Source organism: Caballeronia sp. GAFFF2 (genome assembly GCF_023631485.1).
In the GTDB taxonomy this organism is placed as follows: Bacteria; Pseudomonadota; Gammaproteobacteria; order Burkholderiales; family Burkholderiaceae; genus Caballeronia.
This window is the reverse complement of record NZ_JALQDA010000021.1, coordinates 1-102,473: the sequence shown is the minus strand read 5'-3', so window position 1 is coordinate 102,473 and position 102,473 is coordinate 1. Positions and strand designations below refer to the sequence as shown.

Below are 102,473 nucleotides of genomic sequence, written 5' to 3'. Positions count from 1 at the left end.
AAAGGTAAATTCGAGCGGACCAAGCCGCACGTGAACGTGGGCACGATCGGTCACGTTGACCACGGCAAGACCACGCTGACGGCAGCGATCACGACGGTGCTGACCAAGAAGTTCGGCGGCGAAGCGAAGGCATACGACCAGATCGATGCAGCGCCGGAAGAAAAGGCACGTGGTATCACCATCAACACCGCGCACGTCGAGTACGAAACGGCTAACCGCCACTACGCACACGTCGATTGCCCGGGTCACGCTGACTATGTGAAGAACATGATCACGGGCGCAGCGCAGATGGACGGCGCAATCCTGGTGTGCTCGGCCGCTGACGGCCCGATGCCGCAAACGCGTGAGCACATCCTGTTGGCGCGTCAGGTCGGCGTGCCTTACATCATCGTGTTCCTGAACAAGTGCGACATGGTGGACGACGCCGAGCTGCTCGAACTCGTCGAAATGGAAGTGCGCGAGCTTCTGTCGAAGTACGACTTTCCGGGCGACGACACGCCGATCATCAAGGGCTCGGCCAAGCTGGCGCTGGAAGGCGACACGGGCGAGCTGGGCGAAGTGGCGATCATGAATCTGGCCGACGCGCTGGACACGTACATCCCGACGCCGGAGCGCGCAGTGGACGGCGCCTTCCTGATGCCGGTGGAAGATGTGTTCTCGATCTCGGGTCGCGGCACGGTGGTGACGGGTCGCGTGGAGCGCGGCGTGGTGAAGGTTGGCGAGGAAATCGAAATCGTCGGTATCAAGCCGACGGTGAAGACGACTTGCACGGGCGTGGAAATGTTCCGCAAGTTGCTGGACCAAGGTCAAGCGGGCGACAACGTCGGTATCCTGTTGCGCGGCACGAAGCGTGAAGACGTGGAGCGTGGCCAGGTTCTGGCCAAGCCGGGTTCGATCACGCCGCACACGCACTTCACGGCTGAAGTGTACGTGCTGAGCAAGGACGAAGGCGGCCGCCACACGCCGTTCTTCAACAACTACCGTCCGCAGTTCTACTTCCGTACGACGGACGTGACGGGCTCGATCGAGCTGCCGAAGGACAAGGAAATGGTGATGCCGGGCGACAACGTGTCGATCACGGTGAAGTTGATTGCACCGATCGCCATGGAAGAAGGTCTGCGCTTCGCTATCCGCGAAGGCGGCCGTACCGTCGGCGCAGGTGTGGTTGCCAAGATTATCGAGTAAGAGCCAGAAATCTCTCGGTAGTCTGTAGTTTTCGGGGTCGGCGAAACCGTCGACCCCAAATGGTTTAGGGGTATAGCTCAACTGGCAGAGCGTCGGTCTCCAAAACCGAAGGTTGGGGGTTCGATTCCCTCTGCCCCTGCCAAATTATTGCGCCAAGTGGCGCTGCTTAAGGTGTTATGGCGAATCCTTCCGTCGAAACTGTAAATACTTCCGGCGACAAGTTGATGTTGGTGGCGGGCGTATTGTTGGTCTTGGCCGGGTTCGTGGGTTTCTTCTGGCTGTCAGGCCAAGAGTGGTACGTCCGCGGCGCAGCGCTGGCTGTTGGTGTCATCGCGGGTGTCGCAGTCGGCCTCCTCTCGACGCCGGGCAAGGGCTTCATCGCCTTCGCGAAAGACTCCTATAAGGAAGTCCGCAAGGTTGTCTGGCCCACCCGCAAGGAAGCAACGCAAACGACCCTCGTGGTCTTCGCGTTTGTTTTAATCATGGCCATCTTCCTTTGGCTTAGCGATAAGTCGATCGAATGGGTGATTTTCTCGGCGATTCTGGGTTGGAAATGATATGAGCGATACTCCGGCATCCCCGAGCGGAAAACGTTGGTATGTGGTGCACGCCTACTCCGGAATGGAGAAGAGCGTGCAACGTGCGCTTCAGGAGCGTATCGACCGAGCAGGCATGCAAGATCAGTTCGGTCAAATTCTCGTCCCGACCGAAGAGGTGGTTGAGGTCAAGGGCGGTCACAAGTCGGTTACTGAGCGTCGTTTCTTCCCCGGCTACGTCCTGGTGGAAATGGAGATGACGGACGAAACTTGGCACCTGGTGAAGAACACTGCGAAGGTCACCGGCTTTGTTGGTGGAGCGCGCAATCGTCCGAGTCCCATCTCGCCGCGTGAAGTCGAAAAGATCATGTCGCAGATGCAGGAAGGCGTCGAAAAGCCTAGGCCCAAGACGTTGTTTGAAGTTGGCGAGATGGTTCGAGTGAAGGAAGGTCCTTTCACCGACTTCAACGGCAACGTCGAAGAAGTGAACTACGAAAAGTCCCGAGTCCGTGTGTCTGTCACGATTTTTGGGCGCTCGACGCCGGTCGAACTCGAGTTCGGTCAGGTCGAAAAGGTTTAAAAAGTTTCATCGCGTGAGGCCTTTGGGTTCTCGCGCGATTTTGCGCTTACAGCCCGCGTAATGGCTGTTGAGGAGCGTCAGTAGGCATCGTTGTTGAACGCGCGCTATCACTCATCGAACGTTTCGGCGTTCAGCAGAGGTTTTCAAAATGGCAAAGAAAATCATCGGCTTTATCAAACTGCAGATTCCTGCAGGTAAAGCCAACCCGTCGCCGCCGGTCGGTCCGGCACTGGGCCAGCGTGGCCTGAACATCATGGAGTTCTGCAAGGCGTTTAACGCGCAGACTCAGGGCATGGAGCCGGGTCTGCCGGTGCCGGTCGTGATTACGGCATTCGCGGACAAGAGCTTCACGTTCATCATGAAGACGCCGCCCGCTACCGTTCTGATCAAGAAGGCAGCCAAAGTCGATAAGGGTTCGGCAAAGCCGCACACCGATAAGGTTGGCAACATCACCCGCGCTCAAGCGGAAGAAATCGCGAAGACCAAGATGCCGGATCTTACGGCAGCTGATCTTGACGCCGCCGTGCGCACGATCGCCGGCAGCGCCCGTTCGATGGGCATCACTGTGGAGGGCGTGTAAATGGCTAAGCTTTCTAAGCGCCTTCAGGCATTCGCAAGCAAGGTTGATCGCCAGAAGCTGTACCCGATCGACGACGCATTGGCTCTCGTGAAGGAATGCGCAAGCGCCAAGTTCGACGAGTCGATCGACGTCGCAGTCCAACTCGGCATCGACGCGAAGAAGTCGGACCAAGTGGTTCGCGGTTCGGTCGTTCTGCCGGCAGGCACGGGCAAGTCGGTTCGTGTTGCTGTGTTCGCGCAAGGCGAAAAGGCCGAGCAAGCACGTGCAGCGGGCGCAGACATCGTGGGTATGGAAGACCTGGCCGAGCAAGTCAAGGCTGGTAACCTGAATTTCGACGTCGTGATCGCTTCGCCGGACACGATGCGCGTCGTCGGTACGTTGGGCCAGATCCTCGGCCCCCGCGGCCTGATGCCGAACCCGAAGGTCGGTACGGTCACGCCGGACGTCGCGCAAGCTGTGCGTAACGCGAAGGCTGGTCAAGTCCAGTTCCGCGTCGACAAGGCCGGTATCATTCATGGAACGATCGGTCGCGCATCGTTCGAACCTGCTTCGCTGCGTCAAAACCTGGCAGCACTGGTCGATGCGCTGCAAAAGGCGAAGCCGGCCACGAGCAAGGGCGTATACCTGCGCAAGATCGCTCTGTCGAGCACGATGGGTGTCGGCGTACGCGTGGATCAAGCCACGCTCGCGCAGCAGTAAAGAATTTGGGCGCGGTCTTGAGACCGCGCTGTAAAGGGCTTTGGGCGGTTGCGAGGTTGCAGTCTGAATCGAGCAACCGGTTGTCAAAGACCGTTGGTGGTGGCGTCGCGGTCGGGCACTGCCTTAATTCAAGCCAACGCAGATGGCGAACCCGAAACGGTTTTGCAGTGGTTGAAGTCGGTTGTCGTGCGCTGTGATGCGAACACCAATCGATCGAGATACTCCTAACAGTCGGACGCCGTTGTCGAACGTGGTGCATGAGGGTTGGTAACCCGAGTGCATCGAATCTGGAGGTTTAACCGTGCCACTGAACAAAGAAAGTAAGCAGGCAGTCGTCGCTGAAGTCGCCGCGCAAGTCGCGAAGGCTCAGACGATGGTGCTCGCTGAGTATCGTGGGATCACGGTTGGCGATCTGACCAAGCTGCGCGCGAAAGCGCGTGAGCAACAGGTGTATCTGCGCGTGTTGAAGAACACGTTGGCGCGTCGCGCCGTCGAAGGTACCCCGTTCGCTTCGCTGGCTGAGCAGATGACCGGTCCTCTGATCTACGGCATCTCGGAAGATGCCATTGCCGCTGCCAAGGTCGTCAATGACTTCGGCAAGAGCAATGACAAGTTGATCATCAAGGCTGGTTCCTACGAAGGCAAGGTGATGGACAAGGCAGGCGTGCAAGCGCTGGCCAACATCCCGAGCCGCGAAGAACTGCTCTCCAAGTTGTTGTTCGTCATGCAAGCACCTGTTTCCGGCTTTGCGCGCGCTTTGGCCGCGCTGGCAGAAAAGAAACAAGGCGAAGCTGCATAACGCACACGCTTGGGCGCCAGTCGCTCAGTTAGGTATTAGCTAGATCGCTAGCTCGATCCGAATTCAATCTAGGAGTATTTCAAATGGCAATCGCAAAAGAAGACATCCTCGAAGCCGTTGGCTCGATGTCGGTTCTCGAACTGAACGAGCTGGTCAAGGCGTTCGAAGAGAAGTTTGGCGTGTCGGCAGCTGCTGTTGCAGTCGCTGGCCCCGCAGGCGGCGGCGCTGCTGCTGCTGTTGAAGAGCAAACCGAGTTCACCGTAAACCTGCTCGAAGTTGGCGCGAACAAGGTTTCCGTGATTAAGGCCGTTCGTGAACTGACGGGTCTTGGCCTGAAGGAAGCGAAGGACCTGGTCGACGGTGCACCGAAGCCCATCAAGGAAGCGGTGCCGAAGGCTGCTGCTGACGAAGCAAAGAAGAAGTTGGAAGACGCAGGCGCGAAAGCTGAAATCAAGTAAGTTTCATTGCGCTGTGTTGAGGCTGGCGGTTTTCCACCGCCGGCCTTTTTGTGCTTTGTGAGGGCAGAGTTTTTATGCGTGTAATCAGGCATAAATGTCCTCGCAGAGGCCAAAGAGAACAGTCGGATCAGCATGAATTTCCGGCAGTTCTCTTTGTCTTCTGAAGCGACTGCAGAAGGCAAGTTTGGTCGGGTAGCGGGAAACACAGGCATCCGCTGCCGTCAGCCAGCGGTTGGTAGCGGCCAACCACCAAGCTTCTAGATTCGCGCGTCCTCCCCGGACATTCGCGCGAATCTCAGTCGGTGAACACCGGGCCGTGACGTCGAGGTATCCCGCCTCGCCAACGCCCGCCGTGATTCGGAGATCGTATGCAATATTCCTTCACCGAGAAGAAGCGTATTCGCAAGAGTTTCGCGAAACGCCCCATCGTTCACCAAGTTCCCTTTTTGCTGGCGACCCAGCTTGAATCATTCCAGACGTTTCTGCAAGCGGATACGTCCTCCACGCAGCGTAAGGCGGAAGGCCTGCAAGCTGCATTTACCTCTGTTTTTCCGATCGTTTCGCACAACGGGTTTGCGCGTCTCGAGTTCGTCAGCTACATGCTGTCGCCACCCGCGTTCAACATCAAGGAATGTCAGCAGCGCGGCCTGACGTACTGCTCCGCCTTGCGCGCGAAGGTGCGTCTGGTTTTGCTCGACAAGGAATCGCCGAGCAAGCCGGTGGTCAAGGAAGTGAAGGAACAGGAAGTGTACATGGGCGAAATTCCGCTCATGACGCCGACGGGTTCGTTCGTCATCAACGGTACCGAGCGCGTGATCGTGTCGCAGCTTCACCGTTCGCCTGGCGTGTTCTTCGAGCACGACAAGGGCAAGACGCATAGCTCCGGCAAGCTGTTGTTCTCGGCTCGTATCATCCCTTACCGCGGTTCGTGGCTCGACTTCGAGTTCGACCCGAAGGACGTGCTGTACTTCCGCGTCGACCGTCGCCGCAAGATGCCGGTCACGATTCTGCTCAAGGCTATCGGCATGACGCCGGAGCAAATCCTCGCGAACTTCTTCGTGTTCGACAACTTCGCGCTGATGGGCGAAGGCGCGCAAATGGAATTCGTGCCGGAGCGTCTGCGCGGTGAAGTCGCGCGCTTCGACATCCAGGACCGCGATGGCAATGTCATTGTCACGAAGGACAAGCGAATCAACGCGAAGCACATTCGCGACCTCGAAAACGCCAAGACGAAGTTCATCTCGGTGCCCGAGGACTATTTGCTCGGTCGCGTGCTGGCGAAGAACGTGATCGATCCGGAAACGGGCGAAGTGATCGCGAACGCCAACGAGGAAATCACGGAGACGGTGCTCGAAAAGCTGCGCGAGGCGAAGGTCAAGGAAATCCAGACGCTCTACACGAACGATCTGGACCAAGGCCCGTATATCTCGTCGACGCTGCGTATCGATGAAACCGCCGACAAGATGGCCGCGCGTATCGCGATCTACCGCATGATGCGTCCGGGCGAACCGCCGACCGAAGAAGCAGTCGAGGCGTTGTTCAACCGTCTGTTCTACAGCGAAGACGCGTATGACCTTTCGAAGGTCGGCCGCATGAAGTTCAATCGCCGCGTCGGCCGTGATGAAATCATCGGCCCGATGACGTTGCAAGACGACGACATCCTCGCGACCATCAAGATTCTCGTCGAGCTGCGTAACGGCAAGGGCGAAGTGGACGACATCGACCACTTGGGCAATCGTCGCGTGCGTTGCGTCGGCGAACTGGCGGAGAACCAGTTCCGCGCGGGTCTCGTGCGTGTCGAGCGCGCGGTGAAGGAGCGCCTCGGTCAAGCCGAAAGCGAAAACCTGATGCCGCACGACCTGATCAACTCGAAGCCGATTTCGTCGGCAATTCGCGAGTTCTTCGGTTCGTCGCAGTTGTCGCAGTTTATGGACCAGACCAACCCGCTGTCGGAAATCACTCACAAGCGCCGTGTTTCGGCACTTGGCCCGGGCGGTTTGACGCGTGAGCGCGCTGGCTTCGAAGTTCGCGACGTGCACCCGACCCACTATGGCCGCGTGTGCCCAATCGAAACGCCGGAAGGTCCGAACATCGGCCTGATCAACTCGCTGGCTCTTTACGCGCACCTGAACGAATACGGCTTCCTCGAAACGCCGTATCGCAAGGTCGTGGATAGCAAGGTGACGGATCAGATCGACTATCTGTCAGCGATCGAAGAAGGCCGTTACGTGATCGCGCAGGCGAATGCCGCCGTGGGCGAAGACGGCACGCTGACCGACGAACTGGTTTCGTCGCGTGAAGCAGGCGAAACGCTGATGGTCACGCCGGACCGCATCCAGTACATGGACGTGGCGCCGTCGCAGATCGTGTCGGTGGCGGCATCGCTGATTCCGTTCCTTGAGCACGATGACGCGAACCGCGCATTGATGGGTTCGAACATGCAGCGTCAGGCAGTGCCGTGTCTGCGTCCTGAAAAGGCCGTGGTCGGTACGGGTATCGAGCGCACGGTCGCGGTCGACTCGGGTACGACGGTGCAGGCATTCCGCGGCGGTGTCGTGGATTACGTCGATGCCGGCCGTATCGTGATTCGCGTGAACGACGATGAAGCCGTCGCCGGCGATGTCGGCGTGGACATCTACAACCTCATCAAGTACACGCGTTCGAACCAGAACACGAACATCAACCAGCGTCCGATCGTCAAGGTGGGCGACAAGGTTGCGCGCGGCGACGTGCTGGCCGACGGCGCATCCACGGATCTGGGTGAGCTCGCGCTCGGTCAGAACATGCTGGTCGCGTTTATGCCGTGGAACGGCTACAACTTCGAAGACTCGATCCTGATCTCGGAAAAAGTCGTGGCGGACGATCGGTATACGTCGATCCACATCGAAGAACTGAACGTCGTGGCTCGCGACACGAAGCTCGGACCGGAAGAAATCACGCGCGACATCTCAAACCTTGCGGAAGTGCAGCTTGGCCGTCTGGATGAGTCGGGCATCGTGTACATCGGCGCGGAAGTCGAAGCGGGCGACGTGCTGGTCGGCAAGGTCACGCCGAAGGGCGAAACCCAGCTGACGCCGGAAGAAAAGCTGCTGCGCGCGATCTTCGGTGAGAAGGCGTCGGACGTGAAGGACACGTCGCTGCGCGTGCCTTCGGGCATGAGCGGTACGGTGATCGACGTGCAAGTGTTCACGCGCGAAGGCATCACGCGTGACAAGCGCGCGCAACAGATCATCGACGACGAACTGAAGCGCTATCGCCTCGACTTGAACGACCAGTTGCGTATCGTGGAAGGCGACGCCTTCTCGCGTCTCGCACGTATGCTGAACGGCAAGGTCGCGAACGGCGGTCCGAAGAAGCTGGCGAAGGGCACGGCGATCGATCTTCCGTACCTCGAAGACCTCGATCACTACCACTGGTTCGATATCCGCCTCGCGGACGAAGAAGCAGCGGCGCAGCTCGAAGCCATCAAGGACTCGATCGAACAGAAGCGTCACCAGTTCGACCTCGCGTTCGAGGAAAAGCGCAAGAAGCTCACGCAGGGCGACGAATTGCCGCCGGGCGTGCTGAAGATGGTCAAGGTGTATCTCGCGGTCAAGCGTCGTCTGCAGCCTGGCGACAAGATGGCGGGTCGTCACGGTAACAAGGGTGTCGTGTCGAAGATCGTTCCGATCGAAGACATGCCGTACATGGCCGATGGCCGTCCGGCCGACGTCGTGCTGAATCCGCTCGGCGTGCCGTCGCGGATGAACGTGGGTCAGATTCTCGAAGTGCATCTGGGCTGGGCCGCGAAGGGTCTTGGCTGGCGTATCGGTGAAATGCTGCAGCGTCAGGCGAAGATCGAAGAACTGCGTCAGTTCCTGACCCAGATCTACAACGAGTCGGGCCGCAAGGAAGAGCTGGAAAGCTTCTCCGACGACGAAATCGTCGAACTGGCGAAGAACCTGCGCGAAGGTGTGCCGTTCGCAACGCCGGTGTTCGACGGCGCAACGGAAGACGAAATGTCGCGCGCGCTGAATCTGGCTTATCCGGATGACATCGCGAAGAACCTCGGCATGACGCCTTCGAAGAATCAGGTCACGCTGCACGACGGCCGAACGGGCGAACCGTTCGAGCGTACGGTCACGGTTGGCTACATGCACTACCTGAAACTGCATCACTTGGTCGACGACAAGATGCACGCGCGTTCGACCGGCCCGTACTCGCTCGTCACGCAGCAGCCGCTGGGTGGTAAGGCGCAGTTCGGTGGCCAGCGTTTCGGTGAAATGGAAGTGTGGGCGCTCGAAGCGTACGGCGCGTCGTACGTGCTGCAGGAAATGCTGACGGTCAAGTCGGACGACGTGACAGGCCGGACCAAGGTTTATGAGAACCTGGTCAAGGGCGATCACGTGATCGACGCCGGCATGCCGGAATCCTTCAACGTGTTGGTGAAGGAAATCCGCTCGCTCGGTATCGATATCGATCTCGACCGCAACTAATCGGACTACGGAGAGAAAGCAATGAAAGCTCTGCTCGATCTATTCAAGCAAGTCCAGCAAGAAGAAGTATTCGACGCGATCAAGATCGGTCTGGCTTCGCCCGACAAGATCCGTTCGTGGTCATTCGGCGAAGTGAAGAAGCCGGAGACCATCAACTACCGTACCTTCAAGCCGGAGCGGGACGGTCTGTTCTGCGCGAAGATTTTTGGTCCGATCAAGGACTACGAATGCCTTTGCGGCAAGTACAAACGTCTGAAGCACCGCGGCGTGATCTGCGAAAAGTGCGGCGTCGAAGTGACGCTCGCCAAGGTGCGTCGCGAGCGCATGGGCCATATCGAACTGGCCTCGCCGGTTGCGCACATCTGGTTCTTGAAGTCGCTGCCGTCGCGTCTGGGCATGGTGCTCGACATGACGCTGCGCGACATCGAACGCGTGCTGTACTTCGAGGCATACGTGGTGATCGATCCGGGCATGACGCCGCTGAAAGCGCGGCAGATCATGACCGAAGAGGATTACTACAACAAGGTCGAAGAGTACGGTGACGAATTCCGCGCCGAGATGGGCGCGGAAGGCGTGCGCGAACTGCTGCGTTCGATCAACATCGACGAACAGGTCGAGATGCTGCGCACCGAACTCAAGAACACGGGTTCGGAAGCGAAGATCAAGAAGTACGCAAAGCGCCTTAAAGTGCTCGAGGCTTTCCAGCGTTCGGGCATCAAGCCTGACTGGATGGTGCTCGAAGTGCTGCCGGTGCTGCCGCCGGAACTGCGTCCGCTCGTGCCGCTGGATGGCGGCCGTTTCGCGACGTCGGACCTGAACGACCTTTATCGCCGCGTGATCAACCGTAACAACCGGTTGAAGCGTCTGCTCGAACTGAAGGCGCCTGAAATCATCGTCCGCAACGAAAAGCGGATGCTGCAGGAAGCCGTCGATTCGCTGCTCGACAACGGTCGTCGCGGTAAGGCAATGACGGGTGCGAACAAGCGTCCGCTGAAGTCGCTCGCCGACATGATCAAGGGTAAAGGCGGTCGTTTCCGTCAGAACTTGCTCGGTAAGCGTGTCGACTATTCGGGCCGTTCGGTGATCGTGGTCGGCCCGACGTTGAAGCTGCATCAGTGCGGTCTGCCGAAGCTGATGGCGCTCGAACTGTTCAAGCCTTTCATCTTCAACAAGCTGGAAGTGATGGGCGTAGCTACGACCATCAAGGCCGCGAAGAAGGAAGTCGAGAACCAGACGCCCGTGGTGTGGGACATTCTCGAAGAAGTCATTCGCGAACATCCGGTCATGCTGAACCGCGCGCCTACGCTTCACCGACTCGGCATTCAGGCTTTCGAGCCGGTGCTGATCGAAGGTAAGGCAATTCAGCTGCACCCGCTCGTTTGCGCGGCGTTCAACGCCGACTTCGACGGTGACCAGATGGCCGTTCACGTGCCGCTGTCGCTGGAAGCGCAGATGGAAGCGCGTACGCTGATGCTCGCGTCGAACAACGTTCTGTTCCCGGCCAACGGCGACCCGTCGATCGTGCCGTCGCAGGATATCGTGCTGGGTCTTTACTATGCATCGCGTGAAGCGGTGAATGGCAAGGGCGAAGGCATGACGTTCACGGGCGTGTCGGAAGTGATTCGCGCGTACGAGAACAAGGAAGTCGAGCTGGCATCGCGCGTCAACGTGCGGATCACGGAAATGGTCCACAACGAAGACCAGAGCGAAGGCGCGCCGAAGTTCGTGCCGAAGATCTCGTTGTTCGCAACGACGGTCGGCCGCTCGATCCTGTCGGAAATTCTGCCGCCGGGGCTGCCCTTCACCGTGCTGAACAAGCCGTTGAAGAAGAAGGAAATTTCGCGTCTGATCAACACGGCGTTCCGCAAGTGCGGTCTGCGCGAAACGGTGATCTTCGCCGACCAGCTGATGCAAATGGGTTTCCGTCTTGCAACGCGCGCCGGCATCTCGATCTGCGTGGACGACATGCTCGTGCCGCCGCAGAAAGAGACGATCGTCGGTGACGCCGCGAAGAAGGTGAAGGAATACGACCGTCAGTACATGTCGGGTCTCGTCACCGCGCAAGAACGCTACAACAACGTGGTCGACATCTGGTCGGCAACGTCGGAAGCGGTCGGCAAGGCGATGATGGAACAGCTTGCAACAGAGCCGGTGACGGATCGTGACGGCAAGGAAACGCGTCAGGAATCGTTCAACTCGATCTACATGATGGCCGACTCGGGCGCGCGCGGTTCCGCGGTGCAGATTCGTCAGCTCGCCGGTATGCGCGGCCTGATGGCGAAGCCGGACGGCTCGATCATCGAGACGCCGATCACCGCGAACTTCCGCGAAGGCCTGAACGTGCTGCAGTACTTCATCTCGACGCACGGTGCACGTAAGGGTCTGGCGGATACGGCGTTGAAGACGGCGAACTCGGGTTACCTGACGCGCCGTCTCGTCGACGTGACGCAGGATCTGGTCGTCGTCGAAGAAGATTGCGGCACGTCGAACGGCGTGGCGATGAAGGCGTTGGTCGAAGGCGGTGAAGTCGTCGAAGCGCTGCGTGACCGTATTCTCGGTCGCGTCGCGGTGGCGGACGTCGTCAATCCGGAAACGCAAGAAACGCTGTACGCATCGGGCGATCTGCTCGATGAAGACGCGGTCGAGGAAATCGAACGCCTCGGTATCGACGAAGTGCGCGTGCGCACGCCGTTGACCTGCGAAACGCGTTATGGCCTGTGCGCTTCGTGCTATGGCCGCGACCTGGGTCGTGGTTCGCGCGTGAACGTCGGCGAAGCGGTTGGTGTGATCGCGGCGCAGTCGATCGGTGAACCGGGCACGCAGCTTACGATGCGTACGTTCCACATCGGTGGCGCGGCATCGCGTGCGGCGGTTGCTTCGACGGTCGAAGCGAAGTCGAACGGTACGGTGCGCTTCACGGCCACGATGCGTTACGTCACCAACGCGAAGGGCGAGCAAGTCGTCATCTCGCGTTCGGGCGAGGCGATCATCGCGGACGACCTCGGTCGCGAGCGTGAACGTCACAAGATCCCGTACGGCGCCACGTTGCTGCAACTCGACGGCGCGCAGATCAAGGCCGGTTCGCAACTGGCTCAATGGGATCCGCTGACGCGTCCGATCATCACCGAGTGGGGCGGTACGGTGAAGTTCGAAAACGTCGAGGAAGGCGTGACGGTCGCGAAGCAGATCGACGACGTCACGGGTCTTTCGACGCTCGTCGTAATCGACGTGAAGCGCCGTGGTTCGCAGGCTTCGAAGAGCGTGCGTCCGCAGGTGAAGCTGCTCGACGCGAACGGCGAGGAAGTGAAGATCCCGAACACCGAGCATTCGGTGCAGATCGGCTTCCAGGTCGGCGCACTGATCACCGTAAAGGATGGTCAGCAAGTGCAGGTTGGTGAAGTGCTGGCACGTATTCCGGTTGAAGCGCAGAAGACGCGTGACATTACCGGTGGTCTGCCGCGCGTGGCCGAACTGTTCGAAGCGCGCTCGCCGAAGGACGCTGGCATTCTGGCGGAAGTCACGGGCACGACGTCGTTCGGTAAGGACACGAAGGGCAAGCAGCGTCTCGTTATCACGGACCTCGAAGGCAATCAGCACGAGTTCCTGATCGCGAAGGAAAAGCAGGTGCTGGTGCACGATGGTCAGGTCGTCAACAAGGGCGAAATGATCGTCGACGGTCCTGCCGATCCGCACGATATCCTGCGTTTGCAGGGTATCGAGGCGCTGTCGCGTTACATCGTGGACGAAGTGCAGGACGTGTACCGTCTGCAAGGCGTGAAGATCAACGACAAGCACATTGAAGTTATCGTGCGTCAGATGCTGCGTCGGGTCCAGATCACGGACAACGGCGACACGCGCTTCATCCCGGGCGAACAAGTCGAGCGGTCGGACATGCTCGATGAGAACGACCGCATGACCGCGGACGACAAGCGTCCGGCCACGTACGAAAACGTGCTGCTCGGTATCACGAAGGCTTCTCTGTCGACCGATTCGTTCATCTCGGCGGCGTCGTTCCAGGAAACGACCCGCGTGCTGACCGAAGCGGCGATCATGGGCAAGCGTGATGATCTGCGTGGCCTGAAGGAAAACGTGATCGTCGGCCGTCTGATTCCGGCTGGTACGGGTCTCGCGTTCCACAAGGCGCGCAAGAGCAAGGAAATGTCGGATCGCGAACGCTTCGACCAGATCGCTGCTGAAGAGGCATTCGATTTCGGTACGCCGGAAACCCCGGCAACGGAGCAGGCGCCGCATACCAACGAGTAAGTTCTCTCGCTGGATTGTCGGTTGCAACATCGAACCGCTCGGCTTTTAGCCGGGCGGTTTTTTTTCGCCGGTTCGTTTTCGACGATTTCCACTCTGCCGATTGGCTAACGCTGCAACGAGCGCCTCGGCAGGCGAGCATGCGTTGTTAGAATTCGGTATCTCCATGTTGTAGTGAGCGTCTCCCGTCCATGTCCCGTCCGCTGCAGATCCTCAAGGAAGTTTTCGGCTATCCGGCTTTTCGCGGACAGCAGGCGGATATCGTCGAACACGTCGCCAACGGTGGCGACTCGCTCGTGCTCATGCCGACGGGCGGCGGCAAATCGCTTTGCTATCAAATTCCGTCGCTCGTGCGCAAGGAGGCGGGTTTCGGCGCGGGAATCGTCGTGTCGCCGTTGATTGCGTTGATGCAGGATCAGGTCGCGGCGCTCACCGAGCTTGGCGTGCGCGCGGCGTACTTGAACTCGACGCTCTCCGGCGCGGAGGCCGCCGCCACGGAGCGCGCGCTGCGCAACGGCACCATCGACCTTTTGTATGTGGCGCCCGAACGTCTCATGACGCCGCGCTTTCTAGAATTGCTCGAAAGCGCGCGCGTGGGTCTTTTTGCCATTGACGAAGCGCATTGCGTGTCGCAATGGGGACACGATTTTCGCCCGGAGTACATCCAGCTTTCCGTGCTGCACGAACGGTTCCCTTCGGTGCCGCGCATTGCGCTCACGGCGACCGCGGACGCGATCACGCGCGACGAGATCGTGCATCGGCTGGCGCTCGACGACGCGCGTATCTTCGTATCGAGTTTCGATCGGCCGAATATCCGTTACCGGATTGTCGAGAAGGACAACGCACGCTCGCAGTTACTCGATTTCATCCGCGCCGAGCATACGAATACGGACGGCACGACGGACGCAGGCGTCGTTTATTGTCTGTCGCGTCGCAAGGTGGAAGAGACCGCCGAGTGGCTGAAGGGGCAGGGCGTGCGCGCGCTGCCGTATCACGCGGGCATGGAATTCGAGACGCGGCAGAAGCATCAGGAGATGTTTCAGCGCGAGGAAGGCGTCGTGATGTGCGCGACGATTGCGTTCGGCATGGGTATCGATAAACCAGATGTGCGCTTCGTCGCGCATCTGGACTTGCCAAAGAGCGTCGAGGGCTACTATCAGGAAACCGGACGCGCGGGTCGTGACGGCATGCCGGCGAACGCGTGGATGGCTTACGGACTCGGCGATGTCGTGCAGCAGCGCAAGATGATCGACGAATCCGAAGCCGACGAAGCCCACAAACGCGTACAGACCGGCAAGCTCGATGCGCTTCTTGGCTTGTGCGAAACGGCTGCCTGCCGGCGGGTGCGGCTGCTGGCTTATTTCGGCGAGACGAGCCAACCGTGCGGCAACTGCGATACATGCCTGGAACCGCCCGCGTCGTTCGATGCCACGCGCGAAGCGCAAATGGCGCTGTCCTGCGTCTTCCGCGCGCGCAAAGCGAGCGGCTTCCATTTCGGCGCGGGACATCTGATCGACATTCTGCGCGGGTCGCGCAGCGAAAAGGTCCTACAGCGCGGACACGAGAATTTATCGACGTTCGGCGTCGGCGCCGCGCTTTCCGAGCCGGAGTGGCGCGCGGTGTTTCGGCAGCTCGTCGCTTTTGGCTATTTGGCGATCGACCACGACGGCTTCGGCGCGCTCGTTCTCACCGATGCGAGCAAGCCCGTGCTGAAAGGCGAGGAGCACGTCACGCTGCGCAAATACGTGAAGCCGGTGCGTAGCCGGCAATCGTCGGGACGCACGCGGGAACGCGCCGATCCGACCACGGGCATGTCGCAACGGCAGAAGTCTCGCTGGGAGCGTCTGCGCATTTGGCGCGCAGAAACCGCCAAGAGCGACGGCGTGCCGGCCTACGTCATTTTTCATGACGCCACGCTTGCCGAAATAGCTCGAAGCGATCCCGATACGGTGGATGATCTGCGTCATATCCCGGGCATCGGCGCGCGCAAGCTGGAGCGTTTCGGCGACGAGTTGCTGGATGTCGTGACGACTGAATAAGCCAACGCTTTGCGCGGTACTCCGAAATGCGCGCAACGTGTTGACCCAATTGGGATTTTCAGCATATCATGCTAGGTTCTCGTTCTTGGTCCGTTTTCGGAACCGGCTTAGCGCCGCGTACGACAAGGGATCGAGCTTCTTCGAGAACGTTAGACGCGCATTTTCCGACGCTTTGCCCGTCGAGAATCGCGCCGAATTTGATCATTTTCAGGAATAAACGATGCCAACCATCAATCAATTGGTTCGCAAAGGCCGCACGTCGGAAACGACGAAGAGCAAGTCGCCGGCCCTGCAGGACTGCCCCCAGCGTCGTGGCGTGTGCACTCGTGTGTACACCACGACGCCTAAGAAGCCGAACTCGGCACTTCGTAAGGTTGCGAAGGTTCGCCTGACGAACGGTTTCGAAGTTATTTCGTACATCGGTGGTGAAGGCCACAACCTGCAAGAACACTCGGTCGTGCTGATTCGCGGCGGTCGTGTCAAGGACTTGCCTGGCGTGCGTTACCACATGGTTCGCGGCTCGCTGGATACCCAGGGCGTCAAGGATCGTAAGCAAGCTCGTTCGAAGTACGGTGCGAAGCGCGCGAAGGCTGGCAAGTAAGTCGCCGGTCTGCAGTCATCTGCAAGTTGTTTGAGGTCGCCGTAAGGCGGTTTAGGCGGTGGTACTGGATGCCAGTGCTATCGAGTAAGTGGTCACCCGGCCAAGCTGGTTTTGTCGAAAAGATGGATCGGGTTTGTTGGTGGCCGCGGAGCTTAAAGACTCGTTCAGAGTCGGCTCCAACTGAAAAGGTAAAGGAAGAATCATGCCGCGTCGTCGCGAAGTCCCCAAGCGGGAAGTGTTGCCGGACCCGAAATTCGGCAACGTAGATGTAGCCAAGTTCATGAACGTGCTGATGCTCTCAGGCAAGAAGTCGGTTGCCGAGCGTATCGTGTACGGCGCTTTTGAACAGATCCAGACCAAGGGTGGCAAGGACCCGCTGGAAGTGTTCACGGTTGCGCTCAACAACGTGAAGCCGGTGGTCGAAGTGAAGAGCCGTCGCGTTGGTGGTGCCAACTACCAAGTTCCGGTCGAAGTGCGTCCCTCGCGTCGTATGGCATTGGCGATGCGTTGGTTGCGTGAAGCCGCGAAGAAGCGCAGCGAAAAGTCGATGGCCCTGCGTCTTGCAGGCGAACTCTCCGAAGCGGCAGAAGGCCGTGGCGGCGCGATGAAGAAGCGCGACGAAGTTCACCGCATGGCAGAGGCCAACAAGGCATTCTCGCATTTCCGTTTCTAAGCTCCCGCTCGTAGGGCAAACGGAAAAATAAGGGCGGGTGCGCTACTCCAGGCGCCTCGCCCGTTTGTGTTAGGACGCTGCCGGCTCGTTATAGATCGAGTCGGCGGGTCGACCAAAAAAGGATCCAAAGTGGCTCGCAAGACACCTATCGAGCGCTACCGCAACATCGGTATTAGCGCTCACATCGACGCCGGCAAAACGACGACGACCGAGCGCATCCTGTTTTACACGGGCGTGAACCACAAGATCGGCGAAGTTCACGACGGCGCTGCAACGATGGACTGGATGGAGCAGGAGCAGGAGCGCGGCATCACCATCACGTCGGCTGCTACCACGGCCTTCTGGAAGGGCATGGGCGGCAACTATCCCGAGCACCGCATCAACATCATCGATACCCCGGGGCACGTCGACTTCACGATCGAAGTGGAGCGCTCGATGCGCGTCCTCGACGGCGCGTGCATGGTCTACTGTGCAGTGGGCGGCGTGCAGCCGCAGTCGGAAACCGTGTGGCGTCAGGCTAACAAGTACAAGGTTCCGCGTCTCGCGTTCGTCAACAAGATGGACCGCACTGGCGCAAACTTCTTCAAGGTCTATGACCAGTTGAAGACGCGTCTGAAGGCGAACCCGGTTCCCGTCGTCGTGCCGATCGGCTCGGAAGAAAACTTCAAGGGCGTGGTCGACCTTCTCAAGATGAAGGCGATCATTTGGGACGAAGCGTCCCAGGGCACGAAGTTCGACTACGTCGACATCCCCGCTGAACTCGTCGACACGTGCAACGAGTGGCGCGAGAAGATGATCGAGTCGGCTGCCGAAGCCAGCGAAGAACTGATGGAAAAGTACCTCGGCGGCGAAGAGCTGACCGAAGCGGAAATCGTCAAGGCGATCCGCGACCGGACCATCGCGTGCGAAATTCAGCCGATGCTGTGCGGCACCGCGTTCAAGAACAAGGGCGTGCAGCGCATGCTAGACGCCGTGATCGACTTCCTGCCGTCGCCGGTCGACATTCCGCCGGTTACGGGTGAACTCGAAAACGGTGAGAAGGGCGAGCGCCGTGCTGCCGACGACGAAAAATTCTCGTCGCTGGCATTCAAGATCATGACCGACCCGTTCGTCGGTCAGCTGATCTTCTTCCGTGTGTATTCGGGTGTGGTCAATTCGGGTGACACCGTGCTGAACGCGACCAAGGACAAGAAGGAACGTCTGGGTCGTATTCTGCAGATGCACGCGAACCAGCGCGAAGAAATCAAGGAAGTGCGCGCAGGCGACATCGCGGCAGCCGTGGGCCTGAAGGAAGCGACCACGGGCGACACGCTGTGCGACCCGCAGAGCCCGATCGTGCTCGAACGCATGATTTTCCCGGAGCCGGTGATTTCGCAGGCAGTTGAGCCGAAGACGAAGCCCGACCAGGAAAAGATGGGTCTGGCGCTGAACCGTCTGGCTCAAGAAGATCCGTCGTTCCGCGTTCAAACGGACGAAGAGTCGGGCCAGACCATCATCTCGGGTATGGGCGAGCTCCACCTCGAAATTCTGGTCGACCGGATGAAGCGTGAATTCGGCGTTGAAGCAACCGTCGGCAAGCCGCAGGTTGCGTACCGCGAAACGATCCGCGCGACGGCTGCCGATGTCGACGGCAAGTTCGTCAAGCAGTCGGGTGGTCGCGGCCAGTATGGTCACGCGGTCATCACGCTCGAGCCGAACGAGCAGGGCAAGGGCTACGAGTTCCTGGACGAGATCAAGGGCGGTGTGATTCCGCGCGAATACATCCCGGCGGTGGACAAGGGTATCCAGGAAACGCTGAAGTCGGGCGTGCTCGCTGGCTTCCCGGTCGTCGACGTGAAGGTTCACCTGACGTTCGGTTCGTACCACGACGTCGACTCGAACGAAAACGCGTTCCGCATGGCCGGTTCGATGGCCTTCAAGGAAGCAATGCGCAAGGCAAGCCCGGTCATCCTCGAACCGATGATGGCCGTGGAAGTCGAAACGCCGGAAGATTACATGGGCAACGTGATGGGCGACTTGTCGGGCCGTCGCGGTATCGTCCAGGGCATGGAAGACATGATCGGCGGCGGCAAGATCGTTCGCGCCGAAGTACCGCTGTCGGAAATGTTCGGCTACTCGACCTCGCTGCGCTCGCTGTCGCAAGGCCGTGCTACGTACACGATGGAATTCAAGCACTATGCTGAAGCTCCGCGTAACGTTGCCGAAGCGATCATCAACGCCAAGGGCAAGTAAGCCCTGCAAGTCATTCGGCGAGCCATAAGCTTTAACCGATAAACAATCTCTGAAAGAAGGTAATCATGGCAAAAGGTAAATTCGAGCGGACCAAGCCGCACGTGAACGTGGGCACGATCGGTCACGTTGACCACGGCAAGACCACGCTGACGGCAGCGATCACGACGGTGCTGACCAAGAAGTTCGGCGGCGAAGCGAAAGCATACGACCAGATCGATGCAGCGCCGGAAGAAAAGGCACGTGGTATCACCATCAACACCGCGCACGTCGAGTACGAAACGGCTAACCGCCACTACGCACACGTCGATTGCCCGGGCCACGCTGACTATGTGAAGAACATGATCACGGGCGCAGCGCAGATGGACGGCGCAATCCTGGTGTGCTCGGCCGCTGACGGCCCGATGCCGCAAACGCGTGAGCACATCCTGTTGGCGCGTCAGGTCGGCGTGCCTTACATCATCGTGTTCCTGAACAAGTGCGACATGGTGGACGACGCCGAGCTGCTCGAACTCGTCGAAATGGAAGTGCGCGAGCTTCTGTCGAAGTACGACTTTCCGGGCGACGACACGCCGATCATCAAGGGCTCGGCCAAGCTGGCGCTGGAAGGCGACACGGGCGAGCTGGGCGAAGTGGCGATCATGAATCTGGCCGACGCGCTGGACACGTACATCCCGACGCCGGAGCGCGCAGTGGACGGCGCCTTCCTGATGCCGGTGGAAGATGTGTTCTCGATCTCGGGTCGCGGCACGGTGGTGACGGGTCGCGTGGAGCGCGGCGTGGTGAAGGTTGGCGAGGAAATCGAAATCGTCGGTATCAAGCCGACGGTGAAGACGACTTGCACGGGCGTGGAAATGTTCCGCAAGCTGCTGGACCAAGGTCAAGCGGGCGACAACGTCGGTATCCTGCTGCGCGGCACGAAGCGTGAAGACGTGGAGCGTGGCCAGGTTCTGGCCAAGCCGGGTTCGATCACGCCGCACACGCACTTCACGGCCGAAGTGTACGTGCTGAGCAAGGACGAAGGCGGCCGCCACACGCCGTTCTTCAACAACTACCGTCCGCAGTTCTACTTCCGTACGACGGACGTGACGGGCTCGATCGAGCTGCCGAAGGACAAGGAAATGGTGATGCCGGGCGACAACGTGTCGATCACGGTGAAGCTGATTGCACCGATCGCCATGGAAGAAGGTCTGCGCTTCGCTATCCGCGAAGGCGGCCGTACCGTCGGCGCAGGTGTGGTTGCCAAGATTATCGAGTAAAATCTCGGGCTCACCTGTCGTTGCAGTACTGAAGTAACGTGACCGAGGCCGGGTGTTCGCACCAAGCGAATGCCCGGTCTCTCGCTCTTTTGCCAAATCGGCGGTGCAACATCGCCTCGCTCTTTTAAGGAATCGTCATGCAGAACCAAAAAATCCGTATCCGTCTGAAAGCATTCGACTATCGCCTGATCGATCAATCGGCAGCCGAAATCGTCGATACGGCGAAACGGACTGGTGCAATCGTCCGTGGCCCGGTGCCGCTGCCGACGCGCATTCAGCGCTTTGACATTCTGCGTTCGCCGCACGTCAACAAGACGTCGCGCGATCAGCTCGAAATCCGTACGCATCAGCGCCTGATGGACATCGTCGATCCGACCGACAAGACGGTCGACGCGCTGATGAAGCTCGACCTGCCGGCTGGCGTCGACGTCGAAATCAAGCTGCAGTAAGCCTCTAGAGCTTCACCGGGTTTTCGGGTGAAGCTAAGTCTTTGATTGCTTGCAGAAAACGAAAAGCCTTGTTATACTCCAAGGCTTTTCGCGCACTTGCGCAAAAAAGTCCGCCCAGTTTCTCGTAACGAAGTGGACATTTTGTAATCAGCCCCGACCAATCGCAGTCGGGAATGGAGAAAACGATGAGCCTTGGACTCGTAGGTCGCAAGGTTGGCATGACCCGTATCTTCACGCCTGAAGGGGACTCGATTCCCGTCACCGTGCTGGACGTGTCGGACAACCGCGTGACGCAGATCAAGACCGTTGAAACGGATGGTTATACCGCCGTTCAGGTTGCATTCGGTGCTCGCCGCGCATCGCGCGTGACGAAGCCGCTGGCGGGTCACCTCGCCAAAGCCGGCGTTCAAGCTGGTGAAATCCTCAAAGAATTCCAGATCGAATCCGCGAAGGCCGCCGAATTGGCGAACGGCGCTGTGATCGGTACGGACATTTTCGAAGTTGGCCAGAAGGTCGACGTGCAAGGTACGTCGATTGGTAAGGGCTACGCCGGTACCATCAAGCGTTACAACTTCGCCTCAGGTCGTGCCTCGCACGGTAACTCGCGTTCGCACAACGTTCCGGGTTCGATCGGTATGGCGCAGGATCCGGGTCGTGTGTTCCCGGGTAAGCGCATGACGGGTCACCTCGGTGACGAAACCGTCACGGTTCAGAATCTCGAAATCGCTCGCATCGACGCCGACCGCAATCTGCTGCTGGTTCGCGGCGCGGTTCCGGGTGCGAAGGGCGGCAAGGTATTCGTGACGCCGGCCGTCAAGACGCGTGCTGTGAAAGGAGCGAAATAATGGAACTTAAGCTCCTGAATGCCAATGGTCAGGAAGCTGCTGGCGTGAACGCATCGGACGTCGTGTTCGGTCGCGATTACAACGAAGCCCTGATTCACCAGGTCGTCGTGGCTTATCAAGCCAATGCACGTAGCGGCAACCGCGCTCAGAAGGATCGTGAGCAGGTCAAGCACACCACCAAAAAGCCGTGGCGTCAAAAAGGTACGGGTCGCGCTCGTGCCGGTATGTCGTCGAGCCCGTTGTGGCGTGGCGGTGGTCGTATCTTCCCGAATTCGCCGGAAGAAAACTTCTCGCACAAGGTCAACAAGAAGATGCATCGCGCAGGTCTCTGCTCGATCTTCTCGCAATTGGCTCGCGAAGGCCGTATCTCGGTGGTCGAAGACCTCGCGCTTGAAGCGCCGAAGACCAAGCTGTTGGCCGATAAATTCAAGGCGATGGGTCTCGATTCCGTGTTGGTCATCACCGATACGGTCGACGAGAACCTGTACCTCGCGTCGCGCAATCTGGCCCACGTGGCCGTTGTCGAGCCGCGTTACGCCGACCCGCTCTCGCTGATCTACTTCAAGAAGATTCTGATCACGAAGGCTGCGGTCGCTCAGATCGAGGAGTTGCTGTCATGAGCGAGATTCGCAAAAACGATCATCGTTTGATGCAAGTTCTGCTCGCGCCGGTGATCTCCGAAAAGGCGACGCTGGTGGCCGACAAGAACGAACAAGTCGTGTTCGAAGTCGCCCCGGACGCCACGAAGCAGGAAGTAAAGGCTGCTGTCGAGCTGCTGTTCAAGGTCGAAGTCAATTCCGTCAACGTGCTCGTCACGAAGGGTAAAGCCAAGCGCTTTGGCCGCTTCAACGGCAAGCGCAAGGACGTGAAGAAGGCGTACGTCTGCTTGAAGCCCGGCCAGGAAATCAACTTTGAAGCGGAGGCCAAGTAATCATGGCAATCGTTAAAGTTAAGCCGACTTCGCCGGGTCGCCGCGCGATGGTCAAGGTGGTCAACAAGGATCTGCATAAGGGCAAGCCGTTTGCGGCGCTGCTCGATTCGCAGTCCGTGACCGCCGGCCGTAACAACAACGGCCGCATCACCACGCGTCATAAGGGCGGTGGTCATAAGCAGCACTACCGTATCGTCGACTTCCGTCGCAACAAGGACGGCATTCCGGCAAAGGTCGAGCGTCTCGAGTACGACCCGAACCGTAGCGCGAACATCGCGCTGGTTCTTTACGCAGACGGTGAGCGTCGCTACATCATCGCGCCGAAGGGCGTGGTCGTTGGTACGCAGCTCATGTCCGGTTCGGAAGCGCCGATCCGCGCAGGCAACACGCTGCCGATCCGCAACATTCCGGTCGGTACCACGATCCACTGCATCGAAATGCTGCCGGGCAAGGGTGCGCAAATCGCGCGTTCGGCTGGTACGTCCGCGATGCTGCTGGCGCGCGAAGGCGTCTACGCGCAGGTTCGTCTGCGTTCGGGCGAAATCCGCCGCGTGCACGTCGAGTGCCGCGCAACGATCGGTGAAGTGGGCAACGAAGAGCATAGCCTCCGTCAAATCGGTAAGGCTGGCGCGAACCGCTGGCGTGGTATCCGTCCGACGGTGCGCGGCGTTGCAATGAACCCGGTCGATCACCCGCACGGCGGTGGTGAAGGCAAGACGGCTGCAGGTCGCGATCCGGTGAGCCCGTGGGGCACGCCGACTAAGGGTTATCGCACCCGTAGCAACAAGCGCACGACGACGATGATCGTCCAGCGCCGTCACAAGCGTTAAGGAGTAGGCAATGACACGTTCTGCTAAAAAAGGTCCGTTCTGCGACGCTCATTTGCTGAAGAAAGTTGAGTCGGCTGCAGCTACGCGCGACAAGAAGCCGATCAAGACCTGGTCGCGTCGCTCGACGATTCTCCCGGACTTCATCGGTCTGACGATCGCTGTTCACAACGGCCGTCAGCACGTTCCGGTGTATGTCACGGAAAACATGGTCGGCCACAAGCTTGGCGAGTTCGCATTGACCCGTACGTTCAAGGGTCACGCGGCCGACAAGAAGGCCAAGAAATAAGGGGCTATCAAGATGGAAGTGAAAGCAATTCATCGCGGTGCCCGCATCTCGGCGCAGAAAACGCGCCTTGTGGCTGACCAGATTCGTGGTTTGCCGGTCGACAAGGCGCTGAACGTTCTGACGTTCTCGCCGAAGAAGGCGGCGGGTATCGTCAAGAAGGTCGTGCTGTCTGCGATCGCGAATGCGGAACACAACGAAGGCGCCGATATCGATGAGCTCAAGATCACGAGCATCTATATCGACAAGGCTGCTTCGTTGAAGCGTTTTACCGCACGCGCTAAGGGTCGTGGTAACCGCATCGAGAAGCAATCCTGTCACATCACTGTGACGGTCGGGAATTAAGGAGCCATACGATGGGACAAAAAATTCATCCGACTGGCTTCCGTTTGGCCGTCAGCCGCAACTGGGCTTCGCGCTGGTATGCGAACAACAGCAACTTCGCGGCGATGCTCCAGGAAGACATCGGTGTTCGTGAGTACCTGAAGAAGAAGCTGAAGAACGCTTCGGTTGGTCGCGTCATCATCGAGCGTCCGGCAAAGAACGCGCGCATCACGATTTACAGCTCGCGTCCGGGCGTGGTCATCGGCAAGAAGGGCGAAGACATCGAACTGTTGAAGGCTGAACTGCAGAAGCGCATGGGCGTTCCGGTTCACGTCAACATCGAAGAAATTCGCAAGCCGGAAACCGATGCTCAGCTGATCGCTGACTCGATCACGCAACAGCTCGAACGCCGGATCATGTTCCGTCGCGCGATGAAGCGTGCGATGCAGAATGCCATGCGCCTTGGCGCGCAAGGTATCAAGATCATGAGCGCGGGCCGTCTTAACGGTATCGAAATCGCTCGTACCGAGTGGTATCGCGAAGGTCGCGTGCCCCTCCATACGCTGCGTGCCGATATCGACTACGCAACGTCGGAAGCGAAAACCACGTACGGCATCATCGGCGTGAAGGTGTGGGTCTACAAGGGCGACACGCTGGGCCGTAATGAAGCGCCGGTGGTGGAAGAAGTGGCGGAAGACAAGCGTCCGCGCCGCAACGCACGTCCGGGTGGCGATCGCCGTCCGCGCCGTGATGGCGAAGGCGCTCCGGCAGGTGCTCGTCGCGGCGGTCCCCGTCGTGGCGGCGCTGGCGGTGACGCGAAGAGTGGAGAATAACGATGCTGCAACCGAAACGCAGAAAGTATCGCAAAGAGCAGAAAGGTCGTAACACCGGCAAGGCGACGCGCGGCAACGCGGTGTCGTTCGGTGAATACGGTCTGAAGGCTATCGGTCGCGGCCGTTTGACCGCGCGTCAAATCGAAGCCGCGCGTCGTGCAATGACGCGTCACATCAAGCGTGGTGGCCGGATCTGGATCCGCATTTTCCCGGACAAGCCGATTTCGCAGAAGCCGGCAGAAGTACGTATGGGTAATGGTAAGGGTAACCCGGAGTACTACGTCGCTGAAATTCAACCGGGCAAGATGCTGTACGAAATGGACGGTGTCACCGAAGAACTGGCGCGCGAAGCGTTCCGTCTGGCTGCAGCCAAGCTGCCGCTCAAGACGTACTTCGTCGTGCGTCAGCTCGGCGCCTAAGGAGTAAATGATGAAGGCATCTGAACTTCACCAGAAAGACCAGGCCGCGCTCAACAAAGAGCTGACGGACCTGCTGAAGGCGCAATTCGGCCTGCGCATGCAACTCGCGACCCAGCAGCTCACGAACACGAGCCAGCTGAAGAAGGTTCGTCGCGACATCGCACGTGTGCGGACCGTCCTGACTGAGAAGGCGAACCAGAAATGAACGATAGCGTAAAAACCTCGCTCAAGCGGACGCTGGTCGGCAAGGTCGTCAGCAACAAGATGGACAAGACGGTCACCGTTCTGGTCGAGCACCGCGTGAAGCATCCGATCTACGGCAAGTACGTCGTGCGTTCGAAGAAGTACCACGCGCATGATGACGCCAATACGTACAACGAAGGCGATCTCGTCGAAATCCAGGAAACTCGTCCGATTTCGAAAACCAAGGCTTGGGTTGTATCGAAGTTGGTTGAAGCGGCGCGCGTGATCTAAGTCTGTAGTTGTAGTGCCGCGATGCAGTAACTAGTGTCGCAGTAAGTTTCGCTTGCAAGACCGAGATTATTTGTTATAATCTCGGTCTTCCCTCTTTGTGGGAGCCCCGTCGCGGGCGAAACTGGTGGGGGAAGCCGGTTCAGGCGCCAGCCTGAGTCGACAGATTCACCGGATTGCGATGGCGGGTTTCGTCTGCCCTCGCTGCCTGTTCTAACCCAAGCAGCCGATTGGCTGACGGGACCAAGACTGACCGGATGCGCCATGGTGGTGTGACCGGATTAAGTTGGGAAAGATAAACCATGATCCAGACCGAAACTCGGCTTGAAGTGGCCGACAACACGGGTGCGCGTGAAGTCATGTGCATCAAGGTGCTCGGCGGTTCGAAGCGTCGTTACGCTAGCATTGGCGACATCATCAAGGTGACCGTCAAGGAAGCGACGCCGCGCGGACGCGTAAAGAAGGGCGAAATTTATAACGCCGTGGTCGTTCGCACGGCCAAAGGCGTGCGTCGCCAGGATGGCTCGCTCATCAAGTTCGACGGCAATGCCGCCGTACTGTTGAACACGAAGCTCGAGCCGATCGGCACGCGTATTTTCGGGCCGGTGACGCGTGAACTGCGTAGCGAACGATTCATGAAGATCGTTTCGCTCGCGCCGGAAGTGCTGTAAGGAGTCGCGATGAACAAGATTCGCAAGGGTGACGAAGTTATCGTCACTACCGGCAAGGACAAAGGCAAGCGCGGTACCGTGCTGGTCGTTGCGGAAGAGCATGTCACGGTCGAGGGTATCAACCTCGTCAAGAAGCATGTGAAGCCGAACCCGATGAAGGGTACGACGGGCGGTGTGGAAGCCAAAACGATGCCGCTGCATATTTCGAACGTCGCATTGGTCGACGCGAATGGCAAGGCGTCGCGTGTGGGCATCAAGGTCGAAGATGGAAAGAAGGTTCGCTTCTTGAAGTCGACCGGCGCCACGCTTAACGCCTGACGCGGAGTTAAAAAATGGCTCGTCTGCAAGAAATTTACAAAGAAACGGTTGTGCCGCAACTGGTTGAAAAGTTCGGCTACAAGTCCATCATGGAAGTGCCGCGCATCACCAAGATCACCCTCAACATGGGTCTTGGCGAAGCGGTCGCTGACAAGAAGATTATCGAAAACGCCGTGGGCGACCTGACGAAGATCGCTGGCCAAAAGCCGGTTATCACGAAGGCGCGCAAGGCAATCGCGGGCTTCAAGATTCGTCAAGGCTACCCGATCGGCGCGATGGTCACGCTGCGCGGTCAAGCCATGTACGAATTCCTGGACCGCTTCGTGACGGTTGCGCTCCCCCGTGTGCGCGACTTCCGTGGCGTCTCGGGCCGTGCATTCGACGGTCGTGGTAACTACAACATCGGTGTGAAAGAGCAGATCATTTTCCCCGAAATTGACTACGACAAGATCGACGCGCTGCGTGGGCTGAACATCAGCATCACGACCACCGCGAAGAGTGACGACGAAGCAAAGGCGCTGCTCGCCGGCTTCAAGTTCCCGTTCAGAAACTGAGGTTACCGTGGCTAAACTGGCACTGATCGAACGTGAAAAGAAGCGCGCACGCCTCGCAGCCAAGTACGCTCCGAAGCGTGCTGAGCTGAAGGCTGTGATCGACGACGCAAGCAAGTCGGACGAAGAACGCTATATCGCCCGTCTCGCGCTGCAACAATTGCCGCGTAACTCGAACCCCACTCGCAAGCGTAACCGCTGCGCGATCACGGGTCGTCCTCGCGGCACGTTCCGCAAGTTCGGACTCGCGCGTAGCAAGATCCGCGAAATCGCATTCCGCGGTGAAATCCCTGGCCTCACCAAGGCGAGCTGGTAATAGGAGAAACATAAATGAGCATGAGTGATCCTATCGCCGATATGCTGACTCGCATCCGCAATGCGCAGATGGTCGAGAAGGTTTCGGTGACTATGCCCTCGTCGAAAGTCAAGGTTGCGATTGCGCAGGTTTTGAAGGACGAAGGTTATATCGACGATTTCGCAGTGAAGGCTGAAGGTGCGAAGTCGGAATTGAACATCGCGTTGAAGTACTACGCTGGCCGTCCGGTTATCGAGCGCCTCGAGCGCGTCTCGAAGCCTGGTCTGCGCGTGTACCGCGGTCGCAACGACATTCCTCAGGTGATGAATGGCCTGGGCGTTGCAATCGTCTCGACGCCGAAGGGTGTGATGACTGACCGCAAGGCGCGCCAGACCGGCGTCGGTGGCGAAGTCATCTGCTACGTCGCTTAACGCCGAAGGGAGAAGAAACATGTCTCGAGTAGGTAAGAGCCCGATCGCGTTGCCGCAAGGCGCCGAAGTGGCCGTCAAGGGCGACGTCATCACCGTCAAGGGTCCGCTCGGCACGATCTCGCAAGCGGGTAATCCGCTGGTGAGCGTGGCGAACGACAACGGTACGTTGAATTTCGCGCCGGCTGACGAAAGCCGCGAAGCGAACGCGATGTCCGGCACGATGCGCGCCCTGGTGGCGAACATGGTGCATGGCGTCACCAAGGGTTTCGAACGCAAGCTGACGCTGGTTGGCGTCGGTTATCGTGCACAAGCGCAAGGCGACAAGCTGAATCTGTCGCTGGGTTTCTCGCACCCCGTGGTGCACCAGATGCCGGAAGGCGTCAAGGCTGAAACCCCGACGCAGACCGAAATCGTGATCAAGGGGATCGACAAGCAGAAAGTCGGCCAAGTCGCGGCGGAAGTTCGTGGCTATCGTCCGCCGGAGCCCTATAAGGGCAAGGGCGTGCGTTATGCCGACGAGGTCGTGATCCTCAAAGAAACGAAGAAGAAGTAAGGGTGCGCAATCATGGATAAGACTCAATCTCGCCTGCGCCGCGCTCGTCAGACGCGTATCAAGATCGCTGAGCTGCAGGTCGCGCGTCTCGCCGTGCATCGCACGAATACGCATATCTACGCGCAAGTGTTCTCGGCATGCGGCACGAAGGTGCTTGCAAGCGCCTCGACGCTGGAAGCCGAAGTGCGCGCTGAACTGGCTGACAAGTCGGGCAAGGGCGGCAACATCAACGCTGCAACCCTGATCGGCAAGCGTATTGCCGAGAAGGCGAAGGCTGCCGGCATCGAATCCGTCGCCTTTGACCGCTCGGGTTTCCGCTACCACGGCCGCGTGAAAGCGCTGGCTGATGCCGCGCGCGAAGCCGGGCTCAAGTTCTAAGGGAAGAATTCGTCATGGCAAAGATGCAAGCGAAAGTTCAGGCTGACGAACGCGACGACGGCCTGCGCGAAAAGATGATTTCGGTCAACCGCGTGACCAAGGTCGTGAAGGGTGGCCGGATTCTCGGTTTCGCCGCACTGACCGTGGTTGGCGACGGCGATGGCCGCGTCGGCATGGGCAAGGGCAAAGCGAAGGAAGTTCCGGTCGCCGTTCAAAAGGCAATGGAGCAAGCCCGCCGCAACATGTTCAAGGTGCCGCTCAAGAACGGTACGTTGCAACACGAAGTGCACGGTAAGCATGGCGCTTCCGCAGTCCTCCTCGCTCCGGCGAAGGACGGTACTGGCGTGATCGCAGGCGGCCCGATGCGCGCAGTGTTCGACGTGATGGGCGTGCAGAACGTGGTGGCCAAGAGCCACGGTTCGACGAACCCGTACAATCTCGTTCGTGCAACGCTCGACGGTCTGCGTAAGCAGTCCACGCCGGGCGACATCGCGGCGAAGCGCGGCAAGTCCGTCGAAGATATTTTGGGCTAAGCCTCGAGGTCATCATGTCTGAGAAAACTGTCAAGATTCAGCTCGTCAAGAGCCTGATCGGGACCCGCGAAACGCACCGCGCTACGGTGCGTGGCCTCGGCCTGCGTCGCCTCAACTCGGTGAGCGAGCTGCAGGACACGCCGGCAGTGCGCGGGATGATCAACAAGGTTTCGTACCTCGTTAAGGTCATCGGCTAAGGCCGCCGACTAGGATCCAAGGAGTTGAACATGGAATTGAATAACCTGAAGCCGGCAGAAGGCGCGAAGCACGCTAAGCGTCGCGTCGGTCGCGGCATCGGTTCGGGCCTCGGCAAGACTGCAGGTCGCGGCCACAAGGGTCAGAAATCGCGTTCGGGCGGCTTTCACAAAGTCGGCTTCGAAGGCGGTCAGATGCCTCTGCAGCGTCGTCTGCCGAAGCGCGGCTTCACTTCGCTGACGAAGGAATTCGTCGGTCAAGTGCGCCTGGCTGATCTCGAGAAGCTGCCGGTCGACGAAATCGATCTGTTGGCTTTGAAGCAAGCGGGTCTGGTCGGCGAGCTCATCAAGAGCGCGAAGATCATCAAGACCGGCGAGATCACCCGCAAGGTCACGGTGAAGGGTCTGACGGCAACGAAGGGCGCCCGTGCAGCAATCGAAGCCGCTGGCGGCTCGTTCGCCGAGTAACGCGATTTCGCCGTTACTAGCACTAGCATCGGAGAAGGTTCTTGGCTAACAGCCCGAGTCTCGCAAAACCCGGTCGAAGCGCGGCGAAATTTGGCGATCTGCGTCGGCGTGCAGTGTTCCTGCTGCTGGCGTTGGTTGTCTACCGCATTGGTGCGCATATTCCGGTTCCCGGCATCGATCCGGATCAGCTGGCGAAGTTGTTCCAAAGCCAGTCGGGCGGCATCCTTGGCATGTTCAACATGTTCTCGGGTGGCGCGCTGTCACGATTCACGATTTTCGCGTTGGGCATCATGCCCTACATTTCGGCCTCGATCATCATGCAGTTGTTGTCGATCGTGTCGCCGCAAATGGAGGCGTTGAAGAAGGAAGGACAGGCAGGTCAACGAAAGATCACGCAGTACACGCGGATCTTCACGGTGGTTCTGGCAACCTTCCAGGCTTTCGGTATCGCGGTGGCGCTGGAAAATCAGCCCGGCCTGGTACTGGATCCCGGCATGGTGTTCCGGCTGACGACGGTGGTCACGCTGGTGACGGGCACGATGTTCCTGATGTGGCTTGGTGAGCAGATCACGGAGCGCGGTCTTGGCAACGGCATCTCGATCATCATTTTCGGTGGTATCGCGGCAGGCTTTCCGAATGCAATCGGCGGTCTGTTCGAGCTGGTTCGCACCGGTTCGATGAGCATCATCTCGGCGATCATCATCGTCGCGTTGATCGCGGCGGTTACGTATCTGGTCGTGTTCATCGAACGCGGTCAGCGCAAGATCCTCGTGAACTATGCGAAGCGCCAGGTCGGTAACAAGATTTACGGCGGACAGTCGTCACATCTGCCGCTGAAGCTGAACATGTCGGGTGTGATTCCGCCGATCTTCGCGTCGTCGATCATTCTCTTCCCGGCAACCATCCTGAACTGGTTCAGTTCGGGAACGCGTACCGGCTGGTTCGCGAACACGTTGCACAGCGTGGCTGAAGCCCTCAAGCCCGGTCAACCTGTGTACGTGCTGTTGTATGCGTTGGCTATCGTGTTCTTCTGCTTCTTCTACACCGCGTTGGTGTTCAACAGCAGGGAAACCGCCGACAACTTGAAGAAGAGCGGTGCGTTCGTTCCGGGTATTCGTCCGGGCGATCAGACTGCACGGTACATCGACCGCATCCTCACGCGTCTGACGCTGGCCGGTGCGATCTACATCGTGTTTGTGTGCTTGTTGCCTGAGTTTCTGGTGTTGCGCTGGAACGTGCCGTTTTATTTTGGTGGAACGTCGCTGCTGATCATCGTCGTCGTCACGATGGACTTCATGGCTCAGGTGCAGTCGTACGTTATGTCGCAACAATATGAATCGCTGCTCAAGAAGGCAAACTTCAAGGGCGGCAACGTCCCGATGCGCTAGTTAGGACTATGGCCAAAGACGATGTAATCCAGATGCAGGGCGAGGTCATTGAAAACCTCCCCAACGCTACTTTCCGGGTGAAATTGGAAAATGGCCATGTCGTCCTGGGACACATATCCGGAAAGATGCGGATGCACTACATCCGTATCCTACCGGGCGACAAGGTTACGGTTGAATTGACGCCTTACGATCTGTCTCGTGCACGGATCGTGTTCCGGGCGAAGTGATTTGAAAAAAGGGTAATATCATGAAAGTGATGGCATCGGTTAAGCGCATTTGCCGCAATTGCAAGATCATTAAGCGCAAGGGCGTTGTGCGCGTGATTTGCAGCTCTGATCCGCGCCACAAACAGCGTCAAGGCTGAACGCCGCGCTTTTTGCTTGCGCTTTTTGTTTGAGGAAAAACAATGGCTCGTATCGCAGGGGTTAACATCCCGAATCACCAGCATACCGAGATCGGCCTGACGGCAATCTTCGGCATTGGTCGCACGCGTTCCCGCGGCATTTGCAGTGCTGCTGGTGTGGAATTTTCGAAGAAGGTCAAGGACCTCACCGACGCAGACCTCGAAAAGCTGCGTGACGAAGTGGGCAAGTTCATCGTCGAAGGCGATCTGCGCCGTGAAGTGACGATGAACATCAAGCGCCTGATGGACTTGGGTTGCTACCGCGGCATGCGTCATCGCAAGGGTCTGCCCCTGCGTGGCCAGCGCACGCGCACCAACGCCCGTACTCGCAAGGGTCCGCGTCGTGCAGCGCAATCGCTGAAGAAGTAAGCGGAACTGACAGTTACAGGAAAACGTAATGGCTAAGGCTTCGAACAACTCCGCGGCGCAACGCGTTCGCAAGAAGGTCAAGAAGAACGTCGCCGAGGGCGTGGTTCACGTTCACGCGTCGTTCAACAACACCATTATCACGATCACCGATCGTCAAGGTAACGCGCTGGCATGGGCGACCTCGGGCGGCCAGGGTTTCAAGGGCTCGCGTAAGTCGACGCCTTTCGCAGCTCAGGTTGCAGCAGAATCGGCTGGCCGCGTGGCAATGGAATACGGCGTGAAGAACCTCGAAGTGCGGATCAAGGGCCCCGGCCCTGGCCGTGAGTCGGCGGTGCGCGCGCTGCATGGTCTTGGCATCAAGATCACCGCGATCTCCGACGTGACGCCGGTCCCGCACAACGGCTGCCGTCCGCCGAAGCGTCGTCGTATCTAACGTCGCGCATCAGTTGATTCGCGACCGCATGTTTCCTGTCGATGCGAAAGCGTCGGCGGGCTTCGTGCGTTATGCATCTGCTTCGCGCATTTCACTAAGCCCACCGTTCGGCCTATAGGGTTCGAACTAGCGCAGACGAAAGTTTGCGTGATCAATTTTTAAGGATTCAAAGTGGCACGCTATACCGGTCCCAAAGCCAAGCTGTCCCGCCGTGAAGGCACCGATCTGTTCCTGAAGAGCGCACGCCGCTCGCTCGCCGACAAGTGCAAGCTCGACAGCAAGCCTGGTCAACATGGCCGCATTTCGGGCGCACGTACGTCCGACTACGGCACCCAGTTGCGCGAAAAGCAAAAAGTGAAGCGTATCTATGGCGTGCTCGAGCGTCAGTTCCGCCGCTACTTCGCTGAAGCCGACCGCCGCAAGGGTCCGACGGGCGAGAACCTGCTGCAATTACTCGAATCGCGCCTGGACAACGTCGTTTATCGCATGGGCTTCGGCTCGACGCGCGCTGAAGCACGTCAGCTCGTGAGCCACAAGTCGATCGTCGTGAACGGCCAAGTTGCGAACATCCCGTCGCTGCAAGTGAAGTCGGGCGACGTCATCTCCGTGCGTGAGCAGTCGCGCAAGCAGGCTCGTATCGTCGAAGCGCTGTCGCTCGCCGAGCAAGGCGGTATGCCGAGCTGGGTGTCGGTCGACGCCAAGAAGTTCGAAGGAACGTTCAAGTCGATGCCGGAACGCAGCGATATCGCTGGCGACATCAACGAAAGCCTGATCGTCGAATTGTATTCGCGTTAATCGCGCGGTTAATCGCGCGGTAACCGGATTGGCAGCCGGGGACCCTGATTGCCGGTGGCAAGAGGGCGGCCTCGGCTGTTTTTTTCAGGTTGTTACCGGTCAGCCTTATCGGTGTAACGAGCCGAGGGTATTGAAAAGGAAAACCTATGCAAACCAGTTTGTTGAAGCCCAAGATCATTGCAGTTGAATCGCTTGGCGAGAGCCATGCGAAAGTGGTTATGGAGCCGTTCGAACGCGGCTATGGCCACACCTTGGGCAACGCGCTTCGGCGCGTGCTGTTGTCGTCGATGGTGGGCTACGCGCCGACCGAAGTGACGATCGCAGGCGTAGTGCACGAATACTCGACGCTCGACGGTGTGCAAGAGGATGTGGTCAACCTGCTGTTGAACCTGAAGGGCGTCGTCTTCAAGCTGCATAACCGCGACGAAGTCACGGTGACGCTGCGCAAGGAAGGCGAAGGCCTTGTCACGGCTGGCGATATCGAACTCGCGCATGATTGCGAGGTCATCAATCCCGGTCACGTGATTGCCCACCTTTCGAAGGGCGGCAAGCTCGACGTCCAGATCAAGATTGAAAAGGGCCGTGGCTACGTGCCGGGCAACGTGCGTCGTTATGGCGAGGAATCGGCCAAGATCATCGGTCGTATCGTGCTTGACGCGTCGTTCTCGCCGGTTCGCCGCGTGAGCTATGCCGTGGAAAGCGCGCGTGTCGAACAGCGTACCGACCTCGACAAGCTCGTGATGAACATCGAAACCAACGGCGTGATCTCGCCGGAGGAAGCGATCCGTCAATCGGCGCGCATTCTGGTCGATCAGTTGTCGGTCTTCGCAGCGCTGGAAGGCACGGAAGCGGCAGCGGAAGCGCCGTCGCGTGCGCCGCAGATCGATCCGATCCTGCTGCGCCCGGTGGATGACCTGGAACTCACGGTTCGCTCGGCGAACTGTCTGAAGGCCGAAAACATCTACTACATCGGCGATCTTATCCAGCGTACGGAAAACGAACTGCTGAAGACGCCGAATCTGGGCCGCAAGTCACTGAACGAAATCAAGGAAGTCTTGGCTTCGCGCGGTCTGACGCTCGGCATGAAGCTCGAAAACTGGCCGCCGGCTGGTCTCGACAAGTAAGCGCAAGAGTCAATCGCGTTACTGGCAAAGACGCGGATTTTGCTTTAAAATCCGCGTCTTGCTTTTTCTTCGACCGGCCCGTGCGCCACTTTAGAGCGCAATAGAAGAGCTGGATCAAAACTCGTTTAAGGAACTGAAATGCGCCATAAGCATGGTTTGCGGAAACTGAACCGCACGAGCAGCCACCGTCTGGCAATGCTCCGTAATATGTCGAACTCGCTGATCGAGCACGAAGTCATCAAGACGACGCTGCCGAAAGCCAAGGAACTGCGCAAGGTCGTCGAGCCCCTCATCACGCTCGGCAAGAAGCCGTCGCTGGCAAATCGTCGTCTGGCTTTCAATCGCCTGCGCGATCGTGACTCCGTCGCAAAGCTGTTCGACGTCCTCGGCCCGCGTTACGCAAGCCGTCCGGGTGGCTACCTCAGCATCCTGAAGTTTGGTTTCCGTGTTGGCGACAACGCACCGATGGCGCTGGTTCAACTGATGGACCGCCCGGAAGTCGAAGAAACCGAAGAAGTTCAGGAAGCTGAATAAATTCGGTTGGTGGTGAACGAAAAGGTCAAGCGTAGCTTGGCCTTTTTGCATTGTGGGCTTCGGAGTCGTTGCGGTCGTCGAAGTGAGCGGAGTGCTACGATAAGGCCCGATCCACAAGTCTCACGCACCGCGCCGCACCGGAGCCCGAAGTGAATTTCCCTGTCGTCCTTATGCTGACCACCGTTCCGGATGCACACGCTGCCGACAAGTTGGCGCAAGCGGTGCTCGAGGCGCGCCTGGCTGCGTGCGTGACGAGGCTCGGCGAAGTGCAATCGCAATATCACTGGAAGGGCGCACTGGAAACATCGCGGGAAGTGCAGTTGCTCTTCAAGACGAGCCTTGCGTGCAGCGCCGAATTGCAGCGCTTCGTCGCGGCGGCGCATCCTTATGAAACGCCCGAAATTCTTGTCTGGCAGGCCGATGCATCGCCGGGATATGGACAATGGGTCAATGCAGAAACGCAGCGTCCTCTTCATGTTTGATCTTCCTCGTCTCGTTTTGCGTTGGCTGATGATGGCCGCGACGCTCGCCTTTCTGCCTTTGGCGATAAACGCCGCGCACGCCGCAGACGACTTCCTCGATCCCGCCGTCGCCTTCCAGTTCAGTGCGTCCGAACAGCCGGGCGAAGTGGACGTGCGTTATAAGATCGCCGACGGCTACTACATGTATCGCGAGCGCTTTGCCTTCGCGGTCAAAAGCGGCGAGGCAATTATCGGCGCGGCGCAACTGCCCGCCGGCAAGGTTCATTTCGACCAGACATTTAACAAGGACGTCGAAACCTATCGCGGCGAACTACTCATCCGCATCCCGGTGACTCAGGCAAAGGGGCCGTTCGAGCTATCGGTTACGTCGCAAGGTTGCGCGGATCAGGGCATCTGCTATCCGCCGATGGAGCGCGTTTATCGCGTCAAGGGCGACGCGTTGCAAGCTGCGAGTGCCAGTTCTGCGACGTCTCCAGCGACAAACACTGCGTCGTCCCAATCCTGGTTCGAACGCGCGACGAGCGCCGACTACGCGCAATCGATGCTCGAAGGCGGCGGCTTCTTCGCTGTGGTCGGCTTGTACTTTCTGGCGGGCATGGTGTTGAGCTTGTTGCCTTGCTCGTATCCGATGATCCCGATTCTTTCCGCGATCATCGTCGGCGAAGGCGCGCGCGTTACGCGCACGCGTGGTTTTGCGCTGTCGGTGTCGTACGTCGTCGGCATGGCGCTTGTCTATACCGCGCTTGGGATTGCCGCGGCGCTCGTCGGTCAAAGCCTCGGCGCGTGGCTGCAAAACCCGTGGGTGCTGGGCGCGTTCGGCATCCTGCTCGCGGTTTTCGCGATCGCGCTGATCTCGGGAGTCGATATCGCGTTGCCGGAGCGCTGGCAAAGCGGCGTCAACGAGGCGTCTCAGAAACGCGGCGGCGGTAAGTTCGCGGCGGTCGCCGTGATGGGCGCCTTGTCGGCGCTCGTCGTCGGCGCGTGCATGACCGCGCCGCTTTTCGCCGTGCTCGCGTTTGTCGCGCACACGGGCGACGCCGTGCTCGGCGGGGCCGCGCTGTTCGCCATGGGTATCGGGCTTGGCGTGCCGTTGCTGATCATCGGTCTCGGCGCGGGGTCGGTGCTGCCGCGAGCGGGCGCCTGGATGGACGGCGTGAAGGTGTTTTTCGGCGTCGCGTTGCTTGCGGCCGCTTTGTGGATCGTGTGGCCGGTCATCGGTGGCGTCGCGCAAATGTTGCTGGCCGCGCTTTGGCTGCTGGTCGCGGCGGCATCGCTCGGCCTATTTGCGTCGGGCGCGATCGCGCCGGTCAACGTCTGGAAGCGGCTGGGGCGCGGCCTGGGCGCCGCGTTTGCCATCTGGGCGGCGGCGTTGCTGGTCGGTCTTGCCGCGGGATCGACGGATGCGTTGCGCCCGCTAGCCGTACTAGCCGCGCGCGGCGGCAGCAATGCAGGCGCGACGGCACGAGCATCGGGGCCGATCTTCGCGCCGGTCAAGTCATCGACGGAACTGGATTCGGCAGTGAAATCGGCGGCACGTCCTGCCATGCTCGACTTTTACGCCGACTGGTGCGTGTCCTGCAAGGAAATGGAGAACCTGACTTTCTCCGACGCCCGCGTTCAGGCGCGTCTCGCGCAACTCAATCTGTTGCGTGCGGACGTGACCGCGAACAACACCGATGATCAGACCTTGCTCAAGCGCTTCAAGCTGTTCGGCCCGCCCGGCATCATCTTCTTCGATGCGCAAGGCAACGAGGTCGCGCGCGTGGTTGGCTATGAATCGGCGGATACGTTTTTGAAAAGCCTCGATAAAGTCAGTCCGGCGAACGGATGACGAAGGGCGATGCATTGCGCACCGCCCTGAAACGACTTACTTCGACGCCCGCAAAATCTTCGCGGCATCCAGCGCGAAATAGGTCAAGACGCCATCCGCGCCCGCGCGTTTGAACGCGAGCAGCGCTTCCATCATCGTCTTGTCGTGATCGAGCCAGCCGTTTTGCGCGGCGGCCTTGATCATCGCGTACTCGCCGCTCACCTGATAGGCGTACGTCGGAAAGCGGAACTCGTCCTTCACGCGCCGCACGATGTCGAGATACGGCATGCCGGGCTTGACCATCACCATGTCCGCGCCTTCCTCGATGTCCATGCGCACTTCGCGCATCGCTTCATCAGAGTTCGCCGGGTCCATTTGATACGTCATCTTGTTGCCCTTGCCGAGATTCGCGGCGGAGCCGACGGCATCGCGGAACGGGCCGTAGAACGCCGATGCGAATTTCGCCGCGTAAGCCATGATGCGCGTGTGGATGTGGTCGTCGCTTTCCAGCATCTCGCGGATGGCGCCGATGCGCCCGTCCATCATGTCCGACGGCGCCACGATATCCACGCCTGCTTCTGCCTGGGTGCGCGCCTGATCGACGAGAATCTCGCTCGTTTCGTCGTTCTTCACGTAGCCTTCTTCATCGAGCACGCCGTCCTGGCCGTGACTCGTGTACGGATCGAGCGCGACATCGGTGAGCACGCCGAGCGTCGGGAAGTTCTTCTTCAGTTCGCGCACGGCACGCGGAATCAGACCTTCGGGATTGATCGCCTCGCGTCCATCCGGTGTTTTCAGCGACGGTTCGATTGCCGGAAAGAGCGAGATCACGGGCACGCCCAGTTCGACGCACTGCTCGGCCACGCTCATCAACAAGTCGACGGACGTGCGCTCGACGCCGGGCATCGACGGCACGGCATGCCGCACGTTGGTGCCTTCGACGATGAACACGGGATAAATCAGATCGTTCGTGGTGAGGATGTTCTCGCGCATCAGACGGCGTGAGAAGTCATCGCGGCGCATGCGGCGCGGGCGATGATGGGGATAGAAACTCATGACTTGGCTCGGTTTGAAGTGCTTCGGGGACGAGGATGAAAACGCGCTTCGAATATGCTCGAAGCCTTGCCGGGCAAGCGCTCGGAGCGGTCCGGAAACGTTTTGAGACAATGGTATATCATACCGATCGAGTAAGGCGCTTCGCGCTGAACTCCCCGCTTCTCCTCCCTGAGCGGGTGCCTGTCGTTATCGATCAGGCTGTTAACCCGCCGTCATGCGGCGGGTTTTTTTCATGCCGCACGCGATAATTTTCACTCCGCGAAGTCTTCCGAAGCCGCTTGCTTAGGCGCGAGCCAGCCTTCAATAAGCTCATGCGCTTCTTCCAGTCCCGTGCGCTTGAGCGCTGAAAAAAGCTGCACGCTCAATTCACCGCGATAGCCCGCATCCTTGTACTCGCCGAATGCTTTTTTCGTCGCGCGCAGGGCGTTGGTCATCTCCTGTCGCGTCAATTTGTCGCATTTGGTGAGCAGCGCGTGAATGGGCTTACCGGTGGGCGCGAACCAGTCGATCATGATCTGGTCGAGCTCGGTGAGCGGACGACGCGAGTCCATCATCAGGATCATGCCGCGCAATTGAGCGCGGCTTTGCAGATACGTCGAAAGCAATTGCTGCCAGTGCGCCTTCGCGGCGCCGGGTACTTCGGCATAGCCGTAACCCGGAAGGTCGACCAGAAAGCCGGTCGGTTCGTCTTCAGGCCCGACGGAGAAGTAGTTGATGTGCTGCGTGCGTCCGGGCGTCTTGCTGGCGAACGCGAGCCGCTTCTGATTACAGAGCACATTGATCGCAGTGGACTTGCCTGCGTTAGAACGGCCGCCGAAAGCGATTTCAGGTTGCGGCGTCGGCGGCAGATCACGAAGGTGATTGACAGTGGTGAAGAAGCGAGCTTGATGGAGCAGAAATGGCATTTGGCGGGTCGACTGAGAGAGCTGCGAAAACATGAAGCCTTGAGAACCCGGCAAATACTGGGCATGCCCCGACTGGCGTCTTTGCGTGTAGCGGGTTATTGTACAATACGACGGTTTTTTAAAGATCCGCACGGGCACGGAAGACCCGGGTTGCAAGCGCACCCACAATGGAGCGAGACAGTTTTAAGGGCGTCTTTTGAGCCCTTTCGTTCGGGTCATGTTGTGGCCGTTCCCGGTTTGCCGCCGTCGTTTTTTGCAGAACCTCACATTCTCACAAGACGAAAAACAGGGTACGCGAATGAACCGACTGTACAGGTCTCTGATGTTGATTCAGGCAGCGGCGGCTTTCGGTGGATTGATAACAGCATCAGCAAACGCGGCGGAGCCCGCGCAACCGGCAAAGCCGGATGTGGCCCGAGGTCAGGCCATTGCAACCCAGGTGTGCGCGGCGTGTCATGCGGCGGATGGCAACAGCGCTGGCGCGGCGTTTCCCAAGCTCGCGGGCCAGCACGCCGAATACATCGTCAAGCAGTTGAAGGATTACAAGACGCAGCCGGGAGCCAAGGCGCCGGCGCGTAACAATCCGATCATGGCGGGCATTGCGGGCGCGTTGTCGGATCAGGACATGATCAACGTCGCCGCATACTTTACGTCGCAGAAGGCCAAGCCCAACTTTGCGCGCGACAAGAACGACGTTGTGCTCGGGCAGAAGATTTATCGCGGCGGCATCGCGGACAAGGGTGTGCCGGCGTGCGCGGCGTGCCACGGCGCTACAGGCATGGGTATCCCGGTGCAATATCCGCGGCTGTCGTGGCAGTGGGGCGATTACACGGTGGCGCAGTTGAATGCATTCGCGCAAGGCACGCGTAACAATAGCGAGCCCATGCATGCCATCTCCTCCCGTTTGAGCGAAACGGAGATGAAAGCGGTGGCGGATTACATCGCCGGTTTGCATTGATCCGGGCAGGGCATGTGTTCTTCGGCATCGAACCCGGTAATCGTCGATACTGAGTTGGCCCAAGCGTTGCCCGTAAGTTGCCACTGAGCAAACATTAAGCAGCCGGTCCAACGAGGCCGGCGCGAAAACAAGAAAAGGGTGGGACGTCGGTCGACGAGACCGCTCGCGTCGCCACCCTTTTTTGCTGTCAGTCGGAGTTTGAATGAGCGTCACCACATCGGGATTGCAGTCGAAGTCGAGCCGTCGCGCGGTCAGGCATTTTGTCGAACTCGTGAGTTCGATGCGCTTCGCCATCGCCTTGCTGGTCGTACTGGCCATAGCAAGCATCATCGGCACGGTGCTTACGCAAGACGACCCGTACCCCAACTACGTCAATCAGTTCGGCCCGTTCTGGGCGGACATCTTCCGCGGCATCAGCATCTACACCGTGTACAGCGCGTGGTGGTTCATGCTGATCCTGATCTTTCTCGTGATTTCGGTCTCGCTATGCGTCATTCGCAACGGCCCGAAAATGATCGCGGACCTCAAGAGCTGGAAGGATCGCGTTCACGAAGGCGGCTTGCGCGCGTTTCATCACAAGGGTGAATTCGTGGTCAGCGCGGATCGCGCGCAGACGGCCGCCACGCTCGAACGTCTTTCCGCGAAGATGGGTTATCGCTTTGTCACGCGTCAGATTGACGCAGGCTCGACGCTCATCGCGGGCAAGCGCGGGGCGCTCACGAAGATCGGCTACATCTCGGCGCATCTGGCTATCGTGATCATTTGCGTCGGCGGGCTGCTCGACAGCAATCTGCCCATCAAGCTGCAGATGTGGCTCTTCAACAAGACGCCCATTCAGACCAACGCGGTCATCAACGACATTCCGGCGGAGCATCGCCTGTCCGTGTCGAATCCGACGTTTCGCGGTTACGCGTGGGTCCCGGAAGGTCAATACGTCGGCACGGCAATCTTGAATCAGCAGGACGGCTCGATCATTCAGGACTTGCCGTTCTCGATTCAACTCGACAAATTCATCGTCGATTACTACTCGACCGGCATGCCGAAGCTGTTCGCGAGCGACATCGTGGTGATCGACCACAAGACCGGCAAGCGCATTCCGGCACGCGTCGAAGTGAACAAGCCGTTCACGTACGACGGCGTGTCGATCTATCAGTCGAGTTTTCAGGACGGCGGCTCGAAGATGCAGATGACCGCCTGGCCCATGAGCGGCGGCAGCGCGAAAACCACGCCCTTCAACGGTACGATCGGCGGCACTGCGCCCGTGAATCAGCAGATTGCCGGTGCGCAAGGCCAAACGGTCGAATTCACCGATTTCCGCGCAATCAACGTCGAAAACATGACGGACGGCAACGGTGCGCCGGACGCACGCGGCGTCGGCAAGAAGGAAACCTTGCGCGATGCGTTCGACGAGCGCCTCGGCTCCGGCGCAAAGACGTCGAAGCCGACGGATCTGCGCAATATCGGCCCATCGGTGCAGTACAAGGTGCGCGGCACGGACGGTCAGGCGCGCGAGTACAGCAACTACATGTTGCCAGTCGATGTCAGCGGTCAGCGGATGTTCCTCGCCGGCATGCGCCTGAGCCCAAGCGATCCGTTCCGCTACTTGCGCATTCCTGCCGACGAGCAAGGCACGGTGAAGGAATGGATGAATCTGCGCGCCGCGCTTGCCACGCCCGCGACGCGCATCGAGGCTGCGCATCGGTTCGCGCAGCGTTCCGTGCCGCAGGATAACGGCGATTTGCAGAAGCACCTGGACGAAAGCGCGATCCGCGTGCTAAATCTTTTCGCCGGCGCGGATGAATCGGGCAACGGGTCCACGAATCCGCAAATGAGCGGCGGATTTCAAAGTATCGCGGCGTTCATCGATCGTTCGGTGCCGAAGGGCGAGCAAAAAAAGGCCGCCGGTTTGCTCATGCGCATGCTGGAAGGCGCAATGTGGGACGTCTGGCAGATTTCCCGCGAACAAAACGGCGAGCCGGCCGCAAAAGTGGACGAGAAAAACAGCGCCTTCGTTCAGTCGTCCATCAACGCGCTTTCCGACAGCTTTCTGTACGGATCGCCGGTATTTTTGCAGCTCGACACCTTCAAACAGGTGCAAGCATCGGTATTCCAGCTAACGCGCGCACCGGGCAAAAAAGTGGTGTATCTTGGCAGCCTCCTGCTCGTGCTCGGCATTTTCTCGATGTTTTACGTGCGTGAACGCCGGCTCTGGTTCTGGCTCAAAGATTCAGGGCAAGGCGGTGCGAGCGTTTTGATGGCAATGTCCACGGCGCGCCGCACGCTCGATTTCGAGAAGGAATTCGAGCGTACGCGCGCGACGGTCGCGGCGGCGCTCGGGACCACGCCAATCGATCCGGCGGCGCAGCATCCGTCGAAAGCATCGGCGACGCAAACACACGAGCCATCCGCGGCCTCCGGCTCGGAAGTATCAACACGGTAAGATCATGGACCTTTCTCAGACCTCCTCCCACGCGCAGCCCAAGACGGAACGTCCGGCATCATCGTCGTCGGGCCTGCCCGATGTCGCCGTTTTCGACGATCGTCCGTTCCTCAAACGCCTGGGCGCAATCGACTGGCTGTTCGCCATCGCGATGGTCGCGGGCGCGGGCTTCGCGCTCAACCGCTATCACGCGTTCATGGACGTGTACGACATGGCGGTGCTGGTCGCCGCGGTGCCGACCTTCGTCGTGCTCGGCTGGCGCTGGAAACCGGCGCGGCTGCTCATTGCGACGATCGCGGTCATGTCGCTGTTCTCGATTCAGCTCTATCAGCACGACCTCGCGCGCGCCGAAACCAACTTCTTCCTCAAATACTTCCTGTCGAGCCAATCCGCGATTCTGTGGATGAGCGCGCTCTTCATCCTGGCGACGCTCTTTTACTGGATCGGCCTCGTGTCGCGCTCGCAGACGGGCGGAGCAATCGGCTCGCGCATGACGTGGGTCGCGGTGCTCATGGGCTTCACGGGCCTGATGGTGCGCTGGTACGAGTCGTACATGATCGGCGCGGATGTCGGACACATCCCCATCTCGAACCTGTACGAAGTGTTCGTACTGTTTTGCCTCATCACGTCACTGTTCTATCTCTACTACGAACAGCATTACGCGACGCGTCAGATGGGCGCGTTCGTGCTGCTCGTGATCAGCGCGGCGGTCGGCTTCCTGATGTGGTATTCGATTGCCCGCGACGCGCAGCAGATTCAGCCGCTCGTGCCCGCGCTGCAGAGCTGGTGGATGAAGATTCACGTACCTGCGAACTTCATCGGCTACGGCAGTTTCGCGCTTTCCGCAATGGTTTCCGTCGCGTATCTGGCGAAGCAGCGCGGCTTTTTGGCCGACCGTCTGCCGTCGCTGGAAGTACTCGACGACGTGATGTACAAGTCCATTGCGGTCGGTTTCGCGTTCTTCACCATCGCGACCATTCTCGGCGCGCTGTGGGCCGCCGAAGCGTGGGGCGGTTACTGGAGCTGGGACCCGAAGGAAACGTGGGCACTGATCGTCTGGCTGAACTACGCGGCGTGGCTGCACATGCGGTTGATGAAGGGCCTGCGCGGCGCGGCGGCGGCGTGGTGGGCGCTGACGGGATTGATCGTCACGACCTTCGCGTTTCTGGGCGTCAACATGTTCCTTTCGGGACTGCACAGTTACGGCAAGCTCTGATCTCGCAGCATCGAAAGAAGAGAAACCGCCATGCGTCGCGCTGGCGGTTTTTTTTTGTCTTGTGATGGAATAGCGGCATCCGGTTTGCTGTTTGCACGTATATGAATGGATGGGCGGCGTATCCAATGCCGCGCAAGCAAAGGGAGTATGGCTCCATGTGGATCAGACGTAATCGCGCGCTTTATGGTGACGATATCGCCGCGCACGAAATCACGCCGCGCGATGTGTTCGAGAATCGGCGGCGTGCGCTGCGTTCGATCGGCGTGCTGGCGGCGACCGGCTTGACTGGCGTGAGCGGCATCGCGAATGCAGCGTTTACATCGCCGGATGCGAAGGGCCAGAAACTCGCGGCGAAGGCGAATCCGAAGTTCATCGCGCTCGACAAGGCGACGTCGCTCAAGGACATCACGAGCTACAACAACTTTTACGAGTTCGGCACCGACAAGGGCGATCCCGCCGAACACGCGGGCACGTTGCGGCCGAGGCCGTGGAAAGTGTCGGTCGAAGGCGCGATCAAGAACCCGAAAACCTACGACATCGACGAGCTTCTGAAGCTCGCGCCTCTCGAAGAACGTTTGTATCGCCTGCGATGCGTCGAAGGCTGGTCGATGGTCATTCCGTGGATCGGCGTCTCGCTGTCCGAGCTCATCAAGCGCGCGGAGCCCACGGGCAGCGCGAAGTACGTGCAGTTCATCACGCTTGCCGATCCTTCGCAGATGCCGGGTCTTTCGACGCCGATCCTCGAATGGCCGTATTCCGAAGGCCTGCGCATGGACGAAGCGATGAATCCGCTCACCTTGCTCACCGTCGGCTTGTATGGCGAAGTGCTGCCGAATCAGAACGGCGCGCCGGTGCGTATCGTCGTGCCGTGGAAATACGGCTTCAAGAGCGCGAAGTCGCTGGTCAAGATTCGCTTCGTTGAAAAGCAGCCGCCGACGAGCTGGAATCTATACGCGCCGACGGAATACGGCTTCTATTCCAACGTGAATCCTGGCGTGGATCATCCGCGCTGGAGTCAGGCGACGGAGCGGCGTATTGGCGAGGACGGTTTCTTTGCGCCCAAGCGCAAGACGCTCATGTTCAACGGATATGGCGATCAGGTTGCGTCGCTCTATCAGGGCATGGACCTCAAGAAAAACTTCTGAACGATGCCCACTGCATCCGAACTCAAGGGATCGCAAACGCGCGCGAACGTGCGGTCCGGGCCGCGCTGGATCGCGCCCGCAAAAGTGATCGTGTTCATCGCGGCGCTCTATCCGCTGGCGCGCATTGTGTTGCTCGGCATCATGGGCGGACTGGGCGCGAATCCGATCGAGTTCATCACGCGTTCGACCGGCCTTTGGACACTCGTCTATCTCTGCATCACGCTCGCCATCACGCCGGTGCGCCGGCTCACGGGCGTGACGGCGCTCGTGCGCTTTCGCCGCATGATCGGCCTTTACGCGTTCTTCTTCGCCGTGCTGCACTTCACGACATACATTTGGTTCGATAAGTGGTTCGATGTCGCCGCGATGTTGAAGGACATCGGCAAGCGGCCGTTCATCACCGTGGGCTTCGCCGCGTTCGTGTTGCTGATACCGCTCGCGGTGACATCGCCGAAAGCGATGGTCCGCAGGCTCGGCCGCCGCTGGCAGATGCTGCATCGGATCATCTATCTCGTCGCTATTCTGGCCATCCTGCATTTCTGGTGGATGAAGGCCGGCAAGCACGATTTCGCCTTGCCGAAGATTTACGGCGCAATCGTGATCGTGTTGCTGGGCTGGCGGCTGATCGCGTGGCTCAAAGGACGAATCGAGCGACGCCGGTTGAGCGCATAAAAAAAGCGATGCCACGGCATCGCTTTTTTGGCTCACGGCACGAAGATTCAGTCCGGCAAAATGGATTCGCCCGCGAACAACTGCTTCACTTCTTCGCGTTCGCGCACCACGCGCGCGCGTTCGCCATCGACCATGATTTCAGCGGCGCGCGCACGCGTGTTGTAGTTCGAGCTCATGACGAAGCCATACGCTCCCGCCGAAAGAATGGCGAGCAAGTCGCCTTGCTCGACGGCCAGTTCACGATCGCGTCCGAGCCAGTCGCCGCTTTCGCAAACCGGGCCGACGACATCGTATAAACGCGCGCTTGCCTTGCGTTCCATGACCGGCACGATGCGATGAAACGCCTCGTACATGGCGGGACGCGCGAGGTCGTTCATCGCGGCATCGACGATAGCGAAGTTCTTCTCTTCACCCGGCTTCAGATACTCGACGCGCGTTAGCAGCACGCCCGCATTGCCGACGAGCGAGCGTCCCGGCTCGAAATACACTTCGCGCTGACCGTGGCCGCGCTCTGCGAAATGCGCGAGCAACGTGCGCACGAAGTCGCCGATATCCGGCGGCGTTTCGTCGTCGTATGTAATGCCGAGACCGCCGCCGACGTCCACGTGACGAATGCTCATGCCGTCGGACTCGATCTGTTCGACGAGGTCGAGCAGCTTGTCGACGGCATCGAGATACGGGCTCACTTCGGTGATCTGCGAACCGATATGACAGTCGATACCCACGACATCGAGATTCGCCATGTCACGCGCTTCACGATACGTCGCGCGCGCGTCGCCGAAGGCCACGCCGAACTTGTTCGACTTCAAACCGGTGGAGATGTACGGATGCGTTTTGGCGTCGACATCGGGATTCACGCGCAGCGACACGGGCGCCTTCTTGCCAAGCGACTTCGCGACTTCGTTGAGCGCGTGCAACTCGGGAATGGACTCGACGTTGAAGCACTTCACGCCCGCTTCGAGCGCCTCGCGCATCTCGGCCGCGCTCTTGCCGACACCCGAGAAAACCGTGTTGGAAGCCTTGCCGCCCGCAGCCAGCACACGCGCCAGTTCGCCCGACGACACGATGTCGAAGCCCGCGCCCAGGCGCGCGAAGACGTTGAGCACCGCGAGATTGCTGTTCGCTTTGACCGCGACGTGCACCGTTGCCTTTCGGCCCGCGCAGGCATCGGCGTAAGCGCGATAGGCGCGCGTCAGTGCATCGCGCGAATAGACGTAAAGCGGCGTGCCGAACTGTTCCGCGAGCGACGCGGCGGGGACGCCTTCGACGTGCAACGCGCCGTCGACGTAGTGGAATGCGGAATCGTTCATGCGTGGATTCGGATGTACGCGGCTTGGTGCGCGTGAGGCTTAGGTCAGTACCCGGCGGGCGCCGGTTTCAGAGTGGTGTCCGGCGAAAGCGACAGCGGCGCGCCGGAGGTATCGGGAATGTCGCCAGTCTCGCTCGCAGCCGATGCAGCGCTTGCCTTGTCGACGGAAGCGGAAGGCGGCGTATCCTGAAGGTCGCTAGGACGCTGCGGCAGTGGCGGGACAGTGGGAAGATAGAGCGGACCACGTTGTCCACAACCGCCGAGTGCGAGTGTTGCCGCGGCGCTCATGCTCAAAGCCGCTACAATCGCGCTCATCCTGAAAACGACTCGCATGACCGTCCCTGTACCATTGAATCGATGGAGTTTAGCATGACAGACCAGGAATACCTGAGCTTGGCAGAGGCCGCGCTGACGGCCATCGAACGTGCTGTGGATCGGGCTGAAGCCGATATCGAATTCGAGCGTAGCGGCAATGTGCTCACGCTGGAATTCGAGAACCGCACGAAGGTGATCGTCAATCTTCAGCCGCCGAAACACGAGATCTGGCTAGCCGCGAAGGCGGGCGGTTTTCACTACAAATACGTGGATGGCGCCTGGCGCGACACACGCGACAACAGCGAGTTTTTCGCCACGCTCACGAAGTATTCGACCGAACAGGCGGGCGAGCCCGTTCGCTTTTCAGCGAAGTAAGGCGCGCCCGGCAAGGAACGTCACTGTCCCTTGAACAGATTCATGATGTCCTGCTTTTCCTGCTCGCCGACTTCGGGCGCCGGAGCCGTGACGCCCGACACGCCCGCGGCCGACGACGCCTGACTCACGCCGATTGTCGCGATGAAGCCGTGGCCCGGCGTCATGTCGTCGAAGTACAGTTCGCCACCGAGCGAGGTCACGTCGGGCGGCGTCATCGGCTTGTACTCGGGCAAGCCCTTCAGCGCGCGCGTCATGTAATCCATCCACACGGGCAGTGCGAGACCGCCGCCCGTTTCCTTGTCGCCGAGCGTGCGCGGATTGTCATAGCCGATCCACGCAATCGCCACGAGCGAACGCTGATAGCCCGCGAACCAGGCATCGCGCGAATCGTTCGTCGTGCCGGTCTTGCCTGCGAGGTCGGTGCGCTTCAACTGATTCGTCTTGGCCGCCGTCCCGTGCTGCGCGACGCTTTGCAAAAGGCTATTCATCACGAACGCGTTGCGCGGCGTGATGGCAAGCGGCGCGCTTTGCTGCGCGACGAGCGGTTGCGGATGCGACACGACCGCGCCGTATGGGTCGGTGATATCGGCGATCAGATACGGATTCACGCGATACCCGCCATTGGCGAACACCGCGTAGCCCGTCGCCATCTGCAGCGGCGTGACGAGACCCGCGCCGAGCGCCATCGGCAGATACGCGGGGTGCCGGTCCGCGTCGAAGCCGAAGCGCGTGATGTACTGCTGCGCGTACTTCGTGCCGATGGTGTTCAAAATGCGGATGGACACCATGTTCTTCGATCTCTGCAGCGCGGAGCGCATGGTCATGGGTCCGTCGAAGCCGCCGCCGTAGTTCTTCGGCTCCCACGCCTGACCACCGGTTTCGGCGGCGGTGAAGAAGAGCGGACCATCGTTGATGATGGTCGCGGGCGACAAGCCTTTTTCCAGCGACGCCGAATAGATGAACGGCTTGAAGCTCGATCCCGGCTGACGCCACGCTTGCGTCACGTGATTGAACTTGTTCTTGTTGAAGTCGAAACCGCCCACGAGCGCGCGGATGGCGCCGTCCTGCGGCACGAGCGAGATCAGCGCGCCTTCCACTTGCGGCAACTGCGTGATGATCCACTCGCCGTCGTCGTTCTTCATGAGCCGCACGATCGCGCCAGGACGAATGCGGGCATTGGGCTGTGCGCGCGTGGAGAGCGCATTGGAGACGAAGCGCAGATCGGCGCCGTTGATGGTCGCCACGTTGCCGTCGATGAAGCTCGCCTTCACTTCCTTCGTGCTCGCCGACGTGACCACCGCCGCGACGATCTCGCCGTTGTCCGGATGCTCGGCAAGCGCGTCGTCGATAGCCTGCTCGCGGTCGTCCGCATTCGCGGGCAGATCGATGAAACCCTCGGGCCCGCGATATCCATGCCGGCGTTCGTAGTCCATCAGCCCCTTGCGTACCGCGCGGTAGGCGGCGTCCTGATCGGCGGAATCGATCGTGGTCACGACATTCAGACCGCGCGTGTACGCCTCTTCCTTGTACTGCGCGTACATCATCTGCCGCACCATTTCCGCGACGTATTCGGCATGCACGCTGAACTCGCGGCCTTGTCCCTTCACGACGAGCGGCTGATTCTTCGCCTGGTCGTATTCGTCCTGCGTGATGAAGTTGAGTTCGCGCATGCGCTGAAGGATGTACTCCTGCCTCACCTTCGCGCGCTTCGGATTCACGACCGGGTTATAGGCCGACGGCGCCTTCGGCAGACCGGCGAGCATGGCGGCTTCCGCGAGCGAGATGTCCTTCAGATCCTTGCCGAAGTACACCCGGGCGGCGCTCGCAAAACCATACGCGCGCTGTCCGAGATAGATCTGATTCATATAGACCTCGAGAATCTGATCTTTCGTCAGGGCGCGCTCGATCTTGTAAGCGAGCAGCATCTCGTAGATCTTGCGCGTGTAGGTCTTCTCGCTCGACAGGAAGAAGTTGCGCGCGACCTGCATGGTGATCGTGCTTGCGCCCTGTGACGCGTGACCGTTCGACAGCGCCACCGTGCCCGCGCGCAGGATGCCGGTGAGATCGACGCCGCCGTGGTCGTAGAAACGCGAGTCCTCGATGGCGAGCACCGCTTTCTTGAGATGGTCCGGCACGTCGCGAATGCGCACGACGCTGCGCCGCTCTTCGCCAAATTCGCCGATCAGCACGTGATCCGCCGTATAGATGCGCAGCGGCACCTTCGGCTTGTAGTCAGTGAGCGCATCGAGCGAAGGCAGGTTCGGCATCGCGACGACGAGCGCATACCCGAGCACGAGCGCCGCGCAAACGATTAGCGCGAAAAAGCTGATGACAAGCGCGGAAAGCAGCCGCAAATACCACGGTCGCCTGGTCGTCTGACCTTCGGGCGGTTTGGATGGCGGGTTGGTCGGGGAAGAGGATTGCATGGCACCACCAAAAAACAGTCTCGGGATTATAGCCGTCCGGGTTTCGAGCCTTTCTTAAGACTTGCGACGAATCGCGGGCGTGCTTCGGTCCCGTTTCTCCTGCTTCGGAACTTCGTCCCTTCAAGATACGCGGGATCGTGCGGATAAGCACCTCTGAAACGCGCCAAACACACGCGTTAGCCATTTGGCTGAATGTTCGAAAGACGCGCGGCTCACCACAATTCTTCTCGTGCAAGCGCTCGAAAGGTTCGGCGCGCAAGAGACGATGGAGTGAGTCATGAACAAGGCCTTATTGACAGTTACGCGCCGCTTTGCAGCGGGTATCGATGTGAGCGAAAGCGCGGTGCGGATAGTGGTGCTCAGCAAGCGCGTGCGTTCGCCCTCGGCGGTGTGCGTCGAGCATATCGATTGGGTGGCGCTCGAACCGGGCGCGGTGATCGACGGCGAGTTCGTCGATCGCGCCGCCGTGATCGCGGCGCTCTGCGATACCGTCGAGCGCTTGCCGCAGAACGGCGTGTCGCGCGCGCTGCGTTGCGCAATGGGCTTGCCGTCGTCCGCGACGCTCACCACGCGCGTGCCGCTCACCGCGTTGCTGGAGACGCGCGATGCGCCCGCGCTCGTGGCGGACGGCGATCCGCGCGGCGTGCTCGAACCCGCCGTGCTCGCGGAGGCCGAGCGCATCTCGGGCATCGAACGCGGCGCGCTCGCGGTCGACTGGTCAGTCGAAACACTGGAGGACGGCCGCGCGCAAGTCGCGATTGCCGCCACTGCGCGCCGGCATGTCGAGGCGCGCGTCGAAACGGCGGCTGCGGCGGGAATCGCGCTGTCCGCCATCGACGGCGAACCGGCGGCCGCCATGCGCGCAATGCGTCATTCCGGCAAGGTGGAGCTCGGTCCGGATGCGCGCTTCATGTTTTGCTGGCTCGAAAAGACGGGGCTGCACGGCTGGGTCGCCGGCGCTCACGGCGTCGAGTCCGAAGTGCGGTATCCGGCGCCCGAGCATTCATGTCTCGCCGACGCGCTCCGCGATCTCGCCGGCACCGATGCGCCGCTCGACTGCGTGTACGTCGGCGGCGAAGCGGACCTGATGGCGCAGGCCGCGCTGCCACTTCCCGCGCTGGCGAAGATGTTCGGCTGCCCGGCGCTGCCGTTCGAGTGCGCGCCGTATTGCAATGGCGTGGCGGGCATCGATGCGTCGCTCAAACATTCGCCGCTCTTCGCGGTGGCGTTCGGTCTGGCGTTGCGCGAGGTGCTGCAATGAGCGGCGCGAGCGTGGTCGAAGGCTTCAACCTGCTTCCTTACCGCTTGCGCAAGCGCCGCGAGATGCGCCGTCAGCGGCTCGCGATTCTCGCGGCGGCGAGTCTTGCCGGATGCGCGGCGGTCGGCGCGGTCGCGGGCTGGGATGCCTTGCAGCGCGCGCGTCTGGATGAACGGCGTCTCGCGCTGGAAGCGTCGCTACGGACATCGGGCGCGCAGCTCGAAGAGCACGCACGGCTCACGCGTGCCGAAGCCGATCGGCGGCGCGCGCGCCAAAACGCGCAACCGCTTGCCGCGCCGCGCGACCGTTTTCTCGCGCTTCTCGACGCGCTGGCTGACGCGCCCCGGCAACCCGGCGTCGAGCTGCAACGCGTCTCGCAACGGACCGACGAAGTCGAACTCGCGGCGCTCGCGCCCGATTCGCAAGCGGCGGCGAACTGGCTCAAGCGTCTGGAGGACGTGCGCGACGTGCAGTCGGTGGAAGTGATCGAGATGAAGCGGCGGCCAACCACGCCGGCGCCGGCGAGGCGCGATGCCGTATCGAACGTCGAACGCTACGAATTCACGGCGCTGGTGCGCTACGCACGCAAAACCGCGGCGGCGGCAAAGACCGCGCAACCCGCGCTCGCCGTCCGCCGCACGACCAACACCGCTCACGGGAGCAGTCAATGAACACGATGTCCTTTAACGATGCCGGCCGTCTGCGCTCAGTCGCGGCCTTCCATGAATGGCCGCTTCGATGGACGCTCTGCGGCGCGATGCTTCTCGCGGCGATCATCTGCGTCATCGGCGTGCAGGGCTGGCGCGCGGCCGGTCTGATCGATCTCGATGCAAGCCACGCGGCGCTCTCCGCCGCGCAGGAGAAAGCAGGCCAACTGCGCGGTATCGAGGCGCAATTGCCCGATCTGCGCAAACGCGTGGCGGCGGGCGGTCTGAACCCCGAACACTGGACTGCCGCCGATGCGCTGCACGCCGTAGCCAGTCTCGCCGCGCAAAGCGGGTTGCACGTAACGGAGATCGAGCCGCTTCAGACGAAACTCGCCGAGGCCCAGGCACCGCGCGCGCTCCGGTTTCGCGCGGAAGGCGGCTTTGCCGAGATGAAGCGGTTCATCGAGGCGCTCGCGGGTTTGCCGCGTCTCGTCATACCGGAAGGCGTGCAAATCCGGCGGCAGTCGGGTGTACTTTCCATCGATACGACCTTGCGCATCCACGACGATCTTCCGGCCGTGCCGCTGCCCGAACCGGCGCGCACGAACGCCTTCGTCATCGATCCGTTCGGCAAGGAAAGCGCCGGTGGCTTCTCGCGCAGCGCGGACTTGTTGCTCGTCGGGACGCTTCTCGGACGTCATCGCGCGATGGCGCTGATGCAGAGCAGCGAGGGCGTTGGCGACTTCCGGCCCGGCGAGAAGATCGGAGACGAATGGCTCGGACGCGTGCGGCCGCGCGCGGTCGAGCTCGCGAGTGACGACGGCGCTTCGCGCACGCTGAGTTTCGTGGAGGACCGCAAGTGATCGCGCCGCCAACTTTTCGTCTCAAGAGGCTCGTTCTGGCGCTGGCGCTCCTTTTCGCGTCGCACGCGGTCTGGGCCGAAGCCGACCAAAGCGAACCCATTGCGCCTTTGCCGCCGTTGCCCGCGGGCTACGAGACCTTGCCGACCGACCAGTTCGCCATCGATACGAGCGCGCCGCCCGCGCTCTTGTCGCCGCCCGTCGCGCAGAGTGCGGAGCCCGTGGCTGCCGCGAAGTCATCGACGGATACGAGCGAGTCGCTCGAAGGCCCGCCCGTGCCGATGCCGCAGCCAGAACGTCTGAGCACGCAATCGACCGGCAGCGCCGACGACGGCAAGCCGATCACGCTCGATCTCAAGAACGCCGACCTGGGTGCCGCGCTGCATGCGTTTGCCCGCTTCAGCGGGCTCAATATCATCGCGAGCGACAAGGTGCGCGGCCAGGTGTCGATCAATCTCGTCGCCGTGCCGTGGCGCCGCGCGTTCGACACGCTGCTCGACGTGAACGGCCTCGCCATGGAGCAGCACGGCAACGTGATCTGGGTCGCGCCGCTCGCGGAACTCGCCGCACGCGAGAAGCTGCGCTACGAGACGCACGCGCGCGCCGCCGATCTCGAACCGCTCGCAAGCCGCACGTTCGTGCTGCGCTATCCGCGCGCGGAAGACGTCCGCAAGCTGCTGACAGGCTCCGGGAGCCAGCGCGTGCTGTCCAAACGCGGCTCCGCCATGGCCGACACGCGCACCAATCTGCTCTTCGTGACGGACCTCGACGCGCGCGTGAAGCAAATCGCCGAACTCGTCGCGCAGATCGACAAACCCACGCCGCAGGTCGTGATAGAAGCGAAGATCCTGGAAGGCGAGGCGGGCATTTCGCGCACGCTTGGCGTCAAGCTGGGCGTCGCGGGCGTGAACGACCCGGCGCGCGGTCTCTCGGGCGGCAAGGACGGCGTCGTGTACGATTTATCGGCGCGGCCGATCAACGGTTTCGACGCCGCCACGGCCGGACTCACGCTGTTCGCGGCTCAGGCCACACGGCTTCTGAACATCGAACTGAGCGCGCTCGAAGCCGAGGGACGCGGTCAGATAGTCTCCCGGCCGCGTGTGGTGACGGCTGACCGCGCGAAGGCGCTGGTCGAGCAGGGCACGGAGCTGCCGTATCAGGCGAAAGTGGGCAACGGCGTTTCCGGCGTGCAGTTTCGGCGCGCGGCGCTCAAACTGGAGGTCGAGCCGCAGATTACCCCGCACGGGCACGTCATTCTTGATCTCGATGTCGCGAAAGACAGCGTCGGCGAGCAGACCGACGCGGGTCCGGCCATCAACACCAAGCACGTCCAGACGCGCGTGGAGGTCGAGGACGGCGGCACGGTGGCGATCGGCGGCATCTACTCGGAAGACGAGCGCAACGACGTCACGGGCGTGCCCGGACTGTCGAAGCTGCCGTGGCTCGGCTGGCTGTTTCGCCATGACGCGCGCCGCAGCTCGCGCAACGAGCTGGTGATCCTGATTACGCCGCACGTCATTGCTTCGAGTGGATGAAGGCGGAAAGAAGCGGAAAGCGGGGCCGCGAGCGGGCGGCCCGACTCGACAAAGCGGGCTATTTGCCCTTAAGCTGCCGCACGAACAAAATTCGATTGACTTGAAGGAAACCGAGTTGCAGGAAGGGCACGCGAACGCGAACATCTTTTTCGTCGGACTCATGGGGGCGGGTAAAACCACCGTGGGCCGCGCGGTTGCGCGCCGCTTGCAGCGCTCATTCATCGATTCGGATCAGGAAATCGAGGCGCGCACTGGCGCGCGCATCCCGGTGATCTGGGAGCTCGAAGGCGAGGCGGGTTTTCGTCAGCGCGAAGCCAACGTTATCGACGAGCTGTCGCAAAAGAGCGGTATCGTGCTTGCTACGGGCGGCGGTGCGGTGCTGCGTCCGGAGAATCGCGAACATCTGAAGAATCGCGGCGTCGTCATCTATCTGCGTGCAAATCCGCACGATCTCTGGCAGCGCACGCGGCGCGACAAGAACCGGCCGCTTTTGCAGACCGACGATCCGCGCGGCAAGCTGGAAGCGCTCTTTCAGACGCGTGATCCGCTCTATAACGAGTGCGCGCATTTCGTCGTGGAAACCGGCCGACCTACCGTCAACGCGCTCGTCAACATGGTCCTGATGCAACTGGAGGTGGCCGGCGTCATCAAACCGGCTCAGTCATAATGTCCGTCATGATTTCCCCCTCGATTACCGTCGACGTCGAACTGGGCGAACGCGCCTATCCCATTCATATCGGTGCGGGCCTCATCGGTCGCACGGAGCTTTTCGCGCCGCATATCAAGGGCGCGTCGGTCGCCATCGTCACCAACACCACCGTCGACCCGCTCTACGGCGACGAACTCCGCGCCGCACTCGCCACGCTCGGCAAGAAGGTGACGACCGTCGTGCTGCCGGATGGCGAAGCGCACAAGAACTGGGAAACGCTCAACACGATCTTCGACGCGCTCCTCAGCGAACGCTCGGACCGCAAGACCACGCTGATCGCACTCGGCGGCGGCGTGGTGGGCGACATGACCGGCTTCGCGGCGGCATCGTATATGCGCGGCGTGCCGTTCATTCAAGTGCCGACCACTTTGCTCTCGCAAGTGGATTCGTCGGTGGGCGGCAAGACGGGCATCAATCATCCGCTCGGCAAGAACATGATCGGCGCGTTCTATCAGCCGCAAGCGGTGATCGCGGACATCGGCGCTTTGCGCACGCTGCCGGAGCGCGAACTGGCTGCGGGACTCGCGGAAGTCATCAAGACGGCGGCAATCGCGGACGCCGAGTTCTTCGAGTGGATCGAAGCGAACATCGCGAAGCTGAACGACCGCGACGAAGAAGCGCTTGCTCACGCGGTCAAGCGTTCGTGCGAGATCAAGGCGTCGGTGGTGGCGTCGGACGAACGCGAAGGCGGACGCCGCGCAATTCTCAACTTCGGTCATACCTTCGGGCATGCCATCGAAGCGGGCCTGGGCTACGGCGAATGGCTGCACGGCGAAGCGGTGGGCTGCGGCATGGTGATGGCGGCGGATCTTTCCGTGCGCCTCGGCAAACTGGATGAACCCGCGCGTAAGCGTCTCGTGCGCGTGATCGAAGCCGCGAAGCTGCCGGTCGTGGCGCCCACGCTCGGCGCGGGGCGTTATATCGATCTGATGAAGGTCGACAAGAAAGCCGAAGCCGGCGAGATCAAGTTCATTCTGCTGACCCGCTTCGGCGAGGTTGAAATAGCAAAGGCGCCCGACCACGCCGTGCGCGAGACGCTCGCCGCAAGCGTCTGAGTATTGGATCGGCGCCGACCCGGCGGCAATGCCGGAGACAACCGGAACCACGACTTGAGCGGAGCAGCCGGTGAGCGAAATAGAAAGTCTACTTCCGTCGAGCGGGCCGCCATCGGGCTCGTTCGAAGCGTATCTCGCGCCGTACGCGGCGCATTCGGCGTTGTCGCGCGGACGCCGGTATGCCGAAGCGCCGCCTGCCGCCCGTACCGAATTCCAGCGCGACCGCGACCGCATCGTGCACTCCACTGCGTTCCGGCGGCTCGAATACAAGACGCAGGTGTTCGTCAATCACGAAGGCGACCTCTTTCGCACGCGTCTCACGCATAGTCTCGAAGTCGCGCAGATCGCGCGTTCGGTCGCTCGCAATCTGAATTTGAACGAAGATCTGGTCGAAGCGATTTCGCTTGCGCACGATCTCGGCCACACGCCGTTCGGTCACGCGGGGCAGGACGCGCTCAACGAATGCATGCGCGATCACGGCGGCTTCGAGCACAATCTGCAAAGCCTCGCGGTGGTGGATCAGCTTGAAGAGCATTACGGCGCATTCGACGGCCTCAACCTCTGCTTCGAGACGCGCGAGGGCATTCTCAAGCATTGCTCGCGCGAAAATGCGCGCAAGCTCGGCGATCTCGGCGAACGCTTTCTCACGGGCAAGCAGCCGTCGCTCGAAGCGCAGATCGCCAATGTCGCCGACGAAATCGCCTACAACAATCACGATGTCGACGACGGCTTGCGCTCCGGCTTCATCACGCTCGAACAGCTTTCCGAAGTCAGCCTCTGGCATACGCATTTCGATGTCGCGCGCGCCGCGTATCCGGACATCGGCGGACGCAGGCTGATTCACGAGACCATTCGCAGCATCATCAACACGCTGATCGTCGATCTGATCGAGGCGACGAGCCGCAATCTCACGCGCGTGGCGCCGAAGTCCATCGACGATATCCGCAACGCGCCGCCGCTCGTCGCGCATAGCGATGAAATTGCCGCGCAAGCTGCCGCGCTCAAGCGTTTTCTGTTCAGGAACCTGTACCGGCACTATCGCGTGATGCGCATGGCAAACAAGGCGAAGCGCGTCGTGACGGGTCTCTTCGACGCGTTCACCGACGACCCGCGCCTGTTGCCGCCCGCTTATCAGGCGCGTCAGGCCGCGGTGGAGGAGTCGGCCAACGACGCGAGTTCAACCGGGCACGACAGCTCGCAGGCGCGGCTCGTCGCGCATTACATCGCGGGCATGACCGACCGCTATGCACTGAAGGAGTATCAACGCCTGTTTGTCATCGACAACAACTAATATCGCGCGTTTCAACGCGCAAGAATCAATTCAAGGAGACTTTCTCGATGAGACGCATGCCCTCGTTCCGCTCGATTGCAGCAGCTGCCGTGCTCGCGTTCGCCGGCAGCACCGCAGCGCAGGCCGCGACGGAAATCCAGTTCTGGCACGCCATGGAAGCCGCGCTCGGCGAGCGCGTCAACGACATAGCCAACGACTTCAACGCGTCGCAGAGCGATTACAAGATCGTCCCCGTGTTCAAGGGTACGTATGATCAGACGCTCGCGGCGGGCATCGCGGCGTTTCGCAGCGGCAACGCGCCCGCGATCCTGCAAGTCTACGAAGTCGGCACGGCAACGATGATGCAGGGCAAGAAAGCCGTCGTTCCGGTCTACGACGTCTTCAAGCAGGCAGGCGTGCCGCTCGACGAGAAGGCCTTCGTGCCGACCATCTCCGGTTACTACAGCGACGCGAAGACCGGCCATCTCATCTCTATGCCGTTCAACAGCTCCACGCCGGTTCTGTACTACAACAAGGACGCCTTCAAGAAGGCGGGACTCGACCCGAACCAGCCGCCGAAGACCTGGGCCGATGTCGAAACCGACGCAAAGAAGATAAAGGCCGCCGGTTACTCGTGCGGTTATTCGTCGGGCTGGCAAAGCTGGATTCAGCTCGAAAACTACAGCGCGTGGCATGCGGCGCCGTTCGCGACGAAGAACAACGGCTTCGACGGGCTCGACGCCAAGCTCGACTTCAACAAGCCGCTGCAAGTCGCGCATATCGCCTTCCTGCAGAAGATGGCGAAAGAAGGCAACTTCACCTACGTGGGCCGCAAGGACGAGCCGGTCTCGAAGTTCTATAGCGGCGATTGCGGCATCATCACGAACTCGTCGGGCTCGCGCGCGACCATCAACAAGTTCGCGAAGTTCGAATACGGCGTCGGCATGATGCCTTACGACGCGAGCGTGAAGGGCGCGCCGCAAAACGCGATCATCGGTGGCGCGAGTCTCTGGGTGCTGTCGGGCAAGGACCCGGCCGTGTACAAGGGCGTCGCGAAGTTTCTCGCTTATCTGACCTCGCCGCCGGTCGCGGCGAAGTGGCATCAAGACACGGGCTATCTGCCGGTCACGCAAGCGGCCTACGAACTCACGCAGAAGCAGGGGTTCTACGACAAGAATCCCGGCGCGGATATCGCCATCAAGCAGATGCTGAACAAGCCGCCGCTCGCCTTCACCAAGGGTTTGCGTCTTGGCAACATGCCGCAGATTCGCACCGTCGTCGATGAAGAACTGGAGCAGGTCTGGGCGGAGAAGAAGACGCCGCAACAGGCGCTCGATTCTTCGGTTTCGCGCGGTGACGAACTGCTGCGCCGCTTCGAAAAGAGCGGTGGTTAAGCGCCCATGACGCAGCGCGCCCGCGTGTTTCTCGCGGGCGCCGTTTCAGGAAACATCGATGGAAAAACGGTCTCGTTTCGATACGAGCGTCCTGCCGTATCTGCTCGTTGCGCCTCAGCTCGCGATCACCGCGCTGTTCTTTCTGTGGCCGGCGGGCGAAGCGCTCTGGCAATCCACGCAAAGTCAGGACGCGTTCGGCACGTCGAGCGAATTCGTCGGCCTCGCGAACTTCAAGCAGCTTTTCGCGGACCCGCTTTATCTGTCGTCGTTCAATACGACGATGATCTTCTGCGCGCTCGTTACCGTGTCGGGACTCGTGATCTCGCTGCTGCTTGCCGCGTGCGCCGACCGCGTGACGCGCGGCGCGAAAGCGTATCAGACGCTGCTCATCTGGCCATATGCCGTCGCGCCCGCGATTGCGGCGGTGTTGTGGTCGTTTCTGTTCAACCCGAGCATTGGGCTCGTGACGTATGCGCTCGCGAAGCAGGGCATCGTGTGGAACCACGCGCTGAACGGCACGCAGGCCATGTTTCTCGTCGTGCTCGCGTCGGTGTGGAAGCAGGTCAGCTACAACTTCCTGTTCTTCTATGCGGGACTTCAGGCAATTCCGCAGTCGCTGATCGAAGCCGCGGCCATCGACGGAGCCGGTCCCGTGCGACGCTTTTTCGGCATTGCGCTGCCGCTGCTTTCGCCGACGAGTTTCTTCCTGCTCGTCGTGAATCTGGTCTATGCATTCTTCGACACCTTCCCCGTGATCGACGCCGCCACCGGCGGCGGCCCGGCGCAGTCGACCAAGACGCTCATCTACAAGATTTTCGCGGAAGGCTTTCAGGGTCTCGACATCGGTAGTTCGGGCGCGCAATCGGTCGTGCTGATGGTGATCGTCGTTGCGTTGACCATCGTGCAGTTCCGCTTCGTCGAACGCAGGGTGCAATATTCATGATCGAGAACCGACGCGGCTTCGATATCTTCTGTCACGCGGTGCTGCTCGTAGGCGTCGCGCTGATCGTGTTTCCGGTGTATGTCGCGTTCTGCGCGGCCACGATGAATTCGAAGGAAGTCTTCACCGTGCCGCTCTCGCTCGTGCCGAGCACGCATCTCTTCGAAAACGTGGCGAACATCTGGACGCACGGCAGCGGCAACGCGGCGGCGCCTTTCGGACGCATGCTGATCAACAGCCTCGTGATGGCGCTCGTGATCTCCATCGGCAAGATCGCGGTGTCGATCATCTCGGCGTATGCGATCGTGTTCTTCCGCTTTCCGTTCAAGAACTTAGCGTTCTGGCTGATCTTCGTCACGCTCATGCTGCCGGTGGAAGTGCGTATCTTCCCGACGGTGCAGGTCGTGTCGTCGATGCATCTGTCGAACACGTACGCCGGGCTGACGCTGCCGCTCATTGCATCGGCGACCGCGACCTTTCTGTTCCGCCAGTTCTTCATGACGCTGCCGGACGAACTGATGGAAGCGGCGCGCATCGACGGCGCGGGGCCGCTGCGTTTCTTCTGGGATGTCGTGCTGCCGCTGTCGAAGACGAACATCGCGGCGCTCTTCGTCATCACGTTCATCTACGGCTGGAATCAGTATTTGTGGCCGATTCTCATCACCAACGAGCAGTCGCTGCAAACCGCGGTGGTGGGCATCAAGAGCATGATCGCATCGGGCGATACCGCGACCGAGTGGCATCTCGTCATGACCGCGACCTTGCTCGCCATGTTGCCGCCGCTCGCGGTCGTCCTGACGATGCAGCGCTGGTTCGTGCGCGGCCTCGTCGATTCGGAAAAATAACCCAACCACCTTGGCATGACGCCCGAGAACAGAAAGCGTCCGCTCGGGCTCAAACGGGAGACTTCAAACATGATTCTCGAAATCGCGCAGTTGCCGGTCATGGCCGGCGAGGAAAGCGCATTCGAAGCCGCTTTCGACGAAGCGCAGAAGATCATCGCGGCGCAGCCGGGCTATCGTTCGCATGAGCTCGTGCGCGGGGCGGACGCCGGCAACGGCTCGCAATACGTGTTGCTCGTGCGTTGGGATTCGGTCGCGGCGCACGATCCGGGCTTTCGGCAATCGGCGGGTTACCAGCAATGGCGCGCGCTGCTGCATCGCTTCTATGAGCCGGGCATCGCGGTCGCGCATTTCGCGACGGTGTGCGGCGCGCTGCGGGACTGATCGATGGCTGCGTTGAATCTCAAGGCGGTCAGGAAAAGCTACGACGGCAAGAACTTCGTGCTGCACGGCATCGACGTGGCAATCGCGGATGGCGAGTTCGTCGTCATGGTCGGTCCTTCGGGCTGCGGAAAATCGACGTTGCTGCGCATGGTCGCGGGGCTCGAAAGCGTGTCCGAGGGCGAGATCCAGATCGGCGGCAAGGTCGTCAACAAGCTGGAGCCAAAGGATCGCGACATCGCGATGGTGTTCCAGAACTACGCGCTCTATCCGCATATGAGCGTCGCGCAGAACATGGCTTACGCGCTCAAAATCGGCGGCGCGGATCGCGCGACTATCGAGAGCCGGGTGGCGAATGCGGCGCGCATTCTCGAACTCGAACCGCTGCTCGCGCGCAAGCCGCGCGAACTGTCGGGTGGGCAGCGTCAGCGCGTTGCCATGGGCCGCGCGATCGTGCGCGAACCGGCCGTGTTCCTCTTCGACGAACCGCTCTCGAATCTCGACGCCAAACTGCGCGTGCAAATGCGCCTCGAGATTCAACGCCTTCACGCGCGACTCGCAACCACGAGCCTTTACGTTACGCACGACCAGATCGAAGCGATGACGCTCGCGCAACGCGTCATCGTCATGAACAAGGGACACGCCGAGCAGATCGGCGCGCCGACCGAAGTCTACGAGCGGCCGGCGACGGTGTTCGTCGCGAGCTTCATCGGCTCGCCCGCGATGAATCTGCTCGAAGGGCGCTTGTCGGAAAACGGCTCGACGTTCGAGGTGGCGGACGGCGGACCGAAGCTGCCGGTTGCGGGCGCTGCCGGTTTGAACGGCACGATGCACGGCCGCGAGTGGATCATCGGCCTTCGTCCCGAGCATATGACACCGGGCATCGTCGGCGCGGCGAGCGCGACGCTCGATGTCGATTCCACCGAGCTGCTCGGCGCCGACAATCTCGCGCACGGCAAGTGGGGCAAGCACGACGTGGCGGCGCGTTTGCCGCATACGCACCGGCCGCAGCGTGGCGAAAAGCTGGCGGTGTCCGTGCCGCCGCAACAACTGCATTTCTTCGATCCGGCGAGCGGTCGGCGCGTCAACTGAAGGGAGTATCCGCGATGAGAACCTGGCCTTATCCCGCAATCGTCGCGCATCGCGGCGGCGGCAAGCTCGCGCCCGAGAACACGCTCGAAGGCATCGACGAAGGCGCGCGGCGCGGTCTGCGCATGATCGAATTCGATGCAAAGCTCTCGGCCGACAATGTGGTTTTTCTGCTGCACGACGATGACGTCGATCGCACGTCGAACGGTCATGGACCCGCGCGCTCGATGACTTACGCGCAAATCCGTGCACTCGATGCGGGCTCGTGGTTCGGCAAGCCATTCGCGGGCGCGCATATGCCGACGCTCGCTGAAGTACACGCGCGTTGCACGGAACTCGACATGGCGGCAAACGTGGAAATCAAGCCGTGTCCCGGACGCGAGGTCGAGACGGGTGAGCTTGTCGCGCGTGAGGCGGCGCGCTTGTGGGCGAGTGCGGAACCGGCGCCGTTGTTGTCGTCGTTTTCTTACGAGGCGCTGGAAGCCGCGCGCGACGCGGCACCAGAGCTTCCTCGCGGCATGCTGTACGAGGAAGTTCCGGTCGACTGGCGCGAACAGACGTCGGCACTCTCATGCGTGTCGCTGCATGCGAGTCACCGGCACTTGAGCGAAGCACTCGTTCGCGAAATCAGGGACGCGGGCTTGCGCGTACTTGCCTATACACCGAATGAACCTGAGCGCGTGAAGTTGCTCGCCCAATGGGGAGTCGATGCGATCTGCACCGATCGCATCGATATCATTGGTGCGGATTTTCTTGCGGGAAGTTGAACGACGCGCGCGGCGCCATTGATACTGGCGCCGCTCGTTCGGTCAGCGAGCGCGGGCCAGCAAAACGCCCGCGACAAGCGCCAGGCCGCCGACGAGTGCAATCGTCTGCCAGGGCTTTTCGTGCAGATACGCGTCGGCGTCGTCTAGAGCAGCGCCGGCGCGTTGTCGGAGCGCGGCGTGCGTGTCGTTCAGACGGGAACGTGCGCCGTCCAGTTGCGAACTGATTTGCTTGCGCAAGATGGCGGCATCGGCCGATGCGCCGTTCGACAGCGTTTCTTCGAGATCGGAAAGCAGCGCGCGCAACTCGCCGCTGATGTCCTCGGCGGCATCACGGCCATGACGCGCCATACGGCGCGCACGGCGGTTGGTGCTGCTCCAGGAATCTCCGATGGCGTCTCGCGTGTTAGGCAATGCGTTCATAGATCGCTCCGTCGATGGATGAATCGTGGATGGATGACCACACCGCTCGCGAAGAGCGGGAAATCGATGATGCAGCAAATTCGATGCCCATGGGCGCGCACGGTCGTGTCACCAGCAAGACTGTCGGTGAACGGCGTTGCGACAGCGTAATAAATGCGCAAGCTCCGCAAATGCGCGGGTCACATTTACAAGAGCCGGTAAAATCAAATGCCGCCACGCTTCATGCATGGCGGCGCTTTTATTTGCATGCCCGCAAATAAAATTTCGGGAACGCCGTGGTTAATCCAGCGTTCTTAGAAACGATAGCCGACACGCAAATAAGTCACGATGGGATTCAACGTGATCTTCGCTTTCGACTGCACGTTCAACGTGCCAACCGGCGTCTGCGCTTGCGAGTTCAAAGTCGCCGTTGCCTTCAACGGAATGAACGACACGGAAAAACCCGCGAACCAATGCTCCGTGAAGTTATAGACGGCGCCCACGTTGAACACCGGCGCCCACGAACTATCCGTGTCGACGGAGGTCGGACCATGCAGGACGTTGCCTTCGAACGATGAGTTCGTGATCTTGGCGTCGGTGAACCAGGTGCGCGTTACGCCAATGCCGACGAACGGACGAAACTTCGCTTGAGGAGCATTAAAGAAGTATTTGAAAAGCAGCGTTGGGCTCCATTGTTTCGCGCTGCCGAGCTTGCCGTATTGCGAGAACGAGCCTGTGCCTTCGAGGTCGAAGGAGGGCGGAATGCCCATTTCGAATTCCGCCGCAATGTGGTCGGTGGCAAAGTAACCAAGCGTGAAGCCTGCCGTATCCGCGCTTGAAATGCCAGCGCCCGTGCCCTGTACGTCGATATTGACGGGAGATCCGCCTACACTTGTCTCTTTGAGCGGGCCGCTGCTGTCTTGCGGGGCGAAGTGAAACCAGCCAGCGGTTGCGTAGAAGGAACCCGCCGACTGTGCGTGCGCCGCGCTGGCTACACACGCAAATGCCGCTGCTCCCACCATGACTTGTTTTATTTTCAATTTGTGCTCCTCCAGAAAAGCACGCTCATTATGAGCATAAGATTTCAAAGTAACCATAGCGTCGCCGTAGAGCATTTTCCCTAAGACGTGTGCGGCGTTGGAATCGTGTTGCATGGCATTTGCATGTGTTTCGTCCACGCTGCCTCAACATCTCCACAAGGTCCCCGATTGGGGTAACACAAACGCGACCAATGGAATATCCAGAATGGCACGGCTTGCACGACTTTATGTTCCCGATCAGCCGCAGCATGTCATCCTGCGCGGTCTCGACCAGCAACCTGCCTTCGTCGACGACCAGGACTACGAGCTTTTCATCGACTGCTTGAGAACTGCATCACGTGATCATCATCTTTCCATTCATGCATATGCGTTGATGCCGCAGGCGGTGCATCTGCTTGTCACGCCGCGCGACGAATCGAGCCTCCCCAAGGCGATGCAGGCAGTCGGGCGTCGTTACGTGGCGCATTTCAATCGCCGTTACACGCGGCGCGGGACGTTGTGGGAAGGGCGATATCGCGCAACGGTCATCGAGGGTGAACGTTATTTCCTGCTTGCCACGCGCGTGGTTGAAACCGCGCCGGTTCGCGCGGGTCTGGTTGCCGCGCCGCAGGACTACAAGTGGTCGAGTTTTCGGCACCATATCGGGCTGACGCTCGACGGACTGATCACCGATCATCCGCTTTTCTGGTCGCTCGGCAACACGCCGTTCGAACGCCAGCATGCCTACAAGGAGTTGTGCGATCAGCCGCTCGACGAGCGTGAGGCTAATCGTCTCCTGCAAGCCACACTGAAAGGCTGGGTGCTCGGCAGCGATGCGTACCGCGATTGGGCATCGCGTGCGGCGAACCGGCGCGTGTCGCCATTGCCGCGCGGACGGCCGCGTAAAGTGCGCGAGACGCCTCAATCTCAATAACCACGGGCATCGCGGATAACGACGCTTCAACAGGACGGCGGCACGAAGATTCGGGCGCGCCGTTTCTTTTTGCCCAATACCGATATGGAACCAATATTTTGGGGCATACGTGCACCATATCGATAATTAGTGACGCATCATCATATTTTATTTGCCATCTCTTTGATTGGTCGCGTATATTTCGATTTCCGGCGGTTTTTGCGGCGCAGCGCGCCCGTTGCACGACCGGCTTCGCGGCTTCCAAGTTGAAATAAACGCCGCGGGCGACATAAAAAATGGTTCAACGGCCGAGTCGGCCCCTCACAGTAGAGACGGTGTCCCCATGAACGATCATCAGCAACCGGCAGTCGGTTCGCCTCCCGCCGCGCAGGGCATGTATGACCCTGCCAACGAACATGACGCCTGCGGCGTCGGTTTCGTCGCCCATATCAAGGGGAAAAAGAGCCACGAGATCATTCAGCAGGGTCTCAAGATCCTCGAGAATCTCGATCACCGTGGCGCCGTCGGCGCCGATCCGCTCATGGGCGACGGCGCGGGCATTCTGATTCAGGTTCCGGACGGCTTCTATCGCGAAGAGATGGCCAAGCAAGGCGTGACTTTGCCGCCTGCCGGCGAATACGGCGTCGGCATGATCTTCCTGCCGAAGGAACATGCTTCGCGGCTCGCGTGCGAACAGGAACTGGAACGCACGGTGAAGGCGGAAGGCCAGGTCGTGCTCGGCTGGCGCGACGTCCCGGTCGACGGCAACATGCCTATTTCTCCGACCGTGAAAGCGAGTGAGCCGCTCATCCGCATGATCTTCATCGGGCGCGGCAAGGACATCGTCGTGACGGATGCGCTCGAGCGGAAGCTCTACATCATCCGCAAGACGGCGAGCCACCGCATTCAGGCGCTCAAGCTCAAGCACGGCAAGGAATACTTCGTGCCGTCCATGTCGTCGCGCACGGTCGTCTACAAGGGCCTGCTTCTGGCCGGTCAGGTCGGCGTGTATTACCGCGACCTGCAGGACGAGCGCGTGGTCTCGGCGCTCGCGCTCGTGCACCAGCGCTTCTCGACCAACACGTTCCCGGCGTGGGAACTGGCTCACCCGTATCGCATGATTGCGCACAACGGTGAAATCAACACCGTGAAGGGCAACGTCAACTGGCTGAACGCGCGCACCGGCGCGATCGCCTCCTACGTGCTCGGCGACGATCTGCCCAAACTCTGGCCGCTGATTTATCCCGGCCAGTCGGACACGGCTTCGTTCGACAACTGCCTCGAACTTCTCGTGATGGCGGGCTATCCGCTCGTCCACGCCATGATGATGATGATTCCCGAGGCATGGGAACAGCACACGCTCATGGACGACAACCGCCGCGCGTTCTACGAGTATCACGCAGCGATGATGGAGCCGTGGGACGGTCCCGCCGCCATCGCGTTCACGGACGGCCGCCAGATCGGCGCCACGCTCGACCGTAACGGCCTGCGTCCGGCGCGCTATCTCATCACCGACGACGACCTCGTGATCCTCGCGTCGGAATCGGGCGTGCTGCCTATCCCGGAATCGAAGATCGTCAAGAAGTGGCGTCTGCAGCCGGGCAAGATGTTCCTGATCGACATGGAACAAGGCCGCATCATCGAGGACAAGGAGCTCAAGGACAACCTCGCGAACGCGAAGCCGTACAAGAGCTGGATCGACGCCGTGCGTATCAAGCTCGACGAAATCGAGCCGAAGGCGGAAGACGTCGAAACGCAGCGTCGCGAAGCCGCCGCGCTGCTCGACCGTCAGCAGGCGTTCGGCTATACGCAGGAAGACCTCAAGTTTCTGATGGCGCCCATGGCGCAGTCGGGTGAAGAGGCCGTGGGCTCGATGGGCAACGACTCGCCGCTCGCGGTCATGTCCGGCAAGAACAAGACGCTCTATCACTACTTCAAGCAGTTGTTCGCGCAAGTGACCAACCCGCCGATCGATCCGATCCGCGAGAACATGGTGATGTCGCTGGTCTCGTTCGTCGGTCCTAAGCCGAATCTGCTCGACACGACCAACATCAACCCGACGATGCGTCTCGAAGTGTCGCAGCCCGTGCTCGACTTCAAAGACATCGCGAAGATTCGCGCCATCGACAAATACACCGGCGGCAAGTTCAGCTCGTACGAACTGAACATCTGCTATCCGGTGGCTTGGGGCAAGGAAGGCGTGGAAGCATGCATTGCGTCGTTGTGCGCCGAAGCCGTCGATGCCGTGAAGTCCGGTTACAACATGCTGATCGTGTCCGACCGCAAAATGGACCGCGACAATGTCGCGATTCCGGCGCTGCTCGCCACGTCAGCCATCCACTCGCATCTCGTGCAGCATGGTCTGCGCACGAGCACGGGTCTCGTCGTCGAAACCGGGTCGGCGCGCGAGACGCATCACTTCGCGCTGCTCGCGGCGTACGGCGCGGAAGCCGTTCACCCGTACCTCGCGCTGGAAACGCTCGCCAACATGGCGGAAGGCTTCAAGGGCGATCTGTCGGCCGAGAAAGTCATCTACAACTTCACGAAGGCGGTCGGCAAGGGCTTGTACAAGGTCATGTCGAAGATGGGCATTTCCACTTACATGTCCTACACCGGCGCACAGATTTTCGAAGCGGTCGGCTTGTCCTCCGAGCTCGTGGAGAAGTATTTCCGTGGCACGGCGTCCAAGGTCGGCGGCATCGGCATCTTCGACGTGGCGGAAGAAGCCATTCGCCTGCATCGCGATGCCTTCGGCGACAACCCGGTTCTCGCGAACATGCTCGATGCGGGCGGCGAATACGCTTATCGCGTGCGCGGCGAAGAGCATATGTGGACGCCGGATGCCATCGCCAAGCTGCAACACTCGGCGCGCAGCAACTCGTATCAGACGTACAAGGAATACGCGCATCTGATCAACGACCAGACGAAGCGTCACATGACGTTCCGTGGTCTCTTCGAGTTCAAGCTCGACCCGTCGAAGGCCATTCCGCTAGACGAAGTGGAGCCGGCGAAGGACATCGTGAAGCGTTTTGCGACAGGCGCGATGTCGCTCGGCTCCATCAGCACGGAAGCGCACGCCACGCTCGCGGTCGCCATGAACCGTATCGGCGGCAAGTCGAACACGGGCGAAGGCGGCGAGGACGAGAAGCGCTACCGGAACGAACTGCGCGGCATTCCGATCAAGACCGGCGACACGCTCAAGTCCCTGATCGGCGATGAAATCGTCACCGACGTCGCGTTGAAAGACGGCGATTCGCTGCGCTCGAAGATCAAGCAGGTTGCATCGGGCCGCTTCGGCGTGACGGCGGAATATCTGTCGTCGGCGGATCAAATTCAAATCAAGATGGCGCAAGGCGCGAAGCCGGGCGAAGGCGGTCAACTGCCGGGCCACAAGGTTTCCGACTATATCGGCAAGCTGCGTTACTCGGTGCCGGGCGTCGGTCTCATTTCACCGCCGCCGCACCACGATATCTATTCGATCGAAGACTTGGCGCAGCTCATTCACGATCTCAAGAACGTGAATTCCGCGGCGAGCATTTCGGTGAAACTGGTGTCCGAAGTGGGCGTCGGCACCATCGCTGCGGGTGTGGCGAAGGCAAAGGCGGATCACGTCGTGATCGCGGGCCATGATGGCGGCACGGGTGCATCGCCCTTGTCGTCGCTCAAGCACGCGGGCACGCCGTGGGAACTCGGTCTCGCCGAAACGCAGCAGACGTTGGTGCTGAACCGTCTGCGCGGCCGTATCCGCGTGCAGGCCGACGGCCAGATGAAGACCGGCCGCGATGTCGTGATCGGCGCGCTGCTCGGCGCGGATGAATTCGGCTTCGCGACGGCGCCGCTCGTCGTCGAAGGCTGCATCATGATGCGCAAGTGCCATCTGAACACGTGCCCGGTCGGCGTCGCGACGCAAGATCCGGTGCTGCGCGCAAAGTTCACTGGCCAGCCGGAACACGTCGTCAACTTCTTCTTCTTCATTGCGGAAGAAGTGCGCGAGATCATGGCGCAACTGGGTATCCGCAAGTTCGAGGATCTGATCGGCCACGCCGAATTGCTCGACACGAAGAAGGGCGTCGAGCACTGGAAGGCGAAGGGTCTCGACTTTTCGCGCGTGTTCTATCAAGTGCCGGTGGGCGCGGAAGTCGCGCGCAAGCACGTCGATGTGCAGGACCACGGTCTGGACAAGGCGCTCGATCACGTGTTGATCGAGAAGTCGAAGGCGGCGATCGAGAAGGGCGAGCACGTTTCGTTCATCCAGCCGGTGCGCAACGTGAACCGCACGGTCGGCGCCATGCTGTCCGGGTTGATCGCGAAGAAGTACGGCCACGACGGTTTGCCCGACGACTCCATCCATATCCAGTTGAAGGGCACGGCGGGTCAGAGCTTCGGCGCGTTCCTCGCCAAGGGCGTGACACTCGACCTCGTCGGCGACGGTAACGACTATGTCGGCAAGGGCATGTCGGGCGGGCGCATCATCATTCGCCCGACCAACGACTTCCGTGGCAAGTCCGAGGAGAACATCATCTGCGGCAACACGGTGATGTACGGCGCTATCGAAGGCGAGTCGTACTTCCGTGGCGTCGCGGGCGAGCGCTTCTGCGTGCGTAACTCGGGCGCGACGGCAGTCGTCGAAGGCACGGGCGATCACGGCTGCGAATACATGACGGGCGGCACGGTGGTCGTGCTCGGCGAGACGGGCCGTAACTTCGCGGCGGGCATGTCGGGCGGCGTCGCGTTCGTGTTCGATCCGGACGGCACGTTCGGCGCCAAGTGCAACAAGACCATGGTGGCCCTCGATCCGGTGCTGCAACAGGCCGAACAGGAGCGCACGGTGGATCGCGCGCTGTGGCATGCCGGCAAGACCGACGAAGCGCTGCTCAAGGGTTTGATCGAGCGTCACTTCCAGTTCACCGGATCGCCGCGTGCCAAGGCGCTGCTCGAAAACTGGGATGCGTCGCGCCGTCAGTTCGTGAAGGTGTTCCCGACCGACTACAAGCGCGCGCTCGGCGAGATCGGCGCGAAGAAGGCAAAGGACGCACTCGCGGCCTGAGCGGTCTCACTATAGAAGAGCTCTCCGGTACGCCGGAGAGCGAGTTCCTCACCAAATACAGAGAAAGAAGAGAACCACATGGGCAAGGCAACCGGTTTTCTCGAGTTCGAACGCCGCCACGAGGCGTACGAAGCACCGCTGACCCGCGTCAAGCATTACAAGGAATTCGTCGCCGCGCTGACCGATGAAGACGCCAAGGTTCAGGGCGCACGCTGCATGGACTGCGGCATTCCGTTTTGCAACAACGGTTGTCCGGTGAACAACATCATTCCGGACTTCAACGATCTCGTGTTCCGTCAGGACTGGAAGAGCGCGATCGAAGTGCTGCATTCGACCAACAACTTTCCCGAGTTCACGGGACGCATTTGTCCGGCGCCGTGCGAGTCGGCTTGCACGCTCGGCATCAATGACGATCCGGTGGGCATCAAGTCGATCGAGCACGCGATCATCGACAAGGCGTGGACCGAAGGCTGGGTCGCGCCGCAGCCGCCCAAGCACAAGACCGGCAAGAAGGTTGCGGTGGTCGGCTCCGGTCCCGCCGGGCTCGCGGTCGCGCAGCAACTGGGACGCGCCGGTCACGACGTGGTCGTGTTCGAAAAGAACGATCGCATTGGTGGTTTGCTGCGTTATGGCATTCCCGACTTCAAGCTGGAGAAGTGGCTGATCGACCGCCGCATGCGCCAGATGGAAGCGGAAGGCGTGTCGTTCCGCACCAACGTGTTCATCGGCAAGGACGCGCTGCCGGGGCACATCGGCAATACGGCCAAGGAAACCATCACGCCGGACGAACTGAAAGAACAGTTCGATGCGGTCGTGGTGGCGGGCGGTTCGGAAACGCCGCGCGATCTGCCGGTGCCGGGGCGCGAGCTGGAAGGCATCTATTACGCGATGGAATTCCTGCCGCAGCAGAACAAGGTCAACGCAGGCGACAAGCTCGCGGAGCAACTGGTCGCGAAGGGCAAGCATGTTGTCGTGATCGGCGGGGGCGACACGGGTTCGGATTGCGTCGGCACCTCGAACCGGCATGGCGCTAAGGGCGTGGTGCAGTTCGAACTGCTCGCGCAGCCGCCCGAGGAAGAGAACAAGCCGCTCGTGTGGCCGTACTGGCCGATCAAGCTGCGTACGTCGTCGTCGCATGAAGAGGGTTGCGAGCGTGACTGGTCGGTTGCGACGAAGCGTTTCGAAGGCAAGAACGGCAAGGTCGAGAAGCTGATCGCGGTGCGCGTCGAGTGGAAGAACGGCAAGATGCAGGAAGTGCCGAACAGCGAGTTCGAGCTGAAGGCCGACCTCGTGCTGCTCGCCATGGGCTTCACGCAGCCGGCTTCGCCGGTGCTGGATGCGTTTGGCGTCGACAAGGACGCGCGCGGTAACGTGCGCGCCTCGACCGAAGGTGACAAGGCGTATTACACGTCGGTGGACAAGGTGTTCACCGCGGGCGATATGCGGCGCGGTCAGTCGCTCGTGGTGTGGGCGATTCGCGAAGGGCGTCAGTGCGCGCGGTCGGTGGACGCGTATTTGATGGGCAGTAGCGAATTGCCGCGATAAGAGAGCGGGGTTGATGGGAGAAAAGGGTGGGCCGTTTTGGGTTCGCCCTTTTTTGTTGGCGGGGGTTATGCCACCAAAAAAAAACCGCACCCACAATTGCTCGCGGATGCGGTTCTTCATTCAGCAAGAGACGGAATCAAGCCTCCGCCATCGTCCTCTCTATCTCGATCCGATAATCATGGAACAGCGCCACCGACTCCCGGTGCGCAACGCTCAAAATCGCCGCCTTCGGCAAACGTTCGACGAGCGTGTTGTAGATATGCAGTTCGTTATCCGCATCGAGGGCGCTGGTGGCTTCGTCGAGGAACAGGAAGTCGGGCTTGTGCAGCAGCACGCGCGCGGCGGCAAGACGCTGTTGCTCGCCCGGCGACAAGCTGCGCGCCCAGTGCGCACTTTCTTCCAGGCGGTCGCCATACTCGGCCAGATTGCACAGACGCAGCGCCTCGCGCGATTCCTCGTCGGTGAAGGTGCCACCCGGCGACGGATAGCTCAACGCCGCGCGCAGCGTGCCGATCGGCAGATAGCTCACTTGCGGGATAAACAGCATCTTCGCGTCGACGGGTGCGTCGATACTACCGTCGCCGAACGGCCAAAGTCCCGCCAGCGCCCGCATCAGCGTGCTCTTGCCCGCGCCCGACGGCCCGACTATCAGCCAGCGCGATCCCGGTTCTATCGTCACGTCGCCCACGCGCGAAAGCGGCGTGCCATTCGGCAACGCGAGCGCAAGCCCCTTGGTCGTCAGCGCTTTCGTGCTCGTGTAATGCAGGTTGATACCGCCATGCGCCGTTGCCGGCGACGTTTCCTCGCGGATATGCGTCGAGCGCATCACACGCTTGAATTCGCGCAGACGATTCACCGTGGCGCGCCATTCGACCAAGGTCGAGTAACTGTTGATGAACCAGGAGAACGAATCGCTGACCGTGCCGAACGCCGATGAAATCTGCATCAAGACGCCGAACGAGAACGCGCCCGCGAAGTAGCGCGGCGCGGCAACCATGATCGGGAAGATGATGGCGATCTGTCCGTAGAAACTAAGCACGAAGGTCATGCGCTTCGTGTACTTCATGATCATCCACCAGTTGTCGCGAATGCGCTGGAAAATGGTCTTCGCGTTGGCCGTCTCGGTGGCGATGCCATCGTAAAACGCGATCTGCTCGGCATTCTCGCGCACGCGAATCAGCCCGAAGCGGAAATCAGCCTCGACCTTCTGTTGCTGGTAGTTGATCGACACCAGCGGATGCCCGACCTTCTGAATGATGACCGAGCCGATGATCGCGTAAAGCGCCGCCGCCCAGACCATGTAGCCGGGAATGACGAGCGGCGTGCCGAATGCCGTGATGGTCAGCGCGCCCGCGAGCGTCCACAAAATGGTGATGAACGTGACGAGCGTGACGAGCGTGGAAAGCAGATCGAGCGACAGAGACAGCGTGGTGGTCGCGAAGGATTGCAGGTCGTCGCTGATCCGCTGGTCGGGGTTATCGGCGAGACGGTCGCGTTCTATGCGGTAAAAAGCGCGGTCGCCGAACCACTGTTCGAGATACTTGTTGGTCAGCCACTGGCGCCAGCGGAAGCCGAGCATCTGCCGCAGATACCTCCCATAAACCGCGAGCAGAATGTACGCGAAGGCGAGGCCGGTGAAGACCAGCAGCAGGTGCGGAAAGTCGTGGACGTTCTTGTTCTGCAGCGCGTTGTAGAACGCCGCGCTCCAGCTGTTGAGCCGCACGTTGATCCATACGACCGTCATGTTGATCGCGATGATGGCAACGAGCAGACCCCATGCGAAGCCGCGCTCCTCCGAGACCCAGTAGGGCTTGATGAGGCTCCACGCAGAGACCGTGTCGGCTTGTTGCTGCGTGTTTTCCGGTTGAGAATTGGCCATGACCTTCCTGATGATATGCCGGTCCGAGTTACGAATGGACGCACCGCGCCGCGATACTCGCACGCGCAGCCTCTTTCCTGTCCCGCAGATTGTTCAGAGGTTCCCTTAACTGCCGCTTAATTCCGTGCTCATTCGCACAACCATGCGGAGAACCATGCTCGCGGCATTGTGCCAGAGTGCCGACTGAGGCGACCAAAGGCGGGGAATCCCGGTTTGCAGCGGCTTTGGCTTTCATGGTCTAATGATCTTCGACGAAACAGGGGTGCTTCGCGCGCGATGTCATCGAATTATCGGTGTGCTGGCGCGGCGAGGCTGAGAGAGACCCTTTGCACCCGATCCGGGTAATACCGGCGAGGGAAGTTTCCGGAGAACGCGCGGCCGTCGCGCCTTTCCTCCAGGTTCTTCCATCATCTTTCTTTTCCGCCTGGCGCGCGTTGTTTGCGTTGCCGCTGCCGGGCCGGTCTCTCCTCTGCAAGTTTTGTCTTCGCGTTCGTGCGTTTGCTGCACGGCGTTATCAGTCGTGGATAAGACCGGAGCGGCGCCCAGCCTCGTTTCGATCGACAGGAGACATTGGAAAAGTGAACACGATCGATCAGCCCGCCGCGCGCCGGCCAGACTTCGCCGTCATCGGCGGAGGACTCGTCGGGCGGCTCGTGGCGTGGCAACTCGCGGGCGCGGGCCACGGCGTCGCGCTATACGAGCGCGGCGACGAGGCGGGCACGCAGTCGGCTGCGTGGGTGGCCGCCGCGATGCTCGCACCGCTCGCCGAGGCGACGAGTGCGGAGCCGCTCGTCGTCGAACTCGGCGCGGCGTCGCTGGAACGCTGGCCGGGTCTCATCGCCGAGTTGCCCGAGCCGGTTTACTTTCAGCGCAACGGCACGCTCGTCGTCTGGCACGGCGCGGATCGCGCGGAAGCGCCGCTATTCGAACGCAGGTTGCGCGCCAACGCGCCTGCAAGCTTGCTCGATGGCGGCTTCGTCAAGCTCGCGGGCGCGGAAGTCGCGCAAGCGGAACCCGCGCTCGGCACGCGTTTCGCGCAAGGCTGGCTGCTGCCGCACGAAGGTCAACTCGACAATCGTCAGGCGCTTCGAGCGCTCGCGGCCGGACTTACGGCGCGCGGCGTGCGCACGCACTGGAATTCTCCGGTCGATGCCATGCCCGACGCGCGCTGGATCATCGATTGCCGTGGGCTGGGCGGCAAAACTGCGTGGCCCGCGTTGCGTGGTATTCGCGGGGAAGTGGCGCGCGTGCATGCGCCGGGCATCGGGTTGTCGCGGCCGGTGCGGCTGCTGCATCCGCGTTATCCGCTGTATATCGCGCCGAAAGAGGACGATCTTTACGTGATCGGCGCGACCGAAGTCGAAGGCGAGGACATGTCGCCCGTGAGCGTGCGCTCGGCGCTGGAACTGATGAGTGCGGCGTTCGCGGTGCATCCGGGTTTCGGCGAGGCGCGCATCCTCGAACTCAATTCTCAGTGTCGGCCGACGCTGCCGGATCATCGGCCGGCCATCGTCTGGGACGGGGCGCGGACCGTGCGCGTGAACGGCCTGTATCGGCACGGCTTCATGATCGCGCCGGAAGTCGCCGATGCCGCCTGCGCACTCGCCCAAGCCATCGCCGGCGGAACCGTCGCGGACGCCGCATCGTTCGCGGATTATCGCGGCGGCGCGCGCTGGTCCGAACTTCTGCATAGCGAACCGGCCATCGCGGCCGCGCTCTAGTCATCGAAAGTCAAAGCCATGAACATCCACATCAATCAGCGCGAATTCAGTCTGACCGATGCCGCCACCGTCACCGACGCGCTCGCCGCATTCGGCGCCAAACCGCCGTTCGCGGTCGCGCTCAACGGGCAGTTTGTCGCGCGCGGCGAGCACGGCACGAAGACGCTTCGAGCCGGCGACAAGCTCGACGTCGTGTCGCCCGTCGCGGGCGGCTGAATCCACCGAATCCGAAGGATCGAATCATGACCTCACACACCGCCGCCCATAGCCTCACGCTCTACGGCCAGACGTTCCCGAGCCGTGTGCTGCTCGGCACATCGCGTTATCCGTCGCTGCAATCGCTTTCGGATTCCATCGATGCCGCGCGGCCCGGCATGGTGACCGTCGCGCTGCGCCGTCAGTCCGAGACTGGCGAGGCCGGTTTTTTCGATGTCCTCAAGCGTCACGGCGTCGCGCTGCTGCCGAACACGGCGGGCTGCCAGAGCGTCGATGAAGTGCTGACCACCGCCTACATGGCGCGCGAGGTTTTCGACACGCCGTGGATCAAGCTGGAACTGATCGGCGACGACTACACGTTGCAGCCCGACCCGATCGGCCTCGTCGAAGCGGCGGGCAAGCTCGTGCGCGACGGCTTCAAGGTGCTGCCTTATTGCACCGAGGATCTCGTGATCGGCCGCCGTCTCCTCGATGCCGGCTGCGAGGCGTTGATGCCCTGGGGCGCGCCCATCGGCACCGGCAAGGGCGTGACCAACCCCTACGGTCTGCGCACGTTGCGCGAGCGGCTGCCAGACGTGCCGCTGATCGTCGATGCAGGCCTCGGCGTGCCCTCGCATGCGTGCCAGGTGATGGAGTGGGGTTTCGACGGCGTGCTCTTGAACACCGCCGTGTCGCAGGCGACCTTTCCGTCGCAGATGGCGCGCGCGTTCGCGCTGGGTGTCGACGCCGGGCGCACGGCGTTTCTCGCCGGTCCGATGGCCGAGCGCGACAGCGCGCAGGCCAGCACGCCGGTCGTTGGCATGCCGTTCTGGCATCAGGACGGAGGTGCTGCATGAGCTTGCTCGGACACGAAGTTCTCTGGCCGCCGGCGGATGAGTTGATCGAAGTCGCCGAACGTATCCGCGCGCGGCTCGGCGAGTGGCCCGCGCCGCCAACGCGCTGGCGCATCTGCCTGACCGTGCCGGATACGCCAAGTGCGCAGGATCTGCTCGTCGTCAACGAGCCGTACGCCGCGGACAATGCGACGGTGCTGGAAGCGTACGAACGTCGCGTGATATTGCTGCATGCAGGCGCGCGCCATGTTCTCGAAGGCGAGCGTTCCGACGACTGGCTGGCCGCGCTGGCGGCGTTCCTCGACTGCAATTTCGAACCGCACGATGCGCTCGTCCTGGCAATGGCTTGGCGCGCCGGCGACGAACAGAAAGAAGACGCGTGGCCAAGCGACTTCGACACGTTCCCGCGCGTCGGCGATCTTCCACCCGCGCCGGAACCTGCTTTTCCCGCTTGCCCGGACAAGCTCGGTCTTTACCCCGTCTTGCCGAGCGCGAATTGGGTCGAACGCGTGCTGGACCTCGGCGTGCGCACGGCGCAGTTGCGCCGCAAGACCACCGACGCAGCGGACCTTCACGGCGAAATCGAGCGTTCGGTCGTGGCGGGGCAGCGGCATCAGGCGCAGCTTTTCATCAACGATCACTGGCGCGAAGCGATCGCCGCACGCGCTTACGGCGTGCATCTCGGTCAGGAAGATGTCGAAACCGCCGATCTGCAGGCAATCGCGCAAGCCGGCTTGCGCCTCGGACTTTCGACGCACGGCTATTACGAGATGCTTCGCGCGCTGCACTTCCGGCCGAGCTATCTCGCGCTCGGCGCGGTGTTTCCCACCACGACGAAAGTCATGCCTACCAAGCCGCAAGGCCTGGCGCGGCTTACACGCTACGTAAAACTTCTGAAAGGACGCGTGCCGCTCGTCGCGATCGGCGGTATCGACGGCAAGGTATTGCCCGAGGTGCTGGCGACCAGCGTAGGAAGCGCTGCTGTCGTGCGTGCCGTGACAGAAGCGGCGGACACCGAAGCCGCCGTCGAGTCGCTACAACAAAGCTTTGCAAATCAAGGGTAAATGTTCTGAAAATCATATCGGGTAGAGCGTAGGTAAAGCACCGATTGCGCGCAGGCCCTATAATTCGGCCTCTTGCGTCCAAGGAATTTCTTACCTCGTGCCAGCTTTCCCCGAGCCCCTGCTAGAGCTTCGCGACGTCGATTTCGGTTACGGTAATCGGCCCGTTCTCTCGAACCTGAACATGCGTTTCACGCGTGGTCAGGTGGTTGCGGTCATGGGTGGCTCCGGCTGCGGCAAGACGACAACCTTACGGTTGATCGGCGGGCTGGTGAAAGCCAGCCGCGGTCAGGTGCTGTTCGCGGGCAAGGACGTCGGCACGCAATCGCACGACGGTCTTTACGCGCTGCGCCGCCGGATGGGCATGCTGTTTCAATTCGGCGCGCTGTTCACCGACCAGACCGTGTTCGAGAACGTCGCGTTTCCGCTGCGGGAACACACGGATCTGCCGGAAGAGCTCATCCGCGATCTCGTCCTGATGAAGCTCAACGCGGTCGGCCTGCGTGGCGCGCGCGATCTCGCGCCGTCGGAGATTTCCGGCGGCATGGCGCGCCGCGTCGCGCTTGCCCGCGCCATCGCGCTCGATCCCGAACTGATGATGTACGACGAGCCGTTCGCCGGTCTCGATCCCATCTCGCTCGGCATAACCGCGCAACTCATCCGCACGCTCAACGACGCTCTCGGCGCCACGTCCATTCTCGTTTCGCACGATGTGCCCGAGTCGTTCGCCATTGCGGACTACGTGTACTTCGTCGCGAACGGCGGCATTCACGCGGAAGGCACGCCGGAGCAATTACGCGCGTCGGAAGACCCGACCGTGCGTCAGTTCATCGACGGCACGCCGGACGGTCCCTTCAAGTTTCATTACGCGAGCCAACCGCTCGCGGCGGATTTCGGCATCGGAGGGAAAGCATGATCAGCGCACTCGGACGCTGGGTGCTCGACGGTTTCGGAACCGCCGGTTATGCAATGCGCATGCTGTTGCGCCTCGTACTCGAATTCTTCCCGCTTTTGCGGCGGCCGCGTCTCGTCACGAAGCAAATTCACTTCGTCGGCAATTATTCGCTTGTCATTATCGCGGTGTCGGGCCTGTTCGTCGGCTTCGTACTCGGGCTGCAGGGTTATTACACACTGAACCGCTATGGTTCGGAGCAGGCGCTCGGACTGCTGGTCGCGCTCTCGCTCGTGCGCGAGCTCGGGCCGGTCGTCACGGCGCTGTTGTTCGCCGGCCGCGCGGGTACGTCGCTGACTGCCGAGATCGGTTTGATGAAGGCGGGCGAACAACTCACGGCAATGGAAATGATGGCCGTCGATCCCATGAAAGTGGTGGTCGCGCCGCGCATGTGGGCGGGCATCATCGCCATGCCCGTGCTGGCGGCCATTTTCAGCGCGGTCGGCATAATCGGCGGGTATGTGGTCGGCGTGTTGCTGATCGGCGTGGATTCCGGCGCGTTCTGGTCGCAGATGCAAGGCGGCGTGGACGTGTGGCGCGATGTCGGCAATGGCGTCATCAAGAGCATCGTGTTCGGCTTCGCGGTGACGTTCATCGCGTTGTTCCAGGGCTACGAAGCACGGCCTACGCCGGAAGGCGTGTCGCGCGCGACCACGAAGACGGTCGTGTACGCGTCGCTCGCGGTGCTCGGCCTCGATTTCCTGCTGACCGCGTTGATGTTCAGCTGATGTCCAGCTAATGAACCAAATGCAAAACGCCCGCGAGGGCGTGGGCGTTGTGAAGGGCACAGACCTCACACGCGCTCTGCGACAAGATTCTCTTTGGGAAGACGATGAAAAAGACTGCTCTCGACTTTTGGGTCGGCCTCTTCGTGGTGCTCGGTTTCGTGGCGCTGCTGTTCCTTGCGCTGAAGGCGGGCAACATGAGTTCGCTGTCGTTCCAGCAGACCTACGCGGTGAAGCTCAAGTTCGACAACATCGGCGGCCTTAAAGCGCGCGCGCCGGTCAAGAGCGCGGGCGTGACGGTCGGGCGCGTCGGCTCGATCAGTTTCGATGGAAACACGTATCAGGCGGTGGTCGCCATCGACATCGACAAGCAATATCAATTTCCGAAAGATTCGTCCGCCAAGATTCTGACTTCCGGTCTGCTCGGCGAGCAGTACATCGGCTTGGAGCCGGGCGGCGACGATCAGATGCTCAAGAATGGCGACACCATCACGATGACGCAGTCCGCCGTGGTGCTGGAAAATCTGATCGGACAGTTCCTCTATAACAAGGCAGCGGATTCCGGCGCGTCGAAATCCTCGGCGGCGCCGGCGGCAACGGCAGCTCCCGCACCGGCATTTCCGGGTGCGGCAAGCGCGATGGGCGCGAGCGCAGCCTCGGGTACGGCTCAATAAGGAGAAACAACATGCACTCGACAGGGATGCGGCGCGCAATCGTTCTAGCGGCAACGGTGGGCATGTTCGGCGGGTGCGCGACAGTGACCACTCCGACCAAGGGCGATCCCTTCGAGAGCTACAACCGGACGATGTTCACGATCAACGACAAGGTCGATCAATACGCGTTCAAGCCGGTGGCGCAGGCTTACGTCTGGGCCGTCCCAGAACCCGTGCGCAACAGCGTCACGAACTTCTTCTCGAATATCGGCGATGTCTACATCGCGGCGAACAATCTTCTGCAACTGAGAATCGCGGATGGCGTGTCTGACATCATGCGCGTCGCGATCAACACGGTGTTCGGCGTGGGCGGTCTGTTCGACGTGGCGACCGTCGCCAAGCTGCCGAAGCATTCGGGCGACTTCGGTCTCACGCTCGGCCACTACGGCGTGCCGCCTGGCCCGTACGTCGTGCTGCCGCTCCTTGGACCAAGCACCGTGCGCGATACCGGCGGCCTCGCGGTCGATTATTTCGGTAATCCGCTGAGTTACGTGCAGCCGGATTCCGTTAGCTGGGCCTTGTACGGCGTAAATCTCGTGAACACACGCGCGAACCTGCTGGATGCATCCGACATTCTTTCGGATGCCGCGCTCGACAAATACTCTTTCGTTCGTAACGCATACCTGCAGCGGCGGCAATATCTGATTACCGGTGGCGAAGGCACCTCGCCCGATTACAGCGAAGCGCCGCTTCCAAACTACGATGCGGAAGGCGCGGAAGCCGCGACTCCGGCGGGCGCTTCGGCCACGGCGGTTCCGTCCGAAGCGGCATCGGGCGCGACGCCTGCTTCTGGAGCCGCTGGCGCGCCGCGCGCAGCGAGCGACACGGGCAACAACACGGTTCCGGGACATCAGTACGTTCCGCCGCGCGCGCCTGGATTCCCTTCGTTCCGCTTGCGTTGAGCGGACTGGCGCTAACGGCCGGTAAAATACTTGGCAGCATTTTTTACAGTTTGACAGGCGCGCGGTCTGAACTCGTTCTAGCCAGCGCGCTCAAACTCAAGCCCCTTTTTTTGCAGGATCTGCGATGAAAAAAATCTTTTTGCTTCCCATCTTCGCCATGCTGATCGCGTTCTGCGGCGCGGCGTCGGCGCAATCCGTCGACTCGAGCGCGCCCGACGTGATGATCAAGACCGTCACGCAACAAGTGCTCGACGACATCAAGTCCGACAGCAAGATTCAGTCGGGCGACATCCAGCGCATCACTGAACTCGTCAATCAAAAGATCCTGCCGTACACGGACTTCACACGTACCACGCGTCTCGTGATGGGGCGCAACTGGAACACGGCAACGCCCGAGCAACAAAAGCAAATCGTCGAGCAGTTCAAGATGCTGCTCATTCGCACGTATTCGGGCGCGCTCGCTCAGGTTCGTAACCAGACGGTGCAGTACAAGCCATTCCGCGCGTCGCCGGAGGACACGGATGTCGTGGTCCGCTCGGTCGTGATGAACAACGGCTCGCCGATCGAACTCGACTACCGCCTGTACAAAACGCCGCAAGGCTGGCGCGTGTACGACATCAACGTGCTCGGCGCATGGCTGATCCAGGCGTATCAGCAACAGTTCAACGAGCAGATTTCGCAGAATGGCGTGGCTGGCTTGCTGCAATTCCTCACGCAGCGTAATCAGCAACTCGCGAACGGCAAGGCATCGTGAGCACGCAGGCAAATGCGCAAGTCGCGGGCGGCCGCTTCCAGACGGCCGCCACGCTGACCCACAAAAGCGCGAAGGCTGCGCTCGACGCGGGTTTGTCGCGTATCGCGGCGGGTGCAACCGAAGTCGACTGCGCGCCGCTCACGCATTTCGATTCATCCGCGCTCGCCGTGCTGCTTGCATGGCAGCGCGCCGCCACCGAGCGCGGCACGGCGCTTGGCGTCGTGAATGTTCCTTCCAAGCTTGCCAGTCTCGCGCAAGCTTACGGCGTCGACACGCTGCTCTCCTTCCGACATTGATCCTGTCCTGACGCCATATCAGGTGCGGCAACCAGGCTTGCGTTGCCGCGATCAGGATCGCTCCGAAGTCGGCTCCATCCGGTTTGCCCTATAATCAAATGCTTTTTCGGGCCCGCACCCGGCAATTTTTCGATCGAGCCCGGGTCCGTCAAGCGTTATCCGCACAATCGAGGCGCGGCCACACGAGGCACGCGCACTGTCAATGTCAGCCATAGAAATCCGAAACGTCAGAAAGCGCTACAAGCAGCTTCAGGCGCTCAAAGGCGTGAGCCTCACGGTTGAAGAGGGCGAATTCTTCGGCTTGCTCGGCCCCAACGGCGCCGGCAAGACCACGCTGATCAGCATCCTTGCCGGACTCGCGCGCGCCGATAGCGGCACGGTGTCCGTGCGCGGCCACGATGTCGTGAGCGACTTCCGCGCGGCGCGCCGTGCGCTTGGCGTGGTGCCGCAAGAACTGGTGTTCGATCCGTTCTTCACCGTGCGCGAGGCTTTGCGAATTCAGTCGGGCTATTTCGGTTTGCGCAAGAACGACGACTGGATCGACGAAATCATGGCCAATCTCGATCTCACCGAGAAAGCGGACGTCAACACGCGCGCGCTCTCGGGCGGCATGAAGCGACGCGTGCTGGTGGCGCAGGCGCTGGTGCATCGGCCGCCGGTGATCGTGCTCGACGAGCCCACGGCGGGCGTCGATGTCGAACTTCGTCAGACGCTCTGGAAGTTCATCTCGCGATTGAATCGCGAAGGGCACACCATCGTGCTGACCACGCATTACCTCGAAGAAGCCGAGGCGCTATGTGATCGTCTCGCCATGCTTCGCCGTGGTGAAGTCGTGGCGCTCGAGCGCACGAGCACGCTTCTGCAACGCTTTTCCGGTCTGCAACTTTATCTGCGCTTTTCGAGCGGCTCGCTGCCCGTGGAACTGCGTCCGCTGGAAGTCGATCCGCACGCGGTGTCCGGCATGCAGCATCTGCTGCGCCTTTCGAGCTACGACGATGTCGAGCCGATTCTCGCGAAGTGCCGCGCGGCCGGTTGCGCGCTGGATGAAATCGAGGTTCGCAAAGCCGATCTCGAAGACGTGTTCGTGCAAGTCATGAACGAACCCGACGTGGTCGAGGGACTTTCATGAGCGGCTTTCAGACGTTGTTCTACAAGGAGCTTTTGCGCTTCTGGAAGGTATCGTTTCAAACGGTGCTCGCGCCGGTCGTCACGGCGTTGCTGTATCTGACCATCTTCGGTCACGCGCTTTCCGGGCACGTACAGGTTTATGCTGGCGTTGGTTATACAAGCTTTCTCGTGCCCGGCCTCGTGATGATGAGCGTTTTGCAGAACGCGTTTGCGAATAGCTCGTCGTCGCTGATTCAATCGAAGATCACAGGCAATCTCGTGTTCGTGCTGTTGCCGCCCATTGCGCATTGGGAAATGTTCTTTGCGTATGTCTTGGCATCGGTAGCGCGTGGACTTTGTGTCGGGCTTGGCGTTTTCGTCGTGACGATATGGTTCGTCCCGATGTCTTTTTCCGCGCCGTTCTACATCATTGCGTTCGCGATCCTCGGTTCGGCAATCCTCGGTACGTTGGGTTTGATTGCCGGCATCTGGGCAGACAAGTTCGACCAGTTGGCCGCGTTTCAGAACTTCCTGATCATGCCGCTCACGTTTCTTTCCGGCGTGTTCTATTCGACGCATACGTTGCCGCCGGTTTGGCGCGCGGTGTCGCATCTGAATCCGTTCTTCTACATGATCGACGGTTTTCGCTACGGCTTTTTCGGTCTTTCGGACGTGAATCCGCTGGTGAGCATGGGTATCGTCGCTGCATTCTTGGCCGTGCTCGCGCTCATTGCCGTGCGTCTGCTCGCGAGCGGCTTCAAGCTGCGTCACTAATTCTTTAGGAGACTTTCATGTTGCCGACTCCCGAGCAAGTGAAGGACTACATCGCTGGCGGCCTCGCCTGCCAGCATCTCGAAGTCGAAGGCGATGGCCAGCACTTCTTCGCGACCATCGTGAGCGACGCGTTCGTCGGCAAGCGGCTGATCGCGCGGCATCAACTGGTCTATGCGGCGCTTGGCGAGCGCATGCGCGAAGAAATTCACGCGCTCAGCATGAAGACGCTCACGCCCGACGAATTCAAAGCCGCGTAAATACGCGACATTCGTAGCAATACGCAACACGCAACATCCCGTAACACCCGGCAACACCGGCAGGAAACAGTGCGAATCATTCAAGACAACCGCGGCGCCGAAAGCGGCTCCGCAGCAGGACGCTCGGTCGAAGGACACGTCATCATGGATAAACTGGTCATCACGGGGGGCGCGAAGCTCTCCGGCGAAATCACCGTATCGGGCGCGAAGAACGCGGCTCTGCCGATTCTGTGCGCAAGCCTTCTCACGGCCGACGACGTCCATCTGTCGAATGTGCCGAATTTGCAGGACACGCGCACGAAGCTCAAATTGCTGCGCCAGATGGGCGTGCACTCCGAAGCGTCGAGCGATGGCCGCGTGACGCTCAACGCATCGAAAGTGGACAACCTCGTCGCGCCGTACGAAATGGTCAAGACCATGCGCGCGTCGATCCTCGTGCTCGGTCCGCTCGTCGCGCGCTTCGGCGAGGCGAAGGTATCGTTGCCCGGCGGCTGCGCAATCGGCGCGCGTCCGGTCGATCAGCACATCAAGGGTCTGCAGGCGATGGGCGCCGAGATCAATATCGAGCATGGCTTCATCGAAGCGCGCGCGAAGCGTCTGAAGGGCGCGCGCATCGTCACCGACATGATTACCGTCACCGGCACCGAAAATCTGCTGATGGCGGCAGTGCTCGCGGACGGCGAGACGGTCATCGAAAATGCCGCGCGCGAGCCGGAAGTTACCGACCTCGCGCATTTGCTCGTGAAGATGGGCGCGAAGATCGATGGCATCGGCACGGATCGGCTCGTCATCGAGGGCGTCGAGAAGCTGCACGGCGCGAAGCATAGCGTGGTGCCGGACCGTATCGAAGCGGGCACGTTCCTGTGCGCGGTCGCGGCCGCGGGCGGCGATGTCACTCTGCGCAACGTCACGCCGTCGCTGCTCGATGCCGTCACCGCCAAGCTGCGCGAAGCGGGCGTGAGCATCGAGGAAGGCGACGACTGGATGCGCGTGCGCATGAACAAGCGCCCCGAAGCGGTCAACATCCGCACGTCCGAATATCCGGCGTTCCCCACTGACATGCAGGCGCAATTCATGGCGCTGAACACTATTGCCAAGGGCACGTCGCAAGTCGTCGAGACGATCTTCGAAAACCGCTTCATGCACGTGCAGGAACTGAACCGGCTTGGCGCGAGAATTACCATCGACGGCAACACGGCGCTCGTCTCGGGCGTGGACATGCTGTCGGGCGCGAAGGTCATGGCGACCGATCTGCGCGCGTCGGCAAGTCTCGTGATCGCGGCAATGTGCGCCGATGGCGAAACGCTCATCGACCGCATCTATCACCTGGATCGCGGCTACGACCGCATGGAGTCGAAGCTGACGGCGGTCGGCGCGCGGGTGAGCCGTATCAAGGGCAGCGGGAGCGAACAATGAGTTCGTTGCCGCAGACGTCGTCCTCGCTTGCCGCCAATGCGCCGCTGACGCTCGCGCTGTCGAAAGGGCGTATCTTCGAGGAGACGGTGCCGCTGCTCGCCGCTGCCGGCGTGGAGGTCGTGGAAGATCCGGAAAGCTCGCGCAAGCTCATTTTGCCGACGACGAATCCGAATTTGCGCGTGATCATCGTGCGGGCCACCGACGTTCCTACCTACGTCGAATACGGCGCGGCCGATTTCGGCGTGGCGGGCAAGGACGTGTTGATCGAGCATGGCGGAAGCGGGCTTTATCAGCCGGTTGATCTGAACATTGCGCGCTGCCGGATGTCGGTGGCCGTGAAAGCTGGCTTCGATTACGCGAACGCGGTGCGTCAGGGCGCGCGTCTGCGTGTCGCGACGAAATATACGGAAACCGCGCGTGAGCATTTTGCGGCGAAGGGCGTGCACGTCGATCTGATCAAGCTTTACGGTTCGATGGAACTGGCGCCGCTCGTCGGTCTGGCCGATGCCATCGTCGATCTCGTCAGTTCGGGCGGCACGCTGCGGGCGAATAATCTGGTCGAGGTTGAAGAGATCATGCAGATTTCGTCGCGCCTCGTCGTGAATCAGGCCGCGCTCAAGCTGAAGCGCGCGGCGCTCAAGCCGTATCTCGACGCTTTCGAACGCGCATCGGCAGGAACGGATAATTAGGGCAGCCGCGTAGTCGCGCGGCGAGCCACAGCAAACGGAAAACCAGCATGTCTATCAAGATTCGCAAACTCGATTCCAGCACCGACGGTTTTCAGAAAGCTTTGCGCGCGGTTCTCGCATTCGAGGCGAGCGAGGACGAAGCAATAGAGCGCTCGGTCGCGCAAATTCTCGCGGATGTCAAAGCGCGCGGCGACGCCGCCGTGCTCGACTACACCAACCAGTTCGATCGTCTGAAGGCGCACAGCGTCGCGGCGCTCGAATTGCCCGTGGCGGAACTCGAAGCCGCGCTGGAAGGGCTTGAGCCGAAACGTCGCGCGGCGCTCGAAGCAGCGGCTGCTCGCGTGCGCGGATATCACGAGAAGCAACGCATCGAATGCGGCAGTCATAGCTGGCATTACACCGAAGCCGACGGCACGGTGCTCGGCCAGAAGGTGACGCCGATCGATCGCGCGGGCATCTACGTGCCGGGCGGGAAGGCGGCGTATCCGTCGTCCGTGCTGATGAACGCCATTCCGGCGCGCGTCGCGGGCGTCAAGGAAATCGTGATGGTCGTGCCGACGCCCGATGGCGTCAAGAACCCGCTCGTGCTCGCGGCGGCGCTGCTCGGCGGCGTGGACCGCGTGTTCACCATCGGCGGGGCGCAGGCGGTTGGCGCGCTGGCGTACGGGACCGAATCCGTGCCGGCGGTCGACAAGATCTGCGGGCCGGGCAACGCGTATGTCGCATCGGCGAAGCGGCGCGTGTTCGGCACGGTCGGTATCGACATGATCGCCGGGCCGTCCGAAATTCTCGTCATCTGCGACGCCACCACCGACCCGCGCTGGGTCGCGATGGACCTGTTCTCGCAAGCCGAACACGACGAACTCGCGCAATCCATTCTGCTGTGTCCGGACGCGGCGTTCATTCGGCGCGTCGAAGAAGCCATCGTCGAATTGCTGCCGGCCATGCCGCGCCGCGAAGTCATTCAGCGCTCGCTCGAAGACCGCGGCGCGCTCATCAAGGTGAAGGACATGGCCGAAGCGTGCGCGATCGCGAACGATATCGCGCCCGAGCATCTGGAGATTTCGGCGCTCGATCCGCATCAGTGGGCTGCGCAGATCCACAACGCGGGCGCCATGTTCCTCGGCCGCTACACGAGCGAAAGCCTCGGCGATTACTGCGCGGGCCCGAACCACGTGTTGCCGACTTCACGCACGGCGCGCTTCTCGTCGCCGCTCGGCGTGTACGATTTCATGAAGCGTTCGAGTGTGATCGAAGTGAGCGCGGAAGGCGCGCAGACGCTCGGCGAGATCGCGGCGGAACTGGCTTACGGCGAAGGTTTGCAAGCGCATGCGAAGAGCGCGGAGTATCGGATGAAAAACGTCGGCTGAATCTGGCCGGCTTAGACGACCAAGGCGGCCTGAGAGCCGCCATATGTCCGGCGCAAAGACGTCGGCGACATCATGACCACACCTCAAGACATCCTGCGTCCCGACGTCCTTTCCATGACGAGCTATCCCGTGGCCGATTCCACGGGCTTGATCAAGCTCGACGCGATGGAAAACCCGTACTCCTTGCCCGCCGATCTCGCCAAGCGTCTTGGCGAACATCTCGCGGGCGTGGCGCTGAACCGTTATCCATCGCCGCGTCCGGCGGACCTGCTCGCCAAGATCAAGCGTGCAATGAAGGTGCCGGAAGCCTGCGACGTGCTGCTCGGCAACGGCTCGGACGAACTGATCAGCATGATGTCGATGGCGTGCGCCACGCCCGGCGCGAAAGTCGTGGCGCCGGTGCCGGGCTTCGTGATGTATCAGATGTCGGCGAAGTTCGCGCAGCTCGAATTCATCGGCGTGCCGCTCAACGCGGACTTCACGCTAGACGCAAACGCGCTCATCGCGGCTATCGACGAACATCAGCCCGCGCTCGTTTATCTCGCGTACCCGAACAATCCGACCGGCACGCTTTACGCCAATGCCGACATCGAGCGCGTGATCGCGTCGGCGAAGAAGAGTCTCGTGGTCATCGACGAGGCTTATCAGCCGTTCGCGGAAAAGACGTGGCTGCCGCGCGCGGCCGAGTATGACAACGTGGTCGTCATGCGCACGGTGTCGAAGCTCGGACTTGCGGGCATCCGGCTCGGTTATCTGGTCGGTCTGCCCGCGTGGACCATGCAATTCGACAAGGTGCGCCCGCCGTACAACATCAACGTGCTAACGCAGGCAACCGCTGATTTCCTGCTGGATCATCTCGATGTCCTCGACGCCCAGGCCGCCGATCTGCGCGCGCAGCGCGCCGTCCTCGCGCGCGAAGTCGCCGCGCTGCCCGGCATGACGGTGTATCCGAGCGCGGGCAACTTTCTGCTCGTGCGCGTGCCGGATGCCGCCGTCGCGTTCGAAACCCTGCTGACTTCGCGGGTTCTCGTCAAAAACGTGAGTAAAATGCATGCTTTGCTGGCAAATTGCGTGCGTTTGACGGTCGGCACGGCCGAGGAAAACGCGCACATGGTCGCGGCGCTCAAAAAGCTCGCGCTCAACTAAATCCCCACTCTTCGAAAGCCTCAAGGAAACACCATGCGCATTGCGGAAGTCGTTCGCAACACCAGCGAAACGCAGATCCGTGTGAAGCTCGATCTGGACGGCACCGGCAAGCAGAAGCTCGCCACCGGCGTGCCGTTTCTGGATCACATGCTCGATCAGATCGCGCGACACGGCCTGTTCGATCTCGAAGTCGAAGCGCATGGCGACCTCCATATCGACGATCACCACACCGTCGAAGACACCGGTATCACGCTGGGTCAGGCGGTGGCGAAAGCCATTGGCGACCGCAAGGGCATTCGCCGTTATGGCCACTCGTATGTTCCGCTCGATGAAGCGCTGTCGCGCGTCGTGATCGATTTCTCCGGCCGTCCGGGCCTCGAATTCCATGTGCCGTTTACGCGCGCGCGCATCGGTACGTTCGATGTCGATCTCACCATCGAATTTTTCCGTGGCTTCGTGAATCACGCGGGCGTGACGCTGCACATCGACAATCTGCGCGGCATCAACGCGCATCATCAAGTCGAGACCGTGTTCAAGGCGTTCGGCCGCGCGTTGCGCATGGCCGTCGAAGCCGACGAACGCGCCGCAGGACAAATTCCTTCCACCAAAGGCAGTCTCTGATCAGCCCGTTCCAAGCGACGCAGCAATGCGTCGCGCACGAAAGGCTCGCCCGCGATGGATCTCTTCAAGTCGTTCATATCCTTGCTCGCGCTGATCAATCCGGTCGGCGCGATACCGTTTTTTCTTAGCCTGACCGCGCAACAATCCGATCTCGAAAAGCGCAACACCATCCGCGTGGCATCGATCTCGGTGTTCTGCGTAATCGCGATCACCGCGCTGCTCGGGCAGCAGATCATCGCGTTCTTCGGCATTTCGGTCGGTTCGTTCGAAGTCGGCGGCGGGATCATCATGCTGCTCATGGCGATCAGCATGTTGAACGCGCAAGTCGGCAACGCGCGCTCGACCGTCGAGGAGCGCATGGAAGCCGAGGAGCGCAATAGCGTTGCCGTTGTGCCGCTCGCGATTCCGCTGCTCACCGGGCCGGGATCGATCAGCACCGTGATCGTCTATGCTGCAAATGCGCAGCATTGGTACGACCGCTTCGGGCTCGTCGTGCTGGGCGCGATCATCGCAGCGTTGTGTTTCGGCGCGTTGAATCTGGCCGAGCCGATCGCGCGCTGGGTCGGGCGCACGGGTATCAATATCGGCACGCGTCTCATGGGTTTGATGTTGTCCGCGCTGGCGGTGGAGTTCATCGTCAACGGGTTGAAGGCCTTGATGCCATCTTTGAAATGAAAACTTCGATAGCGATTGTTGATTACGGAATGGGCAACCTGCGCTCGGTGTATCAGGCGCTTAAGAAGGCCGCGCCCGACGCCGACGTGGCGATCGTCGATCAGCCCGAGGCCATTCGCGCGGCGGATCGTATCGTGCTGCCGGGTCAAGGCGCGATGCGCGATTGCATGGGCCATTTGGGCGCGTCGGGCTTGCAGGATGCGGTGATCGAAGCGTCGCGCAACAAGCCGATGCTCGGCGTTTGCGTCGGCGAACAGATGCTGTTCGACTGGAGCGAAGAAGGCGACACGAAGGGCCTCGGGCTTTTCCCCGGCAAGGTCGTGCGCTTTCAACTCGAAGGCCAGTTGCAGGACGACGGCTCGCGCTTCAAGGTCCCGCAAATGGGCTGGAACCGCGTGCGTCAGACGCAAGCGCATCCGGTGTGGGACGGCGTGGCGGATGGCGCGTTCTTCTACTTCGTGCATAGTTACTACGTCGTGCCGGACAACCCGGCGCACACTTCGGGCGAAACCGTTTATGGTTCCGCGTTCACATCGGCGGTGGCGCGCGACAACATCTTCGCCACGCAATTCCACCCCGAGAAGAGCGCCGACGCGGGCTTGCGGCTGTATCGCAACTTCGTTCACTGGAACCCGTAAAGCGCGCAACCGGGCGTTGCAATACTTGTACTACACTAGCGAAGCGGCCCGCTGTAAGGCACCGAGACCTCACGCGTGGCCGTTTCGATCAACTCAATCCAGAAAATACGCGATACCTATGCTGCTCATTCCGGCCATCGATCTCAAAGACGGTCAGTGCGTGCGCCTCAAACAAGGCGATATGGACCAGGCGACCATTTTTTCAGAAGATCCGGCGGCAATGGCCCGGCACTGGGTCGACCGAGGGGCGCGCAGACTACACCTCGTCGATCTGAACGGCGCCTTCGCGGGCAAGCCGAGGAACGGCGACGCTATCCGCGCAATCATCGACGAAGTGGGTAGCGAGATTCCCGTGCAACTAGGCGGCGGCATTCGCGACCTGAACACCATCGAGCGCTATCTCGACGACGGTCTCTCGTTCGTCATCATCGGCACGGCGGCGGTGAAGAATCCCGGCTTCCTGCAGGATGCGTGCAGCGCGTTCGGGGGGCATATCATCGTCGGGCTCGACGCCAAGGACGGCAAAGTCGCCACCGACGGCTGGAGCAAACTGACCGGCCACGAAGTAGTGGATCTCGGGCGCAAGTTCGAAGACTACGGCTGCGAGTCGATCATCTACACGGACATCGGGCGCGACGGCATGCTTCAGGGCATCAATATCGACGCCACCGTGCGGCTCGCGCAAGCCGTGAAGATTCCTGTTATCGCGAGCGGCGGACTGTCGAGCATCGCGGACATCGAGTCGCTCTGCGAAGTCGAGGGCGAAGGCATCGAAGGCGTGATCTGCGGTCGCGCCATCTATTCCGGCGACCTGGACTTCACTTCCGCGCAAACGCGCGCGGATGCGTTGCGCGAAGCGGACGGCGCCTGAGGCTCTTTCGGGCGCGAGCACGTTGCAGCACGCCGGGCGGCGGCTTTTGCCGCCCTTCATTCGTTTTGGACCTGCAGTGGCGGAACATGGCTCTCGCTAAACGCATCATCCCCTGTCTCGACGTGACCGCCGGGCGCGTCGTCAAAGGGGTCAACTTCGTCGAACTGCGCGACGCGGGCGATCCCGTGGAGATCGCGCGACGTTACGACGACCAAGGCGCGGACGAACTCACGTTCCTCGACATCACCGCGACTTCCGACCAGCGCGACCTCATTTTGCCGATCATCGAATCGGTCGCGTCACAGGTGTTCATTCCGCTGACCGTCGGTGGCGGCGTGCGCGCCGTCGAAGACGTGCGGCGTCTGCTCAACGCCGGCGCGGACAAGATCAGCATGAATTCGTCGGCGGTGGCGAATCCGCAACTCGTACGCGATGCATCCGACAAGCACGGTTCGCAATGCATCGTCGTTGCCATCGACGCCAAGCGCGTTTCCGCCGATGGCGAGCCGCCGCGCTGGGAAGTGTTCACGCACGGCGGGCGCAAGGCAACGGGCATCGACGCGATCGAATGGGCGCGCAAGATGGCCGAATTCGGCGCGGGCGAAATTCTGCTGACCAGCATGGATCGCGACGGCACCAAGTCCGGCTTCGACCTCGCGCTCACGCGCGCCGTGTCGGACGCCGTTCCCGTGCCGGTGATCGCTTCGGGCGGCGTCGGTACGCTCAAGCATCTGGCGGATGGCATCACGGAAGGCCGCGCCGACGCCGTTCTGGCCGCGAGCATCTTTCACTATGGCGAACACACGGTCGGCGAAGCCAAGCGCTTCATGGCCGAGCAAGGCATTTCGGTGAGGAATTGACGGTGACGGATCAAGCCGATTGGCTCGACAAGGTGAACTGGGACGCGAACGGCCTCGTGCCGGTGATCGCGCAGGAAGCGTCGAGCAACGACGTGCTCATGTTCGCCTGGATGAATCGCGAGGCGCTCGCCAAAACCATCGAACTGAAGCGCGCCGTCTATTTTTCGCGTTCGCGTCAGCGCCTGTGGTTCAAGGGCGAGGAATCGGGGCACGTTCAGCATGTGCACGAAGTGCGGCTCGATTGCGACGAAGACGTCGTGCTGCTCAAAGTCGAACAGGTATCGGGGATCGCGTGCCACACCGGCCGTCATTCCTGCTTTTTCCAGAAATTCGAAGGAACGGCGCAAGACGGCGCGTGGGTCGCAGTCGAGCCGGTCCTGAAAGACCCCGAAAGTATTTACAAATGACGCAAACCACCACGCAGGACACGCTGCTGCGCCTCGCCGCGGTTATCGACGGTCGAAAAGGCGGCGATCCGGAACAATCCTACGTTTCGCGACTCTTTCATAAAGGTGACGACGCGATTCTGAAGAAGATTGGCGAGGAAGCGACGGAAGTCGTACTCGCCGCGAAGGATGCGCGCCAGGGCGGCGCGCCGAAAGCGCTCGTCGGGGAAGTCGCCGACCTGTGGTTCCATTGTCTCGTGATGCTGTCGCATTTCGACCTGAGCCCCGCCGACGTGATCGCCGAGTTGGAACGGCGCGAAGGTTTGTCGGGTATCGAAGAAAAAGCGCTGCGCAAAACGCGCGAGCGCGAGCAAAACGGCAGCTGACGAGACGCCCATTGCGAAGGAGGGCCCCGTGAATACGCCTCACGAACAGTACCCGCCGCCGGTGTATCAGAATCAGCTCGACCCGCAGCGGCTGAGCAGCCTCAAGACGCTCACGCATGTTTTGTATGCACTTTACGCGCTCTATTGGCTAACGGGCGGGTTGACCGTGCTCGTCGCGATCATCATCAATTATCTGAAACGCGGCGATACCGTCGGAACGCCTTACGAAGCCCATTTCACCTGGCAGATACGCACGTTCTGGTGGGCTGTCCTCGGACATCTGGTTGGCGCGGCGCTCATTTTCGTCGGGATCGGCTTTGTGATTCTTTTCGCGGTCGGCATCTGGACGCTTTATCGCGTCATCAAAGGTTGGCTGTATCTCTATGAAGGAAAAACGTTCGACCCACGCGCGTGGTTTTGAACGGCAACGCCTGGCAACGGGAGACACGGGAATTTCATGAGCCAAGACAACTGCATTTTCTGCAAGATTGCGTCAGGACAACTGCCAAGCACGAAGCTCTATGAGGACGACGAGTTTGTCGCCTTCAACGACATCAATCCGGCCGCGCCGGTTCACGTGCTCGTCATTCCCCGGAAGCACATTGAAACGCTGTCGCACTGCACGGAAAGCGACGCGCCGCTGCTTGGTAGAATGGTAAGTCTCGTTGGTCGTCTGGCAAAAGATCTCGGCGTCTCCTACACGGACGGCGAGACGGGATTCCGGACGGTGATCAACACGGGGCCGGGCGGTGGACAGGAGGTTTATCACATCCACGCGCATTTGCTGGCAGGAGAGCGTCCGTGGCGCCGGATGGGCTGAAAACCGCAAATTTTGTCGGCAAACGCCTTTCCAATGCAATATTGGACGCGCAGAATCGGTATTCATAGCCGAAGTGACTTTTTCGGCGCGGGCCGCAAGGCCGATCTTCCGTTCGCACAAAGCCGTTGCGGCGGAATTACGGAGAATTTTCATTCATGGGTTCGTTGAGCATTTGGCATTGGTTGATCGTCCTTTTGATCGTGGCGCTCGTCTTCGGCACGAAGAAACTGCGCAACATCGGTGGCGATTTGGGCGGCGCGGTCAAGGGCTTCAAGGAAGGCATGCGCGATGGTGAGCAGCCGGCTTCGACCACCGATCCGCGCGAGCTGCCGCGCAACGGTGCGGTTGACGTGGAAGCGAAGGACAAGACCCGTTCGGGCGACTATCGCTAATCCGGTCATCGACCGCAATCTTTCACTTACTCTTCAATGCTCGATCTCGGTCTGACCAAGATGGCGCTGATTGGCGTCGTGGCGCTCGTGGTGCTTGGGCCTGAGCGCCTGCCCGGGGTTGCGCGCACGGCCGGCGCACTGTTCGGGCGCGCGCAGCGCTATATCAACGACGTCAAATCCGAAGTGGCGCGCGAGATGGAACTCGACGAGCTTAAGAAGATGCGCACCGACTTCGAAACCGCTGCGTCGAACGTCGAAACGTCGATTCACGACAACCTGAAGCGCCACGAAGCCGAATTGAACGACGCGTGGAGCCAGGGCACGTCCGTGTCGCCGAGCGTCGCGAGAGAAGAGGCCGAGGCGATCGGCGGCAGCGCGGCGGTCACGGACAAACCGTGGATGCGCACATCGGGCATCCGGGCGGCGCGCAAGAACTGGCGCGTCAAACAAAGCGCCATCCCCAACTGGTACAAGCGAACGAATCTGCGCCGCACGCGGGTTCAATCTGGCGCGGCTCGCGTTGCGCGCCACACGCCAGAAACCTTGCGCCGCCCGACCCGGTTTTTCTGATCCGGGCCACTTCCTTTCATCGATGATCCATACCGAGGGCCGGCGTGAGCGACCCGCTACAAAATAAAGACGAGCCCGTCGAAGAGACGTTCATTTCGCATCTGGTCGAATTGCGTGACCGCATCATCAAAGCGGGCGCTTCGGTTATCGTGGTGTTCGTCTCGCTGGTGTACTGGGCGCCGGACATCTTCAAGTTACTGGCCCGGCCGCTGATGCAGAACCTGCCGGCCGACGGCAAGATGATCGTCACCGACGTGACCGGCTCGTTCTTCGTGCCCATGAAGGTGACCATGCTCGTCGCATTCGTCATCGCGCTGCCGCTTGTGCTGTATCAGCTTTGGGCGTTCGTGGCGCCGGGTTTGTACCAGCACGAGAAGAAGCTCGTCGCGCCGCTCGTGTTCAGCAGCTACGCGCTCTTTCTTTGCGGCATGGCTTTCGCGTATTTCGTCGTGTTTCCGACCATCTTTCGCGTGATGGCGCATTACAACGCGCCGCTCGGCGCGGAGATGACCACGGATATCGACAACTACCTGAGCTTCGTGCTCACGATGTTCCTCGCATTCGGCGTAACGTTCGAAGTGCCGATCGTCGTCGTGTTGCTGGCGCGCATGGGTGTCGTGTCCATTCAGAAGCTCAAGCAGATTCGCCCGTATGTGATTGTCGGCGCGTTCGTCATTTCAGCGGTCGTTACCCCGCCAGACGTTTTCTCGCAACTGATCCTGGCCATTCCGCTCATCATTCTCTACGAAGCGGGGATTATTGCGGCGCGGCTGGTGGTTGGAAAGCAGCCAATCAAAAGCGAAGAGGCGACGGCCGAGTAGGTGCGGCGTATTGCCGCGGCAGTGAAATGTCGGATGCGCAAAAAAGGCAGCTTCGATTACCGAAGCTGCCTTTTTGTTTTCAACGGAGAACCGAGTTTATTCGTCGCCCTGATCGTTTCCTTGATCCTCGTCTTCCGGTAACTGTGGCGCGCGCGGCTGAGCCGGGCGCTTGCCGATAGTCACGTTGATATCGAGTTCCTTGTTCTTGCGCATTAAATGAACTTTCACCGACGTGCCCGGTTTGATCTGCGCGACCACGTTCAGGAGGCGCGTGGTGTCGGTGATGGTGTCGTCGTTGATGCTGACGAGAATGTCGCCCGGCTTGATGCCTGCCTTGTCCGCCGGGCCGCCTTGCAGCACGCCGGCCACGATGGCGCCAGATTTTTGGTCGAGCCCGAACGATTCCGCGATCTCCGGCGTCACGTCCTGCGGCTCCACGCCAATCCAGCCGCGCGTGACCGTGCCCGTCGTGATGATGCTCTCGAGCACGCTGCGCGCCGTCGACACCGGGATCGCAAAGCCGATTCCCAGTGAGCCGCCGCTGCGCGAATAAATCGCCGTGTTGATGCCGAGCAGATTGCCGTTCACGTCGACGAGCGCGCCGCCCGAGTTGCCGGGGTTGATTGCCGCGTCGGTCTGAATGAAGTTCTCGAACGTGTTGATGCCGAGGTGATTGCGCCCGAGCGCGCTCACAATGCCCATGGTTACCGTCTGCCCGACGCCGAACGGATTGCCGATAGCCAGCACGACATCGCCGACGCGCGTTTGGTCCATGCGGCCGAGCGTGATGGTCGGCAGATTCGTCATGTTGATCTTGAGCACGGCGAGATCGGTTTCCGGATCGACGCCGATTACCTTCGCGCTGGACGTGCGGCCGTCGGCAAGCGCGACTTCGATTTGATCGGCGCCATCGACGACATGCTGGTTCGTTAGAATGTAACCTTCCGAGCTGACGATGACACCCGAGCCGAGATTCGACGCTGGCGGCTCGTCACTCTTGCGCTTGTTTTTATCGCCGAAGAAGTAGCGGAACAGCGGGTCTTTGGCGCGCGGGTCCGGCGGCAGATTGCCGTCCTTGCTGGAAAAGACGTTGACCACAGCGGGCATGGCCTTTTGCGCGCCTTCGGCATAGGAAGATTGAAGCGGTCGCGAGCCTATGCTCGGCGCCACTTCCTGCAGCGCGACTATTGGTTCGGCGAGTTGCTTGCCGAATTGGCCCTGACGTTGAAGCCACTGCGGTTTCAAGGTCGCGATGATGAACATCAGGGCCAAAATCACGGTGACCGCTTGGGCAAAAAATAGCCAGAAGCGTCTAAGCATTTGAAGGGATAGAGGAATTCATGGATCGGATCGAACTCGAATTGTATCTGAACAATCTGCTGGAAATCGGCCGCTTCAAGGACTATTGCCCGAACGGTCTACAGGTGGAAGGCGCGCGCCGGGTTCAGAAGATCGCAACCGGCGTGACGGCCTCGCTCGCCTTTCTCGAAGCCGCGCTCGAGTGGGGCGCGGACACGGTACTCGTGCATCACGGCTACTTCTGGCGCAATGAGGCGCCGCAGTTGACGGGACGCAAGTATCAGCGAATCCGCACGCTTATCGCCAACGATATCAACCTGTTTGCCTATCATTTGCCGCTCGATTCGCATCCGGAGTTCGGCAACAACGCGCAGCTCGGCGCGCGCCTCGGCTTGATCGCGGACGGCCGTTTTGCAGGCCAGGATCTCGGGTGGATCGCGCCGCTCACCATGCCGCTCTCGCTCGAACACTTCACCGCAACGGTCGAAAACGCGCTCGGCCGCAAGCCGCTCGTATTCGGCGATTCAGACCGCGAACTGCGTCGCGTCGCGTGGTGCACGGGCGGCGCGCAAGGATACTTCGAAGAAGCCATCGCGGCGGGCGCGGATGTCTACGTCAGCGGCGAAGTCTCCGAGCAGACCATGCACATTGCGGCGGAATCGGGCGTGGCCTACATCGCGGCGGGCCATCACGCGACCGAGCGCTACGGCGTCCAGGCGCTGGGTAATCACCTGTCGGAAGAATTCGACATCGAGCACGTGTTTATCGATATCGACAATCCGGTATAAATGTTTTGCGCCGATTATCGTTTTAATCGGCCTTGCAGTTGCCTTAAATGATTGCTTCACAAGATGGCGCGAAAACGTGCGGGAAAACCCGGAAAGAACAATCACTTGGAGTGATTTTTCCTATTCGGGCCTTGTAAATGCCAACTCCATTCGCGCACACTAGCGACGGAACACTGATGTGACGGTATAAATCCAACTCAGAAGTGGGGCGTGTGATGCGAGACAAGGACGATAAGCACGATGGGCGCGTTGACGGTAGCCGCCGTACCTGGCTGATAGCGACGACCGTAGCAGGTGGTGTCGGAGGTGTAGCAACAGTAATTCCGTTTGTAGGGTCGTTCGCTCCGTCGGAAAAGGCGAAGGCGGCAGGCGCGCCGGTCGAGGTCGATATCAGCGGACTCAAGCCCGGCGAAATGATGACCGTCGCGTGGCGCGGCAAGCCTGTGTGGATCGTCAACCGCACCGACGAAATGCTTTCGGACGTCAAGAAAGCCGACACCGAAGTGGCCGATCCGAAATCGAAGATGGAATTCTCGATGCCGTTGCCGGAGTACTGCAACAACGAGTTCCGTTCCCGCACCGATCACAAGAACATTTTCGTGGCGGTGGCCGTGTGCACGCATCTGGGCTGCACGCCGACCCCGCGTTTCACCGAAGGCGCCCAACCCAATCTTCCCGATAACTGGCCCGGCGGTTTTCTCTGCCCGTGCCACGGCTCGACCTATGACATGGCGGGCCGCGTCTTCAAGAACAAGCCCGCGCCGCAAAATCTGGACGTGCCTCCGTACATGTTCACTTCCGCGACGCAACTCGTGATCGGCAAGGACGAAAAGGGAGAGGCTTAATGGCGACCGCAGACAAGGATGTGGAGACGACGGGCCTGATCGGCTGGATCGACCGGCGATTTCCGCTCACCGCGACGTGGAAGCAGCACGTTTCCGAGTACTACGCGCCGAAGAACTTCAACTTCTGGTACTTCTTCGGCTCGCTCGCGCTGCTCGTGCTCGTGCTTCAGATCGTCACGGGCATCTTTCTCGTCATGAACTACAAGCCCGATGCGACGCTCGCGTTTGCATCGGTCGAATACATCATGCGCGAGGTGCCGTGGGGCTGGCTCATTCGCTACATGCATTCGACAGGCGCTTCGATGTTCTTCGTCGTCGTCTATCTGCACATGTTTCGCGGGCTGATGTACGGCTCGTATCGCAAGCCGCGCGAACTGGTGTGGATTTTCGGCTGCGCAATTTTCCTGTGCCTCATGGCCGAGGCGTTCTTTGGCTATCTTTTGCCGTGGGGGCAGATGTCGTTCTGGGGCGCGCAGGTGATCGTGAATCTGTTCTCGGCGATTCCCTTCATCGGCCCGGATCTGTCGCTCTGGATTCGCGGCGATTACGTCGTGTCGGACGTCACGCTGAACCGGTTCTTCGCGTTCCATGTGATCGCGATTCCGCTCGTGCTGATTGGCCTCGTCGTGGCGCATCTGGTCGCGCTGCACGAAGTCGGCTCGAACAACCCGGACGGCATCGAGATCAAGGCAAAGAAGGACGCGAACGGCATTCCTATCGATGGCATTCCGTTCCATCCGTACTATTCGGTGCACGACTTCCTGGGCGTGTCGGTCTTCCTTCTGATCTTCGCGGCGATCATTTTCTTCGCGCCGGAGATGGGCGGCTACTTCCTGGAAGCGAATAACTTCGTGCCGGCCAATCCGTTGCAGACGCCGCCTGAAATCGCGCCAGTCTGGTACTTCACGGCTTTCTACGCGATGCTTCGCGCCACCACCGATCCGTTCAAGATCGTACTGATGGTCATCATCGCGCTGCTTGGCCTCTTTGCGCTGTTGCGCGCGCGCGGCAGATGGCGGATCGGCTTGCCGGTGCTCTCGCTCGCGGTGATCGTCTTCATGGCGCTGACGGAGTCGAAATTCTGGGGCGTGGTGGTCATGGGCACGGCGGTCGTATCGCTCTTTTTCCTGCCCTGGCTCGATCGCAGTCCGGTGAGGTCCATTCGCTACCGGCCGTTTTTCCATAAAGTGTTCTACGGCATCTTCGTGGTCGTGTTTCTCGTGCTGGGCTTCTTGGGAACGAGGCCGCCGTCACCGGTGGGGACGCTGATCGCGCAGGTTTGCGCGCTGATCTACTTCGCGTTTTTCCTCGGCATGCCGTTCTGGACGCCGCGCGGCAGATTCAAGACGCCGCCCGAGCGAGTGACTTTCAAACCTCACTGAGCACTCGTCCGGAGACAAACACAATGAAAAAATGGCTCGGTTCCCTGGCAATCATCGGCGCGGCGATGTTCGCGTTCGGCGCGAGTGCGCCGGCGTACGCGCAGGAAGAAGCGGTGCTCGACCGCGCGCCCGATAACGCGGACAATTTTGCTTCGTTGCAGCACGGCGCCCAAATCTTTGTAAACTACTGCCTGAATTGCCACAGCGCCAATCTGATGCGGTACAACCGGCTGACCGACCTCGGCATCACGCCACAGGACGTTCAGGAAAATCTGCTGTTTTCGACAGACAAGATCGGCAACACGATGTCCATTGCAATGCGCCCGGAAGACGCGAAAGCGTGGTTCGGCGCGTCGCCTCCGGACTTGTCGGTCGAAGCGCGGGCGCGTGGCAAGGACTGGTTGTACACGTACTTGCGGGGGTTTTATCGCGATCCGGCGCGGCCGACCGGCTGGAACAATCGCGTGTACGAGAATGTCGGCATGCCGCATGTGCTGTGGACGATGCAGGGTCTCCGCGATGCAAAATTCGAAACCGAAACCGACGAGCACACCGGCGAAAAGGTAAAGAGATTCGTGGGTTACACTCAGGTTAGCCCGGGTTCCATGTCCTCCGTGGATTATGATAATGCTGTGGCCGATCTGGTTTCGTACCTCTCGTGGATGTCCGAACCCGCCCAGCAGACTCGCAAGCGCCTCGGCGTATGGGTCCTGCTGTTCCTGGCGTTGTTGAGTTTCCTCGCATGGCGCCTGAACGCGGCATACTGGAAAGATATTAAATAGCGCGCCCTAGACGGCGTGGGTCGGCACGACGGCGTTTCCCCGGGAAGCGTCGCGGCCGGCCTTTCGAGTTTACTGAAGGAACTTTAAAGACATGATGGTTCTGTATTCCGGCACTACTTGCCCGTTCTCCCAGCGCTGCCGGCTGGTGTTGTTCGAAAAGGGCATGGATTTCGAGATTCGCGACGTCGATCTGTTCAACAAGCCGGAAGACATCGCGGTCATGAACCCATACGGTCAGGTGCCGATCCTCGTCGAGCGTGACCTGATCCTGTATGAATCGAACATCATCAACGAATATATCGACGAACGGTTCCCGCATCCGCAGCTCATGCCGGCCGATCCGGTGCAACGCGCCCGCGCGCGCCTGTTCCTGCTGAACTTCGAGAAAGAATTGTTCGTGCACGTCGGCACGCTCGAAAACGAGAAGGGCAAAGCCGCCGAGAAGAACCACGAGAAGGCGCGCAGTGCAATCCGCGATCGTCTTACGCAGCTCGCGCCTATTTTCCTGAAGAACAAGTACATGCTCGGCGAAGAGTTCTCGATGCTCGACGTGGCCATCGCGCCGCTGTTGTGGCGTCTGGACCATTACGGCATCGAGTTGTCGAAGAATGCTGCGCCGTTGATGAAGTACGCCGAACGCATTTTCAGCCGTCCGGCCTATATTGAAGCGCTGACGCCTTCCGAAAAGGTGATGCGTCGATAGTTTGCGGGCATCGGAGCGCGGCGGCGCGCATTTCGCCCGCCGCGCTCCTGTAGAGGAAAGTTGATGCAAGAGATTTCCACCAAGCCGTATCTGCTGCGCGCGCTCTATGAGTGGTGCACGGATAACGGGTTCACCCCACACATCGCGGTGCGGGTCGACGGCGCCACGCGGGTGCCGCGTCAGTTCGTGCGTAACGACGAAATCGTGCTGAACATCAGTTTCGAGGCGACGAGCCAGCTTCAGATGGGCAACGAATGGATCGAATTCAGCGCGCGTTTCTCGGGTAAGTCGCACAAGATCGAAGTGCAGGTTACGAACGTGCTGGCCATCTATGCACGAGAGAACGGGCAGGGAATGGCGTTCCCCGTCGAGCCTTCATCGCAAACGGCTATCGACGCGTCGGGCGCGAGCACCGCGCCGCATTCGGTCGAGCGAGACGAAAGTATCGTGGAAGACGCGGTAGAGGAACTGTCCGACGCCGACGGGACTTCGTCGAGCGACGACGTTTCGGCAAGCTCGGATGACGATGCTTCAAAATCATCTGGGCGATCGCACCTCAAAGTCGTCAAATGAAGTAGAATTCCGTCCTTCGCCGGCTTAGCTCATCTGGTAGAGCAGTTGATTTGTAATCATCAGGTGGCGGGTTCGAGTCCTGCAGCCGGCACCAAGACTAACGTCGACGGGTCGTGCGATGTCCGCACGACCCGTTTGGTTTGAGCGGGTTGTATGTTCCGCAGTGGTCTGAAGAAGCTGAAAGGCAAGTCAATAAGAAAAGCTTCAAATTCTTGTTGACAGTAACTGAAACGACGTACATAATCTCGTTTCTCTGCTGCAGATGCAGCGACGCA

Annotated in this window: 112 protein-coding genes, 2 tRNA genes, 1 pseudogene and 1 riboswitch; of the genes and pseudogenes, 105 read left to right on the top strand and 10 right to left on the bottom strand. The window is 60.7% G+C overall.

Features of this window, described 5'->3' with window-relative positions; genetic code table 11:
• The 46 genes from tuf (NCT04_RS13490) to dsbD form a co-directional block, all read left to right on the top strand.
• A partial coding sequence (gene tuf / locus NCT04_RS13490; protein WP_243842726.1) for an elongation factor Tu occupies positions 1 to 1,185 on the top strand: 1,185 nt, incomplete at its 5' end.
• A gap of 66 nt (positions 1,186 to 1,251) precedes the next feature.
• Positions 1,252 to 1,327: transfer RNA gene (locus NCT04_RS13485), tRNA-Trp, on the top strand.
• A gap of 34 nt (positions 1,328 to 1,361) precedes the next feature.
• Entirely contained in the window at positions 1,362 to 1,742 is a 381-nt protein-coding gene (secE, locus tag NCT04_RS13480) for a preprotein translocase subunit SecE (RefSeq protein ID WP_244826445.1), read from the top strand.
• A gap of 1 nt (position 1,743) precedes the next feature.
• Positions 1,744 to 2,301: a transcription termination/antitermination protein NusG gene (gene nusG, locus NCT04_RS13475; protein WP_244826444.1), complete on the top strand. Its 558-nt coding sequence runs from the start codon at positions 1,744 to 1,746 to the stop codon at positions 2,299 to 2,301.
• A 148-nt stretch (positions 2,302 to 2,449) separates the two neighbouring features.
• Positions 2,450 to 2,881 carry a 50S ribosomal protein L11 gene (gene rplK / locus NCT04_RS13470; RefSeq protein ID WP_244826443.1) on the top strand — a complete coding sequence of 144 codons (432 nt, stop codon included), beginning with the start codon at positions 2,450 to 2,452 and terminating at the stop codon, positions 2,879 to 2,881.
• Positions 2,882 to 3,580, top strand: coding sequence for a 50S ribosomal protein L1 (gene rplA, locus NCT04_RS13465; protein ID WP_244826442.1), 699 nt, complete (start codon positions 2,882 to 2,884; stop codon positions 3,578 to 3,580). It begins immediately after the preceding gene.
• 301 nt (positions 3,581 to 3,881) lie between these two features.
• Positions 3,882 to 4,379, top strand: a complete 498-nt coding sequence (gene rplJ, locus NCT04_RS13460; RefSeq protein ID WP_250465884.1) for a 50S ribosomal protein L10 — start codon at positions 3,882 to 3,884, stop codon at positions 4,377 to 4,379.
• A gap of 83 nt (positions 4,380 to 4,462) precedes the next feature.
• Entirely contained in the window at positions 4,463 to 4,837 is a 375-nt protein-coding gene (rplL, locus tag NCT04_RS13455) for a 50S ribosomal protein L7/L12 (protein WP_244826440.1), read from the top strand.
• A 368-nt stretch (positions 4,838 to 5,205) separates the two neighbouring features.
• On the top strand, positions 5,206 to 9,312 hold the full coding sequence (gene rpoB / locus NCT04_RS13450; protein WP_244826439.1) for a DNA-directed RNA polymerase subunit beta: 4,107 nt from the start codon (positions 5,206 to 5,208) through the stop codon (positions 9,310 to 9,312).
• A gap of 21 nt (positions 9,313 to 9,333) precedes the next feature.
• A complete protein-coding gene (rpoC, locus tag NCT04_RS13445) occupies positions 9,334 to 13,575 on the top strand; it encodes a DNA-directed RNA polymerase subunit beta' (RefSeq protein WP_244826438.1) in 4,242 nt (1,413 codons plus the stop codon).
• A gap of 188 nt (positions 13,576 to 13,763) precedes the next feature.
• Entirely contained in the window at positions 13,764 to 15,611 is a 1,848-nt protein-coding gene (gene recQ, locus NCT04_RS13440; protein ID WP_250465882.1) for a DNA helicase RecQ, read from the top strand.
• A 220-nt stretch (positions 15,612 to 15,831) separates the two neighbouring features.
• On the top strand, positions 15,832 to 16,212 hold the full coding sequence (gene rpsL / locus NCT04_RS13435) for a 30S ribosomal protein S12 (protein WP_006053290.1): 381 nt from the start codon (positions 15,832 to 15,834) through the stop codon (positions 16,210 to 16,212).
• Positions 16,213 to 16,414: 202 nt separating this feature from the next.
• A complete protein-coding gene (gene rpsG / locus NCT04_RS13430) occupies positions 16,415 to 16,885 on the top strand; it encodes a 30S ribosomal protein S7 (protein WP_006053291.1) in 471 nt (156 codons plus the stop codon).
• Between the two features lie 129 nt (positions 16,886 to 17,014).
• A complete protein-coding gene (gene fusA, locus NCT04_RS13425; RefSeq protein WP_244826436.1) occupies positions 17,015 to 19,117 on the top strand; it encodes an elongation factor G in 2,103 nt (700 codons plus the stop codon).
• 65 nt (positions 19,118 to 19,182) lie between these two features.
• Positions 19,183 to 20,373 carry an elongation factor Tu gene (gene tuf, locus NCT04_RS13420; protein WP_090541958.1) on the top strand — a complete coding sequence of 397 codons (1,191 nt, stop codon included), beginning with the start codon at positions 19,183 to 19,185 and terminating at the stop codon, positions 20,371 to 20,373.
• Positions 20,374 to 20,510: 137 nt separating this feature from the next.
• Positions 20,511 to 20,822 (top strand): 30S ribosomal protein S10, encoded by a 312-nt coding sequence (rpsJ, locus tag NCT04_RS13415; RefSeq protein WP_006998489.1) that lies wholly within the window; start codon positions 20,511 to 20,513, stop codon positions 20,820 to 20,822.
• Positions 20,823 to 21,007: 185 nt separating this feature from the next.
• Positions 21,008 to 21,667, top strand: coding sequence for a 50S ribosomal protein L3 (rplC, locus tag NCT04_RS13410; protein WP_244826435.1), 660 nt, complete (start codon positions 21,008 to 21,010; stop codon positions 21,665 to 21,667).
• Positions 21,667 to 22,287 carry a 50S ribosomal protein L4 gene (gene rplD, locus NCT04_RS13405; RefSeq protein WP_244826434.1) on the top strand — a complete coding sequence of 207 codons (621 nt, stop codon included), beginning with the start codon at positions 21,667 to 21,669 and terminating at the stop codon, positions 22,285 to 22,287. Before rplC ends, rplD begins: the two co-directional genes overlap by 1 nt.
• Positions 22,284 to 22,598 (top strand): 50S ribosomal protein L23, encoded by a 315-nt coding sequence (gene rplW, locus NCT04_RS13400; protein WP_008343846.1) that lies wholly within the window; start codon positions 22,284 to 22,286, stop codon positions 22,596 to 22,598. The genes rplD and rplW overlap by 4 nt, the downstream gene beginning before the upstream one ends.
• Before the next feature lie 2 nt (positions 22,599 to 22,600).
• Complete coding sequence (rplB, locus tag NCT04_RS13395) at positions 22,601 to 23,428, top strand: 50S ribosomal protein L2 (RefSeq protein WP_250465880.1); 828 nt, start codon at positions 22,601 to 22,603, stop codon at positions 23,426 to 23,428.
• Between the two features lie 10 nt (positions 23,429 to 23,438).
• On the top strand, positions 23,439 to 23,714 hold the full coding sequence (rpsS, locus tag NCT04_RS13390) for a 30S ribosomal protein S19 (protein WP_035506764.1): 276 nt from the start codon (positions 23,439 to 23,441) through the stop codon (positions 23,712 to 23,714).
• 12 nt (positions 23,715 to 23,726) lie between these two features.
• Positions 23,727 to 24,056, top strand: a complete 330-nt coding sequence (gene rplV / locus NCT04_RS13385; RefSeq protein WP_011490054.1) for a 50S ribosomal protein L22 — start codon at positions 23,727 to 23,729, stop codon at positions 24,054 to 24,056.
• A gap of 11 nt (positions 24,057 to 24,067) precedes the next feature.
• Positions 24,068 to 24,868, top strand: coding sequence for a 30S ribosomal protein S3 (rpsC, locus tag NCT04_RS13380; RefSeq protein ID WP_244826432.1), 801 nt, complete (start codon positions 24,068 to 24,070; stop codon positions 24,866 to 24,868).
• Between the two features lie 2 nt (positions 24,869 to 24,870).
• Positions 24,871 to 25,287 (top strand): 50S ribosomal protein L16, encoded by a 417-nt coding sequence (rplP, locus tag NCT04_RS13375; protein ID WP_061170924.1) that lies wholly within the window; start codon positions 24,871 to 24,873, stop codon positions 25,285 to 25,287.
• A gap of 10 nt (positions 25,288 to 25,297) precedes the next feature.
• The gene (gene rpmC / locus NCT04_RS13370) at positions 25,298 to 25,492 is read left to right on the top strand and encodes a 50S ribosomal protein L29 (protein WP_035933103.1); all 195 of its coding nucleotides are present in this window, start codon (positions 25,298 to 25,300) and stop codon (positions 25,490 to 25,492) included.
• Complete coding sequence (gene rpsQ / locus NCT04_RS13365) at positions 25,489 to 25,761, top strand: 30S ribosomal protein S17 (RefSeq protein ID WP_008343854.1); 273 nt, start codon at positions 25,489 to 25,491, stop codon at positions 25,759 to 25,761. Before rpmC ends, rpsQ begins: the two co-directional genes overlap by 4 nt.
• A 299-nt stretch (positions 25,762 to 26,060) precedes the next feature.
• Positions 26,061 to 26,429, top strand: coding sequence for a 50S ribosomal protein L14 (gene rplN, locus NCT04_RS13360; RefSeq protein WP_006998478.1), 369 nt, complete (start codon positions 26,061 to 26,063; stop codon positions 26,427 to 26,429).
• 9 nt (positions 26,430 to 26,438) lie between these two features.
• Positions 26,439 to 26,747: a 50S ribosomal protein L24 gene (gene rplX, locus NCT04_RS13355; RefSeq protein WP_244826431.1), complete on the top strand. Its 309-nt coding sequence runs from the start codon at positions 26,439 to 26,441 to the stop codon at positions 26,745 to 26,747.
• A gap of 14 nt (positions 26,748 to 26,761) precedes the next feature.
• On the top strand, positions 26,762 to 27,301 hold the full coding sequence (rplE, locus tag NCT04_RS13350; RefSeq protein ID WP_244826430.1) for a 50S ribosomal protein L5: 540 nt from the start codon (positions 26,762 to 26,764) through the stop codon (positions 27,299 to 27,301).
• Between the two features lie 7 nt (positions 27,302 to 27,308).
• Complete coding sequence (gene rpsN / locus NCT04_RS13345; RefSeq protein ID WP_244826429.1) at positions 27,309 to 27,614, top strand: 30S ribosomal protein S14; 306 nt, start codon at positions 27,309 to 27,311, stop codon at positions 27,612 to 27,614.
• A gap of 14 nt (positions 27,615 to 27,628) precedes the next feature.
• A complete protein-coding gene (rpsH, locus tag NCT04_RS13340; protein WP_062638157.1) occupies positions 27,629 to 28,024 on the top strand; it encodes a 30S ribosomal protein S8 in 396 nt (131 codons plus the stop codon).
• 19 nt (positions 28,025 to 28,043) lie between these two features.
• Positions 28,044 to 28,577 (top strand): 50S ribosomal protein L6, encoded by a 534-nt coding sequence (gene rplF / locus NCT04_RS13335; protein ID WP_244826428.1) that lies wholly within the window; start codon positions 28,044 to 28,046, stop codon positions 28,575 to 28,577.
• 12 nt (positions 28,578 to 28,589) lie between these two features.
• Positions 28,590 to 28,955: a 50S ribosomal protein L18 gene (gene rplR, locus NCT04_RS13330; protein WP_035967614.1), complete on the top strand. Its 366-nt coding sequence runs from the start codon at positions 28,590 to 28,592 to the stop codon at positions 28,953 to 28,955.
• A 14-nt stretch (positions 28,956 to 28,969) separates the two neighbouring features.
• On the top strand, positions 28,970 to 29,488 hold the full coding sequence (gene rpsE, locus NCT04_RS13325; RefSeq protein WP_244793886.1) for a 30S ribosomal protein S5: 519 nt from the start codon (positions 28,970 to 28,972) through the stop codon (positions 29,486 to 29,488).
• Between the two features lie 14 nt (positions 29,489 to 29,502).
• Positions 29,503 to 29,685, top strand: coding sequence for a 50S ribosomal protein L30 (gene rpmD, locus NCT04_RS13320; protein ID WP_016346466.1), 183 nt, complete (start codon positions 29,503 to 29,505; stop codon positions 29,683 to 29,685).
• A gap of 30 nt (positions 29,686 to 29,715) precedes the next feature.
• Positions 29,716 to 30,150: a 50S ribosomal protein L15 gene (gene rplO / locus NCT04_RS13315; protein ID WP_244826427.1), complete on the top strand. Its 435-nt coding sequence runs from the start codon at positions 29,716 to 29,718 to the stop codon at positions 30,148 to 30,150.
• A gap of 41 nt (positions 30,151 to 30,191) precedes the next feature.
• A complete protein-coding gene (gene secY, locus NCT04_RS13310; RefSeq protein WP_250465878.1) occupies positions 30,192 to 31,538 on the top strand; it encodes a preprotein translocase subunit SecY in 1,347 nt (448 codons plus the stop codon).
• Between the two features lie 8 nt (positions 31,539 to 31,546).
• Entirely contained in the window at positions 31,547 to 31,765 is a 219-nt protein-coding gene (gene infA / locus NCT04_RS13305) for a translation initiation factor IF-1 (protein WP_004521905.1), read from the top strand.
• Between the two features lie 20 nt (positions 31,766 to 31,785).
• A complete protein-coding gene (gene rpmJ, locus NCT04_RS13300) occupies positions 31,786 to 31,902 on the top strand; it encodes a 50S ribosomal protein L36 (protein WP_004199844.1) in 117 nt (38 codons plus the stop codon).
• 42 nt (positions 31,903 to 31,944) lie between these two features.
• Complete coding sequence (rpsM, locus tag NCT04_RS13295) at positions 31,945 to 32,310, top strand: 30S ribosomal protein S13 (RefSeq protein ID WP_061179113.1); 366 nt, start codon at positions 31,945 to 31,947, stop codon at positions 32,308 to 32,310.
• Positions 32,311 to 32,338: 28 nt separating this feature from the next.
• Positions 32,339 to 32,743, top strand: a complete 405-nt coding sequence (gene rpsK / locus NCT04_RS13290) for a 30S ribosomal protein S11 (RefSeq protein WP_006052224.1) — start codon at positions 32,339 to 32,341, stop codon at positions 32,741 to 32,743.
• A 171-nt stretch (positions 32,744 to 32,914) separates the two neighbouring features.
• Positions 32,915 to 33,538, top strand: coding sequence for a 30S ribosomal protein S4 (rpsD, locus tag NCT04_RS13285; protein ID WP_244826425.1), 624 nt, complete (start codon positions 32,915 to 32,917; stop codon positions 33,536 to 33,538).
• Between the two features lie 146 nt (positions 33,539 to 33,684).
• Positions 33,685 to 34,662, top strand: coding sequence for a DNA-directed RNA polymerase subunit alpha (locus NCT04_RS13280; protein ID WP_244826424.1), 978 nt, complete (start codon positions 33,685 to 33,687; stop codon positions 34,660 to 34,662).
• A gap of 138 nt (positions 34,663 to 34,800) precedes the next feature.
• Positions 34,801 to 35,196, top strand: a complete 396-nt coding sequence (gene rplQ, locus NCT04_RS13275; RefSeq protein WP_016346459.1) for a 50S ribosomal protein L17 — start codon at positions 34,801 to 34,803, stop codon at positions 35,194 to 35,196.
• A gap of 149 nt (positions 35,197 to 35,345) precedes the next feature.
• Positions 35,346 to 35,678, top strand: a complete 333-nt coding sequence (gene cutA, locus NCT04_RS13270) for a divalent-cation tolerance protein CutA (protein ID WP_250465876.1) — start codon at positions 35,346 to 35,348, stop codon at positions 35,676 to 35,678.
• A complete protein-coding gene (gene dsbD, locus NCT04_RS13265) occupies positions 35,671 to 37,509 on the top strand; it encodes a protein-disulfide reductase DsbD (protein WP_250465874.1) in 1,839 nt (612 codons plus the stop codon). The genes cutA and dsbD overlap by 8 nt, the downstream gene beginning before the upstream one ends.
• A 36-nt stretch (positions 37,510 to 37,545) precedes the next feature.
• Here the strand turns inward: dsbD and hemB are convergent, their stop codons facing one another.
• Positions 37,546 to 38,544 carry a porphobilinogen synthase gene (gene hemB, locus NCT04_RS13260; RefSeq protein WP_250465872.1) on the bottom strand — a complete coding sequence of 333 codons (999 nt, stop codon included), beginning with the start codon at positions 38,542 to 38,544 and terminating at the stop codon, positions 37,546 to 37,548.
• A 251-nt stretch (positions 38,545 to 38,795) separates the two neighbouring features.
• Positions 38,796 to 39,449: a ribosome biogenesis GTP-binding protein YihA/YsxC gene (gene yihA, locus NCT04_RS13255; RefSeq protein ID WP_250465869.1), complete on the bottom strand. Its 654-nt coding sequence runs from the start codon at positions 39,447 to 39,449 to the stop codon at positions 38,796 to 38,798.
• A 298-nt stretch (positions 39,450 to 39,747) separates the two neighbouring features.
• Between yihA and NCT04_RS13250 the strand changes: the two genes are divergently transcribed.
• From NCT04_RS13250 to msrQ, 5 genes are all read left to right on the top strand, one after another.
• Positions 39,748 to 40,407, top strand: coding sequence for a c-type cytochrome (locus tag NCT04_RS13250; protein ID WP_250465866.1), 660 nt, complete (start codon positions 39,748 to 39,750; stop codon positions 40,405 to 40,407).
• A 202-nt stretch (positions 40,408 to 40,609) separates the two neighbouring features.
• The gene (locus NCT04_RS13245) at positions 40,610 to 42,847 is read left to right on the top strand and encodes a cytochrome c biogenesis protein ResB (RefSeq protein WP_250465863.1); all 2,238 of its coding nucleotides are present in this window, start codon (positions 40,610 to 40,612) and stop codon (positions 42,845 to 42,847) included.
• Between the two features lie 4 nt (positions 42,848 to 42,851).
• Positions 42,852 to 44,063, top strand: coding sequence for a c-type cytochrome biogenesis protein CcsB (gene ccsB, locus NCT04_RS13240; RefSeq protein WP_244826418.1), 1,212 nt, complete (start codon positions 42,852 to 42,854; stop codon positions 44,061 to 44,063).
• 155 nt (positions 44,064 to 44,218) lie between these two features.
• The gene (msrP, locus tag NCT04_RS13235; RefSeq protein ID WP_250465860.1) at positions 44,219 to 45,208 is read left to right on the top strand and encodes a protein-methionine-sulfoxide reductase catalytic subunit MsrP; all 990 of its coding nucleotides are present in this window, start codon (positions 44,219 to 44,221) and stop codon (positions 45,206 to 45,208) included.
• A 3-nt stretch (positions 45,209 to 45,211) separates the two neighbouring features.
• Positions 45,212 to 45,880, top strand: a complete 669-nt coding sequence (msrQ, locus tag NCT04_RS13230; RefSeq protein WP_250465859.1) for a protein-methionine-sulfoxide reductase heme-binding subunit MsrQ — start codon at positions 45,212 to 45,214, stop codon at positions 45,878 to 45,880.
• A 47-nt stretch (positions 45,881 to 45,927) separates the two neighbouring features.
• Here the strand turns inward: msrQ and lysA are convergent, their stop codons facing one another.
• Complete coding sequence (gene lysA / locus NCT04_RS13225) at positions 45,928 to 47,190, bottom strand: diaminopimelate decarboxylase (RefSeq protein WP_250465856.1); 1,263 nt, start codon at positions 47,188 to 47,190, stop codon at positions 45,928 to 45,930.
• A 44-nt stretch (positions 47,191 to 47,234) separates the two neighbouring features.
• Positions 47,235 to 47,522 carry an LPS translocon maturation chaperone LptM gene (gene lptM, locus NCT04_RS13220; protein ID WP_244826414.1) on the bottom strand — a complete coding sequence of 96 codons (288 nt, stop codon included), beginning with the start codon at positions 47,520 to 47,522 and terminating at the stop codon, positions 47,235 to 47,237.
• 36 nt (positions 47,523 to 47,558) lie between these two features.
• Here lptM and cyaY point away from each other — a divergent pair, with 36 nt between their 5' ends.
• Positions 47,559 to 47,879: an iron donor protein CyaY gene (gene cyaY, locus NCT04_RS13215; protein ID WP_244826413.1), complete on the top strand. Its 321-nt coding sequence runs from the start codon at positions 47,559 to 47,561 to the stop codon at positions 47,877 to 47,879.
• Positions 47,880 to 47,899: 20 nt separating this feature from the next.
• Here cyaY and NCT04_RS13210 read toward each other — a convergent pair whose 3' ends face one another.
• Positions 47,900 to 50,305 carry a penicillin-binding protein 1A gene (locus tag NCT04_RS13210; RefSeq protein ID WP_250465854.1) on the bottom strand — a complete coding sequence of 802 codons (2,406 nt, stop codon included), beginning with the start codon at positions 50,303 to 50,305 and terminating at the stop codon, positions 47,900 to 47,902.
• A gap of 277 nt (positions 50,306 to 50,582) precedes the next feature.
• Here NCT04_RS13210 and pilM point away from each other — a divergent pair, with 277 nt between their 5' ends.
• The 13 genes and pseudogenes from pilM (at position 50,583) to ugpQ (ending at position 63,052) form a co-directional block, all read left to right on the top strand.
• Positions 50,583 to 51,566 (top strand): pilus assembly protein PilM, encoded by a 984-nt coding sequence (gene pilM / locus NCT04_RS13205; RefSeq protein WP_250465852.1) that lies wholly within the window; start codon positions 50,583 to 50,585, stop codon positions 51,564 to 51,566.
• Positions 51,563 to 52,234 (top strand): PilN domain-containing protein, encoded by a 672-nt coding sequence (locus NCT04_RS13200; RefSeq protein ID WP_250465850.1) that lies wholly within the window; start codon positions 51,563 to 51,565, stop codon positions 52,232 to 52,234. The genes pilM and NCT04_RS13200 overlap by 4 nt, the downstream gene beginning before the upstream one ends.
• Positions 52,231 to 53,073 (top strand): type 4a pilus biogenesis protein PilO, encoded by an 843-nt coding sequence (locus tag NCT04_RS13195; RefSeq protein ID WP_250465849.1) that lies wholly within the window; start codon positions 52,231 to 52,233, stop codon positions 53,071 to 53,073. Before NCT04_RS13200 ends, NCT04_RS13195 begins: the two co-directional genes overlap by 4 nt.
• Entirely contained in the window at positions 53,070 to 54,605 is a 1,536-nt protein-coding gene (locus NCT04_RS13190; protein WP_250465847.1) for a type IV pilus secretin PilQ, read from the top strand. Before NCT04_RS13195 ends, NCT04_RS13190 begins: the two co-directional genes overlap by 4 nt.
• A gap of 160 nt (positions 54,606 to 54,765) precedes the next feature.
• Positions 54,766 to 55,272 (top strand): shikimate kinase, encoded by a 507-nt coding sequence (locus NCT04_RS13185; protein ID WP_244828131.1) that lies wholly within the window; start codon positions 54,766 to 54,768, stop codon positions 55,270 to 55,272.
• 8 nt (positions 55,273 to 55,280) lie between these two features.
• On the top strand, positions 55,281 to 56,369 hold the full coding sequence (gene aroB / locus NCT04_RS13180) for a 3-dehydroquinate synthase (protein ID WP_250465845.1): 1,089 nt from the start codon (positions 55,281 to 55,283) through the stop codon (positions 56,367 to 56,369).
• A gap of 124 nt (positions 56,370 to 56,493) precedes the next feature.
• A pseudogene (locus tag NCT04_RS13175) lies at positions 56,494 to 57,660 on the top strand (deoxyguanosinetriphosphate triphosphohydrolase); the annotation flags it as partial.
• Between the two features lie 47 nt (positions 57,661 to 57,707).
• Complete coding sequence (ugpB, locus tag NCT04_RS13170; RefSeq protein ID WP_250465843.1) at positions 57,708 to 59,033, top strand: sn-glycerol-3-phosphate ABC transporter substrate-binding protein UgpB; 1,326 nt, start codon at positions 57,708 to 57,710, stop codon at positions 59,031 to 59,033.
• Positions 59,034 to 59,091: 58 nt separating this feature from the next.
• On the top strand, positions 59,092 to 59,976 hold the full coding sequence (gene ugpA / locus NCT04_RS13165) for a sn-glycerol-3-phosphate ABC transporter permease UgpA (protein WP_244826404.1): 885 nt from the start codon (positions 59,092 to 59,094) through the stop codon (positions 59,974 to 59,976).
• Positions 59,973 to 60,818, top strand: coding sequence for a sn-glycerol-3-phosphate ABC transporter permease UgpE (gene ugpE / locus NCT04_RS13160; protein WP_244826403.1), 846 nt, complete (start codon positions 59,973 to 59,975; stop codon positions 60,816 to 60,818). Before ugpA ends, ugpE begins: the two co-directional genes overlap by 4 nt.
• 69 nt (positions 60,819 to 60,887) lie before the next feature.
• Positions 60,888 to 61,199 carry an antibiotic biosynthesis monooxygenase family protein gene (locus tag NCT04_RS13155; protein ID WP_244826402.1) on the top strand — a complete coding sequence of 104 codons (312 nt, stop codon included), beginning with the start codon at positions 60,888 to 60,890 and terminating at the stop codon, positions 61,197 to 61,199.
• A 3-nt stretch (positions 61,200 to 61,202) separates the two neighbouring features.
• A complete protein-coding gene (locus tag NCT04_RS13150) occupies positions 61,203 to 62,288 on the top strand; it encodes a sn-glycerol-3-phosphate import ATP-binding protein UgpC (protein ID WP_250465841.1) in 1,086 nt (361 codons plus the stop codon).
• A gap of 14 nt (positions 62,289 to 62,302) precedes the next feature.
• Complete coding sequence (gene ugpQ / locus NCT04_RS13145) at positions 62,303 to 63,052, top strand: glycerophosphodiester phosphodiesterase (RefSeq protein WP_250465838.1); 750 nt, start codon at positions 62,303 to 62,305, stop codon at positions 63,050 to 63,052.
• 42 nt (positions 63,053 to 63,094) lie between these two features.
• Here ugpQ and NCT04_RS13140 read toward each other — a convergent pair whose 3' ends face one another.
• The gene (locus NCT04_RS13140; protein WP_244826399.1) at positions 63,095 to 63,472 is read right to left on the bottom strand and encodes an ElaB/YgaM/YqjD family protein; all 378 of its coding nucleotides are present in this window, start codon (positions 63,470 to 63,472) and stop codon (positions 63,095 to 63,097) included.
• A 29-nt stretch (positions 63,473 to 63,501) separates the two neighbouring features.
• On the opposite strand from NCT04_RS13140, the gene NCT04_RS13135 reads away from it, so the two are divergent.
• Positions 63,502 to 63,732 (top strand): hypothetical protein, encoded by a 231-nt coding sequence (locus NCT04_RS13135; RefSeq protein ID WP_250465837.1) that lies wholly within the window; start codon positions 63,502 to 63,504, stop codon positions 63,730 to 63,732.
• A gap of 33 nt (positions 63,733 to 63,765) precedes the next feature.
• Here NCT04_RS13135 and NCT04_RS13130 read toward each other — a convergent pair whose 3' ends face one another.
• Complete coding sequence (locus NCT04_RS13130) at positions 63,766 to 64,473, bottom strand: OmpW/AlkL family protein (protein ID WP_370652139.1); 708 nt, start codon at positions 64,471 to 64,473, stop codon at positions 63,766 to 63,768.
• A gap of 223 nt (positions 64,474 to 64,696) precedes the next feature.
• On the opposite strand from NCT04_RS13130, the gene NCT04_RS13125 reads away from it, so the two are divergent.
• The 3 genes from NCT04_RS13125 to NCT04_RS13115 all read left to right on the top strand — a co-directional run bounded on the left by NCT04_RS13125 (position 64,697) and on the right by NCT04_RS13115 (position 71,975).
• The gene (locus NCT04_RS13125) at positions 64,697 to 65,404 is read left to right on the top strand and encodes a transposase (protein ID WP_244826396.1); all 708 of its coding nucleotides are present in this window, start codon (positions 64,697 to 64,699) and stop codon (positions 65,402 to 65,404) included.
• A 322-nt stretch (positions 65,405 to 65,726) separates the two neighbouring features.
• A complete protein-coding gene (locus NCT04_RS13120; protein WP_244826395.1) occupies positions 65,727 to 70,430 on the top strand; it encodes a glutamate synthase-related protein in 4,704 nt (1,567 codons plus the stop codon).
• A gap of 78 nt (positions 70,431 to 70,508) precedes the next feature.
• Positions 70,509 to 71,975: a glutamate synthase subunit beta gene (locus tag NCT04_RS13115; RefSeq protein ID WP_250465834.1), complete on the top strand. Its 1,467-nt coding sequence runs from the start codon at positions 70,509 to 70,511 to the stop codon at positions 71,973 to 71,975.
• Between the two features lie 136 nt (positions 71,976 to 72,111).
• Here the strand turns inward: NCT04_RS13115 and NCT04_RS13110 are convergent, their stop codons facing one another.
• Positions 72,112 to 73,854 carry an ABC transporter ATP-binding protein/permease gene (locus NCT04_RS13110; RefSeq protein WP_250465831.1) on the bottom strand — a complete coding sequence of 581 codons (1,743 nt, stop codon included), beginning with the start codon at positions 73,852 to 73,854 and terminating at the stop codon, positions 72,112 to 72,114.
• 248 nt (positions 73,855 to 74,102) lie between these two features.
• Positions 74,103 to 74,230, top strand: a riboswitch (TPP riboswitch).
• 202 nt (positions 74,231 to 74,432) lie between these two features.
• Here NCT04_RS13110 and NCT04_RS13105 point away from each other — a divergent pair.
• The 29 genes from NCT04_RS13105 (at position 74,433) to tatC (ending at position 95,826) form a co-directional block, all read left to right on the top strand.
• On the top strand, positions 74,433 to 75,575 hold the full coding sequence (locus NCT04_RS13105; protein WP_250465828.1) for an FAD-dependent oxidoreductase: 1,143 nt from the start codon (positions 74,433 to 74,435) through the stop codon (positions 75,573 to 75,575).
• A gap of 18 nt (positions 75,576 to 75,593) precedes the next feature.
• Entirely contained in the window at positions 75,594 to 75,791 is a 198-nt protein-coding gene (thiS, locus tag NCT04_RS13100) for a sulfur carrier protein ThiS (protein ID WP_244826389.1), read from the top strand.
• Positions 75,792 to 75,817: 26 nt separating this feature from the next.
• Positions 75,818 to 76,627, top strand: a complete 810-nt coding sequence (locus tag NCT04_RS13095; RefSeq protein ID WP_250465826.1) for a thiazole synthase — start codon at positions 75,818 to 75,820, stop codon at positions 76,625 to 76,627.
• A complete protein-coding gene (gene thiE, locus NCT04_RS13090; protein WP_250465823.1) occupies positions 76,624 to 77,688 on the top strand; it encodes a thiamine phosphate synthase in 1,065 nt (354 codons plus the stop codon). Before NCT04_RS13095 ends, thiE begins: the two co-directional genes overlap by 4 nt.
• 97 nt (positions 77,689 to 77,785) lie before the next feature.
• Positions 77,786 to 78,601 carry an ABC transporter ATP-binding protein gene (locus tag NCT04_RS13085; RefSeq protein ID WP_250465821.1) on the top strand — a complete coding sequence of 272 codons (816 nt, stop codon included), beginning with the start codon at positions 77,786 to 77,788 and terminating at the stop codon, positions 78,599 to 78,601.
• A complete protein-coding gene (gene mlaE, locus NCT04_RS13080; protein ID WP_244826385.1) occupies positions 78,598 to 79,365 on the top strand; it encodes a lipid asymmetry maintenance ABC transporter permease subunit MlaE in 768 nt (255 codons plus the stop codon). Before NCT04_RS13085 ends, mlaE begins: the two co-directional genes overlap by 4 nt.
• Positions 79,366 to 79,469: 104 nt before the next feature.
• On the top strand, positions 79,470 to 80,036 hold the full coding sequence (gene mlaD, locus NCT04_RS13075; RefSeq protein ID WP_244826384.1) for an outer membrane lipid asymmetry maintenance protein MlaD: 567 nt from the start codon (positions 79,470 to 79,472) through the stop codon (positions 80,034 to 80,036).
• Positions 80,037 to 80,047: 11 nt separating this feature from the next.
• Positions 80,048 to 80,977 carry an MlaA family lipoprotein gene (locus tag NCT04_RS13070; protein ID WP_244826383.1) on the top strand — a complete coding sequence of 310 codons (930 nt, stop codon included), beginning with the start codon at positions 80,048 to 80,050 and terminating at the stop codon, positions 80,975 to 80,977.
• Positions 80,978 to 81,101: 124 nt separating this feature from the next.
• The gene (locus tag NCT04_RS13065) at positions 81,102 to 81,731 is read left to right on the top strand and encodes an MlaC/ttg2D family ABC transporter substrate-binding protein (protein WP_244826382.1); all 630 of its coding nucleotides are present in this window, start codon (positions 81,102 to 81,104) and stop codon (positions 81,729 to 81,731) included.
• A complete protein-coding gene (locus NCT04_RS13060; protein ID WP_250465819.1) occupies positions 81,728 to 82,027 on the top strand; it encodes an STAS domain-containing protein in 300 nt (99 codons plus the stop codon). The genes NCT04_RS13065 and NCT04_RS13060 overlap by 4 nt, the downstream gene beginning before the upstream one ends.
• Before the next feature lie 202 nt (positions 82,028 to 82,229).
• Entirely contained in the window at positions 82,230 to 83,156 is a 927-nt protein-coding gene (locus tag NCT04_RS13055; protein WP_250465817.1) for an ABC transporter ATP-binding protein, read from the top strand.
• Positions 83,153 to 83,908, top strand: a complete 756-nt coding sequence (locus NCT04_RS13050; RefSeq protein WP_244826379.1) for an ABC transporter permease — start codon at positions 83,153 to 83,155, stop codon at positions 83,906 to 83,908. Before NCT04_RS13055 ends, NCT04_RS13050 begins: the two co-directional genes overlap by 4 nt.
• Before the next feature lie 17 nt (positions 83,909 to 83,925).
• Complete coding sequence (locus NCT04_RS13045) at positions 83,926 to 84,165, top strand: BolA family protein (protein ID WP_244826378.1); 240 nt, start codon at positions 83,926 to 83,928, stop codon at positions 84,163 to 84,165.
• A 144-nt stretch (positions 84,166 to 84,309) separates the two neighbouring features.
• Positions 84,310 to 85,581, top strand: a complete 1,272-nt coding sequence (gene murA, locus NCT04_RS13040) for a UDP-N-acetylglucosamine 1-carboxyvinyltransferase (protein ID WP_250465813.1) — start codon at positions 84,310 to 84,312, stop codon at positions 85,579 to 85,581.
• Complete coding sequence (hisG, locus tag NCT04_RS13035) at positions 85,578 to 86,270, top strand: ATP phosphoribosyltransferase (RefSeq protein WP_244826376.1); 693 nt, start codon at positions 85,578 to 85,580, stop codon at positions 86,268 to 86,270. Before murA ends, hisG begins: the two co-directional genes overlap by 4 nt.
• A gap of 47 nt (positions 86,271 to 86,317) precedes the next feature.
• The gene (gene hisD / locus NCT04_RS13030; RefSeq protein WP_244826375.1) at positions 86,318 to 87,640 is read left to right on the top strand and encodes a histidinol dehydrogenase; all 1,323 of its coding nucleotides are present in this window, start codon (positions 86,318 to 86,320) and stop codon (positions 87,638 to 87,640) included.
• 72 nt (positions 87,641 to 87,712) lie between these two features.
• Positions 87,713 to 88,786 (top strand): histidinol-phosphate transaminase, encoded by a 1,074-nt coding sequence (gene hisC / locus NCT04_RS13025; RefSeq protein ID WP_250465811.1) that lies wholly within the window; start codon positions 87,713 to 87,715, stop codon positions 88,784 to 88,786.
• Between the two features lie 33 nt (positions 88,787 to 88,819).
• On the top strand, positions 88,820 to 89,407 hold the full coding sequence (gene hisB, locus NCT04_RS13020; protein ID WP_244826373.1) for an imidazoleglycerol-phosphate dehydratase HisB: 588 nt from the start codon (positions 88,820 to 88,822) through the stop codon (positions 89,405 to 89,407).
• A 54-nt stretch (positions 89,408 to 89,461) separates the two neighbouring features.
• Complete coding sequence (locus tag NCT04_RS13015; protein ID WP_244826372.1) at positions 89,462 to 90,082, top strand: MarC family protein; 621 nt, start codon at positions 89,462 to 89,464, stop codon at positions 90,080 to 90,082.
• Positions 90,079 to 90,720 (top strand): imidazole glycerol phosphate synthase subunit HisH, encoded by a 642-nt coding sequence (hisH, locus tag NCT04_RS13010; protein WP_244826371.1) that lies wholly within the window; start codon positions 90,079 to 90,081, stop codon positions 90,718 to 90,720. Before NCT04_RS13015 ends, hisH begins: the two co-directional genes overlap by 4 nt.
• A gap of 118 nt (positions 90,721 to 90,838) precedes the next feature.
• The gene (gene hisA / locus NCT04_RS13005; RefSeq protein ID WP_244826370.1) at positions 90,839 to 91,591 is read left to right on the top strand and encodes a 1-(5-phosphoribosyl)-5-[(5-phosphoribosylamino)methylideneamino]imidazole-4-carboxamide isomerase; all 753 of its coding nucleotides are present in this window, start codon (positions 90,839 to 90,841) and stop codon (positions 91,589 to 91,591) included.
• Between the two features lie 86 nt (positions 91,592 to 91,677).
• Entirely contained in the window at positions 91,678 to 92,451 is a 774-nt protein-coding gene (gene hisF, locus NCT04_RS13000; RefSeq protein WP_244826369.1) for an imidazole glycerol phosphate synthase subunit HisF, read from the top strand.
• 2 nt (positions 92,452 to 92,453) lie between these two features.
• On the top strand, positions 92,454 to 92,858 hold the full coding sequence (gene hisI, locus NCT04_RS12995; RefSeq protein WP_244826368.1) for a phosphoribosyl-AMP cyclohydrolase: 405 nt from the start codon (positions 92,454 to 92,456) through the stop codon (positions 92,856 to 92,858).
• Entirely contained in the window at positions 92,855 to 93,223 is a 369-nt protein-coding gene (locus tag NCT04_RS12990) for a phosphoribosyl-ATP diphosphatase (RefSeq protein WP_250465809.1), read from the top strand. The genes hisI and NCT04_RS12990 overlap by 4 nt, the downstream gene beginning before the upstream one ends.
• A gap of 28 nt (positions 93,224 to 93,251) precedes the next feature.
• Positions 93,252 to 93,644: a DUF4870 family protein gene (locus tag NCT04_RS12985; protein WP_244826366.1), complete on the top strand. Its 393-nt coding sequence runs from the start codon at positions 93,252 to 93,254 to the stop codon at positions 93,642 to 93,644.
• Between the two features lie 36 nt (positions 93,645 to 93,680).
• The gene (locus NCT04_RS12980; protein ID WP_250465807.1) at positions 93,681 to 94,043 is read left to right on the top strand and encodes a histidine triad nucleotide-binding protein; all 363 of its coding nucleotides are present in this window, start codon (positions 93,681 to 93,683) and stop codon (positions 94,041 to 94,043) included.
• Positions 94,044 to 94,198: 155 nt separating this feature from the next.
• Positions 94,199 to 94,435 (top strand): Sec-independent protein translocase subunit TatA, encoded by a 237-nt coding sequence (tatA, locus tag NCT04_RS12975; RefSeq protein ID WP_250465805.1) that lies wholly within the window; start codon positions 94,199 to 94,201, stop codon positions 94,433 to 94,435.
• 36 nt (positions 94,436 to 94,471) lie between these two features.
• On the top strand, positions 94,472 to 95,005 hold the full coding sequence (tatB, locus tag NCT04_RS12970; protein ID WP_244826363.1) for a Sec-independent protein translocase protein TatB: 534 nt from the start codon (positions 94,472 to 94,474) through the stop codon (positions 95,003 to 95,005).
• A gap of 44 nt (positions 95,006 to 95,049) precedes the next feature.
• Positions 95,050 to 95,826 carry a twin-arginine translocase subunit TatC gene (gene tatC, locus NCT04_RS12965; RefSeq protein WP_244826362.1) on the top strand — a complete coding sequence of 259 codons (777 nt, stop codon included), beginning with the start codon at positions 95,050 to 95,052 and terminating at the stop codon, positions 95,824 to 95,826.
• 96 nt (positions 95,827 to 95,922) lie between these two features.
• Here tatC and NCT04_RS12960 read toward each other — a convergent pair whose 3' ends face one another.
• The gene (locus NCT04_RS12960) at positions 95,923 to 97,146 is read right to left on the bottom strand and encodes a S1C family serine protease (RefSeq protein WP_244826361.1); all 1,224 of its coding nucleotides are present in this window, start codon (positions 97,144 to 97,146) and stop codon (positions 95,923 to 95,925) included.
• Between the two features lie 20 nt (positions 97,147 to 97,166).
• Between NCT04_RS12960 and NCT04_RS12955 the strand changes: the two genes are divergently transcribed.
• From NCT04_RS12955 to NCT04_RS12925, 7 genes are all read left to right on the top strand, one after another.
• Positions 97,167 to 97,913: a Nif3-like dinuclear metal center hexameric protein gene (locus NCT04_RS12955; RefSeq protein WP_250465803.1), complete on the top strand. Its 747-nt coding sequence runs from the start codon at positions 97,167 to 97,169 to the stop codon at positions 97,911 to 97,913.
• 215 nt (positions 97,914 to 98,128) lie between these two features.
• Entirely contained in the window at positions 98,129 to 98,758 is a 630-nt protein-coding gene (gene petA / locus NCT04_RS12950; RefSeq protein ID WP_244828130.1) for a ubiquinol-cytochrome c reductase iron-sulfur subunit, read from the top strand.
• Positions 98,758 to 100,140, top strand: a complete 1,383-nt coding sequence (locus NCT04_RS12945; protein WP_250465802.1) for a cytochrome b — start codon at positions 98,758 to 98,760, stop codon at positions 100,138 to 100,140. Before petA ends, NCT04_RS12945 begins: the two co-directional genes overlap by 1 nt.
• 23 nt (positions 100,141 to 100,163) lie before the next feature.
• Entirely contained in the window at positions 100,164 to 100,922 is a 759-nt protein-coding gene (locus tag NCT04_RS12940) for a cytochrome c1 (protein WP_250465800.1), read from the top strand.
• Positions 100,923 to 101,013: 91 nt separating this feature from the next.
• Complete coding sequence (locus NCT04_RS12935) at positions 101,014 to 101,625, top strand: glutathione S-transferase N-terminal domain-containing protein (protein WP_008344155.1); 612 nt, start codon at positions 101,014 to 101,016, stop codon at positions 101,623 to 101,625.
• 63 nt (positions 101,626 to 101,688) lie between these two features.
• Positions 101,689 to 102,198 carry a ClpXP protease specificity-enhancing factor gene (locus tag NCT04_RS12930; protein ID WP_250465797.1) on the top strand — a complete coding sequence of 170 codons (510 nt, stop codon included), beginning with the start codon at positions 101,689 to 101,691 and terminating at the stop codon, positions 102,196 to 102,198.
• Positions 102,199 to 102,216: 18 nt separating this feature from the next.
• A tRNA-Thr gene (locus NCT04_RS12925) sits at positions 102,217 to 102,292 on the top strand.
• Here the strand turns inward: NCT04_RS12925 and NCT04_RS12920 are convergent.
• Positions 102,258 to 102,473: hypothetical protein (locus NCT04_RS12920; protein WP_250465796.1), on the bottom strand; the 216-nt coding region annotated here is incomplete at its 5' end. The two genes, NCT04_RS12925 and NCT04_RS12920, sit on opposite strands and share 35 nt — an antisense overlap.

What these genes read in the sequence shown, in the direction of transcription:
- secE (WP_244826445.1), top strand. Translation starts at nt 1,362, where the DNA reads ATGGCGAATCCTTCCGTCGAAACTGTAAATACTTCCGGCGACAAGTTG.
- nusG (WP_244826444.1), top strand. Translation starts at nt 1,744, where the DNA reads ATGAGCGATACTCCGGCATCCCCGAGCGGAAAACGTTGGTATGTGGTG.
- rplK (WP_244826443.1), top strand. Translation starts at nt 2,450, where the DNA reads ATGGCAAAGAAAATCATCGGCTTTATCAAACTGCAGATTCCTGCAGGT.
- rplA (WP_244826442.1), top strand. Translation starts at nt 2,882, where the DNA reads ATGGCTAAGCTTTCTAAGCGCCTTCAGGCATTCGCAAGCAAGGTTGAT.
- rplL (WP_244826440.1), top strand. Translation starts at nt 4,463, where the DNA reads ATGGCAATCGCAAAAGAAGACATCCTCGAAGCCGTTGGCTCGATGTCG.
- rpoB (WP_244826439.1), top strand. Translation starts at nt 5,206, where the DNA reads ATGCAATATTCCTTCACCGAGAAGAAGCGTATTCGCAAGAGTTTCGCG.
- rpoC (WP_244826438.1), top strand. Translation starts at nt 9,334, where the DNA reads ATGAAAGCTCTGCTCGATCTATTCAAGCAAGTCCAGCAAGAAGAAGTA.
- recQ (WP_250465882.1), top strand. Translation starts at nt 13,764, where the DNA reads ATGTCCCGTCCGCTGCAGATCCTCAAGGAAGTTTTCGGCTATCCGGCT.
- rpsL (WP_006053290.1), top strand. Translation starts at nt 15,832, where the DNA reads ATGCCAACCATCAATCAATTGGTTCGCAAAGGCCGCACGTCGGAAACG.
- rpsG (WP_006053291.1), top strand. Translation starts at nt 16,415, where the DNA reads ATGCCGCGTCGTCGCGAAGTCCCCAAGCGGGAAGTGTTGCCGGACCCG.
- tuf (WP_090541958.1), top strand. Translation starts at nt 19,183, where the DNA reads ATGGCAAAAGGTAAATTCGAGCGGACCAAGCCGCACGTGAACGTGGGC.
- rpsJ (WP_006998489.1), top strand. Translation starts at nt 20,511, where the DNA reads ATGCAGAACCAAAAAATCCGTATCCGTCTGAAAGCATTCGACTATCGC.
- rplC (WP_244826435.1), top strand. Translation starts at nt 21,008, where the DNA reads ATGAGCCTTGGACTCGTAGGTCGCAAGGTTGGCATGACCCGTATCTTC.
- rplD (WP_244826434.1), top strand. Translation starts at nt 21,667, where the DNA reads ATGGAACTTAAGCTCCTGAATGCCAATGGTCAGGAAGCTGCTGGCGTG.
- rplW (WP_008343846.1), top strand. Translation starts at nt 22,284, where the DNA reads ATGAGCGAGATTCGCAAAAACGATCATCGTTTGATGCAAGTTCTGCTC.
- rplB (WP_250465880.1), top strand. Translation starts at nt 22,601, where the DNA reads ATGGCAATCGTTAAAGTTAAGCCGACTTCGCCGGGTCGCCGCGCGATG.
- rpsS (WP_035506764.1), top strand. Translation starts at nt 23,439, where the DNA reads ATGACACGTTCTGCTAAAAAAGGTCCGTTCTGCGACGCTCATTTGCTG.
- rplV (WP_011490054.1), top strand. Translation starts at nt 23,727, where the DNA reads ATGGAAGTGAAAGCAATTCATCGCGGTGCCCGCATCTCGGCGCAGAAA.
- rpsC (WP_244826432.1), top strand. Translation starts at nt 24,068, where the DNA reads ATGGGACAAAAAATTCATCCGACTGGCTTCCGTTTGGCCGTCAGCCGC.
- rplP (WP_061170924.1), top strand. Translation starts at nt 24,871, where the DNA reads ATGCTGCAACCGAAACGCAGAAAGTATCGCAAAGAGCAGAAAGGTCGT.
- rpmC (WP_035933103.1), top strand. Translation starts at nt 25,298, where the DNA reads ATGAAGGCATCTGAACTTCACCAGAAAGACCAGGCCGCGCTCAACAAA.
- rpsQ (WP_008343854.1), top strand. Translation starts at nt 25,489, where the DNA reads ATGAACGATAGCGTAAAAACCTCGCTCAAGCGGACGCTGGTCGGCAAG.
- rplN (WP_006998478.1), top strand. Translation starts at nt 26,061, where the DNA reads ATGATCCAGACCGAAACTCGGCTTGAAGTGGCCGACAACACGGGTGCG.
- rplX (WP_244826431.1), top strand. Translation starts at nt 26,439, where the DNA reads ATGAACAAGATTCGCAAGGGTGACGAAGTTATCGTCACTACCGGCAAG.
- rplE (WP_244826430.1), top strand. Translation starts at nt 26,762, where the DNA reads ATGGCTCGTCTGCAAGAAATTTACAAAGAAACGGTTGTGCCGCAACTG.
- rpsH (WP_062638157.1), top strand. Translation starts at nt 27,629, where the DNA reads ATGAGCATGAGTGATCCTATCGCCGATATGCTGACTCGCATCCGCAAT.
- rplF (WP_244826428.1), top strand. Translation starts at nt 28,044, where the DNA reads ATGTCTCGAGTAGGTAAGAGCCCGATCGCGTTGCCGCAAGGCGCCGAA.
- rplR (WP_035967614.1), top strand. Translation starts at nt 28,590, where the DNA reads ATGGATAAGACTCAATCTCGCCTGCGCCGCGCTCGTCAGACGCGTATC.
- rpsE (WP_244793886.1), top strand. Translation starts at nt 28,970, where the DNA reads ATGGCAAAGATGCAAGCGAAAGTTCAGGCTGACGAACGCGACGACGGC.
- rpmD (WP_016346466.1), top strand. Translation starts at nt 29,503, where the DNA reads ATGTCTGAGAAAACTGTCAAGATTCAGCTCGTCAAGAGCCTGATCGGG.
- rplO (WP_244826427.1), top strand. Translation starts at nt 29,716, where the DNA reads ATGGAATTGAATAACCTGAAGCCGGCAGAAGGCGCGAAGCACGCTAAG.
- infA (WP_004521905.1), top strand. Translation starts at nt 31,547, where the DNA reads ATGGCCAAAGACGATGTAATCCAGATGCAGGGCGAGGTCATTGAAAAC.
- rpmJ (WP_004199844.1), top strand. Translation starts at nt 31,786, where the DNA reads ATGAAAGTGATGGCATCGGTTAAGCGCATTTGCCGCAATTGCAAGATC.
- rpsM (WP_061179113.1), top strand. Translation starts at nt 31,945, where the DNA reads ATGGCTCGTATCGCAGGGGTTAACATCCCGAATCACCAGCATACCGAG.
- rpsK (WP_006052224.1), top strand. Translation starts at nt 32,339, where the DNA reads ATGGCTAAGGCTTCGAACAACTCCGCGGCGCAACGCGTTCGCAAGAAG.
- NCT04_RS13280 (WP_244826424.1), top strand. Translation starts at nt 33,685, where the DNA reads ATGCAAACCAGTTTGTTGAAGCCCAAGATCATTGCAGTTGAATCGCTT.
- rplQ (WP_016346459.1), top strand. Translation starts at nt 34,801, where the DNA reads ATGCGCCATAAGCATGGTTTGCGGAAACTGAACCGCACGAGCAGCCAC.
- dsbD (WP_250465874.1), top strand. Translation starts at nt 35,671, where the DNA reads ATGTTTGATCTTCCTCGTCTCGTTTTGCGTTGGCTGATGATGGCCGCG.
- hemB (WP_250465872.1), bottom strand. Translation starts at nt 38,544, where the DNA reads ATGAGTTTCTATCCCCATCATCGCCCGCGCCGCATGCGCCGCGATGAC.
- yihA (WP_250465869.1), bottom strand. Translation starts at nt 39,449, where the DNA reads ATGCCATTTCTGCTCCATCAAGCTCGCTTCTTCACCACTGTCAATCAC.
- NCT04_RS13250 (WP_250465866.1), top strand. Translation starts at nt 39,748, where the DNA reads ATGAACCGACTGTACAGGTCTCTGATGTTGATTCAGGCAGCGGCGGCT.
- NCT04_RS13245 (WP_250465863.1), top strand. Translation starts at nt 40,610, where the DNA reads ATGAGCGTCACCACATCGGGATTGCAGTCGAAGTCGAGCCGTCGCGCG.
- ccsB (WP_244826418.1), top strand. Translation starts at nt 42,852, where the DNA reads ATGGACCTTTCTCAGACCTCCTCCCACGCGCAGCCCAAGACGGAACGT.
- msrP (WP_250465860.1), top strand. Translation starts at nt 44,219, where the DNA reads ATGTGGATCAGACGTAATCGCGCGCTTTATGGTGACGATATCGCCGCG.
- msrQ (WP_250465859.1), top strand. Translation starts at nt 45,212, where the DNA reads ATGCCCACTGCATCCGAACTCAAGGGATCGCAAACGCGCGCGAACGTG.
- lysA (WP_250465856.1), bottom strand. Translation starts at nt 47,190, where the DNA reads ATGAACGATTCCGCATTCCACTACGTCGACGGCGCGTTGCACGTCGAA.
- lptM (WP_244826414.1), bottom strand. Translation starts at nt 47,522, where the DNA reads ATGCGAGTCGTTTTCAGGATGAGCGCGATTGTAGCGGCTTTGAGCATG.
- cyaY (WP_244826413.1), top strand. Translation starts at nt 47,559, where the DNA reads ATGACAGACCAGGAATACCTGAGCTTGGCAGAGGCCGCGCTGACGGCC.
- NCT04_RS13210 (WP_250465854.1), bottom strand. Translation starts at nt 50,305, where the DNA reads ATGCAATCCTCTTCCCCGACCAACCCGCCATCCAAACCGCCCGAAGGT.
- pilM (WP_250465852.1), top strand. Translation starts at nt 50,583, where the DNA reads ATGAACAAGGCCTTATTGACAGTTACGCGCCGCTTTGCAGCGGGTATC.
- NCT04_RS13200 (WP_250465850.1), top strand. Translation starts at nt 51,563, where the DNA reads ATGAGCGGCGCGAGCGTGGTCGAAGGCTTCAACCTGCTTCCTTACCGC.
- NCT04_RS13195 (WP_250465849.1), top strand. Translation starts at nt 52,231, where the DNA reads ATGAACACGATGTCCTTTAACGATGCCGGCCGTCTGCGCTCAGTCGCG.
- NCT04_RS13185 (WP_244828131.1), top strand. Translation starts at nt 54,766, where the DNA reads ATGGGGGCGGGTAAAACCACCGTGGGCCGCGCGGTTGCGCGCCGCTTG.
- aroB (WP_250465845.1), top strand. Translation starts at nt 55,281, where the DNA reads ATGATTTCCCCCTCGATTACCGTCGACGTCGAACTGGGCGAACGCGCC.
- ugpB (WP_250465843.1), top strand. Translation starts at nt 57,708, where the DNA reads ATGAGACGCATGCCCTCGTTCCGCTCGATTGCAGCAGCTGCCGTGCTC.
- ugpA (WP_244826404.1), top strand. Translation starts at nt 59,092, where the DNA reads ATGGAAAAACGGTCTCGTTTCGATACGAGCGTCCTGCCGTATCTGCTC.
- ugpE (WP_244826403.1), top strand. Translation starts at nt 59,973, where the DNA reads ATGATCGAGAACCGACGCGGCTTCGATATCTTCTGTCACGCGGTGCTG.
- NCT04_RS13155 (WP_244826402.1), top strand. Translation starts at nt 60,888, where the DNA reads ATGATTCTCGAAATCGCGCAGTTGCCGGTCATGGCCGGCGAGGAAAGC.
- NCT04_RS13150 (WP_250465841.1), top strand. Translation starts at nt 61,203, where the DNA reads ATGGCTGCGTTGAATCTCAAGGCGGTCAGGAAAAGCTACGACGGCAAG.
- ugpQ (WP_250465838.1), top strand. Translation starts at nt 62,303, where the DNA reads ATGAGAACCTGGCCTTATCCCGCAATCGTCGCGCATCGCGGCGGCGGC.
- NCT04_RS13140 (WP_244826399.1), bottom strand. Translation starts at nt 63,472, where the DNA reads ATGAACGCATTGCCTAACACGCGAGACGCCATCGGAGATTCCTGGAGC.
- NCT04_RS13135 (WP_250465837.1), top strand. Translation starts at nt 63,502, where the DNA reads ATGGATGACCACACCGCTCGCGAAGAGCGGGAAATCGATGATGCAGCA.
- NCT04_RS13130 (WP_370652139.1), bottom strand. Translation starts at nt 64,473, where the DNA reads ATGGTGGGAGCAGCGGCATTTGCGTGTGTAGCCAGCGCGGCGCACGCA.
- NCT04_RS13125 (WP_244826396.1), top strand. Translation starts at nt 64,697, where the DNA reads ATGGCACGGCTTGCACGACTTTATGTTCCCGATCAGCCGCAGCATGTC.
- NCT04_RS13120 (WP_244826395.1), top strand. Translation starts at nt 65,727, where the DNA reads ATGAACGATCATCAGCAACCGGCAGTCGGTTCGCCTCCCGCCGCGCAG.
- NCT04_RS13115 (WP_250465834.1), top strand. Translation starts at nt 70,509, where the DNA reads ATGGGCAAGGCAACCGGTTTTCTCGAGTTCGAACGCCGCCACGAGGCG.
- NCT04_RS13110 (WP_250465831.1), bottom strand. Translation starts at nt 73,854, where the DNA reads ATGGCCAATTCTCAACCGGAAAACACGCAGCAACAAGCCGACACGGTC.
- thiS (WP_244826389.1), top strand. Translation starts at nt 75,594, where the DNA reads ATGAACATCCACATCAATCAGCGCGAATTCAGTCTGACCGATGCCGCC.
- NCT04_RS13095 (WP_250465826.1), top strand. Translation starts at nt 75,818, where the DNA reads ATGACCTCACACACCGCCGCCCATAGCCTCACGCTCTACGGCCAGACG.
- thiE (WP_250465823.1), top strand. Translation starts at nt 76,624, where the DNA reads ATGAGCTTGCTCGGACACGAAGTTCTCTGGCCGCCGGCGGATGAGTTG.
- mlaE (WP_244826385.1), top strand. Translation starts at nt 78,598, where the DNA reads ATGATCAGCGCACTCGGACGCTGGGTGCTCGACGGTTTCGGAACCGCC.
- mlaD (WP_244826384.1), top strand. Translation starts at nt 79,470, where the DNA reads ATGAAAAAGACTGCTCTCGACTTTTGGGTCGGCCTCTTCGTGGTGCTC.
- NCT04_RS13070 (WP_244826383.1), top strand. Translation starts at nt 80,048, where the DNA reads ATGCACTCGACAGGGATGCGGCGCGCAATCGTTCTAGCGGCAACGGTG.
- NCT04_RS13065 (WP_244826382.1), top strand. Translation starts at nt 81,102, where the DNA reads ATGAAAAAAATCTTTTTGCTTCCCATCTTCGCCATGCTGATCGCGTTC.
- NCT04_RS13055 (WP_250465817.1), top strand. Translation starts at nt 82,230, where the DNA reads ATGTCAGCCATAGAAATCCGAAACGTCAGAAAGCGCTACAAGCAGCTT.
- NCT04_RS13050 (WP_244826379.1), top strand. Translation starts at nt 83,153, where the DNA reads ATGAGCGGCTTTCAGACGTTGTTCTACAAGGAGCTTTTGCGCTTCTGG.
- NCT04_RS13045 (WP_244826378.1), top strand. Translation starts at nt 83,926, where the DNA reads ATGTTGCCGACTCCCGAGCAAGTGAAGGACTACATCGCTGGCGGCCTC.
- murA (WP_250465813.1), top strand. Translation starts at nt 84,310, where the DNA reads ATGGATAAACTGGTCATCACGGGGGGCGCGAAGCTCTCCGGCGAAATC.
- hisG (WP_244826376.1), top strand. Translation starts at nt 85,578, where the DNA reads ATGAGTTCGTTGCCGCAGACGTCGTCCTCGCTTGCCGCCAATGCGCCG.
- hisD (WP_244826375.1), top strand. Translation starts at nt 86,318, where the DNA reads ATGTCTATCAAGATTCGCAAACTCGATTCCAGCACCGACGGTTTTCAG.
- hisC (WP_250465811.1), top strand. Translation starts at nt 87,713, where the DNA reads ATGACCACACCTCAAGACATCCTGCGTCCCGACGTCCTTTCCATGACG.
- hisB (WP_244826373.1), top strand. Translation starts at nt 88,820, where the DNA reads ATGCGCATTGCGGAAGTCGTTCGCAACACCAGCGAAACGCAGATCCGT.
- NCT04_RS13015 (WP_244826372.1), top strand. Translation starts at nt 89,462, where the DNA reads ATGGATCTCTTCAAGTCGTTCATATCCTTGCTCGCGCTGATCAATCCG.
- hisH (WP_244826371.1), top strand. Translation starts at nt 90,079, where the DNA reads ATGAAAACTTCGATAGCGATTGTTGATTACGGAATGGGCAACCTGCGC.
- hisA (WP_244826370.1), top strand. Translation starts at nt 90,839, where the DNA reads ATGCTGCTCATTCCGGCCATCGATCTCAAAGACGGTCAGTGCGTGCGC.
- hisF (WP_244826369.1), top strand. Translation starts at nt 91,678, where the DNA reads ATGGCTCTCGCTAAACGCATCATCCCCTGTCTCGACGTGACCGCCGGG.
- NCT04_RS12990 (WP_250465809.1), top strand. Translation starts at nt 92,855, where the DNA reads ATGACGCAAACCACCACGCAGGACACGCTGCTGCGCCTCGCCGCGGTT.
- NCT04_RS12980 (WP_250465807.1), top strand. Translation starts at nt 93,681, where the DNA reads ATGAGCCAAGACAACTGCATTTTCTGCAAGATTGCGTCAGGACAACTG.
- tatA (WP_250465805.1), top strand. Translation starts at nt 94,199, where the DNA reads ATGGGTTCGTTGAGCATTTGGCATTGGTTGATCGTCCTTTTGATCGTG.
- tatB (WP_244826363.1), top strand. Translation starts at nt 94,472, where the DNA reads ATGCTCGATCTCGGTCTGACCAAGATGGCGCTGATTGGCGTCGTGGCG.
- NCT04_RS12960 (WP_244826361.1), bottom strand. Translation starts at nt 97,146, where the DNA reads ATGCTTAGACGCTTCTGGCTATTTTTTGCCCAAGCGGTCACCGTGATT.
- NCT04_RS12955 (WP_250465803.1), top strand. Translation starts at nt 97,167, where the DNA reads ATGGATCGGATCGAACTCGAATTGTATCTGAACAATCTGCTGGAAATC.
- petA (WP_244828130.1), top strand. Translation starts at nt 98,129, where the DNA reads ATGCGAGACAAGGACGATAAGCACGATGGGCGCGTTGACGGTAGCCGC.
- NCT04_RS12945 (WP_250465802.1), top strand. Translation starts at nt 98,758, where the DNA reads ATGGCGACCGCAGACAAGGATGTGGAGACGACGGGCCTGATCGGCTGG.
- NCT04_RS12940 (WP_250465800.1), top strand. Translation starts at nt 100,164, where the DNA reads ATGAAAAAATGGCTCGGTTCCCTGGCAATCATCGGCGCGGCGATGTTC.
- NCT04_RS12935 (WP_008344155.1), top strand. Translation starts at nt 101,014, where the DNA reads ATGATGGTTCTGTATTCCGGCACTACTTGCCCGTTCTCCCAGCGCTGC.
- NCT04_RS12930 (WP_250465797.1), top strand. Translation starts at nt 101,689, where the DNA reads ATGCAAGAGATTTCCACCAAGCCGTATCTGCTGCGCGCGCTCTATGAG.